Annotated in this window: 101 protein-coding genes, 4 tRNA genes and 5 pseudogenes; 67 read left to right on the top strand and 43 right to left on the bottom strand. The window is 48.3% G+C overall.

Translation table 11 applies throughout. The features are described from left to right. Positions 1-232 (bottom strand): annotated as a pseudogene (locus XMD564_RS11330) (hypothetical protein); the annotation flags it as partial. 154 nt (positions 233-386) lie between these two features. On the opposite strand from XMD564_RS11330, the gene nadS reads away from it, so the two are divergent. The 7 genes from nadS to XMD564_RS09270 all read left to right on the top strand — a co-directional run bounded on the left by nadS (position 387) and on the right by XMD564_RS09270 (position 7,792). Then, positions 387-671 carry a NadS family protein gene (nadS, locus tag XMD564_RS09300; RefSeq protein ID WP_173508223.1) on the top strand — a complete coding sequence of 95 codons (285 nt, stop codon included), beginning with the start codon at positions 387-389 and terminating at the stop codon, positions 669-671. A 304-nt stretch (positions 672-975) separates the two neighbouring features. Continuing rightward, positions 976-1,230, top strand: a complete 255-nt coding sequence (locus tag XMD564_RS11520; RefSeq protein ID WP_173482840.1) for a transposase — start codon at positions 976-978, stop codon at positions 1,228-1,230. Positions 1,231-1,261: 31 nt separating this feature from the next. Then, positions 1,262-2,341 carry an efflux RND transporter periplasmic adaptor subunit gene (locus XMD564_RS09290; protein ID WP_173482839.1) on the top strand — a complete coding sequence of 360 codons (1,080 nt, stop codon included), beginning with the start codon at positions 1,262-1,264 and terminating at the stop codon, positions 2,339-2,341. A 4-nt stretch (positions 2,342-2,345) separates the two neighbouring features. Continuing rightward, the gene (locus XMD564_RS09285) at positions 2,346-5,384 is read left to right on the top strand and encodes an efflux RND transporter permease subunit (protein ID WP_173508222.1); all 3,039 of its coding nucleotides are present in this window, start codon (positions 2,346-2,348) and stop codon (positions 5,382-5,384) included. Between the two features lie 95 nt (positions 5,385-5,479). Next, on the top strand, positions 5,480-6,448 hold the full coding sequence (locus XMD564_RS09280) for an IS5 family transposase (protein WP_173494980.1): 969 nt from the start codon (positions 5,480-5,482) through the stop codon (positions 6,446-6,448). A 242-nt stretch (positions 6,449-6,690) separates the two neighbouring features. Further along, complete coding sequence (locus tag XMD564_RS09275) at positions 6,691-7,290, top strand: hypothetical protein (RefSeq protein WP_173482836.1); 600 nt, start codon at positions 6,691-6,693, stop codon at positions 7,288-7,290. A 187-nt stretch (positions 7,291-7,477) separates the two neighbouring features. Continuing rightward, the gene (locus XMD564_RS09270; RefSeq protein ID WP_173508221.1) at positions 7,478-7,792 is read left to right on the top strand and encodes a hypothetical protein; all 315 of its coding nucleotides are present in this window, start codon (positions 7,478-7,480) and stop codon (positions 7,790-7,792) included. 494 nt (positions 7,793-8,286) lie between these two features. On the opposite strand, the gene XMD564_RS09265 is transcribed toward XMD564_RS09270, so the two are convergent. Beyond that, on the bottom strand, positions 8,287-8,643 hold the full coding sequence (locus XMD564_RS09265; protein WP_173482481.1) for a phasin family protein: 357 nt from the start codon (positions 8,641-8,643) through the stop codon (positions 8,287-8,289). A gap of 167 nt (positions 8,644-8,810) precedes the next feature. Between XMD564_RS09265 and XMD564_RS09260 the strand changes: the two are divergent. Together XMD564_RS09260 and mtnN are read left to right on the top strand one after the other, a co-directional pair. Next, positions 8,811-9,542, top strand: a pseudogene (locus XMD564_RS09260) (RluA family pseudouridine synthase); the annotation flags it as partial. A 51-nt stretch (positions 9,543-9,593) separates the two neighbouring features. Then, positions 9,594-10,382, top strand: a complete 789-nt coding sequence (gene mtnN, locus XMD564_RS09255) for a 5'-methylthioadenosine/S-adenosylhomocysteine nucleosidase (RefSeq protein WP_173508219.1) — start codon at positions 9,594-9,596, stop codon at positions 10,380-10,382. Positions 10,383-10,401: 19 nt separating this feature from the next. Here mtnN and XMD564_RS09250 read toward each other — a convergent pair whose 3' ends face one another. Next, a complete protein-coding gene (locus XMD564_RS09250; RefSeq protein ID WP_173482484.1) occupies positions 10,402-10,857 on the bottom strand; it encodes a TlpA disulfide reductase family protein in 456 nt (151 codons plus the stop codon). Positions 10,858-10,933: 76 nt separating this feature from the next. On the opposite strand from XMD564_RS09250, the gene XMD564_RS09245 reads away from it, so the two are divergent. Next, positions 10,934-11,809, top strand: coding sequence for an NAD(P)-dependent oxidoreductase (locus XMD564_RS09245; RefSeq protein WP_173480922.1), 876 nt, complete (start codon positions 10,934-10,936; stop codon positions 11,807-11,809). Between the two features lie 81 nt (positions 11,810-11,890). Next, on the top strand, positions 11,891-12,031 hold the full coding sequence (locus XMD564_RS09240; RefSeq protein ID WP_173480923.1) for a hypothetical protein: 141 nt from the start codon (positions 11,891-11,893) through the stop codon (positions 12,029-12,031). 39 nt (positions 12,032-12,070) lie between these two features. On the opposite strand, the gene XMD564_RS09235 is transcribed toward XMD564_RS09240, so the two are convergent. After that, the gene (locus XMD564_RS09235) at positions 12,071-12,937 is read right to left on the bottom strand and encodes a DUF1853 family protein (protein ID WP_173508218.1); all 867 of its coding nucleotides are present in this window, start codon (positions 12,935-12,937) and stop codon (positions 12,071-12,073) included. 98 nt (positions 12,938-13,035) lie between these two features. Here XMD564_RS09235 and XMD564_RS09230 point away from each other — a divergent pair, with 98 nt between their 5' ends. From XMD564_RS09230 to XMD564_RS09200, 7 genes are all read left to right on the top strand, one after another. After that, positions 13,036-13,356: an excinuclease ABC subunit C gene (locus XMD564_RS09230; RefSeq protein ID WP_254445616.1), complete on the top strand. Its 321-nt coding sequence runs from the start codon at positions 13,036-13,038 to the stop codon at positions 13,354-13,356. Positions 13,357-13,360: 4 nt separating this feature from the next. Beyond that, positions 13,361-15,184, top strand: a complete 1,824-nt coding sequence (gene uvrC / locus XMD564_RS09225) for an excinuclease ABC subunit UvrC (RefSeq protein ID WP_173508217.1) — start codon at positions 13,361-13,363, stop codon at positions 15,182-15,184. A gap of 14 nt (positions 15,185-15,198) precedes the next feature. After that, positions 15,199-15,765 (top strand): CDP-diacylglycerol--glycerol-3-phosphate 3-phosphatidyltransferase, encoded by a 567-nt coding sequence (gene pgsA / locus XMD564_RS09220; protein WP_173480926.1) that lies wholly within the window; start codon positions 15,199-15,201, stop codon positions 15,763-15,765. A 109-nt stretch (positions 15,766-15,874) separates the two neighbouring features. Further along, positions 15,875-15,950, top strand: a tRNA-Gly gene (locus tag XMD564_RS09215). Positions 15,951-15,954: 4 nt separating this feature from the next. Continuing rightward, positions 15,955-16,029, top strand: a tRNA-Cys gene (locus XMD564_RS09210). A gap of 57 nt (positions 16,030-16,086) precedes the next feature. Further along, positions 16,087-16,173: transfer RNA gene (locus tag XMD564_RS09205), tRNA-Leu, on the top strand. Positions 16,174-16,255: 82 nt separating this feature from the next. Further along, complete coding sequence (locus XMD564_RS09200) at positions 16,256-16,627, top strand: response regulator (RefSeq protein WP_173480927.1); 372 nt, start codon at positions 16,256-16,258, stop codon at positions 16,625-16,627. 22 nt (positions 16,628-16,649) lie between these two features. Here the strand turns inward: XMD564_RS09200 and XMD564_RS09195 are convergent, their stop codons facing one another. The 9 genes from XMD564_RS09195 to XMD564_RS09155 all read right to left on the bottom strand — a co-directional run bounded on the left by XMD564_RS09195 (position 16,650) and on the right by XMD564_RS09155 (position 30,021). Continuing rightward, complete coding sequence (locus XMD564_RS09195) at positions 16,650-18,371, bottom strand: GGDEF domain-containing phosphodiesterase (protein WP_173508216.1); 1,722 nt, start codon at positions 18,369-18,371, stop codon at positions 16,650-16,652. Between the two features lie 66 nt (positions 18,372-18,437). Further along, entirely contained in the window at positions 18,438-20,210 is a 1,773-nt protein-coding gene (locus XMD564_RS09190) for an EAL domain-containing protein (RefSeq protein ID WP_173508215.1), read from the bottom strand. A gap of 76 nt (positions 20,211-20,286) precedes the next feature. Beyond that, entirely contained in the window at positions 20,287-21,303 is a 1,017-nt protein-coding gene (locus XMD564_RS09185; protein ID WP_173508214.1) for an ATP-binding protein, read from the bottom strand. 187 nt (positions 21,304-21,490) lie between these two features. Beyond that, positions 21,491-22,564 (bottom strand): lipid A deacylase LpxR family protein, encoded by a 1,074-nt coding sequence (locus XMD564_RS09180; protein ID WP_173482237.1) that lies wholly within the window; start codon positions 22,562-22,564, stop codon positions 21,491-21,493. Then, positions 22,561-23,055: a universal stress protein gene (locus XMD564_RS09175; RefSeq protein ID WP_173482238.1), complete on the bottom strand. Its 495-nt coding sequence runs from the start codon at positions 23,053-23,055 to the stop codon at positions 22,561-22,563. The genes XMD564_RS09180 and XMD564_RS09175 overlap by 4 nt, the downstream gene beginning before the upstream one ends. Before the next feature lie 474 nt (positions 23,056-23,529). Next, positions 23,530-24,660: an ABC transporter permease gene (locus tag XMD564_RS09170; protein ID WP_173508213.1), complete on the bottom strand. Its 1,131-nt coding sequence runs from the start codon at positions 24,658-24,660 to the stop codon at positions 23,530-23,532. Position 24,661: 1 nt separating this feature from the next. Then, positions 24,662-27,436 carry a ribosome-associated ATPase/putative transporter RbbA gene (gene rbbA / locus XMD564_RS09165; RefSeq protein ID WP_173508212.1) on the bottom strand — a complete coding sequence of 925 codons (2,775 nt, stop codon included), beginning with the start codon at positions 27,434-27,436 and terminating at the stop codon, positions 24,662-24,664. Between the two features lie 3 nt (positions 27,437-27,439). Then, positions 27,440-28,519 carry an HlyD family secretion protein gene (locus XMD564_RS09160; protein WP_173508211.1) on the bottom strand — a complete coding sequence of 360 codons (1,080 nt, stop codon included), beginning with the start codon at positions 28,517-28,519 and terminating at the stop codon, positions 27,440-27,442. Positions 28,520-28,533: 14 nt separating this feature from the next. Beyond that, a complete protein-coding gene (locus XMD564_RS09155; RefSeq protein ID WP_173508210.1) occupies positions 28,534-30,021 on the bottom strand; it encodes an efflux transporter outer membrane subunit in 1,488 nt (495 codons plus the stop codon). 91 nt (positions 30,022-30,112) lie between these two features. On the opposite strand from XMD564_RS09155, the gene XMD564_RS09150 reads away from it, so the two are divergent. From XMD564_RS09150 to XMD564_RS09125, 6 genes and pseudogenes are all read left to right on the top strand, one after another. Beyond that, entirely contained in the window at positions 30,113-30,316 is a 204-nt protein-coding gene (locus tag XMD564_RS09150; RefSeq protein WP_173508209.1) for a hypothetical protein, read from the top strand. Between the two features lie 156 nt (positions 30,317-30,472). Continuing rightward, on the top strand, positions 30,473-31,105 hold the full coding sequence (locus tag XMD564_RS09145; protein WP_173482243.1) for a TetR/AcrR family transcriptional regulator: 633 nt from the start codon (positions 30,473-30,475) through the stop codon (positions 31,103-31,105). Then, on the top strand, positions 31,105-32,148 hold the full coding sequence (locus XMD564_RS09140; RefSeq protein ID WP_015879511.1) for a DUF4105 domain-containing protein: 1,044 nt from the start codon (positions 31,105-31,107) through the stop codon (positions 32,146-32,148). The genes XMD564_RS09145 and XMD564_RS09140 overlap by 1 nt, the downstream gene beginning before the upstream one ends. A 20-nt stretch (positions 32,149-32,168) precedes the next feature. Continuing rightward, on the top strand, positions 32,169-34,088 hold the full coding sequence (locus XMD564_RS09135) for a triacylglycerol lipase (protein WP_254443666.1): 1,920 nt from the start codon (positions 32,169-32,171) through the stop codon (positions 34,086-34,088). 343 nt (positions 34,089-34,431) lie between these two features. After that, entirely contained in the window at positions 34,432-34,599 is a 168-nt protein-coding gene (locus XMD564_RS11600; RefSeq protein WP_371731478.1) for a hypothetical protein, read from the top strand. Positions 34,600-34,767: 168 nt separating this feature from the next. Next, positions 34,768-35,049, top strand: a pseudogene (locus XMD564_RS09125) (transposase); the annotation flags it as partial. Here XMD564_RS09125 and XMD564_RS09120 read toward each other — a convergent pair. Further along, positions 34,956-36,551 carry a GAF domain-containing protein gene (locus tag XMD564_RS09120; protein WP_173508208.1) on the bottom strand — a complete coding sequence of 532 codons (1,596 nt, stop codon included), beginning with the start codon at positions 36,549-36,551 and terminating at the stop codon, positions 34,956-34,958. The pseudogene XMD564_RS09125 and the gene XMD564_RS09120 overlap by 94 nt on opposite strands. Before the next feature lie 100 nt (positions 36,552-36,651). On the opposite strand from XMD564_RS09120, the gene XMD564_RS11595 reads away from it, so the two are divergent. The 6 genes from XMD564_RS11595 (at position 36,652) to XMD564_RS09090 (ending at position 41,567) form a co-directional block, all read left to right on the top strand. Next, complete coding sequence (locus XMD564_RS11595; RefSeq protein WP_371731517.1) at positions 36,652-37,545, top strand: NAD(P)-dependent oxidoreductase; 894 nt, start codon at positions 36,652-36,654, stop codon at positions 37,543-37,545. Between the two features lie 30 nt (positions 37,546-37,575). Continuing rightward, positions 37,576-37,911, top strand: a complete 336-nt coding sequence (locus XMD564_RS09110) for a hypothetical protein (protein ID WP_173480932.1) — start codon at positions 37,576-37,578, stop codon at positions 37,909-37,911. Positions 37,912-37,968: 57 nt separating this feature from the next. Then, positions 37,969-39,459, top strand: coding sequence for a hybrid sensor histidine kinase/response regulator (locus XMD564_RS09105; RefSeq protein ID WP_173483953.1), 1,491 nt, complete (start codon positions 37,969-37,971; stop codon positions 39,457-39,459). 42 nt (positions 39,460-39,501) lie between these two features. Next, complete coding sequence (locus XMD564_RS09100) at positions 39,502-40,149, top strand: DNA-binding protein (protein ID WP_173508207.1); 648 nt, start codon at positions 39,502-39,504, stop codon at positions 40,147-40,149. A 14-nt stretch (positions 40,150-40,163) separates the two neighbouring features. After that, positions 40,164-40,595, top strand: a complete 432-nt coding sequence (locus XMD564_RS09095) for a response regulator (protein ID WP_173508206.1) — start codon at positions 40,164-40,166, stop codon at positions 40,593-40,595. 648 nt (positions 40,596-41,243) lie between these two features. After that, the gene (locus tag XMD564_RS09090) at positions 41,244-41,567 is read left to right on the top strand and encodes a zinc ribbon domain-containing protein YjdM (protein ID WP_173480936.1); all 324 of its coding nucleotides are present in this window, start codon (positions 41,244-41,246) and stop codon (positions 41,565-41,567) included. 46 nt (positions 41,568-41,613) lie between these two features. On the opposite strand, the gene XMD564_RS09085 is transcribed toward XMD564_RS09090, so the two are convergent. Continuing rightward, the gene (locus XMD564_RS09085) at positions 41,614-42,465 is read right to left on the bottom strand and encodes a sulfurtransferase (protein ID WP_173483954.1); all 852 of its coding nucleotides are present in this window, start codon (positions 42,463-42,465) and stop codon (positions 41,614-41,616) included. Positions 42,466-42,557: 92 nt separating this feature from the next. On the opposite strand from XMD564_RS09085, the gene XMD564_RS09080 reads away from it, so the two are divergent. Together XMD564_RS09080 and XMD564_RS09075 are read left to right on the top strand one after the other, a co-directional pair. Beyond that, positions 42,558-44,084 carry an FMN-binding glutamate synthase family protein gene (locus tag XMD564_RS09080; RefSeq protein WP_173508205.1) on the top strand — a complete coding sequence of 509 codons (1,527 nt, stop codon included), beginning with the start codon at positions 42,558-42,560 and terminating at the stop codon, positions 44,082-44,084. An 87-nt stretch (positions 44,085-44,171) separates the two neighbouring features. Continuing rightward, complete coding sequence (locus XMD564_RS09075; RefSeq protein ID WP_173494434.1) at positions 44,172-45,569, top strand: dihydrolipoyl dehydrogenase; 1,398 nt, start codon at positions 44,172-44,174, stop codon at positions 45,567-45,569. Here the strand turns inward: XMD564_RS09075 and XMD564_RS09070 are convergent. Next, positions 45,566-45,958 (bottom strand): hypothetical protein, encoded by a 393-nt coding sequence (locus XMD564_RS09070; protein WP_173480940.1) that lies wholly within the window; start codon positions 45,956-45,958, stop codon positions 45,566-45,568. The two genes, XMD564_RS09075 and XMD564_RS09070, sit on opposite strands and share 4 nt — an antisense overlap. A 157-nt stretch (positions 45,959-46,115) precedes the next feature. Here XMD564_RS09070 and XMD564_RS09065 point away from each other — a divergent pair, with 157 nt between their 5' ends. The 5 genes from XMD564_RS09065 to XMD564_RS09045 all read left to right on the top strand — a co-directional run bounded on the left by XMD564_RS09065 (position 46,116) and on the right by XMD564_RS09045 (position 49,330). Further along, positions 46,116-46,733, top strand: a complete 618-nt coding sequence (locus XMD564_RS09065) for a TetR/AcrR family transcriptional regulator (RefSeq protein ID WP_173480941.1) — start codon at positions 46,116-46,118, stop codon at positions 46,731-46,733. After that, a complete protein-coding gene (locus XMD564_RS09060; protein WP_173483958.1) occupies positions 46,714-47,691 on the top strand; it encodes an MDR family oxidoreductase in 978 nt (325 codons plus the stop codon). The genes XMD564_RS09065 and XMD564_RS09060 overlap by 20 nt, the downstream gene beginning before the upstream one ends. Before the next feature lie 3 nt (positions 47,692-47,694). After that, entirely contained in the window at positions 47,695-48,309 is a 615-nt protein-coding gene (locus XMD564_RS09055; RefSeq protein WP_173480943.1) for a DsbA family protein, read from the top strand. A gap of 110 nt (positions 48,310-48,419) precedes the next feature. After that, positions 48,420-48,860, top strand: a complete 441-nt coding sequence (locus XMD564_RS09050; protein ID WP_173508204.1) for a YeeE/YedE family protein — start codon at positions 48,420-48,422, stop codon at positions 48,858-48,860. Further along, on the top strand, positions 48,860-49,330 hold the full coding sequence (locus XMD564_RS09045) for a YeeE/YedE family protein (protein ID WP_173480945.1): 471 nt from the start codon (positions 48,860-48,862) through the stop codon (positions 49,328-49,330). The genes XMD564_RS09050 and XMD564_RS09045 overlap by 1 nt, the downstream gene beginning before the upstream one ends. A 7-nt stretch (positions 49,331-49,337) precedes the next feature. On the opposite strand, the gene XMD564_RS09040 is transcribed toward XMD564_RS09045, so the two are convergent. Then, positions 49,338-51,167 carry an ABC transporter ATP-binding protein gene (locus tag XMD564_RS09040; RefSeq protein WP_173483960.1) on the bottom strand — a complete coding sequence of 610 codons (1,830 nt, stop codon included), beginning with the start codon at positions 51,165-51,167 and terminating at the stop codon, positions 49,338-49,340. Between the two features lie 122 nt (positions 51,168-51,289). Between XMD564_RS09040 and XMD564_RS09035 the strand changes: the two genes are divergently transcribed. The 3 genes from XMD564_RS09035 to XMD564_RS11590 all read left to right on the top strand — a co-directional run bounded on the left by XMD564_RS09035 (position 51,290) and on the right by XMD564_RS11590 (position 54,009). After that, a complete protein-coding gene (locus XMD564_RS09035) occupies positions 51,290-51,916 on the top strand; it encodes a TetR family transcriptional regulator C-terminal domain-containing protein (protein WP_173508203.1) in 627 nt (208 codons plus the stop codon). A gap of 76 nt (positions 51,917-51,992) precedes the next feature. Continuing rightward, the gene (locus XMD564_RS09030; protein WP_173480948.1) at positions 51,993-52,649 is read left to right on the top strand and encodes a response regulator transcription factor; all 657 of its coding nucleotides are present in this window, start codon (positions 51,993-51,995) and stop codon (positions 52,647-52,649) included. Between the two features lies 1 nt (position 52,650). After that, positions 52,651-54,009, top strand: a complete 1,359-nt coding sequence (locus XMD564_RS11590; protein WP_173508202.1) for an ATP-binding protein — start codon at positions 52,651-52,653, stop codon at positions 54,007-54,009. Position 54,010: 1 nt separating this feature from the next. On the opposite strand, the gene guaD is transcribed toward XMD564_RS11590, so the two are convergent. From guaD to XMD564_RS09005, 4 genes are read right to left on the bottom strand one after another with little or no spacing between them, the layout of a single operon-like run. Next, complete coding sequence (gene guaD, locus XMD564_RS09020) at positions 54,011-55,297, bottom strand: guanine deaminase (RefSeq protein WP_173482501.1); 1,287 nt, start codon at positions 55,295-55,297, stop codon at positions 54,011-54,013. Further along, entirely contained in the window at positions 55,294-56,073 is a 780-nt protein-coding gene (gene xdhC / locus XMD564_RS09015) for a xanthine dehydrogenase accessory protein XdhC (protein WP_173483962.1), read from the bottom strand. The genes guaD and xdhC overlap by 4 nt, the downstream gene beginning before the upstream one ends. Next, positions 56,070-58,346: a xanthine dehydrogenase molybdopterin binding subunit gene (gene xdhB / locus XMD564_RS09010; RefSeq protein ID WP_173483963.1), complete on the bottom strand. Its 2,277-nt coding sequence runs from the start codon at positions 58,344-58,346 to the stop codon at positions 56,070-56,072. The genes xdhC and xdhB overlap by 4 nt, the downstream gene beginning before the upstream one ends. After that, positions 58,343-59,734 carry a xanthine dehydrogenase small subunit gene (locus XMD564_RS09005; protein WP_173508201.1) on the bottom strand — a complete coding sequence of 464 codons (1,392 nt, stop codon included), beginning with the start codon at positions 59,732-59,734 and terminating at the stop codon, positions 58,343-58,345. Before XMD564_RS09005 ends, xdhB begins: the two co-directional genes overlap by 4 nt. Before the next feature lie 174 nt (positions 59,735-59,908). Here XMD564_RS09005 and XMD564_RS09000 point away from each other — a divergent pair, with 174 nt between their 5' ends. The 3 genes from XMD564_RS09000 to XMD564_RS08990 all read left to right on the top strand — a co-directional run bounded on the left by XMD564_RS09000 (position 59,909) and on the right by XMD564_RS08990 (position 63,019). Then, positions 59,909-61,273 (top strand): 8-oxoguanine deaminase, encoded by a 1,365-nt coding sequence (locus XMD564_RS09000; RefSeq protein ID WP_173495575.1) that lies wholly within the window; start codon positions 59,909-59,911, stop codon positions 61,271-61,273. A gap of 9 nt (positions 61,274-61,282) precedes the next feature. Then, a complete protein-coding gene (gpt, locus tag XMD564_RS08995) occupies positions 61,283-61,777 on the top strand; it encodes a xanthine phosphoribosyltransferase (protein WP_173508200.1) in 495 nt (164 codons plus the stop codon). A gap of 207 nt (positions 61,778-61,984) precedes the next feature. Beyond that, complete coding sequence (locus XMD564_RS08990) at positions 61,985-63,019, top strand: diguanylate cyclase (RefSeq protein ID WP_173508199.1); 1,035 nt, start codon at positions 61,985-61,987, stop codon at positions 63,017-63,019. Here XMD564_RS08990 and XMD564_RS08985 read toward each other — a convergent pair. After that, the gene (locus tag XMD564_RS08985) at positions 63,016-64,446 is read right to left on the bottom strand and encodes a sigma-54 dependent transcriptional regulator (RefSeq protein ID WP_173508198.1); all 1,431 of its coding nucleotides are present in this window, start codon (positions 64,444-64,446) and stop codon (positions 63,016-63,018) included. The two genes, XMD564_RS08990 and XMD564_RS08985, sit on opposite strands and share 4 nt — an antisense overlap. Positions 64,447-64,470: 24 nt before the next feature. Continuing rightward, the gene (locus XMD564_RS08980) at positions 64,471-64,869 is read right to left on the bottom strand and encodes an Hpt domain-containing protein (RefSeq protein ID WP_173508197.1); all 399 of its coding nucleotides are present in this window, start codon (positions 64,867-64,869) and stop codon (positions 64,471-64,473) included. A gap of 206 nt (positions 64,870-65,075) precedes the next feature. Here XMD564_RS08980 and XMD564_RS08975 point away from each other — a divergent pair, with 206 nt between their 5' ends. The 6 genes from XMD564_RS08975 (at position 65,076) to XMD564_RS08950 (ending at position 70,026) form a co-directional block, all read left to right on the top strand. Beyond that, positions 65,076-66,740 (top strand): SpoIIE family protein phosphatase, encoded by a 1,665-nt coding sequence (locus tag XMD564_RS08975; protein WP_173508196.1) that lies wholly within the window; start codon positions 65,076-65,078, stop codon positions 66,738-66,740. 97 nt (positions 66,741-66,837) lie between these two features. After that, positions 66,838-67,431 (top strand): AAA family ATPase, encoded by a 594-nt coding sequence (locus tag XMD564_RS08970; protein WP_173508195.1) that lies wholly within the window; start codon positions 66,838-66,840, stop codon positions 67,429-67,431. Positions 67,432-67,504: 73 nt separating this feature from the next. Continuing rightward, entirely contained in the window at positions 67,505-67,849 is a 345-nt protein-coding gene (locus XMD564_RS08965; protein WP_173482511.1) for an STAS domain-containing protein, read from the top strand. Positions 67,850-67,852: 3 nt separating this feature from the next. Continuing rightward, entirely contained in the window at positions 67,853-68,359 is a 507-nt protein-coding gene (locus tag XMD564_RS08960; RefSeq protein WP_173508194.1) for a hypothetical protein, read from the top strand. Positions 68,360-68,367: 8 nt separating this feature from the next. Then, a complete protein-coding gene (locus XMD564_RS08955; RefSeq protein ID WP_173508193.1) occupies positions 68,368-68,850 on the top strand; it encodes an OmpA family protein in 483 nt (160 codons plus the stop codon). Positions 68,851-68,862: 12 nt separating this feature from the next. After that, on the top strand, positions 68,863-70,026 hold the full coding sequence (locus XMD564_RS08950; RefSeq protein WP_173508192.1) for a WecB/TagA/CpsF family glycosyltransferase: 1,164 nt from the start codon (positions 68,863-68,865) through the stop codon (positions 70,024-70,026). Here the strand turns inward: XMD564_RS08950 and XMD564_RS08945 are convergent. Continuing rightward, entirely contained in the window at positions 69,971-70,444 is a 474-nt protein-coding gene (locus tag XMD564_RS08945) for a hypothetical protein (protein WP_173508191.1), read from the bottom strand. The two genes, XMD564_RS08950 and XMD564_RS08945, sit on opposite strands and share 56 nt — an antisense overlap. Positions 70,445-70,627: 183 nt before the next feature. On the opposite strand from XMD564_RS08945, the gene XMD564_RS08940 reads away from it, so the two are divergent. Beyond that, the gene (locus tag XMD564_RS08940) at positions 70,628-71,824 is read left to right on the top strand and encodes a glycosyltransferase (protein WP_173508190.1); all 1,197 of its coding nucleotides are present in this window, start codon (positions 70,628-70,630) and stop codon (positions 71,822-71,824) included. Between the two features lie 8 nt (positions 71,825-71,832). Then, entirely contained in the window at positions 71,833-73,068 is a 1,236-nt protein-coding gene (locus XMD564_RS08935) for a hypothetical protein (RefSeq protein ID WP_173508189.1), read from the top strand. 34 nt (positions 73,069-73,102) lie between these two features. Here XMD564_RS08935 and XMD564_RS08930 read toward each other — a convergent pair whose 3' ends face one another. Then, positions 73,103-74,086: a hypothetical protein gene (locus XMD564_RS08930; protein ID WP_173508188.1), complete on the bottom strand. Its 984-nt coding sequence runs from the start codon at positions 74,084-74,086 to the stop codon at positions 73,103-73,105. 144 nt (positions 74,087-74,230) lie between these two features. Between XMD564_RS08930 and XMD564_RS11585 the strand changes: the two genes are divergently transcribed. After that, complete coding sequence (locus tag XMD564_RS11585; RefSeq protein WP_371731440.1) at positions 74,231-74,368, top strand: hypothetical protein; 138 nt, start codon at positions 74,231-74,233, stop codon at positions 74,366-74,368. Between the two features lie 389 nt (positions 74,369-74,757). Here XMD564_RS11585 and XMD564_RS08925 read toward each other — a convergent pair. The 5 genes and pseudogenes from XMD564_RS08925 to XMD564_RS08905 all read right to left on the bottom strand — a co-directional run. Further along, positions 74,758-76,590: pseudogene (locus XMD564_RS08925) on the bottom strand (SLBB domain-containing protein); the annotation flags it as partial. Positions 76,591-76,912: 322 nt separating this feature from the next. After that, positions 76,913-77,836, bottom strand: coding sequence for a hypothetical protein (locus tag XMD564_RS08920; protein WP_173508186.1), 924 nt, complete (start codon positions 77,834-77,836; stop codon positions 76,913-76,915). Beyond that, the gene (locus XMD564_RS08915) at positions 77,826-78,305 is read right to left on the bottom strand and encodes a hypothetical protein (protein ID WP_173482521.1); all 480 of its coding nucleotides are present in this window, start codon (positions 78,303-78,305) and stop codon (positions 77,826-77,828) included. The genes XMD564_RS08920 and XMD564_RS08915 overlap by 11 nt, the downstream gene beginning before the upstream one ends. Before the next feature lie 68 nt (positions 78,306-78,373). Beyond that, a complete protein-coding gene (locus tag XMD564_RS08910) occupies positions 78,374-79,573 on the bottom strand; it encodes a glycosyltransferase family 4 protein (protein WP_173508185.1) in 1,200 nt (399 codons plus the stop codon). A 15-nt stretch (positions 79,574-79,588) separates the two neighbouring features. Further along, a complete protein-coding gene (locus XMD564_RS08905; protein ID WP_173508184.1) occupies positions 79,589-80,851 on the bottom strand; it encodes a lipopolysaccharide biosynthesis protein in 1,263 nt (420 codons plus the stop codon). Between the two features lie 127 nt (positions 80,852-80,978). Here XMD564_RS08905 and XMD564_RS08900 point away from each other — a divergent pair, with 127 nt between their 5' ends. The 3 genes from XMD564_RS08900 to XMD564_RS08890 are packed head-to-tail and all read left to right on the top strand — an operon-like array spanning position 80,979 to position 84,584. After that, positions 80,979-81,869, top strand: a complete 891-nt coding sequence (locus tag XMD564_RS08900) for a DUF6492 family protein (RefSeq protein ID WP_173508183.1) — start codon at positions 80,979-80,981, stop codon at positions 81,867-81,869. A 1-nt stretch (position 81,870) separates the two neighbouring features. Beyond that, on the top strand, positions 81,871-83,271 hold the full coding sequence (locus XMD564_RS08895; RefSeq protein ID WP_173508182.1) for a sugar transferase: 1,401 nt from the start codon (positions 81,871-81,873) through the stop codon (positions 83,269-83,271). Beyond that, complete coding sequence (locus tag XMD564_RS08890) at positions 83,271-84,584, top strand: hypothetical protein (protein ID WP_173508181.1); 1,314 nt, start codon at positions 83,271-83,273, stop codon at positions 84,582-84,584. Before XMD564_RS08895 ends, XMD564_RS08890 begins: the two co-directional genes overlap by 1 nt. A gap of 83 nt (positions 84,585-84,667) precedes the next feature. Here XMD564_RS08890 and XMD564_RS08885 read toward each other — a convergent pair whose 3' ends face one another. The 3 genes from XMD564_RS08885 to XMD564_RS08875 form a co-directional block, all read right to left on the bottom strand. Beyond that, positions 84,668-85,840 (bottom strand): nucleotide sugar dehydrogenase, encoded by a 1,173-nt coding sequence (locus XMD564_RS08885; protein ID WP_173508180.1) that lies wholly within the window; start codon positions 85,838-85,840, stop codon positions 84,668-84,670. A gap of 74 nt (positions 85,841-85,914) precedes the next feature. After that, on the bottom strand, positions 85,915-87,312 hold the full coding sequence (locus XMD564_RS08880; protein ID WP_173508179.1) for a mannose-1-phosphate guanylyltransferase/mannose-6-phosphate isomerase: 1,398 nt from the start codon (positions 87,310-87,312) through the stop codon (positions 85,915-85,917). 55 nt (positions 87,313-87,367) lie between these two features. Next, the gene (locus tag XMD564_RS08875; protein WP_217364293.1) at positions 87,368-88,867 is read right to left on the bottom strand and encodes a trehalase family glycosidase; all 1,500 of its coding nucleotides are present in this window, start codon (positions 88,865-88,867) and stop codon (positions 87,368-87,370) included. A 111-nt stretch (positions 88,868-88,978) separates the two neighbouring features. On the opposite strand from XMD564_RS08875, the gene XMD564_RS08870 reads away from it, so the two are divergent. Then, positions 88,979-90,550: a bifunctional GNAT family N-acetyltransferase/carbon-nitrogen hydrolase family protein gene (locus XMD564_RS08870; protein WP_173483982.1), complete on the top strand. Its 1,572-nt coding sequence runs from the start codon at positions 88,979-88,981 to the stop codon at positions 90,548-90,550. 238 nt (positions 90,551-90,788) lie between these two features. Here XMD564_RS08870 and XMD564_RS08865 read toward each other — a convergent pair whose 3' ends face one another. Together XMD564_RS08865 and XMD564_RS08860 are read right to left on the bottom strand one after the other, a co-directional pair. Then, positions 90,789-91,127 carry a HopJ type III effector protein gene (locus tag XMD564_RS08865; protein ID WP_371731435.1) on the bottom strand — a complete coding sequence of 113 codons (339 nt, stop codon included), beginning with the start codon at positions 91,125-91,127 and terminating at the stop codon, positions 90,789-90,791. Positions 91,128-91,144: 17 nt separating this feature from the next. Beyond that, a complete protein-coding gene (locus XMD564_RS08860; RefSeq protein WP_173495598.1) occupies positions 91,145-91,807 on the bottom strand; it encodes an aminoglycoside phosphotransferase family protein in 663 nt (220 codons plus the stop codon). Between the two features lie 188 nt (positions 91,808-91,995). On the opposite strand from XMD564_RS08860, the gene thiB reads away from it, so the two are divergent. Genes thiB through XMD564_RS08845 form a run of 3 tightly spaced genes read left to right on the top strand, consistent with a single transcriptional unit; the run spans position 91,996 to position 95,187 of the window. After that, complete coding sequence (thiB, locus tag XMD564_RS08855; protein WP_173483770.1) at positions 91,996-92,997, top strand: thiamine ABC transporter substrate binding subunit; 1,002 nt, start codon at positions 91,996-91,998, stop codon at positions 92,995-92,997. A 23-nt stretch (positions 92,998-93,020) separates the two neighbouring features. Then, a complete protein-coding gene (locus tag XMD564_RS08850; protein WP_173508178.1) occupies positions 93,021-94,583 on the top strand; it encodes an ABC transporter permease subunit in 1,563 nt (520 codons plus the stop codon). Then, a complete protein-coding gene (locus XMD564_RS08845; RefSeq protein ID WP_173508177.1) occupies positions 94,573-95,187 on the top strand; it encodes an ATP-binding cassette domain-containing protein in 615 nt (204 codons plus the stop codon). The genes XMD564_RS08850 and XMD564_RS08845 overlap by 11 nt, the downstream gene beginning before the upstream one ends. A 416-nt stretch (positions 95,188-95,603) precedes the next feature. Here the strand turns inward: XMD564_RS08845 and XMD564_RS08840 are convergent, their stop codons facing one another. Together XMD564_RS08840 and XMD564_RS08835 are read right to left on the bottom strand one after the other, a co-directional pair. Continuing rightward, the gene (locus XMD564_RS08840; RefSeq protein ID WP_173480987.1) at positions 95,604-96,587 is read right to left on the bottom strand and encodes a quinone oxidoreductase; all 984 of its coding nucleotides are present in this window, start codon (positions 96,585-96,587) and stop codon (positions 95,604-95,606) included. 10 nt (positions 96,588-96,597) lie between these two features. After that, positions 96,598-97,392 carry a DUF4198 domain-containing protein gene (locus tag XMD564_RS08835; RefSeq protein ID WP_173495600.1) on the bottom strand — a complete coding sequence of 265 codons (795 nt, stop codon included), beginning with the start codon at positions 97,390-97,392 and terminating at the stop codon, positions 96,598-96,600. Positions 97,393-97,416: 24 nt separating this feature from the next. Between XMD564_RS08835 and XMD564_RS08830 the strand changes: the two genes are divergently transcribed. Then, positions 97,417-98,547: a HupE/UreJ family protein gene (locus XMD564_RS08830; protein ID WP_173508176.1), complete on the top strand. Its 1,131-nt coding sequence runs from the start codon at positions 97,417-97,419 to the stop codon at positions 98,545-98,547. A gap of 254 nt (positions 98,548-98,801) precedes the next feature. On the opposite strand, the gene XMD564_RS08825 is transcribed toward XMD564_RS08830, so the two are convergent. Next, complete coding sequence (locus XMD564_RS08825; protein ID WP_173480990.1) at positions 98,802-99,932, bottom strand: aminotransferase class V-fold PLP-dependent enzyme; 1,131 nt, start codon at positions 99,930-99,932, stop codon at positions 98,802-98,804. Between the two features lie 159 nt (positions 99,933-100,091). On the opposite strand from XMD564_RS08825, the gene XMD564_RS08820 reads away from it, so the two are divergent. Both XMD564_RS08820 and XMD564_RS08815 read left to right on the top strand, forming a co-directional pair. Beyond that, positions 100,092-100,979, top strand: coding sequence for a DMT family transporter (locus XMD564_RS08820; protein WP_173508175.1), 888 nt, complete (start codon positions 100,092-100,094; stop codon positions 100,977-100,979). 64 nt (positions 100,980-101,043) lie between these two features. Beyond that, the gene (locus tag XMD564_RS08815) at positions 101,044-102,636 is read left to right on the top strand and encodes an ATP-binding protein (RefSeq protein ID WP_173508174.1); all 1,593 of its coding nucleotides are present in this window, start codon (positions 101,044-101,046) and stop codon (positions 102,634-102,636) included. A 323-nt stretch (positions 102,637-102,959) separates the two neighbouring features. On the opposite strand, the gene XMD564_RS08810 is transcribed toward XMD564_RS08815, so the two are convergent. The 3 genes from XMD564_RS08810 to XMD564_RS08800 all read right to left on the bottom strand — a co-directional run bounded on the left by XMD564_RS08810 (position 102,960) and on the right by XMD564_RS08800 (position 106,801). After that, positions 102,960-103,787 (bottom strand): phosphate/phosphite/phosphonate ABC transporter substrate-binding protein, encoded by an 828-nt coding sequence (locus XMD564_RS08810; RefSeq protein ID WP_173508173.1) that lies wholly within the window; start codon positions 103,785-103,787, stop codon positions 102,960-102,962. Positions 103,788-103,799: 12 nt separating this feature from the next. Next, complete coding sequence (locus XMD564_RS08805; protein ID WP_173508172.1) at positions 103,800-105,638, bottom strand: ATP-binding protein; 1,839 nt, start codon at positions 105,636-105,638, stop codon at positions 103,800-103,802. A gap of 185 nt (positions 105,639-105,823) precedes the next feature. Next, positions 105,824-106,801, bottom strand: a complete 978-nt coding sequence (locus XMD564_RS08800; protein ID WP_173480998.1) for a calcium/sodium antiporter — start codon at positions 106,799-106,801, stop codon at positions 105,824-105,826. Positions 106,802-107,104: 303 nt separating this feature from the next. On the opposite strand from XMD564_RS08800, the gene XMD564_RS08795 reads away from it, so the two are divergent. Then, positions 107,105-107,192, top strand: a tRNA-Ser gene (locus XMD564_RS08795). Positions 107,193-107,518: 326 nt separating this feature from the next. Here the strand turns inward: XMD564_RS08795 and XMD564_RS08790 are convergent. Then, positions 107,519-110,524 (bottom strand): ATP-binding protein, encoded by a 3,006-nt coding sequence (locus XMD564_RS08790; protein WP_173508171.1) that lies wholly within the window; start codon positions 110,522-110,524, stop codon positions 107,519-107,521. 202 nt (positions 110,525-110,726) lie between these two features. Then, on the bottom strand, positions 110,727-111,440 hold the full coding sequence (locus XMD564_RS08785) for a YebC/PmpR family DNA-binding transcriptional regulator (RefSeq protein WP_173483994.1): 714 nt from the start codon (positions 111,438-111,440) through the stop codon (positions 110,727-110,729). A gap of 115 nt (positions 111,441-111,555) precedes the next feature. On the opposite strand from XMD564_RS08785, the gene XMD564_RS08780 reads away from it, so the two are divergent. The 4 genes and pseudogenes from XMD564_RS08780 to XMD564_RS11325 form a co-directional block, all read left to right on the top strand. Next, positions 111,556-111,807 (top strand): Trp family transcriptional regulator, encoded by a 252-nt coding sequence (locus tag XMD564_RS08780; RefSeq protein WP_173508170.1) that lies wholly within the window; start codon positions 111,556-111,558, stop codon positions 111,805-111,807. Beyond that, positions 111,804-113,198, top strand: a complete 1,395-nt coding sequence (locus XMD564_RS08775) for an anthranilate synthase component I family protein (RefSeq protein ID WP_173508169.1) — start codon at positions 111,804-111,806, stop codon at positions 113,196-113,198. The genes XMD564_RS08780 and XMD564_RS08775 overlap by 4 nt, the downstream gene beginning before the upstream one ends. 14 nt (positions 113,199-113,212) lie before the next feature. After that, positions 113,213-113,872, top strand: a complete 660-nt coding sequence (locus tag XMD564_RS08770; protein WP_173508224.1) for an aminodeoxychorismate/anthranilate synthase component II — start codon at positions 113,213-113,215, stop codon at positions 113,870-113,872. Between the two features lie 224 nt (positions 113,873-114,096). Then, positions 114,097-114,328, top strand: a pseudogene (locus XMD564_RS11325) (hypothetical protein); the annotation flags it as partial.

The raw sequence follows: 114,328 nt of genomic DNA, 5'->3' as shown, positions 1-114,328 counted from the left end.
CCGTATGCCCCATAGCTGTGAACTTCCGAGCAAAATGATTTGCTCCACCACAAGCTTCCATAACTACTGTGCAAGGCTGTAAGTTCGATACGTATTGAATAAGCTTCGATCGATTTACCGGCTTTGAATGTATCTTCACCCCTGATCGATCAGCCGCATGTATATGAAAACTCGTTTTCGCCAAATCAATTGCTAGGGTATGCACTTCTGCGTTTGATATAGTCTGCGTCATGGTCCGTCTCCTTTGGATAAAAGTGTGGTAACTAATATCCTGGCACATTGTGATGCCGTTTAAGAAGCGGGACGGACCATCCCATTAGTCTCAGTGCATCTGAGAAAGCTAGCTTGAAGGAACTGACCAAAAAGCTCAAAGGTGAGGAGCGGATATGAATGTGTTTGATGACTTAAAAGCTTCTCTGGAAGAAGCAATTGAGATTAAAGAAGGCCGAAAGAGCGCCTCACGGACTACGCAATACGAGGTTGCTGATGTGAAAGCCATTCGTGCGAACCTGAATGTATCGCAGCAAGAGTTTGCGGATGCATTAGGTACCAGCCTCGATACCGTTAAAAGTTGGGAGGGGCGTCGCCGAAATCCGACGGGTTTAGCCGCTAAGGTACTAGCGACCATTCAGGATGACCCATCTGTTTACCAGCAGCTATCGATGCACTGATGTTATAAGGCTCTGTCTGCTTTAGCTTGGGCGTTTTTTTCTCATTTACACCGCATGTCGATCCGCGAGCATTAAGTCTATCCACAATTGGAGCTGCGATACAAAGCGGACGGAAGAAATTGAATCGACTGCGGCGAGTGTTGGCCCATAGCGGTCCTTAAGAAATATCTAATATTCCTAGAAGCAGACGTTTAAATCCAGAAAAATATTGAATTTTCTGAGGATTATTCTTTAACCAATCCAACAGAGAGATCTAATTTCAGTCCAGTTAAGTATATAATTAAACCTTAGCTGGAGAAAGTAAATGACCGGAAGAAAGCGGTATACGAAAGAATTTAAACTGGATGCTGTGAGCTTGGTGCTAGAACAAGGTCACACACGAACAGAAGTGGCCAGAATGTTGGATGTGAGTCAGCAAATCATTGGTCGCTGGGTCAAAGAGTTTCAACAAGATGATGATGGTCAAGCTATAAATGTGCTTTGCGAACGATTGGTTAAATTCAGATGCCACAGAATGTTATGGGATGAAAATAAGACCCATTTACACAACTTGATATGAGACATAACGCGATACAAGCAATGGAACAAAAATGAGTTTTCAATATTTACCAAAATGCAAGGGAGTCGTTGCGTTAGCGCTTTCGGCGTCATTACTGGTGCTGTCTGCCTGCAGTGATGCACCTAAGGCAGAGGTTGAGCAAGCCCAGGTGCAAGCAGTCAAACTGGTTGAAACGATCAGTAATCCAAATCAAACCGAACGCGCCTTCCCCGCCGAAGTGTCAGCGGTTAAAACATTAGAAGTGAGCTTTGAAGTTTCGGGAAGATTAATTAAAGAGAACCTGCTGACGGGCACTATTGTCAAGCAAGGTGAAATTTTAGCTCAAATCGATCCAACGCCGTTTGAACAGCGATTACGTGAAACCACAGCGCGATTGGATCAAGCGAAAAGAGATTTAGCTCGAACTACGTCTACGTTTGAGAAAGGGTTGTCGTCTCAAGCTCAATTAGACGATGCTAAAACTGCTTGGGAGCTAGCGGTTATCGCTCGTGATAAGGCACAACAAGATCTGAGTTATACAACTTTAACGGCACCTTTTGATGCACAGGTATCTGAGCGCATTGTTGAAAATAATAGCTATGTCCGCGCGGGTGAAACCGTCGCTAAAGTACAAGATGTATCGCGCTTTTATTTCAATATTAATGTACCGGAACGTTTACTCAGCAGCTATCAAAAAGGCTCTCCCGTTGAGGCGAGTGCGAGCATTGTTTCTGCTCCGCACAAGCAATATGTGCTGCAATATGTTGAACACGCTACGCAACCTGATCCAATAACGCAAACATATAAGGTGGTGTTTGCAGCCGATGGACGCGATAGCAGCTTAACACCCGGAGCAAGAGCAGTTGTTAAAGTGACATTAGGCAATAAAACAGTTGATACCGGCGTATTAGTTCCATTTACGGCGCTTCAGGGCAACGATACCGAAGGATTTCATGTGTGGCGTTATAACGATGCAGATTCCACAGTTAACCGCGTGAACATCAATGTGCTGCAGATTGAGGGAAGTTACGCATTAGTGAATGGTGAAATAGCGCTAGGTGAGCGTGTAGTTGCTGCAGGTGGCGCCAAAATGCGCGATGGTCTGATTGTAAAACCCTACATGGCGGAGTAATCGCATGGATATCGCGCGCTACTCTATTAAAAATCCGGTTAATGTCTGGCTAATGATTTTGGTTTTGTTAGTGGGAGGGATATTTGCACTCGGCTCAATTGGGCGCTTGGAAGACCCCGCATTTACCATCAAACAAGTCCAAGTGGTAACGCAATTTCCGGGAGCCAGTGCGGAAAAGGTTGAGCATGAAATCACCGAGCCACTCGAAATCGCGATTCAGCAAATGTCGCAATTGCATCAATTGGAGGCAATTTCTAAACCAGGGGTATCGGAAATCACTGTAGAGGTGAAGTCTACTTTCGATTCGGATGTGCTTCCGCAGATCTGGGATGAATTGAGGAAACGCCTACGTGATGTCGAGAAGAACCTACCGGTCGGTGCGCAAACCCCCAATGTGTATGATGATTTTGGCGATGTTTATGGCATGTATTACGCGCTAAGTGCGCCAGAGTTCTCGCCAAATGAATTGCGTGAGTTTGCTCGCATAATCAGGCGAGAACTGTTAGTGACTGAAGGGGTTGCGAAGGTTCAGGTAAGTGGCGTGCGTCAAGAACAGCTAGTTGCCTATATTAACCCGTTTGAGTTGGCCGGTTTTGGCATTTCTTTTCCTGACTTGACCAATCTATTGGCTGACAACCTAAAACCGTTTAATGGCGGACGTATTCAGGTTGAAGGGCAAAAAGTGCGCTTGTTGGTCGAAAATCCGGTCGATCGATTAGATGAGATATATAACTTGTCTTTGGTAGTCCCTGGTACCAGCCGTTCTATTAAAATTCGAGATGTCGCTGAATTGCGTTTTGAGCCTCTCGACATTCAACCGGTGCTGATCCGATACCAAGGACATGAAGCGATTACGTTGGCCGTGTCAGCTTTGAATGATGTCAATATTGTAGAAGTTGGTGAGCGTGTAAACGCCAAAGTTGAGCAATTACTCAGTGAACTGCCGGCCGGTATCACATTGGCCCCCATATATGATCAAGCTGCACTGGTAGACGAATCGGTACAAGGTTTTATTAACAACCTCATTTTGTCAGTTACTGTGGTAACACTCACCTTAATGGCATTTATGGGTTGGCGTAGCGGCATGGTAGTGGGTTCTGTATTACTTATTACAGTTATGGGCACCGTGTTGCTGATGTGGTTAATGGGTTTGCAGCTTGAGCGGATTTCATTAGGCGCAATGGTTATCGCCATGGGCATGTTAGTCGACAATGCGATTGTAGTGGCAGAAGGTATGATGCTACGTATGCGTCAGGGTAAGTCTGCGATTGAAGCTGCTAGCTTTATCGTCAAGCGTACTCAGTGGCCATTGCTTGGCGCTACGGTTATCGGCATTGCGGCGTTCTCCGGCATCGGATTGTCAGATGATGCAACAGGTGAGTTTTTGTATTCATTGTTTGCCGTTGTTATGGTTTCTTTGCTACTAAGCTGGGTGCTTGCGGCGACCGTTGTGCCGTTATTTGGTAAGTACTTCTACAAAGTAGGCACTGAAGAAGAGTCTGATACCAGTAATGGCATCGTATATACAGGGTATTTAAAGGTGCTCACGGCAGCGCTGAAATTACGTTGGATCACCGTTGCAGTACTGCTGGCGATTACTTTGGTGGCTTATGCCGGCTTTGGTATGGTTAAGCAAGGCTTCTTCCCAGCATCCAATGCACCACTGTTTTTTGTACATTACTGGGGCCCACAATCTCAGGACATAAGACAAACTGCAGATATTGTGGCAAAAGCTGAATCTCTAATTCTTAACAGTGAACATGTTGTGTCGGTAACTAGTTTCATTGGTCGTGGTGCTGATCGTTTTACACTTACTTATGGTCCGCAGCAGCCCAATGAAAGCTACGGTTTCTTCCTCGTCAGGATGGAGTCACGTGATCAGATTGACGCTTTAATAGAGGACTTATCTGCTCGTTTGCCTAATGTTGATTTGGATGCGCATTTTTATACCGAGCGGATGCAATTTGGACCGGGTGGCGGCGCTAAGATAGCCGCTCGTTTTTCAGGCCCTAACACTGAGGTGCTAAGAGAGTTGGCTGCTAAGGCCGAAGCCGTCATGTTGCAAGATGGGCAGATCCGCGATATTCGTCATAACTGGCGAGAAAAAGGAATGGCGCTGAATGCGCATTTCGATGCGTTTAATGCTGGGATTGCAGGTGTTTCGCGCACAGATTTTACTCAAGCCATTCAATATGCATCTATTGGTGTTGAGCTGGGGCGTTTACAAGACGGTGACTACAGCTACTCTATTCGTGCAAAAATGGCAGGACTCAATGTGCCAGAGGTCGATGCAATAGAGAATAGCCAGGTATGGAGTTCAGGCCAGCGAGAATATATACCCTTCTATCAAGTGTCAGAGGGGCTAGAACTGGTTAACGAAGAAACGCAAATTCACCGTCGTAATCGATTAAGAACGATAACAGTGTTGGCAGAGCCGGGTTTTAATGAAACCGCAGGAAAGGCATTTACACGTATTCAACCGCGCATTGAGGCGATTCCATTACCAGATGGGTATTCACTGGAGTGGGGCGGCGAATACGAGTCCTCTCGAGATGCTCAACAAGCGTTGGGTACTGGTCTTCCGGTTGGCTTTTTGGTCATGCTACTGATTTCAGTGTTGTTGTTTGGTCGAGTACGACAGCCATTGATTATTTGGTTAATCGTGCCGATGGCAGCTGTTGGTGTTGTTAGCGGGCTGCTTGCTACTGATATGCCGTTTGGCTTTATGTCCTTGCTAGGTTTCTTGAGCTTATTTGGCATGTTGATCAAAAACGCCATCGTGCTGTTAGAAGAGATAGATCTGCAAATCGCTGAAGGACGCGCGCCGAATACTGCCATTCTAACGGCAAGTGCATCAAGGTTACGACCTGTAGCGTTAGCAGCAATAACCACTATTTTGGGTGTGGCGCCATTGCTGTCTGATGCGTTTTTTGCGGATATGTCGGTAACGATAATGGGGGGACTAGCGTTCGCTACAGTACTGACATTGATAGCAGTACCTGTGTTTTACAGTATTTTCTATCGGGTGAGTTACCGAAAATAATGGTTGGTGTTTACGTTGGGTATACAGCTATGGATGTTGCGAATAAGTCCTACTGCCTGAGAGAATCCACGTCTTTCTCCTGATCGGATCATCCAATGGATCACCAACTCACCTTTGCTGATAGCGAGTTCAATCAAAAACGCCGCAAGACTCGGAAAGAGGTCTTTTTAGGGCGAATGGATAAGTTGATTCCATGGGCTCGTTTGGAATCGATCATAGAGCCGCACTATCCTAAAGCTGGCAATAGTCGCAGACCCTATCCGCTATCGACGATGCTGCGGATCCATTGCATGCAACATTGGTACAACCTAAGCGATCCTGCCATGGAGGATGTCCTCTATGAGATAGCCTCTATGCGCCAGTTTTCAGGACTATCGCTAGATAAGACGATTCCTGACCATACTACGATTATGAACTTTCGACATTTGCTGGAGCGCAAGGGTCTGGCACGAAAGCTATTCGCCGAAGTTAACCAGTGGTTAGTTGAAGCAGGAGTTCTCCTGAAAGAAGGCACCTTGGTTGACGCCACAATTATCGAGGCTCCAACATCAACTAAGAATAAATCAAGAGATCGTGATCCAGAGATGCACCAAACGAAGAAGGGTAATCAATGGCACTTTGGACTCAAAGCGCATATTGGAGTGGACGCTCGTACTGGATTAACTCACAGCCTCACAACAACATCGGCAAACGAGCACGATTTGAATCATGCCGATACCCTTCTTCATGGCGAGGAATCGTTTGTCTTTGCAGACTCTGGCTATCGCGGTGCTCATAAGCGCGAAAGTCTGAAATCTGGGAAGGCTGACTGGCATGTCGCTGAACAGCCTGGGAAGATCCGTGCCTGGAAAAAACACCCAAGGATAAACAAAGAAAAGATCCGCACTGAATATCTGAAAGCCAGCATACGGGCTAAAGTTGAACATCCGTTTCGGATCATCAAATGCCAGTTTGGTTTTGTAAAAGCTCGCTACCGAGGCCTACACAAGAATGATGGTAAGTTGGCGATGCTGTTTACTCTGGCGAACATTGTGCGTGTAGATCAGATGTTACGGGCTCGATAGCAGGGCAAATCCGTCTGGAATCTGCCAATCAGCTTCCAGACAGTGAAATTTAGGGGAGTTCTGGCTCAAATCCAGCGAAAATGGTGGCTAAAAGATCTGATTACCGAAAACTGGATACTTGATCGTAGGTTCCCTAGCCTCACTCAACTGAAGGGGCATTCTGTTGTGGTCTTTGCGCCGAAATGCTGAGTTGTGTTAGATAAAAAGAACTAATCAGGTTTTTATGACAGGAGACGTTGTTGGTGGCAAAAGATTCAAGGTTAGACGAACTGCTTGAACGACTTCGCAAAGCTGAAAACGATGTTTCGGAAGAGGTCGACCGGCTTCTCGAAGAGCACAAACAACGATTTCACTACACCTTTGAGCGAGGTAAGGTTAAGTTTGAAGAGGCCTTTGCAGACCTTCAGCGTCGTTACCGAGTTGGATCATGGCAATATCTTCGCGAAGCAAAATTAAGTTACATACTCTCAGCACCAATCATTTATGGCATGGTCGTCCCGATCGCATTGCTCGATCTTTCGTTAACCATCTACCAACAGATCTGCTTTCGACTATACGGAATACCACGCGTGAAGCGTGCGAAGTACTTTGTGTTCGACCGTCACCTATTGCAATACCTGAATACGATCGAGAAGTTAAACTGCGTTTATTGTGGCTACGGAAATGGGGTAATGGCTTATGGTCGCGAGATCACCGCTAGAACTGAGCAGTTTTGGTGTCCGATAAAGCACGCTAGACGTCCAAGAGGCTGGCATCAGCGTTCTGACAATTTTTTCGAGTATGGCGATGCAGATGCATGGAAGGAGAAATTGAAGCGAATTCGTCAGGAGTGGCGCGACTAGTCTTGGTTGTCCTGATGGGTTAGGAGTCATAAAAAGTACACGATTTAATGGTACGTTTGCGACTACTATGATTCTATTGCTTAACCTTGCTCGGCTTTCCGCATGACCACCGTCTTGATACTTGATAAAAACGATACGAGTTGTGCCATGATTGAGCACTTACTGAATATGTCGGGCTTTAAAGCGCATGCCTGCCTGCGAGCGAGCATCACAGGCGTTTGCTCTGTTGATGAGGTACTTAAATACCGAAGTTTTAGTAGTCGATTACTGGTTAATAGACGAAACGGCCATAGAGTTCTGTTCAAGACTCATTCGCTTTGATCTGAAAATACCGCTCGTAGTGATTTTGAGTGATGATGACAACGAAGCCATCAAACGAGAGTGCGAGAGTGTTGGTGCAGTGTTCTTGTCAAAATCTAAGCTTTACAGCCTTCCCGTAATTCTCAGTTCTAGAATACCCGCAGGTGTCGCCAAACCGTTGAGTCTGTCGTTCAATGGTTGACCGGGTTTGAGGCAGCCTCCCGTTTGAGGGCAGAATTCTTCGGGTTTTCCTGAGATGAGAGTAGGAATAGGATCTCTCTGCAAATGTCGGCTTCAGGGAAATCTATCAGATCGTGTAAGTGCTGCAATGTGCGCCTTGCAGCTCTCAAAAAATTGGAAGCGAATGTCCGGAAGTGCGCAGTCGTTCATAAAGTTATTGGGATCACTTGTTCACGTGGCTCAGGAAGGAAAAGTACAACATCAAGTTCCCAACAGCTAAATACTAATCCCGATACTTGCAGTCACGTACTCCTCTGTGTTCGTTAGTTTGGCTAACGTCCGCTTCTGAGGATATTCTTCAGCAGCCTTTGGGTCGCTGTTACGCTTTGCAGCTATTCATCGTTTTGAGGCTAGGGTCTGGTATGTGCCGTTAAGAGACAAAAAAGAGAGCCGTAGCTCTCTTTTTTAAAATCACAGCATTCTGCTATGCAAAGTGCAGTGATGTTTAGTTGCTCATTATGCTTTAGCAGACATGAACTTTTTTAGTTCTTCGAACATTGGAGCTGAAGCGTAATCTTCTACACTCTGTTCCATCAGTTCAGTCAATTCAGCTTTAGCGGCTGCAAGTGCTGCGATCTCTTTCTCAGCAACTTCAGTCATTTTAGCTTCAGCTTCTTTCAAGTATTTAACTTGAAGTTCTAGAGCCGCTTTTGGATCTTTAACTTCAGTTAGAGATTTCATCTGTGAAAGAGATGCGTTAACAACCTCTGTTACATAAGATGATTGAAGACCAATTAGGGCTTCAGCAGTCTTCTTGTTGATCTCAGCCATCGCCATCATTGGCTTCATGCTATCTTTTAGTTCGTTCATCATGAGTCATACTCCTAATTTAATTTATTGTGCACTGCACCATAGGGTCAATATATTGTGGTTTTTGCTAACTGTCAAACCTTTTTGTGCACCGCAACAAAAATATATTTAGAAACTCCCACTGTGGTTTTTTTCACGAATAGGTATCATGGCGGCAACACAAGGAAACCGACATGCAACTCTCTATACTCTTCGAAGATGACTATCTTATAGCAGTAGATAAACCCTCGGGTTTATTGGTTCATCCGAGTTGGATTACAAAGCCTGATGAACCCACCTTAATGGGCCTGCTGAAAGAGCACTTTAATGCTGAAAAGCTGCATACTATCCACCGACTTGATAGGGCAACTAGTGGGGTTATGTTGGTTGGTAAAGAGCTTGAGTCATCGAAAACAATGCAAGAGCAGTTTCAGGCCAGAGGTGTAAAAAAAGAGTACGAGTGTCTTGTAAGAGGGTGGTTTAGTGAACCCCAGGGCAGAATTGATCATGCATTGGTGCCCAAATACGATAAATATGCAGATCCCCTAGCAAGCCAGGATAAAGAGGCCAAAGAGGCGGTAACCGACTTTGAAGTCATCGCGCAAACTGAGCTGGATATTCCGGTTGGGCGCTACTCAACATCCCGCTACAGCCTTGTAGCCTGTTTCCCGCACACAGGGCGTAAGCACCAAATTCGCCGTCACATGAAGCACCATCTTCACCCCATTATTGGCGATACCAAATACGGAGAGGGGCGTCATAATCGTATGTTTCGAGACCATTTCAACCTTCATCGACTGGTATTAATGGCGAGATCAATTCAGTTTTCCCATCCAGTGACTGATGAACTGATGACAATTCATGCCGATATACCCGTTGATATTGCTAAGTTATACGAAGCGATAGGGCTGAATAAGTCCTAATAAATCGTGTTAGAATTCACACCTTATTAGACCAAACCTTAAGAGTTTCAGATGAGCCGTCCTGACGATATCAATGCCAAGATCCAAACTGACAATGCCACCTCATCCAGTTTAGAGAGCACACTTAAAAATAGCCCCGTCATCGCACTGATTGGTGCCATGGATCAGGAGATTGAGCGCCTAAAAAACAGTATTCAATTTTTACAAGTAAGTGAAATCGCAGGCTTTACTTTTTTTTCAGGGCAGATCGACGGTGTCGACGTGGTGCTGCTTAAATCGGGCATCGGTAAGGTCAATGCTGCAGTGGGTACCACCTTGCTGTTAGATCACTTTAAACCAAGCTGTGTGATTAACACAGGTTCTGCTGGTGGCTTTGATCCAACGTTGAAAGTAGGGGATGTGGTGATCTCTGATGAGGTTCGTCACCACGATGTTGACCTAACCGTATTTGGCTACGAGATCGGTCAAATGGCTAGAATGCCAGCCGCTTACTTAGCGGATGAACTGCTACTTAAGGTGGCTGAAGAGTCTATAGCTCAGTTTGAAAACACCGCATGTCAGCGTGGTTTAATCGCGACCGGTGATGCCTTTATGAGCGATCCAGAGCATGTTGAGAAGGTTAGAGCCAACTTTCCTACGATGAAAGCTGCAGAGATGGAAGCGGCTGCCATTGCACAGACCTGTTACCGCTTTGAGGTTCCGTTTCTAGTTATTCGGGCGTTGTCGGATATCGCAGGCCAAGAATCTAATGTCAGCTTTGATCAGTTCATCGAAACGGCATCAGAAAATTCGGCTCAGATGGTTTTAGCAATTGTTGCCAGACTTGCAAAACTAAGCTGATCCGAAGAGTAGCTGGTTGCTATTCAGCAGCCAGCTCTTTCAGATAGTTGACGACCGATTCACTGTCCCATTCGCGCTCACCGATCACCTTATCAATCACTTCGCCCTCTTTATCGAGCACCAATGTCATGGGTAATCCCTCAAGACGCAGAGTCATAAAGGCCGCTCCCGGCTCATCCAGCCAGATTTCGGGTTCTGCGCCATCAAAGTTCTCCAATACGAAGGCCTCCACCTGATCACTCATATCACCTACATTGATAGCTACCACTCGCGCGTGACCTTCAACAGCCTCCTCTAAACGCCCTAATGCAGGCATCTCACGAATGCAGGGCGGGCACCAGGTTGCCCAGAAGTTAATCAAGCGTACTTCACCTTGGTACGCATCAAGCGTGATAGGGTCACCCTCTAGGGTTTTGAAATCCAGCGGTGGAAGTTGCGCGGCCTGTGAAGTGATCGAACAAATCGATAAAAACATTCCTAGCGTATAGGACTTAATAGTGTGTAAGCTCATAGTTATTAATACGAATCATATAGAGAATAAGGATCATATCATGGCAAACGTTGCTTTTATTGGCTTAGGTACAATGGGTTACCCAATGGCAGGGCATCTTACTAAGGCGGGACATGAAGTCACTGTATACAACCGAACCTTTGCTAAAGCAGAAGCCTGGGTCAGCGAATACGCAGGTAAAGCAGCTAAAACCCCACAAGCAGCCGCTGAAGGCTGTGACATTGTATTTGTGTGTGTCGGTAATGATGATGACCTATACCAGGTTACAACGGGCGACGAGGGTGCCATTAAAGGCATGAAGACTGGTGCAATTCTTGTTGATCACACCACGGCATCCGCTGAAGCGGCTAGAACACTCAATACGGTCTGCCGTGAACAGGGATTGGGATTCATTGATGCTCCTGTGTCTGGCGGACAGGCGGGCGCTGAAAATGGCGTGCTTAGTGTGATGTGTGGTGGTGATTCAGAGGTCTACAAACAGGTTGAACCAGTTATTGATGCTTATGCTAAATCACAAAGCTTGTTGGGTGATGCTGGAGCAGGGCAGTTGGCTAAGATGATGAACCAGATCTGTATTGCAGGTTTGGTGCAGGGGTTAGCTGAAGCGATCCACTTCGGCCAGAAGAGTGGCCTTGATGTTGCCGCCGTTATTGATGTTATACAGCACGGGGCAGCCGGTTCTTGGCAGATGGTTAATCGTCACCAAACAATGATCGATGAAAAGTATGACTACGGTTTCGCTGTTGATTGGATGCGTAAAGACTTAGGTATTGTCCTTAATGAAGCGCGCAGCAATGGCGCACGCCTTCCTGTGACAGCGATTGTGGATCAATTCTATTCGGAAGTTCAGGCGCTGGGAGGCAATCGTTGGGATACCAGCAGTCTGCTGAAGCGACTGCAGTCGATGGATAAATAGTTGTATATATCTTGCAGGAATTGATTTAGATCAATAAAATGCGTACCGTCTTAAATAAACAAATTAATGAGGTTTAGTCAGATGGGCTCAATCGATAAATACAACATGATTTCTCTAGCTCCAAGCCTAGTGATCATCGGTGCAATGCTTGTTATGACAGTAGTCGGCATTAAACTTCTGAAAGGCGCTATTGCTAAAGATGCGGCGAAAGCTGGCGAATAAGCGACCTTGATAAAAGAACCGCCTCAATGGGCGGTTTTTTTATGTCTGATCGATCATCAACTCTGCTTTATCTACCCAGGCCTCTGGCACAACAAACAGCCTTTCCACTAACTGTCTTGAACGGCCTTCGCCCAACACCACGAACAGTTGTTGTGGTCGGTCGATCACACACTCTGCTCTCTTTAACAGGTTGCTTTTACTCACTTCGATGTCATGGATATGTGAAGGGGAGATCAACCACTCAGATCTCGATGGTATTAAAAAACGAACTGAGTCTGGGTATTCATCTAAAAAGCCTTCCAATTCGTTGACGCAAAGCCAGCGGCCACGAGGATGCTGTGGGTGAATGTTATTCGGTATCTTCGATTGGTTATCGCTGACATGGTAGAAGAGCCAGCCAAATATTTGTGCATAGCTCTCCACCGCCGAATCGACTCCTAAAGATTGCAGAGTGCGTTTTGCTGGCTCAGACTCAAGAAGCTTTAACTGCTTGTTTTCTATATGTTTGATTTTTCTATCCAGAGAGTCCGTCAGACTAGGACCTAAATAGTCACTCATCTGGCCGCTACTCCCAACACGAAGATAAAATTTTATGGCGACCTCTATATGCTGCCAAGCGCCATCTTTGCAGACTAGAAAATCTGCTTCGCCTAAGGTTTTCTTATTCTCAATTATTTGAATATGACTTTTTAAATCAGTAATTTGAGGAAATGTTTTAAGATGAAGCTCGAATAGATCCTCAAAGTGAACACCTAGCCTGTGATGATGTTTAAGCTTCGAAATCAAGGAAGCGTTAATAGCGAGAGGGTCACGTCTAAACTTGTTTTCATCCACCAGGGTTTGGGCTTGGCTTAACCAGGCAAGTTCACTCACTGTCTGCTCTGTTGTGTAGACGATCTTTTTCATAAAACACGCTGGCTGAATTTTAAATTCAAATTAACATTCTAGCGGCCAATACGGTACTCTATAGTCTCAATTTTAGTGAGCGAGTTAAGGAGCAGGGAATGGCTTTAATGACGAAACGTCAAGCTCTAGAAGCTGAAGCGGAAGCACGAATGGAGAAAACCACTCGTAGTCCACGTCTCTCTGATACGGATATTAATTACATCCTCATCAACGGTGCACAAATTGCACTGAGCAAAATGAAACGTGCCGATGCCTATGATGATCGTCTCTACTATCATGCGCAAATCAGTGCTTACCTTGAGGTGTCACTTTCACGTGGCGCAGGGATCACAGATGACACACGTGATGATCTAAACAACCTCTATAAAGAGGCTACTTACATCTACATGGAATCTAAGCGACACAGCACTAAGGATTAATTGATTGACGCCCTTTGATCCTAAAGCCTTCTTAGCAACACTCCCTAACAAACCTGGCTGTTATCAGATGTACGACAGTTCTGGTGAGCTGTTGTATGTCGGTAAAGCAAAGAACTTAAAGAACCGTGTCTCAAGCTATTTCAGAGAGACTGGACTCTCTATTAAGACCCAAGCATTAGTCAGCAAAATTCAATCCATTGAGATTACGTCAACCGGTTCTGAGACAGAAGCACTGCTGCTAGAGCAGAATTTAATTAAGCAGTATCGACCGCCTTACAACATATTGTTGCGTGATGATAAGTCTTACCCCTACATATTGATCACCGATAAAGACGAATTTCCAGCCGTTAGGTATCAACGCGGAAAACGTTCTCCCAACGGTTCACTATTTGGCCCTTTTCCTAGCGGTGGGGCGGTAAAAGAGAGTCTGAACCTTCTACAAAAGCTGTTTAAAGTACGTCAGTGTGACGACAGTTTTTTCCGTAACCGCTCTAGACCCTGCCTGCAGTACCAAATAGAGCGCTGCAGCGCTCCTTGTGTGGGTTTAGTTGACGATGCGGATTATCAGCGTGACGTGCGTCATACCAAGCTTTTTTTGCAGGGTAAAAATCCAAAAGTGATGAGTGAGCTCGCATCCGAAATGGAGGCTGCCTCTCGTCAATTAGCGTTCGAAAAAGCCGCTCAGCTTCGGGATCAATTGGCTCGCTTGCAGCACGTACAAGAGCAGCAGACCGTTATCGGTCAAAAAGGTGAGGCGGATGTCTTTGGCGTAGCCGTTCAACCTGGCGGCGTTTGCGTACACGTTCTTTTTGTCCGTCAGGGGCGAGTTATTGGCTCCAAAGTGTATTATCCCCGAATTGCTATCGAAGACATTGCAGAGGATGTCTTAAGCGCTTTTATTGCTCAGTTTTACTTGGCTGGCGGGCGCGAGATACCAGAGTCTATTATTACGGCGATTGAACTGCCCGAGTCTAACCTTCTCAGTGAAGCTCTTAGTCAAATGCGCGAACGTAAAGTCTCTATTACTAGTAAAGTGCGTTCTGATCGCAACAGTTGGCTTAAGTTAGCTCAGCAAAATGCCGAACAGAATTTACAGTCACAGCTGGCCAATAAACAAAATATCTATAACCGATTCCTAGATCTTCAGTCAGCGCTAGGCATGGAGGAGATCCCCTCAAGACTTGAGTGTTTCGACATCAGCCACTCCAGTGGAGAGGCTACTGTGGCCTCTTGTGTAGTGTTTGATCGCAATGGCCCGCTGAAACGTGACTATCGTAAATATAATATCGAAGGTATTACTGGGGGTGATGACTACGCCGCCATGAACCAAGCCTTGCACCGTCGTTTTGAAAAGGCGACCAGTGCGGATGCAATACTCCCTGATATCCTGGTTATTGACGGGGGTAAAGGACAGGTAGCTCAGGCTGTTGAGGTGCTTAATGAGCTCAATATTCAAGGGATCAAGGTAATTGGTATCGCGAAAGGCCCAACACGTAAAGCGGGCTTTGAAATTCTGATTGATGCCGAAACAGGCAGCGAGAATATATTGCAGTCTGACTCTCTTGCGCTTCATTTGTTGCAACACATCCGTGACGAATCCCACCGATTTGCCATCACGGGTCACCGTGCGCGTCGTGCTAAAGCGAGAAAGCAGTCACTACTCGAAGGCATTGATGGCGTCGGCCCTAAACGCCGTAGAGAGCTACTGAAACATTTCGGAAGTGCGAAAGCGGTTGAGTCAGCAAGTGTTGAAGAAATCGCAAAAGTCTCTAGTATTAGTAATAGTCTTGCAGAGACGATCTATCTCGCTCTGCACCCCGATAGCTAAAGGTGCTTCTCTGCATGAATCTACCCAACGTATTAACTCTGTTACGTATTGTTTTAATTCCATTTTTCATCATTGCATACTACTGGCCTACACCTTTTGCCGGTTGGATATCAGCCGGAATTTTTGCCTTAGCGGCCGTTACAGATTGGTTGGACGGTTATCTCGCTCGCAAATGGCAGCAAGAGAGCAGCTTTGGGGCATTCCTTGACCCTGTGGCCGATAAGTTAATGGTTGCTGCGGCTTTGATTTTACTGGTCGATACCTATGGACGTCTCTTTTCAGATTGGCCGGCTATTTTATCGATTCCAGCCATCATCATTGTCGGTCGTGAAATCGTGATCTCTGCGTTACGTGAATGGATGGCTGAAATAGGGGAGCGCGCTCAGGTTGCCGTCTCTATGATTGGTAAAGCCAAAACAGCCCTTCAAATGCTAGCCATCTTTATCATGATTGGTGCTGCACCCGGAACGACTCTGGCCTGGATCGGGGTCGGTATTCTCTATGCTGCAGCGCTGCTGACTCTATGGTCTATGTTTGTCTACCTGCGAGCTGCTTGGCCACACCTTAAACCTAATCAGTGATAGGCCTTAAAGTCGAGTAAGTGGTTATTTTTTAAGCAGATCTAATTTCAATCTAGCGATTGACAGGGTGGGTGAAGCGTCTATAATACGCGCCACTTGTTCAGCAAGTGCGGGAATAGCTCAGTTGGTAGAGCGCAACCTTGCCAAGGTTGAGGTCGCGAGTTCGAGCCTCGTTTCCCGCTCCAATATGGCGAGTTGGCAGAGCGGTGATGCAAATGATTGCAAATCATTACTAGGCCGGTTCGACTCCGGTGCTCGCCTCCATATTCTCTTCCTAAAGATCTCTCTTTAGGGATGTATCAAACGATACACATCATCAATGCCCTGGTGGTGGAATTGGTAGACACAGCAGACTTAAAATCTGCCGGCCGTTAGGCTGTACCGGTTCAAGTCCGGTCCGGGGCACCATTTTTATCTACTTTTTCTTGTCTACTTTCAACTTCTTGCTAAACTGAATTTACTTTTAACATTCTTATTAAGCAGTTGAGATATGTCCAAAAAAACCATCCTTTGCATTGACGATGACTCGTTTACTCTTGCCCAGATCCGTGATGCTTTGGAGTCTGATTATAAATTGGTCTGTGCAGTTGATCCTGAAGTGGGACTTTCATTAGCGGTCAAACGCCAACCCGATCTGATTCTACTTGATGTCAATATGCCGGGAATGAATGGATTAGAGTTGGCTGATCTGCTCGACAAAATCACCATGACCAGCAATATACCTGTGATTTTCCTGAGTGCATTTGCCACCCCTGAGATACAGGAGCGTGCAGAACAGTTAGAAGCAAAGGCGTTTTTAACTAAGCCATGTAACGGTCGTTACATTAAAGAGATGGTCGCTAAGTTTTTAGAGACTGAGTAGATACTTTGTTAGATCGCACTCTCTAAGCTGAGTAGCGATCTAACATCTCCTGCGAACTTAACGGTTTGCTGAAATAGTAGCCTTGAATGTAATCGCAACCCAGCTCTTTCAGAGCAAGCAGTTGCTCCTCTTGTTCCACACCCTCAGCGATCACTTTGATGCCTAGCGATTTTGACATCTGAATAATCGCTTTACAGACGGATAGGTTTCGACTGTTTTCGGGTAGTCCGTCGATGAATACTTTATCGATTTTCAAATAATCAATTTTAAAGTCCAGTAGATAAGATAAGGCAGAGTAACCGGTTCCGAAGTCATCCAACGCCAGCTCAATCTGATTTTGTGAACAGTATCCCATTAAATCATTGAGCTTTTCAGACGGAAGAAAGAGCGAGCCTTCAGTCAATTCAAGCCGTAACTTGAGCAGTTTTCCATGGTTTAAGTTAGAGAGGAGATTGATGATATCTGAACTACTATTTTCACCAGTATTAATGCTTCGTGCAGAGACGTTCACAGAGAAAACGGGCAAAGGGTCTATAACGGCTTGCCACTGCTGAGCGGCCTCAATCGTCTTATGAAAAACTCGCTCATCCAGTTGCGCAATAATACCTATCTCTTCTGCAATTTGAATAAACTCATCTGGTGAAATTTGGCCATAGTAGGGGTGATGCCACCGCGCTAAGGCTTCAACACTGTATAACTGCTCAGTATCACAACTAATAATTGGCTGAAACATCACCTCAATTTGATCATCTGCAACCGCCTGTTTTAGATCTGCGATGAGTGTTTGACGCCTAATCGAAGCGGTCGTCATTTCAGGTGAATAGAAGATAAATTGATTGTCTCCGAGCTGTTTTGCTCGATAGAGCGCCTGCTCAGTAAACTTCAGCAGGTCGGTTGCATCAAGTGCATCTGATGGAAATTCAGCCGCACCAATACAGCAGGAGATATCGTATTGCTGATTTTGATAGAAAAATGGTGCTTGAATGTCGGATCGAATTTTAATCGCTAAATCGACTATGTTGGTTTTATTCTTTTGATTATCGATGAGCAACAGGAACTCATCACTACCGACTCGCGCCACTATGTCTTGGTCAGACACATTAGTATGAATGCATTCAGCAACATGAATCAGTATCGCATCGCCGCAACCATGACCGTAACTGTCATTAAACGATTTAAACCGATCTATATCCAGTGCAAGTAGTGTGTAGCGGTGCCCAGTATTAGCCTCGTGAATAGATGAATTCAAACAACCCACAAAGTAATTACGATTAGGTAGTCCAGTCAGGGCATCACAGTTTGTGTGTTGCCAGATGAGCTTTTCACGACGCTTATCTTTGGTGATGTCTCGACCAAAACCAATCAACCCGACAATTTTTCCATCACTGTTCCTAAGGGGTAACTTTGAACAAAGATTAAATGTCTCACCGCCCTTAGGCCAGGTTTCAGTATAGAGTTTGGCAAGCAGTGGCTCACCAGTCTGCATAAGGTCCAACTCTTCCTGTCTCATCGCTTCTGCATGTTCAGCAGTGTAAAAGTCAAAATCACTCTTGCCCAGTATTTGGTCAACCTCCTTAAGCCCATAATGTAGGGCTAGGTTCCTATTTGCGTAGATCAAGGTTGACGATAGATCTTTAATAAATATCTGGTCAAAACAGTTGTCTAGTATCACGTTCAACAGTGGCTGGTCCCTGAGCCACTCAGTCGTCAGGGAATCCACAATTTGTGTTGTGTAGCGCGACATATAATCAGCCTTGATGGTTAACTACCTTAAGCATAGTCGATTATTAGAAAGTTGCTTACCTCTTTGCTAAGAGAAAGAGTATTGTCTATTCGCGCTGGTCACTAATGGCTGCGGTGGGAACTCATTTGGTAGTAGGGGTGCATCAAATAGATAACCTTGCCCCTCGTCACACCCCATATTTACGAGCATTCTGTACTGCTCTTTAGTCTCTATACCCTCAGCGACTACCACCAGATCAAAGGTATGCGCTAAAGCAATGATTGCTTGAACTAAGCGTCGCGATTTTTCAGAAAAAGTCATCTGATCGATAAAGCATCGATCAATTTTTAACGTATCCAAAGGTAAATTTTGAAGATAAGAGAAAGAAGAGAAACCTGTCCCAAAATCATCCATCGCAATGGATATGCCTAATTGACGAATCTCATTAAGAACTGAGATTGCATAGTCGACATTAGAGATGAACATAGACTCTGTAATCTCAATTTGAATTTGAGAGGGTGAGACGCCATGTTTGACCAATGTTGATTGCACAAATGATATAAAGTTTGGGTTGAATAGCTGAATAGGCGATGCGTTTATCGCCAATGTAAAGTCCATGCCGACTCGTCCCGATTTAAGCCAGCTGTTAAGTTGTTTGACTGACTCATCAAACGCCCATTCACCAATTTCATTGATCATGCCAATTCGCTCCGCAATGGGAATGAACAGCTCTGGTGAAATTTTGCCAAGGTTGCTATTTTCCCATCTTAATAACGCCTCAGCGCCGATGACAGATCCTTTGCTGATCGAAACCTTAGGTTGGTAAGTTAGATAGAGCTCTTTATTGATGATGGCACGTCTCAATTCAGATTCAATCTTTGCTTCGTGATTGTTCGAGTCATCCATCTGTTGGTCGTAGGCATCATAATCTAGGCCGCTATTAAGACAGGGAACAGCCAGTACCGCTCTCCGGATTAATTCACCGGGTTGTTTAATCAGTCCTTTAGATACAGCGAATCCAATTCGGACAGAAAGTTTATAGTGCAGTGTGCCGATTTCATGAATACCGGTTAACAATCGATGCATGCGTCTTGCGAATTGCTCTTCGAAAGCAGGGTCAATTTCAGTATCTTTAATCGCGATAAATTGATTGGCATTCCAAGCACCGATCATTGCGACCTGATTAGCAGCTGACTCCGATATAAGCTTGGCGAGCGTTTGCATGGCTCGATCGTATATCTCATAGCCGTACGTTTTTGCTAAAGCATCCGCTCCATCTATTTCAATAAAGTAGGCCGTTAAGTCCTTCTCTAGCGCAAACTCTTCAAAGATATGTTTCTGAATTGCTCTTCGGTTAGGCAATCCAGTGGTTTCATCGGTGTAACCCAGGGCTTTCAGAGAGGCAATATCATCATCCGCTATGTAAGCATTGATATAAGTTGAGTCAGAGGCTGTTCTAACCGAACCCAATGTCGTTTTTAGAATATTGCTGATGCGTTCAATAATCAGCTGATGATCAAAGGGTTTATTTAAAAACTCGACCGCCCCTAATGCCAGCGCTTTTGTGCGGGTCTCCATATCAGTTTGCGCGGTTAGCACTATGATGGGAGGCCGTTTGTTGGGCATTGCTTCGTCCAATTGTTGCATGACTTCAAAGCCATTCATGCCAGGCATTCGAATATCTAGAAGTATCAGGTCTGGCAGGCTCTGTTTTGTCTCTTGAAGAACCTGTAAGGGGTCTGTTAAAGACCTTAGGTGGGTAAAACCCTGATCCTCTAATAGATCTTCTAAAAGAAGTACGTTCGCTTCGTTGTCATCAACTATGAGGATATTGGCGTCAAGAATGTTTTCGCGGCTCATTTAATTTACCTCCTCAAAGTAGTCATCAATTAGGTCGTAAAATTTAGATATATCGATCGGCTTGGTTAGGTAGTGATCAAATCCCTCGTTTAACATCGTTTGGCATAGCATTGGCCGATAGCGCGATGCAGGGAGTGCCCTCCAAACTTGGCTCCTGTTTGAGGCGTTTTAATAACTGAAATCCATCCATTCCCGGCATATTGATATCAAGAATAATAAGATCAGGCCGATGGGTTTTAGCCATCTCTAAACCCAGGAAGGGCTCATGAGCAACGACAAGATTTATGCTTTCAAAATCTTCAAAAATATCCTGCATGAGTCGCTGATTGGCTGGATTATCTTCAACGTAAAGAACAACCTTTTCTGATTGGCTCGCTAGATCAGTATTGAGTTGATCATTTTGTACCTTGCCGGATGTGAATGAGTCACTCTTAACCTGGCAGTTAGCCAGTGGTAGCGTTACAGTGAAGGTACTTCCGGTGTGATCGCTTTTCACATCGATCGTACCATTCATATATTCGACAACCTTTCTTGTTAGCGCTAGCCCGACACCGGTTCCCTCTATGCCAGAGTTTTCTGCATTGCTTCGATTCAATGGCTCAAATATATGATCAATCTGATCATCGCTGATACCGATCCCGGTATCCTGAACATGCACGAGTACTGATTGGTCAACCACCTCCCAAGACAACTCAACTGAACCTTGTTGGCGGTTGTATTTAATGGCGTTGGAGAGCAGGTTGATCAGTACCTGTTTGAGTCTGGTGTAGTCTGCCATCGCCTCAATATGCTGTGCGTTAGCTTTAACCAGAATAGAGATACCACTCTTGTCCGCTAGTGGCTGCAGCACCTCTAGGGTTTCATTGGCAACGCTATCGACCAGCGTAGGTTCTAGTGAAATTGAGAGCTTACCCGCTTCAATTTTGGCAAGATCTAAAATGTCATTGATCAGTGTCAGAAGATGCTTACCACTCGAGTTGATTTGGTGCACCTGTTTTGACTGCTTCTCATTGAGAGGGGTCTTTCTATTAGCTTGGAGCAGTTCTGAGAAGCCAATGATTGAGTTCAGTGGTGTTCTTAACTCATGGCTCATAGAGCTTCATCTGAGACCGAATATACGACAGCAGCCTTTTTATCTGGCATGGTTTGCAAGACGGGAGAAGACCATATACGAACTCGGGTGTTTATTCAGCGTCAGTACTCCACACGAGCAATCAGTCCCGTGCCGACGAATAACAACAGGACGGCCCATGTGGAGTCGAGGAAGGAATCGACCGGCATCAGAATTTCCTTCCTACAGTGATCGTTCCGTAGACCGGGATTTCGTTTTGTCCCCGGAATTCGCGTGTGCGGTGGTAGCGGGCTATCGCGATGCGCCAATTGCCCTGGGTAATCGCGACGCCGTAGCCGACATCCGCCACGAGTGACCGTTTATCCACGCTATGGCTGGACTTGAAGGTATTGCCGTCCAACGTGATGTCGTGCAGAACCCAGCGAGCGTCTAGCGCCACGAAGAGGTGGGCGTTCCAGTTGCCGCCAGCGGTCGTGCGCACGGGCGCGGTGTTTTCTCCGGCAGGCCGCAGCGGTGCCGTGCCTAAATCATCCGGCAGGCGCAGGCCATAGCGCAGTTCTCCACCTACATTCGCGTAGGTGGCGAAATTGCCGAAGCTGCCGCCCCAGTGGCGGGTCAGATCCCAGCCCCAACCGCTGACGTTTTCTTGCCTGAAGACTCGCGTTCGGCGTTCGTGCAGCAACTGCAGCACAGGTTCGTCGCGCAGTTGGTGTCTCCAGCCATTGAATTTGTCCACTCCGATGGTGTCATGCCACCAGTTCTGGGTTTGCCTGGCCTGGGAGGAGGGGCCCACAACACCGACGCGGATTTGTGAGGTGCGCAGCGTATCGCCGCGCCGCGCGTTGTAGCCGAGGCTCAACATCATTGCGCCGGCGAAAGGGCGGTCGTCTTTGATCAGATCGCTGCGCGTTTTGTCGCTCGGGGTGTACATCATCTGCCCGAAGCCGATGGTCATGTTCTGTTCGTCAAAACCCTCGGGTTGCAGCACCGTGAGAAAACGATTCAGCCCACGGACGAGACGGGGTAGGCAAGGGTCATCGCGATAGTCCACAAGGTTGGGGGAGACCCAGCTGACGAGAAACCCGTTGGAGTACCCTTGGTCTTGTCCAATGCCGCCGAACATGTCGTTGTCGATCCGCAGATTGAGCGTTCCCGTTGAGCGCAGCGGGTTGTCCTGGTGGCAGGATTGGGCCTGTGCGGAGGCGCTCAGCAATAGCAGCAGCAAGGGGGCTGCGACTTTCAGCCTCCATTCAGTTTGGTCGGTGGACTGAACCTTCGTCACGCTGGCGTGCCACCCTGCCCAGGGGTTGCAGTCGCAATGACCGATTGGGGCTGGCGCACCAGCATCACCGGAACTGGTGCGATGCGAGCGAGCTGCTCGGCATCGCTTCCCATCAGCAGCCTGTCCACGCCCCGGCGTCCGTGAGTACCCAACACCACCAACTCGCATTGAGTGGTCAGTGCCTGCTGAGCGATGAGCACCGAGACGCGCTCGCCCTTGCTTTCCAGAAGGACGGTCTCAACCGCCAGGCCTTCCTGCCTCAGCCGCAGCGCCGCCTCGTCCAGCAGCTTCTGCCCGGCCGCCAGGAAGCCCGGCCTCACTTCTTCAATATAGATCCTCGGCCTCTCGAAGCCGTTGCTGTGCTTCATCTCCTCGATGACGTGCAGCAAGACGATGGTTGCGCCATTCAGGCGTGCCAGCACCGCAGCGTGGTGGAGCGCCAAATTGGCGGTAGGACTTCCGTCGAGCGGAACCAGCAGTCTTGAGTACATGAATATCTCCAGTTATCAGAGTAGGACGGGGTGCCGAACAGATATTGCGCATACCGTGTCGCAATAGCGGACGCGGTATGCGCTTATTCAGCTGCGTACATATTTCCCCGGGGCGTCGCAAATAGTGGGATATCCACGGGATTCGGCCCCCATGAGCGGAGGCGCAACACCTTCACCAGAGCGCTCTCGAAGCCATGCTGACCATGCCGGCCACCACGACTCTAGATGCGTCTGTGCAGTGGCTTGCCACTCGTCCGGCGCCATGTACCCCTCATTCACGGCGCGCGTATGGATTTGATACTGGCGCTTGCCTCGGCCAGGCTCGCTCACGATGCCGCCGTTGTGCCCTCCGGTGGTCAATACAGAGGCGCAGCTGCAGTTCCAGGTTCGCCTTGAACAGGTTGGGAGGGATGGTTTCATTGCTCATGGTCAAACTCCTTACTGGGTTGAGTGCCCACTCGGGCGGTCAAACGATCAGGCCATCTGGCCGATCGTTTTGCGAAAGCGTGCCAACGACAGGAAAAACAGCACCGTGCCGATCAGGGCCAGCGCCAGGAACGGCTGCCATACCGTCTCCAGGCCCGCGCCCCGGTAAAGGATGGCCTGGCTCAGTTCCACGAAATGGGTGGTGGGTGCGATCAGCATGATGTTCTGCGCTATCTCGGGCATGCTTTCGCGTGGCGTGGTGCCACCCGAGAGCATCTGCAGCGGCAGGATGGTGAGCATCATCAACATGCCGAACTGCGGCATGTTGCGCGCCAGGGTGGCGAGGAAGATGCCCATCGAGGTGGTGGCGAACAGACTGAGCGCCGCGCCAGCGAAGAACAGTGCAATGGAACCCTCGACTGGAACGCCCAGGACGCCGCGCACCATGAGATTGAGGGACAGGAAGGAGGCGATCAGCACGACCAGGGCCATCGACCAGACCTTGGAGAGCATGATCTGCGCGGGTGTAACCGGCATCACCAGCAGGTGCTCGATGGTGCCGTGCTCGCGCTCCCGGATCAGCGCTGCGCCGGTCAGGATGATGGACAACAGCGTGATGTGGTTGATGATCTGCACCACCGAGCCGAACCAGGCCTTGTCCAGTGCCGGGTTGAAGCGTGCGCGCAATGCCAGATCCACGGGTGGCGCGTCGGTGCCGCGGTAACGCTTGACGAACTCATTGACTTCGCCGGTGAAGATCTGCTGTATATAGCCACTGCCGGTGAAGGCCTGGCTCATGCGGGTGGCGTCGACATTGAGCTGCACGGCAGGCGATCGCCCCGCCAGCACGTCGCGCTGGAAGTTGGGCGGAATGACCAGAGCGAAGGTGTACAGCCCCGCGTCCATGCCCGGGTCCACGTCCCTATAGTCGATCATGGCCGGTGGCGTGAACTGCGGCGGGTAGAAGGCCGAGGCAACCCGCTGGGACAGCGCCGAATTATCCTCGTCGACGATGGCGATGGGCGCGTTGTGCAGCGTCTCCGGCATGGACGTGGCCCTGGTGTAGACCGACGCGGTGAACACATAGACGATGAGCACAAGCATCATCGGATCGCGCCAAAGACTCCACAGCTCCTTGACACCCAGGTCGTAGATGTTGGCCAGGTTTCTTCTGCGCATCTCAACGCTCCTGCTTCTTGAGTAGCAAAACGGCCGCACCGAGAATCACCGGAACCGACAGCAGCATCGACCACAACGGCCCTGTCAGGTCGGCCAGGCCGAGCGCTTTGCTGAACACGCCACGGCTGATGGAGATCATGTGCGTGGCGGGGTAGATCTCGCCGATGAACTTGCTGGAGCCTTCGAGCGAGGACACCGGATCGATCAGGCCGGCGAACTGGGTGGCCGGTATGAGGGTGCCGATCATGGCGAAGAACATGGCCGCGATCTGGCTGCGTGTAACGGCCGAGGCCAGCAGCCCCATGCCTGTCGCGGCGAAGGAGAAGATCAGCGCGGCCAGCGCCAGGGTGAAGAAGCTGCCCTTGACCGGCACACCGAAGATGGTCACAGCGAGCAGGCTCATCAGCAGGAAGTTCACCATGGCCAGGCCGACATAGGGCAACTGCTTGCCAAGCAGGAACTCGATGCGCGTGACCGGCGTCACGTACAGATTGGTGATCGACCCGGTTTCTTTCTCGCGCACCACCGCCAGCGCAGTCAGCATGGCCGGCAGCATGAGCAGCAGCAGAGGGATCACCGCCGGCACCATGGCTGGCAGACTCTTGACATCGGGGTTGTAGCGAAAGCGCGTCTCGACGCTCGCATTGCCTGCGGCGCTGGCGCCGCTGCGTTCGCTGGCCTGTACCAGCAGCCAGTGCTGGTGCATGCCTTGAACGTAGCCCTGCACGGTTTCCGCGCGTTGCGGCATGGCGCCGTCGAGCCAGGCGCCGATCTGCACGTTCTGGCCCCGCAACACGTCGCGGCTGAAGCCAGGGGGGATCTCAATGGCCAGCGACAGTTCGCCGCTACGCATCCGCCGGTCGAGATCGTCGTAGTCTACGATCGGCGCGTGCTCGGTGAAGTAGCGCGAGCCGGCCAGGTTCAGCGTGTAGCTCTGGCTGAGCGTGGTCTGGTCGCGATCGAGCACCGCATAGCTCAGGTCCTCGACGTCCATGGTGATGCCGAAGCCGATCACGAACATCAGCAGCAGCGAACCGCCCAGCGCCAGCGTGGCGCGTACCGGGTCCCGCTGCAATTCCAGCGTCTCGCGCCACAGATAGCTGAACATGCGCTGCAAGCTGAATCCGCCAGAGCGGTGCCCACCGTGTTCAGCGGGCACCGCGGATGGCTGATCGTCCTGGTCGGCGGCGGCCTGAGGCTGACTGGCCGGGGTGGCCGGAGTGGCCGCGCCGCCCTCGGCTTCGACGAGGTAGCCGATGAACGCCTCTTCAAGGGTTTTGGCGCCGCGTTTCTCGACCAGTCTGGCGGGCACGTCGCTGTCGAGCACCTTGCCGGCATGCATCATCGACATGCGGTCGCAGCGTTCGGCCTCGTTCATAAAGTGAGTGGAAATGAAGACCGTCACCCGGTCGCGCCGCGACAATTCAATAAGCAGCCGCCAGAACGCATCACGCGCCACCGGGTCGACGCCGGAGGTCGGCTCGTCCAGAATCAGCAGCTCGGGCTTGTGCACCATGGCAACGGCCAGCGACAGGCGCTGGCGTATGCCCAGCGGCAGACTGGCCGGCAGGCTGTCGATGACGTCCGCCAGCCCAAAGCGCTCCACCATCTCGTCCACGCGGCCCGGAATATCGTTCGGGGACACACTGAACAGCTTGGCGTGCAACTCCAGATTCTGGCGTACCGTGAGTTCACTGTAGAGCGAGAACGCCTGCGACATGTAGCCGACACGGCGGCGGGTGTCCAGGTCATGCGGATCGACTTCGTGGCCGAACAGCCAGGCCCGGCCCTCGCTCGCCGGCAGCAGGCCGGTGAGCATCTTCATGGTCGTGGACTTGCCGCAACCATTGGAGCCGAGGAAGCCGAAGATTTCACCGCGCCGGATACGGAAGGAGACACTGTCGACAGCGACGAAGTCGCCGAAGCGCATAGTGAGCTCCTGGGCTTCGATGGCAATGTCATCCGCTCCGTCATCAGGCAGCGGAGGAATGACCACCGCCTGGTGCCCACGCTTTTTCTCTTCCGGCAGCAGGCGGATGAATGCCTCTTCCAGGTTCGGGCTGCCTGTTCTTGCCAGCAATTCCTTCGGCGTGCCGGTGGCGAGGACCTTGCCGTCGTCGATGGCGGCCAGCCAGTCGAAGCGCTGGGCCTCATCCATGTAGGCCGTGGCCACAATCACGCTCATGCCGGGGCGATCGGCGCGGATACGGTCAATCAGATCCCAGAACTGCGCGCGCGCCAGCGGGTCCACGCCAGTCGTCGGCTCATCGAGAATCAGAAAATCCGGGTCATGAATCAGCGCGCAGCACAGGCCGAGTTTTTGCTTCATGCCCCCGGACAGCTTGCCTGCCGGGCGCTCCAGGAATTTGAACAGGCCAGTGGCCTGGGTGAGCTCATCGATCCGCTGGCGGCGCTCTGCGGCGCCATGACCGAACAGGCGCGCGAAGAATTGCAGATTCTCCTCGACCGAGAGCGTCGGATACAGGTTTTTGCCCAGTCCCTGCGGCATGTAGGCGATGCGCGGGCACACTTTATTGCGATGGGCCTTGCTGGCCATGTCGCCACCCAGCACCTCGACCGTGCCCTCCTGGATGATGCGCACACCCGCCAGCAATGAGAGCAGACTGGATTTGCCCACGCCGTCGGGGCCGATCAGGCCGACCATCCGCCCGGCGGGAATGTCCAGGTCGATGCCATCCAGGGCAATGACGTCGCCGTAGCGCAGGCTTACCTGATGGGCACTGGCAACGGTCGCGAGCTGCGCACTGTAGCTCATACCTTACTCCGGCACGCGAACGGAGAGGTTTTGAGGCCACTCGGCATTGGCGTCGAGTTTGATCCAGGCCACGCCGGGCAACCCGGTCTTGACCTGATTGAGGTGCTCACGCAGCAACTCCTGCGAAATCTGCGCACGCACACGAAACATCAGTTTTTGCCGTTCGCTGGCGGTTTCGACCGTTTTGGGGGTGAACTGTGCCGCGCTGGCGACGAAGGAAACGGTGGCTGGTATCACGTACTCCGGCGCGGCATCCAGAATGATGCGGACCTCGGAACCCAGCGCGACGCGGCCGGCCACGGTCTCGGGCAGGAAGAAGGTGATGTACACGTCCGACAGGTCGATAAGATTCAGGACGCGTCCGCCCGATCCCAGCACCTCGCCGGGTTGCGCCACCCGCACCTGCACCCGACCGTCACGCGGCGAGCGCAGTTCGCTATCTCGTATGTCGGCTTCGATGCGGTTGATGCTGGCCGTGGCAGCGGACACGCTGGACCTCGCGCCGACAAGCTGCGCCTTGGCAGCCTCAACCGCGGCGCGGGCTGCAGCCACCTGCGCCTTGCTGGCCGCCAGCGTTGCCTGTGCGCCTCTTACCCGAGCCCGATCGTCGTCCAGCTCTTGTATCGAGGCGGCACCTTCCCGGGACAATGTCTCTGAACGCTTCAGCCGCCGCTGAGCGGCATCGAGCTCCGACTCACGCTGACCAACGAGCGCCTGAGCAGCAATCACGTCAGCTTCACGCAGCGCCACCTGGGCCTGTGCTGCGGTCACCGAGTGCTCGGCCTGTTCACGCATGGCGAAAGCTTCGTCGCGCTGCGCCTCAAGCGTTTCCAGTTGCATCCTGGCCAGTGGCTGGCCCGCTGAGACGAAATCGCCTTCACGGACCAGAATGTCTTCGATACGTCCGGGCAGCTTGGTGGCGATGTCGATCTCCGTGGCTTCGATGCGGCCATTGCCGTTGACGAATCCTTCGCCGGGGCCGGTATCGGCAAACTTCGTCCAGCCCCACCAGGCCAGCGCGATAACAACCGCTGCAGCGGCAGCGACCAGGAGTTTTTTCTTGAGAGAGGATGAGACAGTCATAGGTTTCGCGTGCCTTAACGGGTTGATGGGGTGGAAGCGGGCGTCGAGGCCGCACCCTGTGCCTCGCCGGTTGCGGCGAGGGTGCCGCCGCCGAGCGCGGCATACAGCGCCACCTGGCTGGACAGCAGCGCGCGGCGCGCCTGTACCAGTTGTTGCTGGGCACCCAGCAGATCGCGTTGGGCATCCAGCACCTCCAGGAAGGCGGCCGAGCCGTTGTCGTAGCGCAACTGGGCCAGCCGTGCGCGTTCGCTTTGCGCTTCCAGGTTGGCTCTCTGGATCGTCAACTGCTCAGCCAGCCAGTGCTTCGCGCTCAGCGCATCGGCCACCTCGCGGAAGGCTGTTTGAATGGTTTTTTCGTATCCGGCGACGGCGATGTCGCGGCGCACTTCGCTCAGTTCCAGATTGGCGCGTCGGCGCCCGCCATCGAAGATGGGCAGTGACAGGGTGGGCATGAAGGTCCAGGCGCGACTGCCGGAATCGAACAAGCCATTCAAGTCGGAGCTGGCCGTGCCGAAGCTGCCAGTCAGCGCAATGCGCGGCAAGAACGCCGCGCGGGCCGCGCCGATGTGGGCATCGCTGGCACGCAATTGGTGTTCGGCGGCAATGATGTCCGGGCGACTGACCAGCAGCTCCGAAGGCAGACCGGCCCGCAGCTCAGCCAGCACCGTCGTTTCATCGAAGGGCACCTTGGTGGGCAGCGGGCCAGGATCGGCGCCCACCAGCATCGCCAGCGCATGCCGTTGCGTGGCGCGTGCTTGCTCAAGCTGGGTTAGCAGCGCCTGAGCCTGGTTCAGCAAAGTTTGGACTTGAGTGAGGTCCAGCTTCGAGGTCGAGCCGACTTCAACGCGGCGCCGGAAAATGCGATAGGACTCCTCGCGGGTCGCGACGGTTTGACGGGCGATAGCCACGCGTTCGTCTATCTCGCGCAAGCCAAGATAACCGTCGGCCACCTGGGCGATCAGCGCCAGGTGGACGGCCTGGCGGGCCGCGTCGGAAGCCAGCCAGCTTTGCAGGGCGGCGTCTTCCAGGTTGCGGACCCGGCCCCACAGATCCAGCTCCCAGGTGCTCAAACCCACCTCGGCCCGATATTCGCCGCCCACCTGCGACCGGCCCGACATGTTCAGATCGCCAGGGACGCGGGCGCGTCCACCCTGGGCACCCACGCCCACGGCAGGAAATCGATCCGAGCGCTGAATGCGGAATGCGGCGCTGGCTTCCTCGACACGCAGCGCGGCCAGGCGCAGATCGCGGTTGTTCTCCAGCGCGGTCTCGATGAGGCGTTGCAGCAAAGGGTCCGTGAAGTAGGCCTGCCAGGCAAGTTCTCCCGCGTGGGCACCCTCGGTGCTCGATTCAAGATGACCAGGCCAAACCTCGGGTACCGGCAGCGGCGGGGTATCAGGAGCAGGAGCGAGCGACATGCAGCCGGTCAATGCCACGGCGCTCAGTGCCAGTGAGCCAGCGCGCAGTCTGAAATCAGGAAATAAGGGAAAAGCTGGAGGCATGGTCACGTTCCGTACGGGGTTTGGGCTGAATGGGGTCTGGTTGGAGAGGCGGAGAGACGGTAGCCGCCCACGCAATGGGGGGGCGTGGCTGATGTCCACGATCCGTCCGTTCTTTACTCGCAAGCGTTATCTAGCCCACGCCATCTCCTTATTGATGTGTGCACACCCATGCCTCTTTCGGCTGGTTGATGAGGTGCTCTTCCTGTTTCACTTCCAGCGTTTCGGGTTCGTCCGCGTCCCTACGGCATCTCGCATCATGAGTTTTAAAAGCAACCCACTGGACGGTTGTTTATGATTATACGTTACAATCCCAGATTTGCAATTAGCAGTTCACTAGGCACTGCACGCCAGTCAGTTGGAACTGCTCAGCCTGGGCTGACCATGCGCCCATGGTGGAACCGGTGACCAGCCCATGGGACAATCCAGTCAATTTTTGAACAGGGACCTTTGTATGCCAACCAACAAAGACGACGTACCAGGCAAGCGCCGCTATCTGTCTTCTGTGGCCAGGAGAGAGGAAATATTGGATGCGGCGTTGATCGAGTTTGCGGATCGGACATACAACGCCGTGTCAATGGAGCGCCTGGCGGAATGCGCAGGCTTGTCCAAGGCTGGTATCTACGCCCACTTCAAAAGCAAGGAAGAAATTTTTCATGCCTTGCTCGAACGCACGACAAAGCAGATTTGCGATTTCCAGGGCTGGCTCCTGGATGAAGATCTGACGTTGCCAGAGCTGGTAGATGTCTACCTGGATCGCCTATACGCGACCTTTAGCTCCCCTGCCACGATGTCGATTTACCGGCTGCTTCTGGCCGAAAGCGCCAGAACACCAGAGCTGGTGCAGCGTTGGCACAACGAAGTTGCTCACGGACTGAAAGAGCGGGCGCAGCTCATCATCCAACGCAACATAGACCGGGGGATTGTTCGTCCGGGTGTCTTGACCGAGCACTTTTTCCCGCTGGCGCTCGCTCCCGCACTGCTATGGCTGAACTCGTCAATGCTATCCAGGGGAAACCCTTCCATAGAGCTCGTGCAGGTACGAGATGCGCATCGGCAGCTGCTGCTTGAGCTCTTGCAGCCTTGATGAGCAAGGTAAGGCAAAAAGCCAGACACCTCCCTGTGCGACTGGTGACCGGGGTTGCGGTGCTACTGCTGACTGCATGGGGTGCACTGGCTCTATGGCATCAGGTGCCGCAGCCGGCTGTTCGCTGGTTCACCCTCGCGCTGTGGGCGGCCGCGGGACTGTCGATGGTGGCGGCGCTGACAGGTCTGCTCAGCCGCAAGTCATGTAATTTCACGGCAGTGGTATTCGTAAGCGCCGTCGCTATTCTGGCGGCGTGGTGGAGCACCCTGCAGCCCTCGCACCACCGCCTATGGGCTGACGATGTCGCCCAGTTGCTGGAGGCCAGGATCGACGGCGATCATGTTCAACTGAAAAATGTACGCAACTTCGAATGGCGCAGTGAAACCGATTACACGCCGCGTTGGGAGAACCGTACCTACGACCTTACCCGCCTGCGTAGCGCCGATCTGGTACTTTCCTACTGGATGGGGCCGCACATTGCGCACACACTGGTGTCGTTCGGCTTCGACGGTGGCGAGCGGGTGGTGTTCTCACTGGAAATACGCAAGGAGCGCCACGAGTCCTTCTCGGCGATCGGCGGATTCTTCCGTCAGTTCGAGCAGATCCTGGTAGCCGCCGATGAGCGCGACATTGTGCGTACGCGCAGCAATGCGCGAGGCGAGGCCGTTTATCTCTATCGGTTGCAGATGAGTCAGGCGAATGTCCGCGCGTTGTTTCTGGAGTATCTGCACGCGGCCAATGAACTGCGGCGCACACCGCGCTTTTACAACACCTTGACCAGTAACTGCACGACCATCGTATTCGAGCTGGCTCGGCTCATTGCGCCAGCGTTGCCGGCGGACTATCGCCTGCTGCTGTCCGGACACTTTGCGGAATACATCCATGACCTGCACGGATTGACGCCCGGCCATCGCTACGCAGAACTGCAGGCACTGGGGCACATCAACGAACGCGCACTGGCCTCTGACGCATCAGGAGACGACTTCTCGATGTCGATTCGACAAGGTGTGCCCGGCGTGCCGGCCGACGAGGTATCTCCATGAGGTTCCAGCAGTCTTGCCGCATGGCAGTGTGGCTCGTCATTGCCCCGCTGTTGCTGGGGGGCTGCTCGATCCTGCGTGAGTTCGGCCCAGTGGTTGAGGTTCATACACTGGATGCGGGCGAGGCCATCGAACTCAAGCGCGGCGATATCCTGACACGCGGCAAACTCAGCGAGGCGACGACCCAGACCATCAGGGTGGCGGCATTGGATGCGCAGGCTTGCGCAAAACCGATCTCAGCGGATTGCGTCGAGGCCCTGGCCGCCGTGACCGGCGTTGCCGCGGATCGACGCCTGGCTGCACTGTCCGAACTGTGGCTGGCGCAGGCTCAGGCCATGAAGCCCGGATCAGAGCAGCAAGCCGCCTGGCTTGAGACCATTCGTTATGCCTATGCCTACCTGTTCTTCGGTGACCATACGCCTGGGGAGCGAGCCTTCGAGGATCGCCAGACGCAAGTGCGGGATTGGTATAACTATGCGGTCGAACGTGCCGCCACCGGGATGTTCGAGGTTCGGCAACAAATGTCTACGCAGTTGCCAGCGCAGACCCGCTGGAACATTGCAGGCTGGGAGCTGCAGCTGGATATGCGCAGCGCGCGCTTGCCGGGCAGTACGGCGGTGCCAGCCGAACTCCTGCCAGCCTCGTCCCTGTCTTTCCGCGGACTGCGCAGCCTCTACCGGCGCGACGGTTTCGGCGCCGAGCTGGTGGCGGTCATGCCGGACGAACCCCTGACTTCCGCCCCCACCCGGGATGGCCGTCCAGCGGCCAAACGCAATCAGCAGCCTCTACCCTGGAGCGAGATGCCCGCGCCGTCCATGACGATTCTGCTGCACCCGGACGGAGACGACCTGGACAGCGTGCTGCATACCCGCACTGTCCGTTTGACGGTGCATGACCCCTATGTGGAGTCGGCCATCATGCTGCGCGGGCAGCGCGTACCGCTGGCGGCCAATTTCACCGCCGGCTACGGACTGTGGCTGGCCCGCGCCAACTTCAACCGGCAGTCGCTGCGCAGCCTGCTTGGGCGCGAGGGTGGAATCGACCGTCCGCACGTCTACCTGATGCAGCCCTACGATCCGAACCGACGGATCATCGTCATGCTGCACGGACTGGCCAGTAGCCCGGAAGCCTGGGTGGAACTCGCCAACGAAATCCTGGGCGATGAGGCGCTGCGCCAGCATTACCAAATCTGGCAGGTCTACTACCCGACCAATCTGCCGATCGCATTGAACCACGCGATGATTCGCAGAGCGCTCGGGGATACGCTGGCGCATTTCGATCCTTCCGGCCAGGCGCCGGCATCGTCCGACCTTGTACTGGTGGGGCATAGCATGGGCGGGGTCATCGCGCGGTTGATGGTGTCGTCAACCGACCAGTCGCTGGTGCAGCTGGCTGCGGATCGCAGTCGGCTGACGCCGCAGCAGATCAAACGCATAGATCCGATGTTGCGTTTCGAGCCCTTCCCGCATGTCAGCCGCGCCATCTTCATCGCAGCACCGCACCGGGGCACGTCGGTCGCAGGTGGACGCCTGGGGCGCTGGATGGCGGGATTCATTCGCTTCCCCGTTACGGTGCTCGAAGAACTCGCCCACACACTAGCACCCAATGCGGCGGCCAGCAGCCACGAAAGCCTGGGGCATATCCCCAATAGCGTCGACAACCTCGACGAGAACGATCCTTTTGTGCGCGCGGCGGCGGACTTTCCCATCTCGGCTCAGGTGCGCTATCACTCGATCCTGGCGCAGACCAATGCCGACGTGCCGCTTGAGGATTCCGATGACGGCCTGGTACCATACCGCAGCGCCCACCTTCCCGGTGCAGAATCTGAGAAAGTCATAATTTCGGGACACAGCGTGCAACAGAACGCGGCTGCGGTACTGGAGATCCAGCGTATCCTCAAAGACGACATGGCTCTGCAGGAAGAGCATTTCATGCAGCCATAGGCAACTGCCATCTTCTGTACGCAGCCAAGCTGATTTGGGCAGGCTGCTATCTTTCAGGTGGGCGAAGTGCATTCATCTGTAATGTGCAAAGAGCATCAGACTTATGTCAGGGAGCTAGGGGAATGGGATGGAATCCCCCTCCTATGGCATTTCCCTAGCGGGCGGTGTTGCGGGTACAATTTTGGGGGCGGGGAAGCAAGGCGATGAAAATTGAAGCCTCCGGTATCGGCCTAATCATTATTGTTCTGGTGATGGCGTTGGTAACATTGGTGACCCGCTGGGTGGCGTCTACATAATCTCGTTTGTACCAATCGGGTGCCGCGTTAAGCAGTTTATCCAAGCAATGTCTGGTTCGGTGCTGGTGGCTATTATAGCGCCAATGGCAGTAACTGGAGATGCTGGAGCCAAACTCGCCCTACTCATTACCGCATTCCTCATGTTTATACTGAAAAAACCGTTGCCCGCCATTGCGGCAGGCATCGTGACGGCGGCTGTATACCGGCAGTTGTAGTCACCCGCTAAGGTCCGTTATGTGCGCTAGCCAGGCCAACCTGTCAGTGATGCTGAAGTTGGCCCAGAGCAGACATTATGCGTGCGGTGAATCAAGCGGGCTAAGGAAGGTGTGATCAAGTCCGCCACATGGGATAATGCTGACTGCACATGATCGAGGACGCATAAGATGGATCAGCAACTTACATTCGCGGACAGCGAGTTCAGCAACAAGCGCCGTCAGACCCGCAAGGAGAAGTTCCTTGGCCGAATGGACAAGCTGATTCCATGGGCGCGTCTCGAAGCCGTTATCGAGCCCCACTATCCCAAGGCTGGAAACGGCCGTCGGCCTTACCCCTTGTCCACCATGTTGCGCATTCACTGCATGCAGCAGTGGTATAACCTCAGTGAGCTTAAGAATTCACTCTTAGCACGGCTTGCATCTTCGATTAGATCCTTCGCTGCTTCAAGCTCCGCTGTGAAACGTTCCCGCTCATTCATCTGACGGTAGAGCTGAATCAGTAAAGAGCAGGTGGCAACAAAGGGTTCTAACCAATTGACCAGCTCATCATTCAGCTCTGATTCTGAGTTGGCAATGGCGATCATGCCTAGCGTTTTATCACCTTGTTTAATAGGCATTCCTAGCAAATTATGCAGAGGAGGGTGTCCATCAGGAAGACCGCGTCGACCCGGTGCTGTGGCGGGTGATTCTGTTAAGACCACCTCGCCTTGAGCAAACACACGACCTAACAGGGATTTCGTGTTAGTTACCCGACTCGAACCTGCTAAGAATTTTTGCATCAAACTTTTCGACTCTTTATCCCAGGAGAGATCAGTTAAAGAGTGAACGATCAGTTCAGGTTCTGACTTGCTTGGATCCACCTCACCAATCAGCGCATATTCGCTATTGGTTAACTCGCGTAATGACTCCTGCAGAAAAGACCATATAGAGTTACCACTGATCAGCGCTTCATAATCAGTTAGACCTTTATGAAGCTTATCCAACAGCATGCTTTGTCGCTCTAACTCACGCTCTTTGCGCTTAGTTTCACGAAGATCCGTCACTATCCCAATGAACTCATTTTGAGATTGGTCATCAATAACCACTTCACTGACGGCCAGATGTATGGGTATCAGCTCGCCACTTTTACTGATGGCTGATACTTCACGACCTTCACCGATCACCGAACTGTTGTGAGTGGCATTTTGGCGCTTATCACGGTCGTAATGTTTTAGGTATCCATCATGGTGTTTAGCAATATCCTTAGGCATCAACATTGATATGTTTTGACCTACAAGCTCGTCGATAGAGTAGCCAAATAGAGATTCAGCTTTTTTGTTAGCATCCTCGATAATGCCGCGGTGACTGATCCGAATAACGGCAGCGGCTGCATTCGATACAAGGCTTGATTGCCTAGCCAATTCACGGCGAAGAAGATCACGTGAACTAATAATCTCTCTGTTTTTCTCTTCGTTATCTTTTTGTCGCACATGTAAGGCGATGAGAGCCTCAGCCTGCAGGGCAAAAGAGTTTAGAAGCTCCTTCTGCTCCTCAGTAAACTGGCGTGGCTTTGTATCAATGACACAGAACGAACCTAGACAGAAACCATTAGTGTCGTGTATTGGGGTGCCGCAATAGAAGCGTAAGTTTGGCGCTCCGATCACCAGTGGATTATCATGAAAGTCAGGATGTTCAAGGGCATTACGCACCTCGAGTAGTTTGTGATCGTGAACCACATGGGAACAAAAAGCTTCATCACGACCGGTTTCACAAACATCTAATCCGTAAATGGATTTAAACCACTGTCGCTTACTATCTATTATTGAGACAGCGCAGATAGGGGTATTAAAAATATGAGCCGCCTGAGCTGTAAGCTGATCGAAATAGAGGTCACTGGGCGTATCGAGTAGACCAATGGATTTTAAGCTAGCAATGCGTTGAGTTTCATCTTCAGGGTGAGCGGCGATTCTCATAAAACACCTTTTATCAATCGGTTTAAAGTTCACCCAAACTGCATGTGTCGTAAATTCACATATAAGGTGTTTATTAACAAATTAGTACAAAAATAAAAAAGTGCTAAAAAATTTTGAGGTAATTATGTCTAAGATCTCTCTTCTTGGGATTGGCCTAATGGGCTTGCCTATGGCAAAGCGCTTGTTGAGTGAGGGTGTAGAGTTAACCGTCTGGAACAGAACGCAAGAGAAATGCTTGTCCTTAAAAGAGGATGGCGCCGCTGTTGCCGAAGACCTTAGCGAAGTCGCACAGAGCGATATCATTATTACCATGCTTGCTGATGGCCAGGTCGTCGAAGAGGTTATCTCTATGCTACTGCCTCAACTCACGAAACAGCATCTGGTGATCGATATGAGCTCAACATCGCAAAAAGAGGTCATCAGCATCGCTGACAAAGTTGAATCAACCGGTGCACGTTTCATAGACGCACCTGTGTCAGGAGGAGTGAAAGGCGCCGAAGAGGGTACACTGGCCATTATGGCAGGAAGTCGTGATGAGCGAACATTCGAAGAGGCCAATGTCGTTTTTTCATCAATGGGGCGAGCCACAAGAGTAGGGGATGTAGGATCTGGTCAGCTATCTAAACTGGCCAATCAGGCTATAGTAGGCGGTACCATCGCTATTGTATCGGAGGCTGTATTGCTGCTGGAACGAGCAGGCGTTGATTCTGAAGCCTTTAGACGCGCACTGTCAGGCGGGTTTGCTGATAGCACCATCCTTCAGTTACACGGTAAGCGTATGAGCGAACGAACATTTGAACCGGGCGGCAAAGTCACAACTCAACTCAAAGATGAGAAAAATGTTCTCGAAGCTGCGCAATCATTGAACTTAGAGCTGCCTGTTACAAAAGCCATTTATGAGCGGTATCAAGATCTTTCTGAGAATATGGGTAAAGGTGACTTAGATCACTCTGCGCTTTTCCTACAGTTACTCAAAATTAATAATTTAGGCTAGAATGCAATAAAACACTCTAGGGGAAATAGCATGCAGGGCAGTAAAGTCGTAAGTAAAAGCGCTTTGAAAGTGTATGTCCGTATGCATGATGGGGCCCGTCTAGTCGGAGCATTCTATCTAGCCCCAGGGGAGCGACTTCAAGATATTATGAATGATGACCGCTCCTTCATCCCACTCTACCTAGACGACACCAAAGAGAACAACCCGGTTGTGATGATATCTAAACGTTATGTCTCTCAAGTTGAAGAGATAAAGGACAGTAGAGACAATTCATCAACAACCACGAACACCAATCGTCCGATGAACTTTACCCTAGCGGATGAGCAAAACTCGCCTGACTCATTAAAAAAATTAGAGCTCGAGTAGCGATTGGCATAATTCCTGCTATGTTTTAACTAAAGTTATTAGTTAAAGCAGTGACCATTGAAGCAGAATCGATCAAACAATCATCAAATCGAGTCAGACACGCAATATACAAAGTTGTGTAAAGCCTTTGATTCACTCGATGAATCTCAATTTGATATTGTCATAGACTCTAGTACTGAGAAGGTTCATTTAGATGCCAGGGCTCAGCAGTTTTTTGTCTTATCAACACCTCTACCTCTGAATCAGTTCGACGCTTATTTCACCCCAGCTAATAAACTCATTGAAACGGCACCAATACGGTCTGGCACCAACTTTCGATACAGAGGAATTGATAAAGAGGTGCATCATCTGTCAGCCTATGAAACGAGAACAGAAACTGCGCCTCATTTAAAACATATTCGCTTTAAGCGTATCGATCTCTTTGATCCATCAAAACTGACCGAAATCGAAGAGAAATTGATCAATCAGAGACAATTGTTCGCCATCATCTCTCACGAGATGAGAACGCCTGTCGCTACCCTGCAAATGCTTATTGAAGATCTAGAGCAAGGTGCTCCTAGTCCAAAACATACAGAACAGATGAAAAATACCGTTGATCATCTGATGTCTGTACTGCAGGACATGACGCAAGCCGTTAATCCTGAAAGGGCGCTGCCAATAAGCAAGACAGCATTCCATCCTAATCAGCTATTAATCGATGCTCACTCACAGTTGACAAGGTTAGCTGAGCTCAACGGCATGGTTGTGAAATTAGAGCTCATAGATAACGAAAATATAAGGCTTGAGTCAGATAAACAACGCATAAAAATCATAGCGTTAAATCTGATAAAGAATGCAATACATCACTCTAAAGGCAGCACAATTAATGTGAAGGTTGAGTGGATACAAAGAGTAGATAAGGGTTACTTGGTGCTCACTGTATCTGACGATGGCCAAGGAATACCGAAAGAGGCAACCAATAAGATATTTGAGCCGTTTGAAAGACTGGGCACAAAGGTTGATGGCAGTGGCCTTGGTTTGTTTATTGTAAGGCAATCACTCAACGAGCTGCATGGCGACGTTGATGTCGATCGAAATGAGCAGGGTGGCGCTCGTTTTGTTGTCAAGATACCTATGGTTGATCTTAATGCAAAGCAGTCTGAGCCAGTGTTTAGACAAGAATCTAAAGATACTGGAGATCTGCTTAAGCGCCTTAACCTACTGGTCGTTGAGGACGACCCCATCATAAGAATGGTCTCTAAAAACCTACTGGGTAAATTAGTAAACCAGGTGGATGTCGCGGAAAATGGCCATCTAGGATACGAAATGGCGACTCGCAAAGAGTATGACCTCATTCTAAGTGATTTCTTTATGCCGGTACTGGATGGCCGGCAAATGATCCAAAAGCTAAGAAAAGAGGGTGTGTCTGTACCCATAGTGGCAGTGACTGCCGCCGTCATGGGGCAGGAGTCTGAGGCACTACTCGATGCCGGTGCGAATAAAGTCATCGCAAAACCCATATCAATGAATACCTTTCTGGAAGTTGTTGAGCAGTGTGTTGCTAGATAACAGCTCGTCTTATCTATATAGTACGTATTTTAAATATGTATTATGTATCAAATGACCAGTATAAAACGCGAACAAGTCTACGAAATTGCCGACGAACTGCTAAGGCAGGGCATCAAACCCACCCAACAAAATGTCAGAGACAGACTCGGGTCTGGCTCATTAACCACAATTAACAAAGCACTCAATGAGTGGTGGAGCGGGTTAGGGCAGAGATTAGACGCGCAAGCCAGTGGCTACGATCTTCCAGAGCCTGTTATTAAGCTCGCCAGCAAGATCTGGACGGATGCGATTGCCTACGCAAACCGAGCCAGTGAAAGCAAGCACAAAGAGGCTGACGAAGAGCGCAAGAAACTCACAGAAGAGCTGTCAACAATTGACAGTAAATATACCCAACAAATAGTTGATTTAAATACTATTATTAGCGAAAGAAATAACGAGATCAGCAAGCTTAAAATGGAATTGAACCAGGCTGTAACCAAACTTGGTAATGAGCGAGATCAGTCATACAGGGCAGCCAAAGCCTTAATGGATGCTGAGACCAAGCTAAAGCAATCCGAAGCGGGCGTACACAACAATGAGGGCTTGCTTGAAGCACAAGTACGGTTGAAAATACAGGCCGAAGAGATTGCGCGCCTTAATGCTGAAGTGTTGAGATTATCGACAGAAAACGCGCAGCTGAAGCTTAAATAGAGACCGGAAATAGCATGCTCATTCACGTTAAACCCTGTGCGGACACCGATAAGCTCAAGAAAATTGTTACGAACAGCAATCCTGGAGACAATATCAAGGTCTCTAGCTTGCAGCAATTTGAGCAGCTCAAAGGTCTAATCATTGATGCAAGGGCGATAGATCTTAAGCTATCACTGATTGATGATGATGGTTATGTGCTAAAACAGATCTCCACTAAGCGTCGAGATATCCAGAGTAGCGCCGCAAAGAGCCCAGGCTTCACAGCACGCCAAATGTCCGTTATCTCTGCGCTAGAGCGCGTCATGACGCTTCTCGACAAGGAGGGGATCAACCTAATCGGCTACAGTGACGAGCTGGTCGCTACCATTGCAGATGACTCATCATTGCAAACTGGTGAGCTTGCTATCGACATAGACACCAAGGGCATCTACAAAGGCGCTTTGTAAGGTTCTTATTCGCTTTGTGGCAAAAGATAGAGGTAGGGATCTCCTGCCTTTTATTTATAATACTATATTTAACATAATATATATTATACGTATCTTTATATATGGTTATTGCAGTAGCTATGTTTAGGTAATTATTCGCTAACCTAATACTGAAAGACCGATAAAAACCATCAGATCAACACATCTAATAGCGCCTAAAAAGAATCAATCACCACCCTTAAGGCTTAATAAGCACTGAAAACCGATTGACCCCAACCAAACCATTGGCTGTTGATAGTTGTGTTAATCAATCTGAGGATCACTTGTGTGCAAACAATCACATTCAGAGCTTGTAGCGCCTTCCGTCATATATTTGCGTAAGGGTTAAAAACAGTTGAGCTTATCTAACCTTTAACGAAAATTGCCTTATCTCCTTTATTTAAATATTTAAAAACAGCTGTTTACCGAACAAAACAATAATCAACCTTATTTTTATACCCCTTTATCTTCGCGCGTATCTAAGCCTGCTAACCGCCGTTATTTGGCTCTATTAAAATGATTCATGATGCTTTTAGGTGAGGATTGATGCGGTTTTTCAGTGTGGATAACTTTTATGAACTGCTTTAAATCAGGTATGATTAATCCCTTATTTTTATTAAGGAATTTCCGATGTCAGACTCATACCCAGCTTGCCCTGAATGCTCCTCTCCATATGCCTATGAAGATCAAGGACAACTTGTCTGCCCTGAATGCGGATATGAGTGGGATCCCAATGCAGCGGCTGAGTCTGAAGACCTGCTGATTGTTAAAGATGCAAACGGTAATCAGCTGCAAGAAGGTGATTCTGTAACCTTGATTAAAGATCTTAAAGTCAAAGGTGGTGGTACAGAGAAAGTGGGCACTAAATTCCAAGTTCGACGTTTAGTAGACGGGGATCACAATATCGATTGTGGCAAATTGATGCTGAAATCAGAGTTCGTTAAAAAGGCCTAAAGTATTAAGGTGTCAGGCTTTTGGCCTGACACCCTGCCCTGACTGTTTAGTTCCCAGTTTCAACACCCCTATTGGGATCTCTAATCCACTCAGACCAGGATCCTGGGTAGACACTGACTGGTGGCAATCCCGCCAACTCAATGCAGAAACGACTTAAACAAGCGGTTACACCAGAACCACACATCAGGATTGGGTCCTGCGCTTTATAGTCACCCAGCTTGTGGCGATAGATCTGTTGTAGTTGGTCTGCAGATAGAAATTGTCCTTCAGCGTCGTAGTTATCAGACAGTGGAATGTTCTTTGCGTTTGGAACATGCCCTGCGACCGGATCAATGGGTTCTACCTCACCTCTGAAGCGCTCGGCTGCACGTACATCCGCAATAATACGATCCTTCAGTTTAGAAGCCTTAATAACATCATCAACATCAACAACGGATTCCAAACTCTCCTTAACCGTCAAATCACCCTTTTGATTTATATTAGGCGCTTCTGTTGTGACCTTTCCGCCCTGCTGTTTCCAAGCGTTAATGCCACCCTCAAGAATAGCCACTGATTCATGGCCTATCCATCGACACATCCACCAGAAACGAGCCGCAAACAGACCAGCCGAATTATCATAGGCAACCAGCTGTGTATTCTCAGAAACACCGCAGGACCTTAGAAACTGTGCGAACGACTCCTTTGATGGCAATGGGTGTCTTCCGCTTGTGGATGTGATTGGAGAGGACATAACCTCATCTAAGTTAACGTAAATAGCATCTTCAATATGCCCTTCATCGTACTCTTGCTGCCCTGTTTCTGGAGTCATCAGATCAAAACGGCAATCAAAAATAACCGTTTCACAATCCAATGAAATCAACTCTTTCGTACTCATTAACGTCGTCAAAGGGTTAGTCACTTTCTGTTCCCTGCTCTATGATAAATGGATAAGAAATTTAACATTTGATTAATCTCTTCGTGTTAAGTTAAAGCAAATAGATTGAGGTGTATATGGGTATTATTACTGGTTTTTTTGATTTCATTCTGAGCTATCTACCGGGCGTTATCCTTCTGATTTTTGTCTCTGGCCTTATCTTGCTTTATGTCAGTGATCGTCATCAGGTTGACCACACCATTCGTCGTAACTACCCCGTTGTTGGGCGACTACGTTACATGTTTGAGGAGATGGGCGTCTTTTTCAGGCAGTATTTCTTTGCTCAAGATCGTGAGGAGATGCCCTTTAACCGTGCCGATAGAACTTGGGTTTATCAGGCGGCTAAGCAGGAATCTACTCTTCAAGCCTTTGGTTCTACGCGCCTTCAACATGAAGGGGATGTTCTCTTTGCGAACTCGGTCTTTCCCTACACGGGCAATGAAGAGCCTCAACAACAGGTATTTGGCCCCTACTGTCCCAACCCCTACGCCACAGACAAGGTGTTTCATATTTCAGGTATGAGCTTTGGTGCTATTTCAAAACCCGCTGTCAAAGCGCTCGTTGCAGGCGCACGTGAAGCCGGTATTTGGATTAACACGGGTGAAGGAGGAGCTTCCACAGAGCATCTTCAAGGTGGAGCGGATGTGGTCTACCAAATTGGTACCGCAAAGTATGGCGTACGTAACTCAGATGGCTCATTAAGTGAAGAGAAGCTGAAGGTCGTTGCAGAAAACTCAAATGTGAAAATGTTTGAGATTAAGCTCTCTCAGGGCGCCAAGCCCGGTAAAGGCGGCATACTCCCGGCTGACAAAGTGACTGCTGAGATTGCTGCACAGCGAGGCATTCCTGAGGGTAAAGCCAGCATTTCCCCGCCTACCCATCAAGAAATTCAGAATTATGACGACCTTTACAATTTCATTAGGCACGTCAGATTAGTGACCGAAAAACCCGTAGGCATCAAACTCTGTGTGGGTAATATTTCAGAGTTCAGGGAGATGCTTACCGCCTTAACGAGTAGAGCTTCGGCGGCTGCCGCAGATATAGCTGATAGCCAATCAAAGCAAAGCGCGTTTGATGATGTGATTAACGCCTATGCCCCTGATTTTATCACTCTAGATGGGGGTAACGGCGGTACAGGGGCAGCGCCCATGTCTCTTATCGATGCCGCGGGTATGAACTTGCAAGAATCACTCCCCTTAGTCTCTAACATTCTGACTGAGTTAAACCTAAAAGAACGGATAAAATTGGTCGCCTCAGGCAAGTTGATTACTCCTGTTGATGTAGCTTGGGCCCTTTGTGCCGGTGCAGATGTTGTCACAACAGCCCGAGGCTTCATGTTCTCGTTGGGATGTATACAAGCTTTGCAGTGTCATAAAAACTCCTGTCCAACCGGAATCACGACGCATGATAAGCGACTTCAAGCGGGTCTAGATCCCGTCAACAAATCAGTTCGTGTTGCTGCTTATGCTAAAGAGATGCACAAAGAGCTTGAGACCATCGCTAAGAGCTGTGGGGTCTCTTCCCCCTCTAAACTGAGCCGAAAAAATGCTCTGATCTACACCTCTAATCAACACGCTAAGCCAATGGATGAAGTGTATCGATAGTTTTTGACCTGATATTGATTTTGATCATACATCTAATCCTTGATACACATTAGAATTATCTAATATTAATCAATTAAAGGGATTTTTATGTCGAATCGCAAAGTCGATACCGTCATCATTGGTGCTGGAACGGCTGGTTTATACGCTCTTTCAGAAGTCAAAAAGAGCGGTCGTTCCTGGCTGTTGATTCAGGGTGGTGAAGATGGAACCACTTGCGCTCGCGTTGGCTGCATGCCTTCGAAAGTACTGTTAAAAACCGCTGAGTTATTCAGTAGTAGAGATCAGTTTGAAAGCCAAGGTATTTTAGGCAGCTCGCATCTTGAGTTGGATCCTGTCGCTGTAATGACGCACCTTAGGAAGATGCGCGACATGTTCACAAATGGTGTACGCGGACGCACCACTGAGAGAATGGATGATAACCATTTAATCCGTGGTTATGCTGAATTCACAGGTAAAAATAGCCTTAGGGCTAACGGCCAAGATATCACGTTTAATAATGCTATCGTCGCTACTGGGTCATCCCCTGTTATACCTAAACCTTGGCAGGACTTTGCTAACCTATACACGACAGACACTTTTTTTGAGATCGAGAAACTCCCCTCATCAATTGCCATCATAGGGATGGGTGCTATAGGCCTAGAAATGGGTCAAGCTTTAAGTCAATTGGGTGTTCGTGTTGCAGGTTTTGATCAAGCTCAAACGGTTGCCGGAATTCAAGATAATGAACTACTCGAGGATGCACTAGAATCACTATCCACGTATTTCCCAATCCACCTTGGGGAGCCCGTGACCCTTAATCAAAATGATTCTGGCGGTGTAAATGTTGCATGCAACGGCATTGAAGAGTCGTTTGATGCGGTCTTGCTCGCACTGGGTCGACGCTCAAACAGTTTGAAAATGAACCTTGAAGCAGCGGGAGCAGCTATCTTAGATGGACAGGTGAGCTTTAATGAGCAGACAATGGGCGTCGAGGGTACATCACTTTATATTGCAGGTGATGCAACCTCAGAACGCGCGGTTATGCATGAAGCTGCTGATGAAGGTCTGATTGCAGGCTATAACGCTAATCAAACAACCGCTAAAAGGTTTAAACGCAAAACAGCGCTTGGCATTGTCTTTACACAGCCAAACATTGCACGTGTCGGCAATTTAGTCGAGGATGAAACGACTCTCTCTTCTCTCGTTAAACTGACAGCTAACGGGCGAGCAAAGGTTAAACACGCCACTGTTGGCGGTATAAAGATAATCGCAGATAGAGAGACAGGGACTATTAGAGGGGCCGAGATTGTCTCGGTTGATGGTGAGCATCTGGCCCATTTAATGGCCTGGGCGATTGAGCAAAAACAGACAGCAATGCAGCTATCCAAAATGCCGACATACCATCCTGTGGTCGAAGAGGCTCTATCAGCCTGTATCGACTCACTCACTCATCAATTAAATCCTAACAAGAGCATAGCCGAGCAAAAATTAAGCATTTTGGATTAATGGGTTGTTCTATGCAGTTCAGATACTCTCTCCTCTAAGGTTTGGGTATCTATCTGCATCAACAGATCCCAGCTTAAGCGGCGGTACTTGTAAGTCGGTAGTTTAAAGCCATATTCATCAAGAATGTGCCCATTCATAATCGATGGCTGTGAGCGGTAGTCGGCCCATATTTTACCGGGGCAGTTTGGATCAAAACGAAAATTGATCTGAAGTGCGAATTTCGCTCCCTCGCCATTCACCCATGAAGATATAGTCGTCAGGATATCTTTACCATCTTCATCGATCTGCTCCGTGATCCATACATCGTTCAGGTTACATTGGCTGTTAGTTAAGCTATCAACATTAAAAACCGCTTGATCCGTTAGCGACTCACAGATTTGTCTATTCATAATGCACCCTTAAATTCGTCCAATATCTCTGTTGATCTATACAACCCATCAACTAGCAATCAGCGTGCCAACTTTAATTATTTAAAGAGGACTAGAACTGATTGACGCTCTAGACCGTTCGGTCTAGTATGGCTAAAAATTGGCTATACACTTTGCTATGAATGACTTAAGCGCTAAAGAGAAGCTGTTACGAATAGGCACCGAGTTAATGACCTCACAGGGTTTTGCCTCAACGCCGCTCGACAAGTTACTTAAACAGTCCGGGGTACCAAAGGGCTCTTTCTATCACCACTTTGGTTCTAAAACTGGCTTTGGGTTAGCGGTAATCGAAAGTTACAACGAATTCTTTAAGCATCAACTGAATAAGCAGTTTCTAAATGCCGATCTATCCCCTATTGAGCGATTAAAAGCCTTTGTTACCTCCGCCGCTAATGGAATGCAGAAGTACAACTTTCAACGCGGCTGTTTGATTGGCAATTTAGGGCAAGAGATTAGCGCGTTGGATAATGATTTTCGTAATGCGATTGAATCGATTTTTAATCAATGGGCTGATTTAACAAGTGATCTATTTGAGCTAGGTAAACAAGCGGGACAAGTTGTTCGAAGTGCCGATTCTTCTCAACTCGCTCAAGCGTTTTGGATCGGTTGGGAAGGTGCTGTGTTGCGAGCAAAACTTCAGCAGTCAGCCACCCCGCTCTACCTGTTTTTTAATCAATTTATATCCAGTCGAACCTTTCTAGAGGAGTATCCATTCGATGAAAGCCATTCTCATTAACAAAGACGAAACAGCTGGTTACACCTGCAAACTCTCTGAGGTAAATGAAGCGCAGCTTCCAGAGGGTGATGTTCTGGTGCAAGTTGAGTACTCAACCCTTAACTATAAAGATGGTTTAGCCATTACGGGTAAAGCGCCTGTAGTCCGCCGCTTTCCAATGGTTGCCGGAATTGATTTTGCAGGCACCGTTATCGAAAGCACAAACAGTCGTTTCCAAGCCGGCGATCAAGTCATTTTGAATGGCTGGGGTGTTGGCGAAACCCACTGGGGTGGTCTAGCAGAGAAAGCGCGAGTGAAAGCCGATTGGCTAATCAAGAAACCTGAAGCACTCAGCGCAGCCCAAACAATGGCCATTGGCACGGCAGGTTACACTGCAATGCTCTGTGTACAAGCGATTCAATCAGCAGGTATTACACCCGAGTCGGGTACGGTGCTGGTGACGGGTGCCAATGGCGGTGTCGGTAGCTTTGCGCTTCGCATTTTGAAACAACTTGGGTACACCACCTGTGCATCAACAGGACGCCCTGAAGAGGCTGAGTATCTTAAATCATTGGGCGCATCTGAAATTATTGATCGTGCCGAGCTCTCTGAGCCGGGCAAACCTCTGCAAGCTGAACGCTGGGCAGCGGTTATCGATAGCGTGGGTAGTCATACTTTGGCGAATGCCTGTGCTCAAACCCAGTGGGGTGGCGCTGTGGCTGCCTGTGGCCTGGCACAGGGCATGGATCTGAAAATGACCGTTGCTCCGTTCATCTTGCGCGGGGTATCGCTTTTGGGTGTCGACAGTGTGATGCAACCTATCGCTCAACGTGAATTCGCTTGGGCGGCTCTTGCAGAGATTATCAATCAAGATGATCTTAACACCATGACCAACGAGATCACTCTAGATCAGGTCATCGAAACAGGGGCTGCTCTACTGGAAGGTAAAGTGCGTGGCCGCGTTGCAGTGAAGATTTAAAACATGGAAAACAGATCACTCATCTATGTTATGGACCCGATGTGCTCCTGGTGCTGGGCCTTTTCAAAGACGTTAGATAACTGGCTGCAACAGCATCCAGATCTCGACGTACTATGGGTGATGGGTGGTCTGGCACCAGACTCTGATGAGCCTATGCCGCAATCGATGCGTGAGGCGATTGCATCGACCTGGCAACGGATTGAGTCGCAAACAGGTACTCGCTTCAACTACGATTTTTGGCACAACAATACACCAAGACGATCAACCTACCCTAGTTGTCGAGCCGTCATAGCAGCCGGTGAACTTCATCCACAGGGTCGACAACTAATGAGCAAAGCCATTCAGCAGGCTTACTACCTAGAGGCTAAAAATCCATCTGATACAAACATCCTGATTGAGCGCGCCGCGTCGATTGGGCTTGATGAAATTCAGTTTGCTGAACTGCTAAGCAGTGAACTGATAGACTCAAAATTGAACAGTGAACTAGAGTTGTGCAAATCCCTGGGCGTTCAAGGATTTCCTGCCCTACTTTTGGTCGACAATGAATCGATAACACCCCTAGCCTTAGGTTATTCAACTCTAGATAAAATCGAGAAACGTTTTCAAGAGACGCACTAAACGTTCAATATTATCTAAGACTCTAACCCTTTGATCTACCAAACTTCTAGCTAAAACGACTCATCTCCATTAGCATTATCGATCGCTAAATTTAAGACTCGTTTATACCCATGGAAATTATTAATTTCACACCTTACAGTGCGCTGATTGGTGGCGCTTTAATAGGCCTTTCTGCCGCCGTTCTTTTACTTTTTAAAGGCAGGATAGCCGGTATTTCAGGGATAGCCGGTGGGGTTATTCTTCCCGAAAAAGATGATATCCCATGGCGTATTCTATTTTTAGTCGGTTTAGTTGTGGGCGGGGTGTTTTACCAATTATTTGGCATTTCACCTAGTGTGGAAAACATTCAGCCCGTTACTGGAAAAGTGGGGTTGATCCTTGCCGGTCTTTTGGTCGGCATTGGCTCAGCGCTTGGCACTGGCTGTACCAGTGGTCACGGCATATGTGGTTTGGCTCGTAGAAGCTTTAGATCTCTTGTAGCAACGCTGACCTTTATGCTGACAGCGATGATTACGGTGTTCATTGTTCGCCATCTTGTAGGGGGCGCTTAATGAACATTAAATCCTTACTAGTCGCTTTGATATCAGGCACCCTATTTGGTCTTGGTCTCTCTGTAGCCCAGATGATCGATCCCGCCAAGGTGGTCAACTTTCTTGACGTTACAGGGCAATGGGACCCCTCATTAGCCTTTGTCATGGCAGGAGCCTTAGCTGTAAACATAGTGGCTACCCCGTTGATTCTAAAGCGAAATAAACCGGTCTGCGACACACTATTCAGAACACCACTTAAGGAACAGATTGATCGCCGCCTGATACTTGGCGCGGCTCTGTTTGGCGTGGGTTGGGGAATCGCTGGCTACTGCCCAGGCCCAATGATCACCGCGGTCAGCTTTGTTAACAGTGATATTTTGATCGTGTTAACAGCTTACGTTATCGGCACACTGTTAACACGCCTGTGGATGCGCAAACGAGAATCACACCTGTCTGAGCAAGAGCGACAAGCTCAATCCTGTATTGAGTAGTAGATATTTACTCTAAACCCAGGAAACCGCCGGTTTGATGGGCCCAGAGTTGCGCATAGATCCCACCGGAATTGAGTAGCTCTTGGTGTGTCCCCTGCTCCACAATTTGCCCTTCATCGATCACAATCAGTCGATCCATTGCTGCAATGGTTGATAGACGGTGCGCAATGGCGATGACGGTCTTACCTTGCATCAATTGGTAAAGACTCTCTTGAATAGCGGCCTCCACTTCAGAGTCCAAGGCGGACGTTGCTTCGTCTAGGACCAAAATAGGCGCATCTTTAAGCAGCACACGCGCGATGGCGATGCGCTGACGCTGCCCGCCGGACAGTTTGACGCCACGTTCACCCACTTGCGCATCCAAACCACGATTACCCTCAGGGTCTGTTAGGTCATTAATGAACAGATCCGCTTGAGCCTGCTTTAAGGCTTTCAACAGCTCCTCCTCACTGGCATCAGGGCGTCCATAGAGAATGTTCTCGCGAATCGTTCGGTGCAGTAGAGATGTATCTTGAGTGACCATGCCAATCTGCGCTCGAAGCGAGTCTTGCGTCACATCGGTAATGTCGACACCGTCAATTTTAATCTGACCAGAATGCAGGTCGTAAAACCTCAACAGGAGATTAACCAGCGTTGATTTACCGGCACCTGAGCGCCCCACAATACCGACTTTCTCTCCCGGATTGATGTGTAAGCTCAATTTATTCAGCACAGGCTTTTCGACATCATAGTTGAACTGAATCGCATCAAACTCAATCTCGCCATTCACGAGCGCCAATTCAGACGCGTCAGGCTTGTCAATGATATCGATCGGTTTAGAGAGCGTTCTCATGCCGTCAACTGAGCTTCCGATATTCTCAAACAGCATGCTGATCTCCCACATAATCCAGTGAGAGATGCCACTTAATCGCAGAGAGAGACTCACCGCGATCGCTATCGCACCCACTGTAACAATTGAGTCTGACCAGAGATAAATGGAAACGCCGGCAACACTAAAGGTCAGAAGGTAATTGATGAGGTTAACCAGCACGTTAAACCCGGTCCCTAAGCGCATTTGGCTGTAGACCGTTTTTAGGAAGCCATCCATGCTCTCTTTGGCATAATCTGACTCACGCTGAGTGTGGGCAAACAGCTTTACCGTGCTTATGTTGGTGTAGCTGTCGACAATACGGCCTGTCATCACTGAACGAGCATCGGCCTGCTCAGTCGCAACCCGCTTTAACTTAGGAATAAAAAAGAGTTGAATGCCGATGTAGCAGATCAACCAAACCAGCATGGGAATCATTAGGCGCCAGTCTGATTGAGCCACCAGCACCAACATACTGATAAAGTAGACCAGCACATAGACCATCACATCCAAGAGTTTCATCACTGCTTCCCTAACGGAGAGCGCTGTCTGCATCACTTTGGTCGCTATACGACCCGCAAAGTCATTCTGATAGAAGCTGACACTCTGTTTAAGCAGGTATCGGTGAGACAGCCAGCGAATCGCCATTGGATAATTACCCAACAGTGATTGGTGCATCACCAAAGAGTGGATTAGCGTTAGCAACGGGAACAGGATCAATAGCACAGCTGCCATCATCCAGAGTTCTGAGCTCTTTTCAGAGAGCAACTCAGCTGGTGTCATGGTCGAAATCCAGTCAACCAAATCACCCATAAAACTGAATAGAACCGCCTCTAGAATCGCAATGGAAGCGGTACTTAACGACAGGATTAACAGCGGAATCTCAAACCCTTTGGTATAAAAACGCATGAACGCAAACAGCGTTGAAGGGGGCTGTAATTCACCCTGTTCTGGGTAGGGCTGAGTAAAACGCTCAAAGAGTCGAAACACAGTAAAAACCTTAAGCTAACAGATTGAGATCGGTAAAAACTTGACCCACAAGATCAAGTCGTTAGAGTAACAGAACAGCCCATCAAACGGGTGGTATTTATACCCTTCAGTAGAGATCTACTATGAACCAAGATTCAAACACCGGCGCCATTCGTCAACGTAACCGCCAACTCATTATTAACGCTGCGGTACGTGAATTTGCCCAAAAAGGATTTTCAGGCACCACCGTTCAATCCATAGCGGATAGAGCCGAGCTTCCAAAGCCCAATGTACACTACTACTTTGGCTCTAAAGAGGCTCTCTACCAAGAGGTGTTAACACACATTCTTTCACTTTGGGATGGATCCCTCGATCTACTGGTCGCCGAAGATGATCCTAAAGCCTTCATCACGGAATATATCTCTAAAAAGATCACCTTTTCACGCGAAAACCCAGAAGCTTCGCGTATCTTTGCAGCGGAAGTGATCAACGGCGCACCGCATATGAAAAAACGCTTCGGTAAGCAGTACCATGAGTGGTTTACCGGCCGTTGTGACATCATCAAACAGTGGCAATCAACAGGCAAGGTTAATCCTGACCTCTCTGCAGAGCATCTACTCTTGATCATCTGGGCATCTACCCAACACTACGCCGATTACGAACTTCAAGTGAAAGCCGCTCTGGGGCAAAGACGACTCAATTTAGAGGTCTATGATCAGGCTGAGAAAACGCTAACGGCATTGGTTCTTGCAGGTATGCAGATCAGCTAAACGCCTTAGTTAAGGTTGTTTTCATTCTCTTTTGGCCCAATAACCAAATTGAGCATTCACTACCAGGGAGCTGGCCATGCGCGTACTACTCGTCGAAGATGAATTGGCATTAGCTAACGCTTTAACAGAGCATCTGGAGCTGTCAGGCATGGCAGTTGATGGTTTCGATCATTTGCGCCAAGCCGAAACCGCTCTACTAACAACAGAGTACGATATTGTTCTTCTCGATCTACAGCTGGTAGACGGCGATGCCATCCCATGGCTTAAAAAGCGTCGCCAAGCAGGCCTTACAACCCCTGTCATCATCCTGACAGCGCGTGATCAAATCAGCGATCGAATTGCCGGTCTTGATGCCGGTGCCGATGACTATGTGATCAAGCCTTACGATTTGGATGAGGTCAATGCCAGAATTCAGGCGGTAACACGCCGAGGAGCCGGATTAGCGACCAATGCGGTCACCTTTGGTCGAATCACAGCCGACCTTCAAAAACACTCACTGCAGGTCGATGAGCAAGATGTCGAGCTGACAGCTCGTGAGTGGAGTATCTTAGAAACACTGATTAAACGACCCGGACACATTGTCAGCAAAGAGCAGATCGAAGATCGTCTCTACGCCTTTGGACATGAGGTAGAGAGCAATACCGTCGAGGTCTATATCAGTCGCTTACGTAAGAAACTGGGTAAAGAGCTGATAAAAACGGCACGTGGCCTTGGCTACCGTTTAGAGGCCTAGCGTGTTTCTAAAACCCAAAACCTTAGCCGCTCAGCTCGGTGTACAAATTGCACTGAGCTTGGTGCTGGTTTGGTTATTGGCAACGGTGGTCGCGCTATGGGTACTCGTTAAAGAGCTCAATTCAACCTACGATCAAAGCCTAAAAGAGACCGCACAACGCGTTTTGCCCCTCGCTATATCCGACTACCGACTTAACCAATTCGGTCTGCTTGATCTTAGACCTGAGCTAAGCTTGCTGGGCACGCTCAATCTAAGCGTTGGTCCAAGAATTTTGGGCGATCAACCTGAATACTTGATGTATCAACTGCGTGACTTTAAGGGGCGAATACTGGTGCGTTCGAATAATGCTCCGATGACACCGATGCTTGATAGTTTGCAGACGGGGTTTGTCCATGGCAAAAATTTCAGCATTTATACAGCTTCATCGCTAGATGGTCGCTACCATCTCCAGGTCGCAGAGACCGTCGATCACCGCTACGGCGTCCTATTTGATACCGCCCTGCTCTTTTTACTGATCTTTACCATTGCGCTACCTTTGAGCGTTTTGCTGGTCTACATTGCAGTAAAACGACGTTTAGTGCCTGTTCAACAATTTGCTGAGAATATGGCGACCCGCGGCGGCAGCAATCTAGAGCCGATGGCACAAGCCGAACTCCCTGAAGATTTCTTAGAAGTTCAAAAGGCTACCAATGCCCTGCTTGATCGACTCAGAACAGCTCTGTTAGCGGAGCGTGAATTTGCGGCTAACAGTGCTCATGAGTTAAGAACCCCGCTGGCCGTGGCATCCGTGCAACTGCAGAGACTCTCTGATGAGCTTGGTTCGACGGATCAAGCTGAGCGTCTCAAGATTGTTCAATCCAGCTTAGCACGCCTAACTCGTCTGATTGATAAGCTACTTCAATTAGCGCGTGCCGAGTCGGTAACGCTATACAACGGGGAGCCAACCAATCTTGAGCTCATCGTTAAGATGATTGCCCGCGAGCTAGACCCACGTAATGATCGAGTCGAGATCATCAGTGAATCACCGCCCCTGTTAGATATCGATCCTGACGCCTTAGCCGTCATACTCAGTAACCTAGTCGAAAACGGCTTGAAGTATGCGCCCAATGAGAGCCCCGTCATTATTCGATTAGAGTCGAACGGTGCCTTTAGTGTTGAGAATTTGGCACCCGATTTAGCGCCAGAAGATCTAAACGGGTTGAAGCAGAGATTTGTTCGTGGCAATCAGCGATCGCAACCAGGCAGCGGTTTAGGCTTGGCCATAGTCGGTGCTATGGTTGATCAGTTAAATGGCGATCTGGATTTAAAAATCGCTGGAGAAGGTCGCGGCAAGCGGTTGATAGTAAAAGTAAAGATATAACCTAAAGGGCAGGCTCGCCCATCACATAGGTCTGTGCGATTGATCGATCATCCCCCAGAATAGAGAGTGCAAATAAGACATCTTCAATCTGATCAGCCCGTTTCATCCGCTCTTCGATCACCGGTGTAGAGGCCAAGTCGAGCAACACCATATCGGCCTCAAACCCTTCTGCTAAAGCGCCAATTCGATCATCCAGCCCCAATGCCTTAGCACCGGCCAGAGTGGCCATATAGAAGGCTTCTAAAGGTTTAAGAAGATGTCCCGCCATCTGCTGAATTTTATAGGCGTCACCTTGGGTGCTCAGCATAGAGAGCGACGTACCACCCCCAACATCAGTACCCATAGTCACATTAACGCCAGCCTGTTGCAGACGCTTCAAAGGAAATAACCCCGATCCTAAGAAAAGATTGGAGGATGGGCAGTGACAAATAGCGGAGCCACAGTCATGAAGACGTTGCATCTCAGCGTCATTGAGGTGAATGCCGTGAGCAAACACCGAACGATCGGTCACGAGTCCAAAGTGATCATAGGTATCTAAATAGCCCTGGCGATCAGGAAATAACTCCCCTACCCATGCGATCTCATCGACATTCTCAGAGAGATGGGTGTGTAGGTAGACATCACTATTCTCTTTCATTAGAGCACCAGCGACCTCTAATTGCGCGTCGGTCGATGTGGGTGCAAAGCGAGGTGTTACCGCGTAACCCAACCGTCCACTACCACGCCATTTGTCAATTAACGAACAGGAGTCGTCATAGGCCGATTGAGGGGTATCACACAGATCATCTGGTGCATGCCGATCCATTAAAACCTTGCCGCTGACCATACGTAGATTACGACGTAGGGATTCTGCAAAAAAGGCATCCACTGAGTTAACCGAAGAGGTCGCAAACACCAGGGCGGTTGTCGTGCCGTTCGCCAATAACTGGTCGAGAAACCGTCCAGCCTGCTCTGTCGCGTAATCAATATCGCGATACTTTAATTCCACAGGGAAGGTGTATCGATTCAACCAATCCAACAGTTGAGTCCCGTAGGCACCGATCATTTCAAGTTGTGGGTAGTGAACATGGGTATCGATAAATCCAGGAATCAGTAGATGCCCAGGACGATGCTCGATTTGAAGATCAGAGGGGATATGCTCTCTTAAATCAGTGTAACTGCCTACCCGTTTAATCAATCCATCGACTATCCAGATAAGCCCATCTGAGTGATAGAACCACCCTTCATCATCTTTAGGTTGAGAAGTACAACTCAGGATCTGACAACGTAACGCCCAGGATTGACTCATAATTCACCCCGCTGTTGCTGCAGCCGAGTCATGACATCAGCCGCAACTGAAATCGCAATCTCTACCGGCAATTTAGTATGCAAATTGTGCAAGCCTATAGGCGAGTGAATGGAGTCAATGACTTCCTGAGCAATACCCCGCTGAGCAAGACGCTGTCTGAATTTCAATGCCTTAGTTTCTGAGCCTATCATGCCAGTATAGGTCGGCAGACCTCCATCGATAGCTGCCAGTAGAAGATCCAGATCCAGTTGATGATCATGGGTCATAATCAACATCCACGCATCATTCGGAATATCTCGCGCCACATCAATTGGATCTCGTTCAATGCGGGTCACACCATCAGGAATAGGCTGAACAAAGAGTTCATCTCGGTCATCGACCCAGTTAACGGCAAAATGCAGCTGCGCGAGCAAGGGCACTAACGCTTGAGCTATGTGACCGGCACCAAATAGGTAAAGAGGCTGTAGAGAGGTATTAAAAACCTCAAACAGCACCCTAACCTCTCCACCGCAGCACTGCCCAAGATTACCGGCCAGAGTGTACTCAAGTTCGTGCAGACCATCTTTCTGCTCTGTCAGTAGCTGTCGTGCGAATTCAATCGCCTGATGCTCAAGATTACCACCACCGAGTGAATCCACAGTGGCGTTACTGGTGACCAACATCTTGGCACCTGACGAACGTGGACTGGAGCCTCTCTCACCGACCTGTGTGATTAAAACAACCGGTTGCCCCCGCTTTAACAGCTCAGCAAGTTTGTAGCTCCAACGTTGAATCACAGAGAGTCCTCAAGGGTAGTAATGGCGTTTAAAATGGCCTCAGGGGTTGCCGGTGCATCTAAGGTAGGCGATATACCATAGCCGGAAATACTCGAAATTGCATCGCGAATTGCACACCAGACAGAGATGCCAAGCATAAAGGGTGGCTCACCGACTGCTTTAGATCTTGCTATGGTTGCCGCACTGTTCGGTTTATCCAGCAGTTCGATACTTAGCTTAGTGGGTCGATCACTAATCGCTGGGATCTTATAAGTAGCTGGGGAGTTTGTCAGTAGACGCCCTTCGTCATCCCACTTAAGCTCCTCACTGGTTAACCAACCCGCTCCCTGAATAAACCCTCCCTCTATCTGACCCTTGTCCAAGGCTGGATTCAATGAGTTACCCGTATCGTGCAATATATCGACACGCTCGATATGAGTGGCGCCCGTTAATCGGTCAATAATGACCTCCGAACAGGCGGCCCCATTAGCGTAGTAGAGAAATGGGTTGCCTTGTGCAGAAGCTCTGTCATACCAGATATTGGGCGTTTTGTAGAAGCCTGTGGCAGAGAGCTGAACACGATCCATATAGGCCGCTTTTACAGCCTCGGCAAACGTGATTGAACTGGCACCCCAGCTCAACAGCCCCTGTTTGAATTCAATCTCTTCGGCATTAATCGATTCGCGATTGGCAATGAATTCTGCAATCCGACTTTTCAGTGTGGTCGCTGCGTCATGGGCTGCCATACCATTCATGTCGCTACCGCTTGAAGCAGCCGTCGGTGACGTGTTGGGAACCTTGTCAGTTCGAGTGCTGCTCATCTTCACTCGATCGATCTCAATGCCCAATACTGAGGCAACCACTTGAGCCACTTTAGTGTAAAGTCCCTGCCCCATCTCAGTACCCGCCTGACTGACCAGAACGGAACCGTCTGTATAGATGTGAACAAGCACGCCCGCTTGATTGAGATGCTTAACGGTAAAGGAGATACCAAACTTGACCGGGGTTAACGCCAGCCCTTTAAGATAACGAGATGAGGCTAAGTTATGTTTAGCAATTTTCTGTCGACGACGGTCATAGTCAGCACTCTCTCTAAGGCGGGTCATGATCTCCCGCAGCGTTGTTCCGTCGACGGTTTGACCATAGTGTGTCTGCTGACCTGAATAGAGGTTCTTAAGCCGTGTATCTAAAGGATCCTGTTTACAGGCGCGTGCAATATCATCCAACATCGCTTCAGCCGTGATGACCCCCTGAGGCCCACCAAAGCCACGAAACGCCGTGTTAGAAACCTTATCGGTTCGCCAACGCTCACCACTGATTTTAGCAGCTGGGTAATAGTAGGCGTTGTCACTGTGGAACATCGCGCGATCCACAATGGCATCACTTAGATCTGGAGAGCAGCCACAGTCGCCATTAATGTCGATCTGTACCGCTTCGATTTGACCATCACTACGGAATCCCACTTGATATTGGTTGATAAAGGGGTGACGTTTCCCCGTTACCGTCATATCCGTTGATCTAGGTAGACGAAGCTTTACCGGTTTACCTAGCTTGTGCGCCGCCAGTGACGCTAAACAAGCCCAAGGCGCTGCTTGCGTCTCTTTACCTCCAAAGGCGCCTCCCATGCGTCGTACTTCAACGACAACCTCGTGGAATGGAAGGCCCAACACTTCAGAGACAAGGGTTTGCACCTCAGTCGGGTGCTGCGTAGAGCAGAGAAGATGCATACCCCCCTCCTCTGTTGGCACTGCTAAAGAGGCCTGCCCTTCAAGATAGAGATGTTCTTGGCCACCAATTCGCAATTCGCCAGAGACCTGATGTTCAGATGTGTCCATTGTGGACAGATCGCCTCTCTGCATCACATGAGGAGGACGTACTCGATACGCGTGGGACTTTGCATCTTCAATAGAGAGGATTGGCTTAGACTCTTCGTATTGAACCTCAGCCAATAATGCCGCAGAGCGTGCTTGCTTCTCATCAGTAGCTACTACGAGAAAGATCGGTTGACCATGAAAAAGCACATCGCCATCTACTAAAAGCGGGTCACCCGGAAAGACAGGACCAATATCTTTTATTCCAGGAATATCCCTGGACGTCAGCACGGTAATAACACCTGGAGCCTCTTGCACTGCACTCAGATCCATCGATAACAGACGGCCTCGGGAGATAGATGCTTGCCCGATGGCAGCAAACAGGGTGCCTTCAGGTAAGGGAGTATCATCTACGTATCGTGCTCTACCCGTCACATGCAACAACGCACTGTCGTGAGTGACTGAAACGCCTACAGGTTTCATACTGACTCCTTCGCACTGATTAGATGGAAGTGAATGACACGGGCACAGGCTTTGAGGCGATAATCAGCGCTGGCCCTGAGGTCTGATAGAGGCGTTAACTCGCCTAACGCATCAGTGACCTGATCCAGGGTAATGGATGAGGGGGCTGTACCTTCAAAAGCGGCCATAACACCCAGTGCCAAAACCGGAGTGGCTGCCATACCCCCTAACCCTATGCGCAATGAGGTTAACCGTCCCTCATGCATCCTGTAATGAGTCGCTACAGCGACGGCAGAGATATCATCATCCAGGCGCTTGGATACCTTCTCAAAATGCACTTGGGCCTGATCAGCAAGGTTGAAGTTAATCTGACTGATCACCTCATCCGAACTCAACGCGGTCTGCTTATAGCCTAAGAAGAAATGTTTTAGCGCAACCCTTCGCTCTTGTTGAACAGAGCTCAAAACCAACTCTGCATCTAAAGCGAGCATCAACGGAGCTAAATCGCCAATTGGAGAGGCATTTCCGATAGAACCACCCAAGGTCGCGCGATTACGGATCTGTTGTGATGCAAATCGACTGAGCAGCTGATCAAGAGCATGAAAACCAGACGCTTTTGCACGATCTTTAATTCGACTCAAAGTGACCGCTGCACCGACTGACCAGTGGCCACCCACAATAGTTAATTGATGTAAGGCGGCAACTCTGTCAGTACTAATAAGCGTCTCGACCTGTTCAAGCCCCTGAGTCGCCCGCAGCATCCAATCAGTACCACCGGATAACAAAATGGCCTCTGGATGTTCCGATTTTAATTCACAAAGCGCCTCTAATGTTCGAGGTTGATGGAAACCGGCAACGGATGCCGTTGAGTGTTGTAACTGCTTTAGGGAATGGATTAACTCAACTTCACATTGAGCAAATCGATCATGGCTGCAATCGGCCAATTGAACCGCTTTAACAATGGGTGAATAGCCGGTGCATCGACAAAGATTGCCGCCTAGGGCTTCATCGATCGCCTCCACATCAGGATTGGATTCGTGCTTTTTCAATGCAAGTGCAGAAAGAATGAACCCTGGGGTGCAAAATCCACACTGCGATGCGTGCTGCTCTATAAATGCCTGTTGCAGTGGGTGTAGATCATCGCCTTGCGCTAGATCTTCAATCGTAATCAGCGCTTTACCAGCCAACTCAGCAGCCGGCATCAAACAGCTATTGACCGCCTCATACTTAAGCCTTTTATTATCATCTAAAGAGACAAGCACAACCGTACAGGCACCGCAGTCACCAGAGGCACACCCCTCTTTGGTCCCTGTGAGACGTTTAGATTCACGCAGGAATTCCAATAGAGTCTCGGTATTGGAAAGCGGACTATCCTGCTCAATGGAACCATTTTTCCAGTAACTGATCATATGAATGCTGCCTGAAGGGTCATATATAATAGACTTATTGTGCTAAAACCTAACCAAGTGGTCAAATAAATAAACTGACCTTGAAGTTAATTTTTATTTGATTTTTGAGTCAAATATTGGGTTCAATAGACGACTATTTTTCAATTATTAACAAGCTTTGAGATCCGCCAAAGTATGACAGACAACCTTCGCATCTGGTTATCCAATCCATTAGCCATCTACACGGGAAACGATGAGGATGCTTCTGGCGGTATTGTTGTCAGTGGCAAGACGATCGTAGAGCTGGTTGCCAAGGGTGAAACACCCGTTAATATTGATCAAACGATTGATGTCAGTGATCAGGTTCTGATTCCCGGTCTGATTAACACCCACCACCATTTCTATCAGACACTGACTCGCGCACTGCCCGCAGCGCTCAATAAAGAGCTTTTTCCTTGGCTTCAGACGCTCTACCCTGTCTGGGCCAATTTAGATCCTGAGGTTCATCGTGCCGCCACAAAACTGGCACTGGCCGAGTTACTGTTGTCCGGCTGCACAACCGCTTCTGATCACCACTATCTGTTCCCAGCCAATCTTACTGATGCCATTGATCATCAAGTTGAAATCGGCCGTGAGATGGGTGTGCGTATGGCGATGACCCGAGGCTCTATGAGTTTGGGCCAAGATCAAGGTGGATTACCGCCTAATACCGTGGTTCAAACAGAAGATGAGATCTTGCAGGATTCTGAACGCCTAGTCTCTCGCTATCACGACAGCGAACCCTATTCGATGTCACAAATCGCCTTAGCACCCTGTTCTCCCTTCTCTGTGACGACCGAGTTGATGCGTGACACGGCCAGTCTGGCCAAACAACTCAATGTACGACTCCATACGCACCTAGCAGAGACCATCGACGAGGAGAACTTCTGTGAACGCTCTTTAGGAATGCGAACGGTAGATTACCTAGAGTCTGTTGGTTGGCTATCCAGTAACACTTGGTTGGCGCACGGCATACATTTTAATGACGAAGAGATTGCCCGATTGGGTAAAGCTGGCGTCGGAGTCTGTCACTGCCCAAGCTCGAATATGATGCTGGCATCGGGCATTGCTAAAGTGAAAGAGCTTGAAGCGGCCGGTTCACCGGTAGGTTTGGGCGTCGATGGTTCTGCGTCGAACGATTGCTCGAATATGATTCAAGAAGTTCGCCAAGCCATGTACATCCAGCGCCTGCGTTACGGATCCTCTGCGGTCACCCATTTTGACGCCTATCGTTGGGGTACCAAAGGCTCAGCGCAGGTATTAGGCCGTAACGATATAGGTGAGCTCGCGGTGGGCAAAGCAGCCGACCTAGCTCTATTTAAGCTTGATGAGCCGCGCTTTAGCGGTGCTCACGATCCATTAGCCGCCCTGCTGTTGTGTGGGGCACATCGCGCAGAAGCCGTAATGGTGAATGGCGAGTGGCGCGTTAAGGCCGGTGAGTTAGTCGGTCAAGATATTGAACAGATCATGCATGAACATAAAGAGGCTGCTAATACGCTTGCGGCTCGTGCGATTTCTTAGGAGAAGATAATGACACCCAACAGCAAAGACTTTCCCGTAAGCTGGGATGAACTGCACCGAAATGCACGTGCACTGAGCTGGCGCCTTCTAGAACAAGGGCCTTGGAAAGGCATTATTGCCATCACTCGCGGCGGCTTAGTACCAGCAGCCATCCTAGCTCGAGAGATGGATATTCGTATGATCGATACGATCTGTGTCCTTAGCTACTCAAACTCAGACACTGGTGAAGCTTCTGTTCAGGGTCAGATAGAAGTACTAAAAGGCGTAGAAGGTGATGGCGAAGGGATGATTTTGGTCGATGACCTGGTTGATACCGGCCGCACCGCAAAATACGTTCGCGAAATGCTACCTAAAGCGCACTTTGCAACACTCTATGCAAAACCGGCAGGCAAACCACTGGTTGATACCTTTATTACTGAGGTCAGCCAAGATACTTGGATTCGTTTCCCTTGGGATATGGTGCAAACCTTCGCACAACCACTATCAGAAGTTATCGATAAGTAACTGATTTTAAATAAAGTATTGTTTTGATTGGGCGTTCAACTTTACAAAAATAAAACGTCTAAAAATAATCCTGCAAAAACAAAATCCTCTGCTAGGCTTAAGCTTTCATTATGTTTGGAAGGGTTTTGTATGGGGTTTAGTTACCTAGTTTCCTGCCTATCTTTGTTACTCATTAGCCAACCTCTTTGGGCTAATGAGAGCTCTCTAATGGCTGAGATAAGACTCCACCCCGTCATCTTTTTAGTCTCTGTTACCCTTATCATCATTGTGCTGGCCACAATGACTCGAACCCTGCAGCTACTTCGTTCACGTGGACATAAGCAGTTTAGACAGCTTAAGCGTGAGCGTCACAAGACACAGCGACATCTTGCCATCATCGACAAACACATCTTAATGGCGAATACCGATGCAAACGGCAAGGTAACTAAGGCATCTACTGCCTTTTGCGAGCACACGGGATATACAAAAGAACAACTTAAATCAGGTACATTAGCTCGTTTAATTCCAGACGAAAACAGCTCAAGTCTGTTGCAACAACGATATCAAGAGGCCAGTCAGAAAGGGCTCGTTAGTGTTGAGGCCCAAGAGAAAAATGCCTACGGTGGACTCTATTGGGTCAAGCTTCAGATCGAGCCTCAATACGACCGAAACGCTAATCTGATTGGATTCACCGAGATTCGCGAAGACATTTCGACTCAGAAAAAACTGGAAGAGCTATGGATGACAGATCAGTTAACCGGTCTCTACAATCGTTCGAGGCTGGATGAGCTATTTGAAGCAGAACTGCGACGTGCAAACCGATACGGCACTCAATTTTCACTCTTACTGTTAGATATTGATCACTTCAAACAGATCAATGATACCCACGGGCATCTTGTAGGTGATGATGTTCTCTACGCCGTCGCTAACCTACTTCAGAGCAATATTCGTGATGTGGATATATTGGGTCGCTGGGGCGGTGAAGAGTTTATGCTGATACTTCCTAACACCAACCAATCTGAAGCGTTGATCTTGGCAGAAAAACTTAGAAACACACTAAGAGATCACCCATTCACAGCCGTGAGTAAGGTAACGGCCAGTATCGGTATTAGTAGTTATATTGCCGGTGTCGAAGCAGATGAGCTATTTAAACGGGCAGATGATGCGCTCTATCGAGCCAAAGCAAAAGGAAGGGATCGGGTAGAGTTAGGCATGGTCAGCATACCTAACCCTAATGAACAGAGTCGCGATCGCAGCGCTTAACTCCAACCCTTGATTTTGCGGTAGAGTGTAGAGGGGCTAACCTCAAGTAACGCGGCCGCTTTAGGGACATTGCCTTTACAGAGTTTGACGGCATTTTCGATGATTTTTCGCTCTAATACATCCAGAGGTTCAATCTCGTCTAAGCTTTGTGCCATCACTTTCGAATAGGGTTTAGACTTCTTAGCGGATTTACTCGTTTGAACCTCTTCTGGCTCCTCTATTTTGGCGGGTTGTGGTGCCACAATCTCCTGCAGCGAGTTTAACGGGGCCGGGAAATCGGCTACACCGACCATACCCCCCTCGTTTAATACAACGACATTACGAATCACATTTTGAAGTTCGCGAACATTACCTGGCCAGTGATACTCCAGTAGTCTACGCTTAGCCTCATCTTCAAAGCCCTCGAAGTACTTGGTCTCTTCTCGCGCGTAACGGTTTAGGAAGAATTCGGCAATCATCAGAATATCATCACCGCGATCTCGTAACGGCGGCAGGTGAACAGGAATCACATGCAGGCGATAGTAGAGATCCTCTCTAAAACGACCCGCTTGCACCTCAGTCAAAGGATCTCGGTTCGTTGCACAGATGAATCGGACATCGACCACCTCATCTGAATTACTTCCCACTTTTTGAATAATGCCGGTCTGAATGAATCGTAGCAATTTGGTTTGCAAATCAAGACTCATTTCACCAATTTCATCTAGAAAAAGCGTACCACCATTGGCTTTGCTGGCTGCCCCCTCACGATTGGCACTGGCCCCAGTAAACGCCCCCTTAACATGGCCAAAGATCTCACTCTCCATAAGATCTTTAGGGATAGCGGCACAGTTAATAGCAACGAAAGGACCTTCAGAACGCGCGCTCTGCTTATGTAGGGCTTCTGCAGTGAGCTCTTTACCAGAACCGCTCTCCCCTGTGACAAAGACAGATGCCTTACTGGGGCCCGCACGCTCGATAAGATGATACATATCTTGCATCGCAGGACTGGCACCAATAAAGCTATGGAAGGTCTCACGCTCTCTCTTCTCAGCCAAATCGACAGGAGCAAAGTTCAGCTTCGCAACCTGTGCAAATGCTGAACTGATCGCCACCTTCAATCGACGCGCATCAAAAGGTTTTTCTAGAAAATCATAGGCACCTAAACGAATGGCATCGACAGCCACATCGATCGAGCCATGCGCGGTCATAATGATCACCAAAGAGTTAATCTGATGCTCAATAATTCGTTTAAGAAGCTCAAAGCCATCACCATCAGGCAGGCGCAGATCCAGAAGAACGACCTGATAGACCTTAGAATCAAGTGCGGTGTGAGCTTCAGCCAGTGTGGCGGCGGCATCGACTAATACCCCCTCCTTCTCGACGTACTGTGCATAGATACGTCGCAGGCTGGCACTGTCTTCAACAATTAATACTTGATTCTGAGACATCAGAAATTTCCTCAATTAACTCTATTAAGCCGATAGCGCTGATGAAAAACGGTTCAACTCTGCAAGGACAGATTCCAGCTGCGAGGGTACAGAAGGTACAAACTGATCAACTGTAGCCTGATCGCCAGATTTGGCTGCTTTTTCAATACGCTCAGCAGTAGAACGGAGCGTTTCGGCACCAAAGGTTGCTGAGGTACCTTTCAGTGAATGTGCTTCGATACCTAAAGTCGCTAAATCATTTTCAGACATCGCTTGATTGATGTTTTCTAAACGCTGTGAAGATTCTGCTTCGAACACTTCAATAAGGCTTGGCAAAAAATCGATCGACGTGTCCTCTAAAAGACGCTCCAGTACTGCAAGATCCAGTACTTCAGAAACCTTTGAAGCAACCGCCTGATCCATTGAATCGATGATTTGTCCCATTTAACTATCTCCTTAAAATAACCCTTCTAAACAGTGAAGGCACATCAAGAGAAAGCAAGGTCCATGCCAACTCTTCTTACTGCTTATAAAAAGATATATTCATAGTGATTCGCAAAATGCAAAAAGTCTAGATATTTGATTCAGAGCTGTTGGCACGGTTTGTGCTTACCCTCTTGCAATACGAACTAAACAAACCGAGTGTTAAGATGAATATTGCAGTATCAGCGAAATGTAGCGAACAAGACCATTTTGATATCAATAGAATCCTAATGGTTGATGACAGCCCTACCGAACGAGCTCGCCTTGGCACGATGTTAAAAGACCTAGGCTATGAAGTCGTTGAGGCCTGTGATGGCAAAGAGGCTCTCGCACTGCTTGAGAGAGACCAATTCCAATTGATCCTCTCAGATCAAGTGATGCCAGAGATGGATGGCAAAACACTCTGTCGCACTCTGAGAAGCAACGATCGTTACGGATCACCCTACGTTGTTATGCTGACCGCAGAGAATGATCAAAATGAGCTGGTCACCTGTATGGATGCAGGCGCGGATGATTTTTTGCGTAAACCCGCCGTTAAAGAGGAACTTCGTGTGCGACTGGCTGCAGGTGCGCGGTTGGTAAGCATGCGTAAAAGTGTCACCGACCAGAACGAGCAACTCAACGAAACAGTAACTGCACTGGAAGCAGCACAGAAACAAAATGAGGAAGAGTTGCAATTTGCGACGCATCTTCAAGAGGAGTATGTACCAAAGAATCAGTGGTTATCACCAACCCTAGAACTCGCTACACACTTTAAAACAGCACGTGGCATTGGTGGTGATTCAATGGGATTTGTCACTACCAATAACAATCAAGTACTGATCTATCAGATCGACGTCATGGGTCACGGGGTTGCATCGGCTATGCTCTCCTTTACCTTACAAAATGCCATTCAACAGATGCTAGGTTCCTACATCAATCAAAGCGTCTTGCCACCGCTTCACCAAATCGTTCGAAGACTGAATGAGCGCTTTCCAAGTGAGCGTTTTTCAGGCCTCTACTTCACTATGTTCCTAGGCATGATAGATGAGCAGGCCAATTCCCTAAGGTACTGCCAAGCAGGACACCCTCACCCCTGCGTCTTAAGTGAACAGGGTGATATGATGCAGATAAGCCGCGGCAGTTTTCCGGTTGGAATGTTTGAGTTTGCTGACTTTGAAACACGATCCCTTCCCTTTTTACCTGGCTCATCATTACTGTTAAGTAGTGATGGACTGTTTGATATTGTTGATGAAACCAACTCAGCGATAGGTCGCAATGCGATCGAAAACATACTGAAAAGTGAACGCAGTAAAGATGCCGCAACTCAGTTAGATATCATCAAGCAATTTGCCTATGATTGGGGTAACCAAGAGACCCCAGAAGATGATGTATCGGTCATGTTGATTAAACGCTCCTCGGAAAACAACCAAGAGACAGAGTTGAACGTCCAGCCATTTCTGACCAGTTTACGCCCTACAGAGAGCGACGTAGAAAAGACACTGGATCGTATCTATCTTCACTTAAAACTGCTTAATACCGAGGATCTAATCCTCTCCAGGATCAGAACCGCACTTGCTGAACTACTGAACAATTTTGTTGAACATACTCTTTGGCCTGAAGATTACTCAGAGCTTCCTATAGAGATCATCACAACGACCTCTAAGAGCTGGATTGAGTTCAATATTCAAGAGTATTCTGTTGAGCTCCCTCACCTATGCCCGCCTAAACCCTATTCAGGTGAATCAGAGTCAGGGCGTGGCCAGCACATCATGATGAGTTGGATCGATCAAATCAGCTGTAGGCGTACCAATGATGCTAACCTATGGCGACTGCGTTTTAAAAACAGCTAATAAAGTCACTCAAAATAAGCCGCATCTACTGCGGCTTATTCATTTCCTGCACTGATCTCTCTATAATCTGAGCACATTTTGAACCGATGGAATTGACGTGAAACCTCTTTTGATTGCCGTTGCAGGTGCTTCTGGATCTGGGAAAACCACCGTAGCTAACGCCCTGTTGCAGGGCATTCAATCACAGGGATTAACGGCCACGCTGTTTAGCCAGGACAATTTTTACAACCCTATTGGCCACCCGCTCAATAATTACGATGAGCCTCAAGCGCTAGAGCTTGATCTACTGGCCGAAAAATTACATGAGCTTAAACAGGGATTGGCAACTGAAATTCCAACCTATGACTTTGTCGTTCACAGACGCCAGAAAGAGACTTTGATCATTGAACCACTGGATGTGATTTTGGTTGAGGGGCTTTTTCTACTGTCACAACCGAATTTAGTCTCAGTCTTTGATGTCAAAATCTACTTAGATGTCCCTCAAGAGATCTGTTTCCAACGCCGTTTTGAACGAGATCAAATTGAACGAGGTCGAGAACCTGACGACATTCGTCGTCAATACAACGACCAAGTGCGACCTGGATTCGAACGTCACATTGCCCCATATTGCGATCAAGCCGATATTAGAATTGACGCCCTCCCCTCAGATGTAAAAAGTTTTATTAAAAATAGACTAAAACTGCCTCGATAATCGGAATAAAACCCTAAGTTGGCACACCTATTGCTAAGGATATATAGGTACATAATTAACTTAGGAGTTACCGATGAGTTTTACAGTCAGTTCTTACGATTCAGCTAACGTCGTTCACATGCCAGAGAAACTTACTATGGCTAATGCGAACAGTGTTAAACAGCAGCTTACCGAGATGATCGAAGAGGGAAAAACTAACCTTGTCATCGATTTGGCGGGCATGAGTTTTACCGATTCAAGTGGTTTAGCCGTGCTTGTTGCTGTCTACAAAAACATTCAAAAATTGGGTGGTTCAGCGGTGATCTTGTCGCCTCAACCAGCAGTGCAATCTCTGCTAGAACTGACACGCCTGCAAGAGCTATTCGAGATCTATCAAGATCCGAATGCTGCCATTGAGCGAGTCAGCAAAGCGGCTTAACCAATGTACGAAGCCCTTCGAGAACACCTAGACTCCGCCGTGCTTACATTGGCGGAGTCAAAAGGATCAGAGCTGCCCAATGCACTTATTGAGTCGCGCATCACCTCAATCATCTTCTATAAGGCGGCCATTGAGTTGATTGAACGGTTCAATAACGGACAGATAAACATCCTGGACAAACTTCCAGAAAATGTCCGACGTTCGCTCCTTACGCCCAACTGCATGATGAGTTATGAGCACTGGCTAGATGCCATTTCTAATCTGCATATTGAGCTAGAGAAGGTCTACTACAGTGATGCCCATTTAACGCACGAAACACTAGCAGATATACATCGAAATGCGATCGATATTGAGCAGTTTGTACTCAGTGCGCCCTTTAACGGCAGAGCCAACCTGTTGATGCCGGGTTTAATAAAACGGGACCAGAAACTTAAATGTTTAGCAGCACCCTTTTTAGTCTTTAAGAGGCTAGGTTTACTGACTCCGTTGAAATCGATTGTGAACGGATAGGAGTGATCATGAAAAAATATGACGGCATCATGCTGGGGTCATTGGTCAGCTTACTCCTGTCTGGTTGCAGCCAACAACCGATACAAAACGAAAGCGAGACGATCTATTTTTCGCACTCGTTGCCGAATATCGCCACGCCCTTACAGCCTCAACCAGTAGTCAACATTGTGCTACCGATCATCTACTTCGCCAACGACAGTTATGAAGTGACGCCAACTGAGAGGGTCAAACTCAAAGAGTTTGTTGAGACACTGGGTGAGCAGCGTCCGTCAATCATTTTGAATGGACATACCGATTGGAATCGCAGTGACCAATACAACGATCAGTTGGGGCTCAATCGATCCGAGTCTGTCTTACTAACATTGGTTGATATTGGCTACCCAGCTGAAAAACTGGCCACAGCCTCCATGGGCGAATCCCAACCCGTTGCAGATAATCAAACCGAACAGGGCCGTCAACTGAATAGACGAGTCACCTTGTCACTATTCTAATAGAGCCAAATCATGACACGAGAAGAAGCGATTGCACGTGATCTAAAGCGCAATGTATGGACAGTCATGGGGCTGCCGTTTGACTGCACAACAGAGCAAGAGACGACAGATCATCTGATTGATGCGATGCTAAAAGAGGAGCGCTGTTTCTTCACTACACCGAACCTAAATTTTGCAATCACTGCACAAAATGATTCGCAATTTAGGGATTCAGTGATCAACTCAGATTGGGTGGTCGCGGATGGTATGCCGCTTATCTGGATTGCAAAAACTCTAGGGATTCCTTTGCCGGAACGCGTCGCTGGCTCTTCAGTGTTTGAAAGGGTTAGGCAAGAGTATAAAAACCCAGATCGCCCTATCCGAGTGGTCTTTTTCGGCGGCCCTGATGGAACCGCAGCTGAAGCGTTTAAAAAGATCGCGGTAGATAACAGCAGCATGGAAGTCGTTGGTTTTTACAGCCCCGGCTTTGGATCCATGGATGAGATGAGCGACCCAGAGGTCATAAAACAGATCAATCAGACAGATGCGGATCTATTAATTGTTGCGTTAGGGGCAAAACGAGGCCAGCAATGGATCGAACTAAACCGTCACGAACTGGAAGTACCGGTCATTTCACACCTCGGTGCGGTCATCAATTTTGTCGCAGGAACGGTTAACAGAGCCCCTCTTTGGATTCAACGCAGCGGTTTAGAGTGGTTATGGCGTATATGGGAGGAGACGAGTCTATTTAAGCGGTATTGGCATGATGGTCGTGCCTTTATTTGGCAATACTTCACCAAAATACGCCCCTATAAAAACCTAATGCAGAAGCAGTCTCAATTACCTCAAATACCCTTGGAGTTTAGTTTTCTAAACGACTCAAACACCCTACAGATATCGGGTGATGCAGTGCACAGAAACCTATCAGATCTTAGAAGTGCATTAATTGAGTTAATTGAAGAGGAGAGAATCAAGGTCATCGACCTAAAAGGCCTATCCCGGCTGGATGGTTCATTCATCGCCCTGCTACAACTGGTGCAAAAGCAGATCAATATAAGCGGTCACAGCTTGACGCTTATAAACCTTGACTCAGTTCATCTGCAACAGTTTGAGTACGCTTGTGTATCTGATCAATTCACAATTATTCAACATCCAAGCCCAGTGGATGACGTTTCACTAGCGCCCACTCAATCATAGAGATCAGCAACACCAGTGCAGTTGAGACAAGATAAACATTCACGACCATCTCAAGATGAGTAAAAGGGTCTTTCTCCTGTAAAAACTCTACCAATAAGATCACTGCGGCAATCCCAACTCCGGGCAACCAAGAGTAGGCTAGATTTCTAAGCAGTCGATAGAGTCTGAACCGAACTATCTTCTTAGAGGGGTTTATCAGGGCAAAGCAGAGGTAATAACTGAATGTGTGGAACGCGCCAACACTGAGCATCAGTAGGCCAAGGTAATCCAGATAGTAGGTTTCATAAATTGCCTTCCCTACAACGAATTCGATGCCAAAAAAGATAAGCAACAGCATCACCGATCTCATTAAGTATTCAACAATCAGCACAACGACCAATGGCTGATTCTTCAACTCACCAGCCTCCGCTTTTTCCATAGTCTGTAGATTAGACGCTCGAGGTGGTCCGATGACAGATAGATATCCTAGAATGAATAAAATTTTCGACAGAGCTCTCATCTAATTCCTCTCTATGTGGCACACAAATTGCTTTAACTAGCTGGGTGCAAACCCATTACTTGCCAAGTGATAAGCAATTTACAGGCCAACTTGAGAAATATTATGAGTAAACAGACACTGTTAATGATCAGCATAGAGCTTCCCTACCCCGCTAATAGCGGTGGTCGGGTCAAGAGTTGGAATATGCTGAAGTACCTAACCAACCACTACTCTGTTGCCCTGGCCTGCCCACTTAAATATGGGGAAGAACATCTAACTGAATTTTCGCAGTCTGTAGATCTAGAGGAGTTACTCTACGAAAAGGTTGAAGAACCCCGTTCGCCCAAAAACCTGGTTAAGAGCTATCTGAAAGCGATCCCTCTTAATGTCTTAAGGTCAGGCTCAAAAAAACTGAAAGAGCGTATTGCAGAGATCGCGAACGATTACGAAATCATATTGATTGATCACTACGAAGCAGCTCAATACATACCCAACCATTTCAGAGGCAAAGTAATATTTCATGCTCATAACGCCACCTACCTAATGTGGGATCGTTATGGCAAAGAGGGTAATAATTGGGTTATGCGTACCATCGCAAATTGCGAAGCCAAACGCGTTGCAAAGTTTGAATCTGATATCTGTCGTCGCTCTGATCTATTTTTTGCTTCACCCAACGATATAGACAATCTCTCCAAAATTGGAGCTGATACCAATATAGCAAGAGAGACCTACCACCTTGGGGATGACACACAACTTGCTCTCCCTAGCATCAGATTTGAAGAGACAGAGAAGCGACTTCTCTATGTAGGCACACTCAGTTGGGAAGCCAATGTTGATGGCTTACTCTGGTTTATTGATCATGTGTGGCCAGAGATAAAGGCCAACAATCCCAACCTGATTCTAGACATCGCCGGTGGTAACCCTGCAAAACGTCTTGTCGACAGAGTTGCACAGATCCAAGACATTCACTTGCTAGGCTTTGTCGATGACCTAGAGCCACTGTTCAAACGCTCCCGTGTGTTTGTTGCACCACTCACATTTGGTTCAGGCATTAAAGTCAAAGTGCTCAACTCAATGTGCAGAGGACTTCCCATATCAACCACATCGGTGGGTGCCGAAGGTATTGATGCGGACCACTTAACCCACCTATGCATAGACGATTCCGCTGCAGATATGGCGAACTCAATTGATCGCTTGCTGCATGATCAAAGGCTATGGGAGACACTGGAACAAAAGAGTCGTGAGCGGGTACGTGAAAAGTACACCTGGGATAAGGTTCTAGGTTTCATGGTCAACGAAATTAACCTGCTATCGGCTTAATCGACCCCGTGTTCATCTCGACTCGAGCCCTTATCACCTTTGCACTGGCTGTCATCTTCTATACAGCGTTTAAGGGTGCCTATTACTTTATGGCCAATAGATTGCAGGAGGTCGGTTTTCTCCTAACCTTTATTCTATTTGGCTACTCTGCACTGGTTGCAGCACTGAACGTTAAAGAGCAAAACCTTCGATGGAGTTTTTGGGTGTTCACCACCCTGCTATTTGTGGCCTACACCTTTGTGCTGCCGGCCTATCAATTCTCTGTGAATGCTGGTGTATCAATGCTACCTAGCATGATGGCATCACGTGAATTTCTGATTGTGTTTATCGCCCCTACGCTCTACTTTTTGTACCGAATTGGTTACAAAGTTGAAGACATTAATAGAGTCGTTCTGTTGGTGTTTGCTGCCATTGTTTTTAGTTATGTATTTCACTATTTCCGTATCGATCTTGAAGCTGCATACAACTCCTCTGACCCAACGATAAAAGGGATGACAACGCATGACGAGCATCGAGGATATCGATTAAAAGCGCCTCAGGTAGCTCTATTTCTAACGACCATAATTTCAGCCTATCTAATGGTGACCTCCGAAAGCTTAAGAGCAAAATTGGGTTGGGGCATCACATTTTGTGTTTCCGTTTGGATATGGTCCATTATTCAAGCAAGAGCACCAACGGCAATGATGATTCTGGGTGTTCTTCTCTATCACCTATGGTTTGCAAGAAAGCCACGCATGGGATTGCTTTTCCTGGGTATGGCTCTAATCATTCCGCTTTATACACTGGCTATTCAACAATATTTTGCCGTTATGGAAGGGGCCGATGATGGTGTTCGCTATCGCTCCTACATGATTGCTCTTAACACTGTGATGGACCATCCATTTTTTGGATATGGTCAACAAAGTGCAGCGACAATCACAGAGCAAGAGATCTTTTGGTATAAGTTCTACAGCTCAGATCTCGGCTTAATAGGCGTGGCATTTAAATTTGGCATAACGGGTGCTTTGCTCTATCTGGCACTGATGATCTATACACTCAAGAAAGCAGTGACTACCAACTGGTTAATTATTCATCATACGGGTAAAGCCAATATATTTTTTGTTGCATCCATTGCGAAACTAATTACCGATATTTTCAACTCTTTACTGTCCGTGCACTATGTTTATATCCATGGTCTAGCCCATGCATCAATAATCATTGCCCTGAGTGTCATCTATAGACTCGAGTATCAGAATCACAGATAAACACTATAGAAACTGGCGAATGCATAGTGAGTCACTATTGATCAATCCACTCCTCGAAAGTCTGAGATGAAAACTCATCAACAGAATTGGGATTTGATTGTACCTTTCCAACTCTGGCTTTGTATTCCAAAAGTGCAGCGTTCATTTTTCTTAGAATGACGAGCCCAATTACAAAGAAGAGGCCTAAAAATAGCACCCCTACGAAAGCTAATACGGTCCACTTTTTTCGGCTCGGGTATGACTTGTAAAGCGGTGGATTAGCAGGCTGTATCATCTCAAAAGGATAATTCTCTCGAGCATGGATCATCGATTCGACGCCCAACTGTGCTTCTAATAAACGATAAATAGAACGTTGCACTTCGATATTATTTACCTCAGTCAGACGGCGTTCTAAATAGTCACGACGAGAATTCATTGTCTCTACAGAGCGCTGTTTAATAAACGCATTAAAATCAGCAAGGTAGTGATTAACAATCTCTGCAGAATAATCGGATGAGTGAGTGGTCGCATAAACGGTCAAGAGACCACTTTTTTCATCATGAGAGTGGCCAACGTGCTCTTCCCTAAAAATCTTAGTGGCAACTCGATAATCTGGAACAAACCCCTCACGAAATGAGGCAGACTCTGCATTCCATTCGTTGGGAAACAACATCGGCAGCAGTCCGCGCTTATCAATAAAATACTTTGTAAACTCAAAGCTATTTAACTTAGCTAACAAGCGATCAAGTTCATTACTAGGTGCAACATCAATAATGAAGTCGTGCTCTAATAATCCTAAAGCATCGCTACCTCGATAGCTTTCTGGGGCTACACCACCTGGATTTTCATTGATATTCACAGCCGCGATTCCTGATGCGGTAAACTTATCATCCACAAACTTTGATAAACCAAAGACCGCAGCTGCTGCAAAAATGGCCGCGATCAACAGACGATATTTCGATCGGAGTACAGCGTCTAAATACTCTAAAAGATCCACCTGTTGATCGATATGAATAGGTGGTTCATTTGTGTTCTTCATAATTAATTACCCTTAAAAAGATAACTGACGCTTGAGGCTGATAAGGTCAATTTATAGAACAGATCCACCCAAGATTGTGTGAACTCTCGACCATTGATTCGATCGACACTCAAAGGAACATAGATAGTAGACCCTGGTGTCACTTTGACGTTTGAAGCGCTACCTAACCAGCCCCAACTCGATGCTTTAGAACGAACACTCATCACCTCTCCATTAGCTTGTACCACAAAAGCATGCTCATGCTGCGCTAACTCTTTCATACCACCGCTTAGATTGATGTAGTCCAATGAGGCTCTATCTTTTCGATATTTATGTGACGTTGGAAAATAGACCTGACCGACGACAGAGACCTCATCTTGGTATTTTGGAACCCTAATGCGATCTCCAGACTCTAGAACCACATCAGACAGCTCTGAGCAGTTTTTAACAGCGGCCTCCATATCAACCACCATACGTCCTACTGCACGCTTAGGAGCCAGTTGCTTGATGATTTTCAAAGTTTCCTCTGCGCCGTTGTTTTCGGGCTGTTTATCCTGTTTTTGGTAACCTGGTGAAAGGTGTACATCCGCTAACAGATCATCAAGCTCGCCCATCATGCGATCCAGTGCCTGTTGTTCACGAATGCGAACAGATTCACGGGTGAATACCGTACCAAACAGATAAGCGTCCTCTGTAAAGCCACCCGCTCTCTGCAGCAAACCACAGAGTGTTTCACGCTTATCAACGGTGTATGTGCCCGGGAATAGAACTTCACCTTCAATGGTCACCTCTTTACGGTTACTGATCCATTCAGGTTTTTGTCTGATGACCAGATGATCAGAGGGTAACAAGACGGTTGTTAAATCTTCGGATATACCTTCTCTCTGAGTTAATGAGACATCGTATTGATCTATGCGTGAATAATCGCCCTTGATAATTGAGCGACGGGCTAGCGTCGCCTCTGAGTTAAATGCTTGCTCTTTTAAGCCACCTGCAGCAACCACAAGATCCTCAATACGCATTCCAGCCACTAAGGGGTAGAGGCCAGGCGCACGAACGGATCCGCTCACTTTAACCACTTGTGTAGGCGTATTGATCGAAGCTTGTTGGCGAAGTTTCTCAAGTAGACCTTTTAAAATCTCAGATCGGTTACTGTCACGGCCAAACAGGAAGACTTCATCCCCTGCTTTCAATTTAGGATTGTATCGATTGTCTGTTAAATCCAATGCCGTCACATCCACCTTTAAGCTGTCAGCATCGGTGCGCGACAAAATCACATAGGAACGGTCACTACCTACCTGGAAGCCACCGGCATACTCAATCAAATCGGTTAGGCGCATCTCATTGGCGATTGGATAGGTTCCGCCATGACGAACGAATCCTTTAATCCGAACCAGAGGTGAAAGCTCTGATGCAGACGCCTCGCGCTCCATTCTCTCAACCAGATTATTGAGTTGATCTGCACGCTGATCGTGCGTATTGAATACGACAATTCGATCTCGCGCCTGCAGAGTCAGATTATCTTCTGAAAATGGGTTAGAGAGTGCGTTACCTAAATTAAAATAGAGTACTTCTGTTCTCTTGCTGACAGGATTTTCTCTCTCTACCAGTGCGGTTGATAAGTCAGCGCCCTGTTTAAGGGTGGCAACATCCTTAATCAGATCAGTGACTTTAATACCGCTTCGCCACTGCATTGCACCGGGTTTAAGCAGATGACCATCAAGCAACACAACATTTTCAACACGATCTATCACAGGTAGCACCTTAACCAGATCGCCATTGATCAGACGAATATCCCCACCCTGCTTTGTCATATCAGCAGAGATCAACTCATAGGACTCGCTTGAACCTATACGTTCTATCATAACGGTGCTTTTGGCAGCCGTCGGTAACAGTCCACCAGCTAGTTTGAGCAAATCGGTAACGCTCTGTTCTTCCTCGATTTCGTAAATTGCTGGTCGATGCACTTCTCCCGCAATACCTGCCGTCATTCCGATAGGTTTGATAAAGATGATGTCGCCTTGGCGCAGATAAGCATTTCCGCTGTCATCACCCCGTAGAAGCAGATCATAGAGGTCAAAATCTGCAACAACCCGCCCCTGACGCTTCACCTGAATGGAGCGCAGTGAGCCGGTTCGTTTAATACCCCCAGCCTGAATCAACGTATTCAGTAGAGAACTCATACCACTCACCGTGTAGGTGCCTGGTTGATTGACTTCACCAACCATTAGTATCTGAATAGAGTGAAGTTCAGCCAGTGTGACGATGGTTTTTACACCGACTCGGACGCGATCTATGGACTCTTTGATTAACAGTTTAGCGTCTGAAAAGTTGAGACCCGCAACTTGAATGGCGCCAATTTCTGGAACCAGGATTTGACCCTCACGAGTGACGACAAGTCGATACTCCAAATCGGTCACACTGAAAATCTGCAGCACAAAGGTATCACCTGGCCCAATGATGTAATCTTCAGGAACAGGAATACCTGCAACGGGTGCAAAGGTTGTGGCAAGCGTAGTGAACATGTCATAGCCAAATTGCTCAAGCGAAGGCTGAGTTTTCAAATCGCGGCTTTTCTCCGTTAACTCAACCGGCTTCAGCGTCTCTGCAATCTTTTTCTCTATCTCAGAAGGCTCTTGTAACTCATCGATGATTAAGCTTTTCACAACCCCCAAAGGGACCTCCTCTAAGGGTAAGTCCTGACCGGTTGGAGCCGCATTAATCGCTGCTTGACGCTGCTGACGCTCGGGCAGTGAATTGGCCGACGCGTTATTGACCGTGAATGCCATTAACAGACAGAGAGCGCTCAGAACAGAGCTACTCGTGTTAAACATATTCATTACCCTCTTACTCATCAGCAAACTTCTCGCAACCGTTAAAGTTGACCAGCGCATTTAAAGCGGTGCTTGGACACTGATCTTTGTAATCAAACACACCATCGCCATCACTATCTTTAGGTCCTTTATAGAGCACTCTCTCAACAAAATGCGCCATGTGTTCAGGCGGCATTATTTTGTCTGCAGCACTTGAAAAACCACAGTCTCCGATCTGATCTATAAGCGATCTTGATAAAGAGTTACTGATTCCAATCAAATAGATACAACTGCCTTTTAACTCTTTTTGCGACATCCATTTAGGCGTTTTTGATTGAATAAGGTGGCCTTCTGGGTAGCGATATGCCTGACGCAATCGATTAATGGCATTGACTAAATTTTCATCAACGACACTCCAATCCGTCAGAATCACTATCGTTTGAAAACCCCTCACCTGTGCAGACTGTTGATGTAAAGCGTTTAGCAGAGAGATCAAATCCTCAGCGACGAACTGAAATTGCTCACTATCTAATTGATAAGGATCAATCTTAGAGAGTGGCTTAAAGTTGAAGTCCGAGGAGAATTGCGCCAGGTCATTGGCAGCTAGCAAACGGCTTTCAAGTTTTGTCTTGGGTGCCGTTACCAGAAAACGACGCACGACCTCTTCGGCATAATCTGTACTGGGCACACCTCGATACTCTTTACCCTTTAGGGTTGTCCAGTCAGCAATCAGGGTAAATTGGTCAGCTCTTCTCTCAAGCTGAAGTTGATTAACCCGCGGCTCAATATTGAGTGGATCAAAAATATGCAGTGAGCGTTTATTCAATGAAGTGTTGTATTCGTCAATCGACGTTAACAGTGTTCTCTCTGGTACATCGATGGTTCGTTCAAAACCAGAACAACCCGCTAAAAACAGCGTTGTTATCGGTAACAAAAGCTTCAGTAGATCACTTTTCATTTGACGTTCCTTTGACACCTAACAGGTCCTTAGCCTCCTGAAACAGATCAAAAGGCAGATAATCACTAAGATGAGAATTGGGCATCAAATCGATACCAGCAAAGCTTTTGATTAGATAGAGAGCTGCAGCCAATACAATCAGAGCGGTCATCATTAAACTGCCAGACACCAGCAGGTAGACAGTTCGTCGTAAACCAATGGGCAAACGCTCGATCCGGTTCAACTCTAAATTGTGTGTTTTACGTCTTCGATCACGACCTGCAAACAGAACGAGATAGTAGGCTCTAAAAAAAAGCGGGAGTCGAATGCGGATATCTAGACTGTGTCGTGTTTCGGTGGACTGAGCGACCAGTGCCGACCTGACGTCGTTGAGTTGTTCAACACTGAGACTAGAGAGAGTTTTATGAGGAATTCGACTGATCGTAAAATCAGCAAATACTTCACTACTCTCTCGGGTTTTATCCTGCACACTGCTACCTAATCATTAATTCTCAGATAGCAATAAGCAAAAACCTTGCCAGTTTTACAAAGTGCAAATCAAATAGCCTGATAGAGTTCACTGTATTTAGAGAGCATTTCTCGGTTAGAGTAATTTTTTGCTTGTTCTAAACAGTGCCTAGAGAGTGTTTCGTAATCCAACTGACCAAAGGTTTGCAGTGCTGATTCAAACTCTGATTGGCTGTTAATATCTATGACAAGACCTGTCTCCCCCTGCCTGACCAGTTCGAGCAATCCACCAGCCCCATGAACCATTACCGGTATGCCATGGGCATAGGCCTCAATAACAACACGCCCCATAGGCTCATACCATAAGGAGGGAACAATCAGCACATCGATCTCTGCAAAAAAATCAGCAGGTTTAGTAAATCCTCTGTAATCAATGGCAGGATCACTATTCAGTTGTGACTCAATCCTTTTCTCACCGGTTCCGGCAAAAACGAAACGGTAATCACCCCCTTCAGGTAATTGTTTCACGCGATCAACCAACTGCATTACACCCTTGTCGTACTCCATACGACCAATGTAACCAAAGACTTTCGCCTCACTTGACCGAGGACATTGTGACTGTTCTTCAAAATTGTCATTAGGGGAGATGCTGTTATAGATAACTCGCTGATGACTCTTCTTAAAGTAACCGTCTTCAGTGTGGCTATTTAAGATGAAATTGCTAATCCCTACGATGCCATCGACTCGCTCAGATCCCCACTTTTTTGGCATCGAATAGCATTTACACTCTTTGCAAATTGCTTCGCAATTTATCTCATTTTTTCTTCTCGACTCTCGATGACACTGTATGTAGTAATCCCGCAAGGTATGAACGACCTTGCAGCCTCGTTGCTTAGCAATCTTCCAAACCAATACACTGATTCCTTTAAGATTGTTGGTATGTACAATGTCTGGATGAAATTGATCAATGACGGACAAAATATCTTTTCGATAACGAAAATTACTAAGATCCAGAAGACGCTGTGCAAGCTTCTGAGCAACACGTTTAACTTTGTTGGGTGTTTCTAGCGTTACGAAAGGCCAGTAGATGTTTCTATCTGGGAAGTAGAAGGCTGTTACGCCATTTTCTAAACGCCGAGAACCAACCAAGCTGGGATCTTTCACGATACTGGCTACTGCCACCTCATAACCCATGGAGACTAGGCCATCCGCTAAGTTATAAACGGACTGTTCAGCACCTCCCAGTTTGGTAGGAAAGAAGACAGAATTAAACAGCAGAATTTTCATCATTGGGTTCCTGTTAAATCAACTACAGCGTTTGGATTTTTGGTAGACAAACAGGATTAAAGTCCCGTAGAGAAAACCGTTAGCAATGCTTAAATAGATGATCGATTGAAGGGGGCTTTGTTCTAACACGCCAAGGTAGATGGCTAACACCCGAACAGAGAGTGAAACGATCTCATGAGCAAGCAGATGAGCTTGCAGACCTAGAACGGGAACTGATGCAATGGCAGGTCTTGAGGCCAGCATCATCAATAACCACAGGGCAATCCATTGTGCAAATTCTCCCGACGTTTTCCACTCTTCGCCGTAAAGCAGAGTGAAAATGCTAGGCCCAAGTAGAGCGATGAAACCAAAAGGAAATATGCCCAATAAGAATAAATTTCTCGTCGTTCTATTAAGAAGTGCGGTGATAGTCTGTTTTTGCTCTACCCTATCAACAACCTCTTTGTAGAAGACGTCCCCTACACTTTTCCCCAACAAGGTTGCAGGTACAGTCAACAGCGCGAAGGCGATGGTGTAATAACCTGCAGCCGCTGATCCGAACGCCCAGGCAAACATCAACGTAGGCGCAGCCAACGAGACTGAGTTTAATAACACCTGTGGTGCGCGATAGATTGGAAAATCGGAATAGCGTTTGAGCAAATCACGATAGGAATCTTTAGTGACATACTCAGTGGATAGACCAGATCGCTTCGCTAGATAGAGGTTTTGAATCATCATACCCAGGGTATAAAAGACCACTAACCATCCACCGGTGGCTTTAATCAAACCCATCAAGGTTTGACTCATTCCAATAAACAGCGCCCGAATGTTGAGTGATTTTGCCAGATTAGAGAACCCCTTAACTCTAATCTGCCACTGTTCATTAACCTGGAATATCGCAGCAATAAAAATAGCCACAGGTAGTAGCCAACCCAAACCAATAAGGGACTCGGCATTTATTAACGTCAGGACCTCTTTTTCAAAGATCAGCAAACTTATGAGTAGAGTGGTCGAGAGAGATAAACTTATAAACAGTGATAGCTTAGCCAATTTCCAGGCCTCGGCATCGCTTTTCGCCAGCACGATAGACATAGGTAAGGTCAGAGCAATGGCAGGTGCAAACATATAAATCGAAGAGGTGAAAACACCTAAATATCCATACTGTTCAGGACCATACAGACGTGTAATGACCAATGAAAATAGGAGCGTTAAAGCATTAGACAGCGCCGTGCCACTGGCCAGCACCAGTATATTTTTTAAAAAAGCATCCTTATTAAGAAAGTGCTTAAGTCGAGAAATCATCAGTCGTAAACCCAAACATTGATCGATTGAACCTCTACAGCATATTTCGTGCCAATGTATTCATATAAATGAATATAAGTTGGCACGATTAATGCTAATCACCAGTAAATGCATACTGGAGTGAATAATGAGTTCAAACTCTCAATCTGATCAACTGGCGCTTATCACCTGTTCGTATGGTCCGGACTTGGATCGTTGTAAACGATTGTGTGAATCGGTGGATAGATTCGTTGATTCAATCTACGAACATGTCTTGATTGTTCCTAAACGTGATCTCAAAAAGTTTTTAACGCTCGCAAACGAGCGACGCAGAGTAGTCAGTGTTGAATCTGTCGTACCAGACTCATTTATTCAAATCCCATTTTCGAACAAGTGGTGGTTGGGGGCTTGGGGTTTTCCAACACGCGGTTGGGTCATGCAACAGATTACAAAACTAAGCGCAGGCTTCTCCACTAAGGCTAAAACCTTAATGTTTGTGGACTCAGATCTACAATTCATACGCCCGCTTGACCTCACTTTAATTGAACAGTCAGGACGCACACGTCTGCACTCTATTCCAGGGGATATGGACTACGGTGTTCACCTTAAATGGCATGCGAAAGCTGGAGAATTGCTCGGCTGCGACACAGCATATGCGGGTTCTGATTACGTTGGACAGTTGATCACATGGGATCGAGAGACGTTGATGGCTATGTTAAGGGACATTAGCAGAGAATCCGGTACTCACTGGACGAGAGCGATTGCGCGCTCTTTGACTGTGTCTGAGTACATTCTGTACGGCATGTATGTGACACGAGTGCTCGGTATCGACCGATCAAACCACTACGAAACAAGCAAAGATCTTTGTCACTGTTGCTGGGATTCTGAGGCCGCTAAGGCAGTTTCCAATGGAACCGCCAAAGTTGACCCATCGGCTATCGCCGTTCTAATTCAATCAAATTTAAGCTTCACAACGGATGAAGAGGCCGAATTGATTAAGAAGGCATCAAACATTTCAAACGCAAAGGTTGGTGCATGATATGCAGATATTAGAATCAATCACTCCAATCAATGAATCAGATTTTCGTCAGTACATTGAACTCTCACTTCGCCAAAGCAGTGGCAGTCAAACAGTCTCTTTCATTGACGCTGCAGGGCTTTCAATGGCGAATGAGCAGGCAGATCTCAAGCAGGCATTTTCATCAGTGGATCTGCTCATCCCTCGCGGGCGTGGTATCAATGTATCAATGAACCTTATTAATCGTGGACAAATGCCGTCAGCAAACAGCTCATCACTCTATCGAGAGCTACTGCTATCACTTGAAGCGTTTGAAAAACCGGTGATTTTGTTCACAGACAATAAAAAAGCCGCGCATAAAACAGAGCTCGAGATTACTAAACTTTACCCTAACCTAAATCTCCAGATCACTATTTGCGATACACAATACGATAAAAGCACACAATGGTTTTTAGATAAGATCAAAGAGAAAAACCCAAGCTCGGTACTATTCGCTCTCGATACTCCCCTTCAAGAGCGTTTAATGTCTCGAGTAAAATCAAAGTGTGAAGTACCTCTGTTGGTCACTTTGGGGCATCCACTGTTTGATGCTATTTTTGAGGTGAGTGAGGGCTTTAACTTATCTCGCCTAAGACACAGCGTCCTCTTCTCTCCAATGCGATTTTTTAAAACCTTCGTAGGAACGCTTTATCAAATCCCTAACAGTGACGAGAAACGAAACTCACGTATCAATACGATTTTAAGACAGTGGGGATGGTCAACCCGCATTAAGCGCCTATCAATACGAACCAAGTCATCTCTGTGGCTATTGCGATGCAAAATGCAAAGCATTTTAAAACGATCTATTGACTTATTAGGCGCCGGTTTGGGGCTGCTATTTCTATTACCGCTGTTGATTCCTGTTGCTCTAGGAATAAAAGTCACTTCGCCAGGACCTCTCTTTTACTCTCAAGTCCGGGTAGGACACCGAGGCAAGCTGTTCAGAATGTGGAAGTTCCGTTCAATGTATATAGACGCCGATGCACGCAAAGCGGCACTAATGGAACAGAATGAATCATCGGATGGTGTCATTTTCAAAATGAAAAAAGACCCTCGCATTACTCCAATAGGTCGCATCATTCGTCGACTCAGTATTGATGAGCTACCACAACTCTATAACGTGTTGATCGGTGATATGTCGCTGGTAGGCCCAAGACCCGCTCTAGAAGCTGAAGTCGCTCAGTACCCGGTGCTAGCCCGTGCTCGTTTGGAAGCTATGCCGGGTTTAACAGGTCTGTGGCAAATCTCAGGTCGATCAGACCTCCCCTTTGATAAGCAGGTTCTTTTGGACACTGCCTATGTTAACCAGCAATCAGCAATGAATGATGTAAAGCTGATCGCTAAAACCATACCTGCTGTAGTTAGCGGTAAAGGAGCCTACTAATGACCATTGAACGTGCCATTCTTTTCGCTGATCGAAAAGGGAAAGAGCTAACTCCTCTCAATGATCGCTACCCTATCTGTTTGCTACCCATTGCTGGTAAAACCCCCCTAGAGTTCTGGCTTGAGCAGCTCTGTGATATGGGTGTTAAAGAGGTAGATATTGTGATCAATCAGTTCGCTGATCTGATTAAAAAAGCGGTACCCAATGGTGATCATTGGGGGCTAAAACTTAACTACCATTTATCAACCGGTGAAGAGCCACCTCTCACTTTTTGGAGTAGGATGCATTTTTCGTCCACAGGTAAAATGATTGCTGCACGTGCCGATGTTTTGCCCGCCAAAACAGATCAGGGAGTGATTAGTAATCTATTAACGCTGGACTCTGACTCGGTTGAACAACTAAACGCCCTAGAGTGGAGTCGAAGTGAAGATAGACAGAGTGATTCCTACTCACTCGCGTCACTGGATGCATACGTAAAAGCCTATTTTGCTCTGCTAAACGGCGATTATTATGGCCTAGTTCCTAGGGGGTTGCGTGCAGACGATGACAAATGGCTAGCGACACCCACCTTCAGTTCAAGTCGCTCAGACCCAATTGAAGGACCTCTCTACATCGGCAGGGATGTAATGATTGATCAGAACGCAACCTTATCGCAAACCGCGGTTGAGGCAGGCTCTATGGTCGATAAAGGTGCTCAACTGAATCGAGCCATTGTATTTCCAGGTACCTATGTTGGACAGGACGTCAGTTTAACCGACTCAATTGCGATGGGTAGTTTACTGGTCGACTTGAAACACCAGAGTGTTATACAGATTGCAGATCCTGCATTAATTAGCCCGATCATACCCAGCAGTTCACTGGTTAAAACGAATACCAGCGAACGATTAGTGGCATCTATGCTTATGATCTTATCAGCACCCGTCGCATTGCCACTGGCATTAATTACTCAAAAATCGGGGGTTTTAAATAGAGAAGATCAGCTCTCAAACCGAGGATCTCGTCTACACCCGCTCTGGTTTACCAAACTCAACTTCACATCAAATATTGGTTGGGTAAAACGTTGGCCTGAACTTTTAGGGGTGATCGATGGGGATCTAAAGCTATTTGGAAGCGAGTATGAGTCCATCGAAGATGAGCGTCCCATAACAGACCTTCCAATTTCACAGGGTCTGTTTACTCCTCAATCGGTGTTTAAAAATCAATCACTCGATGAGTTTGAACGACAACTTTGGGGGTTAGAGCTGGCGAACGAGAAGCTTGGTCCTTTTCGACTCTTTGCAAGAGCCATCAAAGTTAGCTTAAAGAATATCTAAATAGGACCACTCTTTAACCGGTCCAGTAACAACAAAAAAGGTGGCGAGCTATTTAGCTGGCCACCTTTTTTATTAGTTAAAAACTAACTGTCGCTATTGAATATATCGCGAGTAAAGACTTTATCAAGAACGTCTTCTAACTCCTCATCCATCCGGTTACAGACGATCACATCAGCATCCGCTTTGAATGCATCCAAGTCTTTGTAAACGATGGAGTTGAAGAACAGATCCTCTTCAAGCACTGGCTCGTAAACAACGACCACAATGCCTTTTGCCTTCAGGCGCTTCATCACCCCCTGAATGGCCGATGCGCGGAAGTTATCTGATCCAGACTTCATCACAAGACGGTAGAGCCCGACAATCTTAGGATTACGCTTAAGAATAGAGTCCGCAATAAAATCTTTACGGGTGGTGTTGGACTGAACAATCGCACCAATCAAATTACTGGGCACGTCGTTGTAGTTAGCCAGTAGCTGTTTGGTATCTTTTGGCAGACAGTAACCACCGTAACCAAAACTTGGGTTGTTGTAGTGCGTGCCGATACGCGGGTCTAACCCTACCCCTTCTATGATCTGTCGCGTATCCAAGCCGTGTGACAGGGCATAGGTGTCCAACTCATTGAAATAGGCCACACGCATTGCAAGGTAGGTATTGGCAAAGAGTTTGATCGCCTCAGCTTCGGTACTACCGGTGAATAGTGTGTCGATATCCTCTTTAAGAGCCCCCTCAACGAGCATTGCAGCAAACTTCTCTGCACGCTCAGAGCGCTCACCTACCACGATACGTGATGGGTATAGGTTGTCGTAAAGCGCCTTACCTTCACGTAAGAACTCTGGTGAAAAGATAATATTCGCTGAATTGAACTCTTCACGCAGATTTCGAGTGTATCCGACAGGAATGGTTGATTTAATGACGATCGTCGCTTCAGGGTTAATGCGAATAACATCTGAAATCACCGCTTCAACCGAGCGAGTATTGAAGAAGTTAGTCACCGGATCGTAATCGGTCGGTGTCGCAACAATGACGTATTCAGCACCTGCATACGCCGTTTCAGGATCCCTCGTCGCAACCAGGTTTAACGTTTTTTCGGCTAAATAGTGTTCAAGCTCAGTATCTTCAATAGGCGCTTTACGGTCATTGACCAGTGCTACCCTATTCTCATCAAGATCTATGGCTGTCACTTCATTATGTTGAGCCAAAAGAACGGCGTTGGACATGCCCACATAACCTAGGCCTGCAACCGCTATCTTTGTCATATAAAAATCCTAATCGTTAAGTCTGTCTCTCTGCTAGTAACTAGCTAGAGTCACACACTCAAATTACAAATGCGTTAAGAACGACCGTAGAGGTCCTCAAAACGGACAATATCATCTTCACCTAGGTAAGAGCCTGACTGTACTTCAATCAACTCCAGTGGAATCTTGCCCGGATTCTCTAACCAGTGAACACAGCCTACCGGGAGATAGACCGACTCATTCTCGGTTAGCATGATCTCTTCATCATCACGCCCGACACGTGCCGTTCCCGAAACAACAATCCAGTGCTCAGCACGGTGGTGGTGCATCTGAACCGAGAGTTTATTACCCGGCTTCACGGTAATGCGCTTTACTTGGTAGCGTTCGCCGTTATCAATGGAGTCGTATTTACCCCATGGACGGTAGACTTCACGGTGTAGCTCATACTCACTGCGACCTCCAGCTTTTAAGCGCTCAACGATCTTTTTAACGTCTTGAACCTGATCTTTGCCTGCTACTAGCACGGCGTCTTTGGTTTCGACCACGACAATGTCTTTAACACCGACAGTCGCAACCAATTTACTGGTCGATTTGATCAGGGAGTCTTGGGTGTTGTGGGTCATGACATCACCACTGACGGCATTACCGTCGCCATCTTTAGGGGTAACTTCCCAAAGCGATGACCAGGCACCTACGTCATTCCAACCAGCATCCATTGGCACGACTACAACATTGTCGGCTTTCTCCATCACCGCATAGTCGATCGACTCATCAGGGCAGGCCTTGAACGCCTCTTCATTGATGCGCACGAAATCTAGATCAGGGGTTAGGGTCTCTAATGAAGCAGTACAAGCATCTAGGATATCTGGGCGGTGTTTACCCAACTCTTCGATGTAACGTGACGCTTTGAACAGGAACATACCGCTGTTCCAGTAGTAATCACCCGAATCGACGTAGGCTTGCGCACGCTCAAGATCCGGCTTCTCAACGAACTCCGCCACTTGATAGCCTTCTGCTTCAGCAGCGCCTCGACGAATGTAACCATAGCCGGTTTCAGGACCCGTGGCGACAATACCAAAAGTCACTAAAGCACCCACTTCAGCAAGGGGTTTGGCTCTGTTCACTTGCTGCTGGAAAACCTCGACATTCTCAATGACATGATCCGCCGCTAACACCAGTAGCAAAGGGTCATCTTCGGTAGTCAGTGCCTGCAGTGCAGCCAATGCAATGGCCGGTGCCGTATTGCGACCGACTGGCTCCAATAGAATATCGGCCTGGGCATCCATCGCACGCATCTGTTCTGCAACGATGAAGCGGTGCTCCTCATTACAGATCACCAACGGCTTTCCATCGCTGATACCGTCCACACGTGAAGCCGTTGTCTGCAGCATGGTTTGTTGGCCTGCCAAGGCTAGAAACTGTTTCGGATAGAGGGAGCGAGACAGTGGCCATAAACGTGAACCGGAGCCACCGGCCATAATTACAGTTTTCATTTAATCCATTCCTTTTATGATCTATCCAAAACACTAAGCAATGATTGTGCCAAAATTAAGTCTCCATTGCGCGCTTTAGTGCCAAATAAGTCCCATTCGTCCAACCGAAACCATCTTGAACGGCATATTCACCGCCACCGGCGATCTCACCGGGTGTGACTACATTGTACTTCTCCAACATTTTGCCCGTTTGGCTAAAGACTAGCTCTAGGGTGCTCAGCCAGCGTTTAGCGCCCTCTTCTGCCAACTCATCAAACTGGTAATGTTTTAAACCTTGGAAACAGATCCACTGCAAAGGGGCCCAGCCATTCGGCGAGTCCCACTGTTCTCCCGACTCAACATTGGTCGTTACCCAACCGCCCGGTTTTAAAAACTCTTCATTTAACTTAGCAACGACGCAAGCGGCTCTCTGTGGTGATGCAATACCTGCAAATAGCGGGAAACTCATCGCCAGTGACTGATGGTCTCTCAGTTTAAACCCATCTAGGTCCAAATCGACATAACAACCAAGGTCGTCATTAAAGAAGTAGTATTCAATCGCATCGGTACGCTGATTAGCCAACTGCTCATAGTGGCTGGACAGTTCTGGTAAACCTTTGATCGACGCTGCTTTTGCAATGACTCTCTCTACCATGACCAATAGCGAGTTAAGATCCACAGGAATAATGTTTGACGTTGAGATGGAACCGAGATCCTCACCATTGAACCATCGAGATGAGAAGTCCCAACCCGATTCAGCCCCCGCTCTTAGATCTCGATACAGGGTCTCTTCATCCCTATCAGAAGCCTTAGCAAGCGACTCATCCTCTCTGAAGCTCTCCTGACGCGGTGTGGCGGCGTCATCCCAGTAGCGGTTCAATGGCCCTTTTTCGGTCATAACAACACGACGATTGGATTCACCAACAGAGAGTTTTGCAGCGCCATCCATCCAGAAGAGAAGATGCTCACGCATCATATGGGGTAGAAATTCAGCCAATACCGATTCATCGGTTTGATTCGCTAGCAGATCGACCATCAAAGCAAAAAACGGTGGCTGACTTCGTGTGGCAAAGTAGCTTCGGTTGCCGTTGGGTATAAAACCGAGTGTCTCGATAAGATGTGCAAAGTTCTCCACCATATGGCGAACAGTTTCCACGTCACCTGACTCTACTAAACCCAGCTGGGTGAAGTAGCTATCCCAGTAGTAGATCTCATTAAATCGCCCACCCGGCACGATGTAGGGATTAGGCAGTGGGATACAACTACTGCCCTCGACATGCTGATCAGACGGGCGCTTGAGCAGAGTCCAGAGCTGTTCGATGTGCTCATGAGGATTGATACTCCCCCGCTCTGATGCCGATGACTCAAGGGTTTCTCGCTTAAAGAAACGTGGAATAAAGTCAGCCAGCTCAAACCCCACTTCACTCTTACACTCTATGAATGCTTGGTTTATTTCATCAGCTGAGGCCCTAGGCACTAAATCAACAAAGGTTTTAGAGTCAGGAAAAAGGCCTGAACGTTGAACGGCAAGAAAGAGTTCCGGAAACATAGCGTCCGGTGGGGTTGGCAATGACACAGTATCCCTCCAATAATCACAAACGCCATTGTAAATAAAACTTCGAGAAAACCCATAACAGGTCTATGCTTAAGTTATCTAAACAGTGCTTAATTTGTTCGAGAGACCTTTATGAGCTACGAAAACCCAAAAGATCTTCAACTGAAACTGCGCAACCTAACCCTGGACGATCTAGATCAACTGGTCGAATTGATGGATCGGGTCTACGACGATCTTGGGGGCAGCTGGCCAAAAGAGTCCCTAGCTCTGCTTCTAAAACAGTTTCCTGAAGGGCAAATTGTCATTGAAGATCGCGGCACCATTGTGGCTGGCGCGCTCTCTGTTCAATGTGCTTATAACCGCTTCACTAGAGCCCACACCTACGACGATTTGATCGGTCGACGTGAGACCTTCCAACACGACAAGAAAGGCGATGCACTCTACGGTTTGGATCTGTTTGTACACCCAGACTATCGTGAATATCGACTAGGCCGAAGGTTATATGATGCTCGAAAAGAGATCTGTATCCAATTGAATTTACGGTCAATTTTAGCGGGTGGGCGCATCATAAACTACTACAAGCACGCTGAAGAGATGACGCCTAAAGAGTACATCGAAGCGGTGCGCAAACGTGAGGCTTATGACCCCATTCTAAGTTTCCAGTTTGCTAACCACTTTGAAGTGAAACGTATTCTTCGAAACTACCTGCCAGAGGATGAGCGATCTAAAGGGTTCGCGACTCTGCTGGAGTGGATCAACATCGATTACGAACCAGAAGATGAGTCTCTGCAAGCCGAAAACTTCAGAAAACGATCCGTTCGCGTCAGCGCCATACAGTGGCAGATGCGCACCACAGAATCCTTTGAACACTGGTTAACCCAGGTTGAGTACTTTGTCGACTCTATGGCCGACTACACGGCCGACTTCATTATGTTCCCAGAGTTCTTTAACGCCCCGCTCATGGGGCTCGGCAATCAAGAGAATCAATATGAGGCGATCAGATTCCTAGCAGGCTATGCCGAGAGAACCATTGAAGCGATCTCTGGCTTTGCCGTCGCTTATAACATCAACATCATCTCGGGCAGCATCCCGGTACTGGAAGGTGACACTCTCTACAACAATACCTACTTATGCCGTCGTGATGGCAGCATAGAGGTGCAACCGAAGCTCCACATCACACCGCACGAGCGTCGTGACTGGGTCATTGAGGGTGGTGACACACTGCAGGCCTTTGATACTGATGCGGGTCGTATCGGTATTCTGATCTGTTACGACGTTGAATTTCCTGAGTTGGGTCGACTGTTGCGTGATGAGGGCATCGACATTCTTTTTGTCCCTTTCTGGACAGATACAAAGAACGGATTTCTTAGAGTACAGCGATGTGCACAGGCGCGCGCTATTGAGAATGAGATCTATGTTGTCATCGGAGGCAGTGTCGGCAACCTACCGCAGGTACACAATGTCGATATCCAATATGCTCAGTCGGCTGTCTATTCGCCGTCTGATTTCGCCTTCCCGCATGATGCTATCATCGCGGAGAGTACACCTAATACTGAGATGGCACTGATAGCCGATTTAAACTTGGATTCGTTGTACGACGTCAGGGAGAAAGGGTCAGTGACCAACGGAAAGGACCGTCGAACCGACCTCTACTCTTTGGTGTTGCGGAAAAAAGCGACCGATGCGCTGAAAGAGAGTGAATAAACTTGTTGGAGCATCGCGGCCTTTTCAAGACCGCTCCAACATGCCAACCTTATTGTAGGAGCTAGCCCAAAGGGCGAAGCGACCTGTTGGAGCCTTATCGAAGATGAGGCGAACAGGTGTCAAGCTTAGCAAGAAACCTTGAAGGAGAGCATCGCGGCCTTTTCAAGACCGCTCCAACAGGAACAGCCATGTTTCGACGCAACCTGTTGGAGCCTTATCGAAGATGAGGCGAATTAGCCTACTTAGCCGTCAACACACCTTCAGGTAACTGAACGCCAGCCCAACCCGAATTCATGAAATTACGAATATTGCCGTGATCGGTTCCTTCAGGATTACCCAACACATCATCGCGGTAGTATGTACCAAAACAGGCCAGCGTCTCTGATTCAGAAAGATTATTCAGCTTAGCAAAGCTCAAAATCTTAGCCGAGCCCTGGTTTTGCTCTGCTGAGTTTTCTAGATCACCGTTTACAAAAGCAGAAGGTTTATGGTCAAACGATGCATCAATAACCGCCATCACCTCAGCGAACTCTACGCTCTCAGGTGCCTGTTTAATCTGTTCCAATAATTCATTCATGTTCATTCTAATTACCCTTAACCTGTAACCTGTGATTTATAATGTGACCAGAGCATCTCAAGCTGATCGACCACCTGAATTGATTGGGCCAGCCAGTGGGTTAACGCCTGCTCGTCAAAAGCGTTCAACAGAGGCAACTGCATCAACTCACTTGCGGTAAAGCCTAGATCTCGAATTAACACCGCGTAATCCAACCATGCGATTCCAACGCCTGCGTACTCCCAATCAATAATGGTGGCGTCGCCATTCTGCCAGCAAATATTACCCGGGTGAAGATCATGGTGAACTAACACCCTAGGCATGTTAGGAAGGGAGAGTAGTTGCTGCTCAGTCTCATCAGTTAACTGTTGATGTCCTGAATCACGCAACTCGTCTCGATACTGCTGAAATAGCGCAGCATAATCTAACATGGGCAGTTCAGTAAGGCTCTGCATCTCAGCAAAAGCATTCAATAGAACCGTTTTTTGAGCCGATGAGAGCACGCCTGAGCACTCTCCTGCGTGATGCATAATCAACACACCCTGCTGAGGCTCGTTGATCATTAACTTAGGGGACCATTGAAAATGAGCGATGGCATCAAGAATGTTTCGCTCACGAAACGGGTCCACCCCTGGGAGGGTCTCTTTGTCAGGTTCTGCCCTAACAACAAACCGCTCCCCTTTTTCCTCAAGTAGATACATCCTATGACGCGTAGCAGACGTATCAAGAGGTGCTATCTGACTGTTCAAAGGAATTTTGTCTGAAATTAATTGCGACAAACTTCCCGAAACCGCCCTAGATGCAATGACAGCCTCTAGCTCACTTAGTATCATTCAACGCCTAACTTAATAATGGATGTTTAAGTTTTTTAAATTACAGGAGTTTCTTGATGGATTCAGCAACCACACTCAAATTATCTGTTGCCGGTGCAATGTTAACTGCTTCTTTTGCGGCAGTCGCTTCCGATAAGCCCGAACTTAACGTGTACACCTACGACAGCTTCGTCTCTGAGTGGGGTCCAGGCCCTCAGCTCAAAACAGCCTTTGAAGCACAATGTGGTTGTACTCTTAATTTCGTCGCAGCAGAGGATGGTGTCAGCATTCTGAATCGCGCACGTGTCGAGAAATCCAACACCCAAGCCGATGTACTGCTTGGCCTTGATAACGGTTTGATGACAGAAGCTACGCAACTGGGTCTGGTTCAATCTCACAGCGTCGACACCTCAAAGATCACCAGCGACTTAAACTGGAACAATAATCAGTTTGTACCCTTTGACTACGGCTATTTTGCATTCATTTATGACGCGCAAAAGATCCAAGCGCCAGCAACAAGCTTTGCTGAACTCTTAGCTTCAGACGCCTCAGTTATCTACCAAGACCCACGTACGTCAACGCCAGGCCAGGGGTTAATGACCTGGGTTAATAAGGCGTACGGCGAGGAAGCGGCGACCGCATGGGCTGATCTAGCTAAGCAGACCGTTACCGTCACCAAAGGTTGGTGGGAAGCTTACAGTCTGTTCCTAGAGGGCGGTTCTGACTACGTTTTGAGTTACACCACATCGCCTGCATACCACGTTGTTGCTGAAGGTAAGGATCAGTACAAGGCCGCAGAGTTTACAGACGGACATGTAGCACAGGTTGAAGTGGCCGCGATCAGCGCATACAGCGATCAAACTGAATTAGCGAACCAGTTCCTTGAGTTTCTAATCTCAAACGAAGCGCAGCAGATCCTACCAGTGACCAACTGGATGCTACCGGTTATTGATAATGTAGAGCTACCAGAGGCATTTGAGCAGTTGGTAACCCCACAGCAGATCAAACTTGGCAGTGACGAATTGGCCGAAAACCGTGCTCGCTGGATTCGTGAGTGGCGTACCGCTGTTTCACAATAAAGCGATCGCGTGAACCACTCCTGATGTTACTAGGCCGCACTTTCACCCCACTGATGAGTGCGGTTGCTTATCTGGGCACCCTCTCTCTGACGGTGCTCGCCTTTTGGGGGTTGATCGGATTCGAAGAGACCCGATTCACCCCCGAACTGTTACAAGACACATACCTACAAAACATTTTAAGTTTTACTCTCTACCAAGCCCTGTTAAGTGCCTTGGGCTCTCTTCTTCTGGCAATACCCATCGCAAGAGCCCTGCATCGTTTGCGACCCGCTGGTAGAGATCAGTTTCTAAGACTCTCACTGTTGGCGTTCGTGATGCCATCACTCATATTGATTACCGGCATCGTCAACCTGCTAGGACCGCAATCGCCTTTTACAGATCTGTTAAAAGAGTGGAAACTCTTTGGCCTCAATGGAATCTTAATTGCCCATATCTATCTGAACTTTCCGCTAGCCGTTCGTATTATCTATCAAGGCTACAGCTCTATCCCTTTAAACCGAGAGCAATTAGCCGACCAGCTTAAATTCAGTTTTTGGCAACGCCTTCGACACATTGAGTGGCCTGCAATCAAGAGCCAGGTCGCAACACTGGCGGGCTTAATCTTTATTCTCTGCTTTAACAGTTTTGCGATCGTATTAACGCTCGGCGGTGGACCTAAAGCCACCACCTTAGAACTGGCCATCTACCAAGCCCTCAAATACGACTTCAACCTCAACGAGGCGCTAACCCTTGCCTGGTTACAGTTTGCGATAGCCGGTCTTATCTATCTTGCCCTGATCTTTGCCAGTAGAGTGAACTGGCTCGGTTCCACTCGAGAGCAGCCTGCTTATCGATTAGAGCAAGGGATAAAAGTGCCTATTCAATTAGCTTTCTACCTGCTGGGATGGGTCTATCTATTAGGGCCGCTAATTGCACTGTTCATGACACTCAATCAAGAGGCACTAATTAACTACCCCTACGCTGCTATGTTGAAAGCAATGGGCGTCTCACTGCTCATCGCATTAAGCGCATCACTGTTGGCACTTCTCACCGCCATAGCACTGCTGACACCCATCAGAAAAGCAGCCCAACAAGTTAAGCCGATACAAGAGACGCTATTCAGTTGGTTAGCCAATCAGTCACTGGTCGCTCCAGCCATGGTGTTATCGACCGGTAGTTACATATGGCTGATCAGCCGTGGGTTACTCGAGACTTACGCCACACTGATGCTAATACTGCTTAACGCCTTTGTTCTGCTACCCTTTTTGCTCAGCCAGCTACGCCCAAGATTCATTCAATTTGATTCGCAATATGCAAAACTAGTAGGCAATTTAAAACTCACACCAATGGATAGAGTGCGCATCATCTACCCGTTTATTCGACGCTCACTACTAGCCGCTTTCTCTTTGGGACTTCTGTTGGCCTTAGGTGATGTCTCCATTTTTGCTATATTTGGCAGTTATGAATCACCGACCCTCCCCTGGCTGATCTACACCTTTGCTGGTACCTATCGCATGTCAGAGGCCGCTATTACATCGGTAATTCTGTTGGGACTTTGCTACCTGCTATTAATTCTACTGGAGCGCACTGTTCACCATGAGCAATAACCTTGGCCTGCAGATCAACAACCTCATAGTCAGCTACCCCGATTGGGAGTACTGTTACGACTTGAATGTCCCTGACCAATCCAGAGTCGCTCTCCTTGGCCAAAGCGGCATTGGTAAAACAACCCTGCTGTTGGCTATCGCCGGCTTTGCACCCATCAAGTCAGGTGAAATGCGTTTCAATGATCAGGTCATTACTGATCAGCCTCCAGAAGAGCGTCCAGTCGCGATGCTGTTTCAGGAGGATAATCTCTTTGAACACTTAACCATCCAGCAGAACTTGAAATTGGGATTGGACAAGCGTCAAAACCCGGACAAACGCATCCAAGAGGCGATGCAAGAACTGAATCTGCTCGATCATCTCAATAAGATGCCTAATCAGCTCTCTGGTGGGCAACGCCAGCGTATAGGCATCATCAGAACCCTACTGCGTCCTGAACCGATTATTGTCCTGGATGAGCCTCTAACAGGCTTAGACAGCGAGACTAAGGAGAAGGTTTTAGACTGGATCGATAGACAATTAACCGAACAACAGAAGATGTTGATTATGGTGACCCATCAACGCAGCGAAGCAGAGCGTTTGGGGTGTGAAATAAAGAGTGTGTGACTAGCACCAAATAATGTTGGAGCGGTCTTAACAAGGCCGCGATTACCTTCCTAGAGGTGTCTGGCTTTAGCCTGACACCTATTTCGCCTCATCTTCGATAAGGCTCCAACAGGTCGCGTCGCATTGTGGCTGCTCCTGTTGGAGCGGTCTTGAAAAGGCCGCGATTACCTTCCTAGAGGTGCCTGGCTTTAGCCTGACACCTATTTCGCCTCATCTTCGATAAGGCTCCAACAAGTCGCACCGAACTATGGCTGCTCCTGTTGGAGCGGTCTTAAAAAGGCCGCGATTACCTTCCTAGAGGTGTCTGGCTTTAGCCTGACACCTATTTCGCGTCTCCAACATTGCAAACCTGTAATAGCTGAAAGAGCGGATGACAGGCTAAAAGCCAGTCACCCACCCAATATTCAAGCTCAGCTTTAAGGCAACAACACCGTTGAGCCAGTCGTTTGACGCGACTCCAAATCGATGTGAGCTTGTGCCGCATCAGCCAAGGGATAACGCTGATTGACTTCAATCTTCACCTGCCCTGATTCAACGCGCGCGATCAGATCTTTGGCCATACTCTCCAACATAGGACGATCATGAACATAGGTCATCAGTGTCGGGCGAGTCACTTTAAGGGACCCTTTTGCCGCCAACATGCCAATCTCAAACGCAGGGACTGCACCGGTTGCGTTACCAAACGAGACCATCGTGCCACGCGGTGCTAAACAGTCGAGTGACTGCATAAAGGTATCTTTACCAATAGAGTCGTAGACCGCTTGAACCCCTTTACCGTCCGTCAGCTCACGAGTACGAGCAACAAAGTCCTCTTCGGTGTAGATGATCGTCTCATCACACCCAAAGCTCTTAGCCAAATCCGCTTTAGCCTGATTGCCGACCGTACCTATAACACGCGCACCTAATGCCTTAAGCCACTGCACAGCAATCAAACCGACACCGCCTGCTGCAGCATGAAGCAAGATGGTATCACCCGCCTGCACCTTGTAGCTGTCATTCAGTAGGTACTGAACGGTTAGACCTTGCAGCATCATAGCAGCACCCTGCTCGAAGCTGATGCTCTCTGGTAGTTGAATCAACGTATCCTGCGGCATCACGCGCTTTTGACTGTAGGCCCCAAGAGGTTGTCCCGCGTAAGCCACTCGATCACCCACGCTGACATAGGTCACACCTGAGCCGATTGCCTCAACCACACCGCTACCTTCCATGCCAATCTTGCCTGGCATCTCTTGCGGGTAGAGACCGGTACGGAAGTAGACATCAATGTAGTTAAGGCCTACCGCTTCATGACGAACCAACACATCAAACTCACCCAGTTCAGGAAGTTCGACATCAACCAACTTCATCTCTTCTGGACCGCCATTCTGCTCAATTCGAATCGCTTTAACTGTCTCGCTCATTATTAATCCTTTATTTTTGACACTGGTAAGTCAAAGAGGCCCAATCACTGACCCAATCCTTACCCTTAGCTCTTGGTTCAGATCCGTAATCAATACGAACGGCATTGATTAAAAATGGACCCTCTTGTGCAGTAAATCTTACTTTACCATTCCGGTTAGTACGGTACTGTTCTGTCCCGCGTTTACCTTTAATAAACCGTCTTACTAGGGCTCCCTCAAGCGGTTTACCCTGCCATAACAGCTGGAATGTTGGGGCGGTGGAACACTGAGTGAAGGATGCAACTGGAATCAGCTCCAAACGGTGACCCAAAGGTTCGGTTAGCCAATCAGTCTCTTCGCTGTTTTCAACGGAAAAGAGTGTTTTAGCATGGCGATAGTAGGTCTCTGTTACACCCTCTCTGGATTTACCCTGCGCCTGATACCAATCGAGCACCCACTCAAGGCCTTCGCCGTTGATATAATCGACAAACTTCTTCTCGCTATCAAAGGTTAGATCATAAGCCTTAGACTCAAGCGCCACCCAGCGAAAACCCATTTCGGGCATTTTAGAGGTGTAAGCCGGCTTATCTCCGGTGATGGCATCAACATTTCGAACACCAGACAGATCTCGTTCAATAAACTGCTCAGTCTCATGTTCTAGGTAGGGATAGGCGTACCCTTTGAAGTTTTGCCCAATCCGGATATCCGCTTTTATCGTAGCTTCCGGACGTACCTGATACTGGCTAGGCTCTAACCATTGCTCATGAGCACTTGCGAACGATGAACTAATCGCTACTATCAGTGCTAATGGTTTAACTATTTTCACATCCAGCTCCGTTAAGGAAATTTAATGACTCTACGTGCTCATCTCTATTTTGGCCTTCTTGGCACTCTACTATTATTAGTCAGCACGTTAAGCCGAGCCCATGAAATTACTCCAACCATCATTGAGATGGAAGTATTACCCGACAATAGTTTGGAAATGCGCATTGATACCAACTTAGAGGCTCTGATGAGCGAAATCGGGACTGAACATGCGGATACTGATAACGCCCCCACCGCTGATCAGTATAATCAATTAAGAGCACTGTCCACCGATGAGCTTTCAACTAAAGCAGATCCCTTCGTTGTTAAGCTGTTTAATCAGATCACACTCGCCTCAACTGATGGGCCCGTGACTAAATCACTTCTTAGCACTGATCTAGCCGTTATCGATCAACCCGATATTGATCTGGCCCGCCAATCTTTAGTCACCTACCGTTTTACGGTCGATTTAGCCTCGTCAGAGATCACCTTCAGCTGGCCAGAGGCCTATAGCGATGCCGTCGTCCGGTTAAGTGAACAGGGTGAAATCAAAGGGGCATCTTGGGTAGCCGCAGGCACTCAATCGGAAGCGATCAATTTAAGTCGTCTTGAGTTGAAGCGCCAAGGGCTTTTGGATTACGTAAAGCGGGGCTTTGAACACATATTACCCTTAGGCCTTGATCACATTCTGTTTGTGCTCGGCCTCTATCTATTGAGCCAACGTCTCAAGGATCTTCTATGGCAGGTCACCGCCTTCACAGCCGCGCATACATTGACTTTAGCACTGGCCATTTTAGGGCTTGTGAACATACCCCCATACATTGTGGAGCCTCTGATCGCCCTGTCGATTGTCTATGTCGCTATTGAAAACCTATTTAAAGATCGAGTCTCTAAATCCCGAATTGGGCTGGTCTTTGGCTTTGGATTGTTACACGGACTAGGATTTGCAGGTGTGCTACGCGAAATCGGCTTACAGTCGGATAGTTTCGTAGAGAGCTTAATCGCCTTCAATATTGGCGTGGAGCTCGGGCAACTCGCAACACTTGTGATTGCGCATCTGCTGGTTGGATACTGGTTCTCATCCAAAGCTTTTTGGAATCGCTGGGTACGCATACCGTTAAGTTTGGGGATTTCGCTACTTGGAGCGATTTGGTTTGTTGAGCGGGTGTTTTATTAAAACTGATCGCTTCGCCCTGTTGGAGCCTTATCGAAGATGAGGCGATTAGGTGTCAGGCTGAAGCCAGACACCGCGAAGAAGAGCATCGCGGCCTTGGTAAGACCGCTCCAACATGACGACCCCAATCGTAGGAGCTAGCACCAAGTGCGAAGCGACCTGTTGGAGCCTTATCGAAGATGAGGCGATTAGGTGTCAGGCTGAAGCCAGACACCTGTAAGAAGAGCATCGCGGCCTATTCTAGACCGCTCCAACACTCAAAGACCCGCCTTATCCAGCGCCTCTTTCAAGTAATCCAACGTACGATCAACGTTCATTAACTTATCGATACCGAACAGACCGATACGGAAGGTACAGAAGCCTTCCGGCTCATCACACATGAGTGGCACGCCCGCTGCGATTTGGAAACCTGCTTGTGCAAAGCGAGAGCCATTTTGAATATCGCTGTCGGTCGTGTGGTTAACGATGACACCAGGCGCTCCAAAGCCGTCAGCCGCTAAGCTCTTAATGCCACGTGATGCCAGTAGTTCTCGAGCCTCTTTACCTAAGCGTGCTTGAGCCGCTTTCAGTTCCGCAAAGCCAAATTTCTCAGCCTCGGCCATTACATCACGTAGCTGACGCAAACCATCGGTAGGCATAGTGGCATGGTAGGCGTGGCCACCGTTTTCGTAAGCTTCCATGATCTGAAGCCACTTTTTAAGGTCGCAAGCAAAGGAGTTACTAGTGGTATTCTCGATCGCATCACGAGCTCGTTGACTCATCATCACAAGGCCCGCACAAGGTGAACCACTCCACCCTTTCTGTGGCGCACTGCAGAGCACATCAACACCCAGAGCCTTCATATCAACCCAGATAGCACCTGAAGCTATACAGTCCAGAACAAACAGCGCACCCACTTCATGAGCCGCATCCGCAACCGCTTTAATGTACTCATCAGGCAGAATCATACCGGCCGAGGTTTCGACGTGTGGTGCAAAGACCACATCTGGACGCTCGTTACGAATGGCATCCACCGCCTCTTCAATTGGGTACGGCGAGAGTTGCGCTTGCGCATCGTCTGAATCAAAACGGGCTTTTAAAACCAACTCTTCACGAGGCAAGCCAGCCATCTCAAAAATTTGAGTCCAACGGTAACTAAACCAACCGTTGCGAATCACCATCGCTTTTTTGCCGTTAGCAAACTGTCGAGCCACCGCTTCCATACCAAAGGTACCGCTACCAGGAATGATCGCAACTGCATCGGCGTTGTAGACGGATTTTAACTGACCCGAAAGATCACGCATGACATGCTGAAAGGCATTCGACATGTGGTTTAGGGAACGGTCTGTGTAAACAACCGAGAATTCTAGCAATCCATCTGGATCAACGTTTGGCAGTAATCCTGACATAGTCTGTCCTTATCAATAATTATTGAGCACATAATGCGAAAGAACCGCTTTTGAATCAAGGCATAATCAGGCAAAGTCACAGGATGAAATACTAGGTGAACAACCATCGGTTCCCTTATGATGGCTAAGCTTGCAAATAAATAGAGATCAACCGATTAGATGCCTACTTCACAACTGCTCAATCTTTTCACACTGTCGCTGCTTTGGGGTGGCTCGTTTCTATTTATCGGTATTGCCGTGCATGAGATAGATCCCCTTCTACTGGTTTTTTTAAGGGTGATGATTGCAGCACTGGTGATGTTAAGCCTGCTGCCTCTTTTCAAAGTTCCGCTTCCTAAAGATGTTGATACCTGGAAGAAATTTTTTGTTATGGGGCTGCTCAATAACGTCATCCCCTTTACCTTCATCTTTTATGCACAAACTCTGATCAGTGTCTCATTGGCCTCCATCATCAACGCCATGACACCGATCTGCACCTTTATTGTGTTAGCCCTATTTAAAGAGGAGTTACTCAAACCCAATAAAGTCATTGGCAGTCTGTTGGGCGTATTGGGAGTCGCGCTGCTAAGCGGCCTAACCCAATTGGCTCTACACACCGATCCTTTGGGAGTTCTGCTAAGCTTTTTAGCGACCGTAAGTTATGGTTTTTCAGGATTATGGGCGAAACGACACCTCGCCGGACGCAACTCGATCCAGTCTGCGACATGCCAGCTTAGCGCCTCAAGCCTTATCATGATTCCAGTACTGATACTGACCTCAACCGAAATACCCGACACGCTACCCTCCTTCAGCGTAATCGCTTCAATATTGGCGCTGGCAGTGGCTTCAACATCCTTTGCGTACATTCTCTTCTTTGAGTTAATCAGTAAAGCAGGTGCCGCTAACGCCATGCTGGTCACCCTTCTGGTTCCTATTAGCGGCACTCTGCTAGGTATCAGTGTTCTCAATGAGACCATTACACTGATTCAAGTGACGGGAGGTTTGTTCATTGGTTTCGGACTGCTTGTTATAGATGGGCGTATATTCTCTCTACTACAAAAGAAGTAAAACAACTCAGGATCTATAGACTATAGTTAACGAATGAGAAACAGATGTTTATTGAGACAGCGCGTTGATTCGAAACTCCATTAAAACTAAGACGATCCTAGGGGTAGCTGCTATCGAGGCGGTCCTGCTGATCACACTGATCGTTATGATGCTCGGTTTTATTCGTGATACGAACTTCAACGAGATGGATAAGCGCGCAAACGCAACCGCAAAACTCTTTGCGATTACCGTTAAAGACGCTGTTTTAGCTTACGATCTAGCCTCTCTGAATGCGTTTGTCGATGAGGTAATGAAAAGTGACGACATTCTGTACGCGCGTGTTCTCGATCAACAGGGTCGCACCTTAACCCAATCCGACACCATCTCTCCGGGTGATGTAGACCTTAAAGCGTCAGAGGTTGACGACGGTATCTTTGATGCAAAAGCGGTCATTGAAATAGATGGCGATCAGTACGGCATAGTTGAGGTCGGGTTTAGTATCCATCCTATACTCAACACAATTGAAGAGGCTAAACGTTGGAGTTACGCCATTGCCGCTTTAGAGATGGTGTTAGTGGCAATCTTCTCTTTTGTCTTGGGACGCTATCTGATTAATAAGCTCTCCCTACTTCGTGATGCTGCAGAGACCATTAGCCAAGGCGAACTAAAGACTCAAATCGAGGTTAAAGGAAACGACGAAATCGATGTCGTGGCAACCGCTTTTAACCGAATGAGCTCCACCCTCAAAGCGACACGCGAACAGGAAAAGACCTTAGAGCAGCAGCTGCGTAATTTAAATGAAGAGTTAGAAAACAAAGTTGAACAGCGTACTCTAGCACTATCAGAAAAAAACCATCTGCTTGAATTAGCCAATCATGAAATCAAGGCCGCACAAGCCAAACTTATTGCTGCTGAAAAACAGGCCTCACTGGGAATTCTAGCGTCAGGCATTGCGCATGAGGTGAATAACCCGCTTTCGATTGTCCGTTCTAACATCGACACCCTGCGCGATTACATAGAGCAGTGTGTGAGCGCGATAGAGCAGATAAAAAAAGAGTCGATCAATCCTGAACAGCTCAATCCAATCTTAGAAAGAGCTGATTTTGATTACCTCTCATCAGATTATCCGTCACTGATAGATGAGTCCGAAGCGGCTATTTTGCGGGTAACACTGATCATCTCGCAACTTCGTAATCTGGAGTTAAACAGAGAGGAGTCAGAGTTAGAGTTGGTCAACCTACGAAGCCTAGTTGAACAAAGCGCTGATATAGCTGTACAGCTGTTACCTGATCGCTCTGAAGGCAATTGTCAGATACTGATTCAACTGCCCGACTCTCTATTTGTTCGAGCGAAGGCACGCTTAGCAATGGATGCTATATCAGGCGTCATCAGCAATGCGCTACAGGCTGTTCCGCCTGAAAAAGCGGCTCTGGTCAACATTCAATGTGAAAGAGAGGGATCAGATCTCAAACTGATGATCGAAGATAATGGCATGGGTATAGAGACCCAAGACATCAACAACATCTTTGATCCCTTCTTTACCACACGGGAGATTGGGGCTGGAACGGGCCTAGGGCTATTTAAAGTGCAAACCCTGATGAAAAGCATGGATGGTGATATTGAGCTGGTTAGAGCGAAACCGAGCGCGCTTTTCCAGCTCAGGTTTCGCTTGGATTAAGTTCGCGGCCTTCTTAAGACCGCTCCAACAGTTCGAAATCTTTTCTTAAGTTCGCGGCCTTTTTAAGACCGCTCCAACGGTTCGAAATCTTTTCTTAAGTTCGCGGCCTTTTCAAGACCGCTCCAACGGTTCGAAATCTTTTCTTAAGTTCGCGGCCTTCTTAAGACCGCTCCAACGGTTCGAAATCTTTTCTTAAGTTCGCGGCCTTTCTAAGACCGCTCCAACGGAGCGAAATCTTTTCTCAAGTTCGCGGCCTTCTTAAGACCGCTCCAACGGTTCGAGATCTTTTTATGTTGGAGCGGTCTTGAAAAGGCCGCGATCGCTCAATCCAACAAACTATCCAACAGCGTTAGCTTCAGCGCTCGTACATCATCCCAGTCACTGTCATTTGCTGCTCTAAGAGATTGAATACCCAAGCCTGATAACGCAGCTTTACCCTCTTCAGAATTACTCATATCAGCCAATGCCGCTGAAACTTTCTTGGCTATATCGGCATCAACTCTTGGGTGGTTAGCAAAGGCATGGGGGGTGTACTCTTCGGTTTTCCAAAGAACTTTTAATTGGCTCTTAATATCATCTTTGGAGTTATTAAACGTGCGTCCTATTCCGCCTCCAGCCAAGAAAAACTCACGGGACACACCCAAATAAACCGAGTCATGCGAACTGACATAACGGGGAGTGATATTAATACCCATTTTTGCCAACTCCCCACGTGGAACCAACGAAGCCGCAAAGGCTGCTGGCGAAGGGAAAGCGACCTCCTTACCCTCTAACTGGCTTAACTCAGTAATGGAGCTGTCGTTACGCGTTACAAGAAGACCCTGAATTCTCTTATCCGCTCGATGCGCAAGCGCAGTGTAACCCTTGTGTTCATTAAAGAAGGTGAAGTGGTAGGGGTTCATGTATGCAAAGTCATACACACCATCCATTAAACGCTGCTCAAAGGTAGGAATGTCGGTAGCGGTAGCAAACTGAAACTGCACGCCCGTTTTCTCTTCTAGATGCTTAAGAACAGGCCCCCAGACTTTAGCTAACTTGGTTGCTGACTGCTGAGGGACAACACCAAAGGTGAACGACTCTGCCCAAGCTTGACCACTAATCGCCGTCGCCAAAACACCAACTGACACAAAACGCTTTAATAATTTATTCATCACTCACTCCTCTTAACTAGTAACGATTTTGACAGATTGAGAGTGCAAAAACGCCTCAATGCTGTCGATTTTTAACGGTTTTGCCAACACAAGATCTGCACCCGCTTTTAATAGCTGATCTCGCTCTCCCCCAATGGTTGCCGCTGTTACACCGATAATGGGTGTATCAACATCCATAGACCTTAGGGTTTTAATCATCTCTGCCCCATCCATGACCGGCATCATCAGGTCTGACAGCATAAGATCAAAGGTTTGTAATTTAGCTTTTTGCAGACCCTCATCCCCGTTAGAAGCAGTCACAACCGATGCGCCTTTTGATTCCAGCATCTTTTTAGTTAACAGTTGGATTGTTAGGTTATCCTCAACGACCAAAACGGATAATCCCTCTAACGCTGAGTGTTCAACCTGAAGTAGCTCAGGTGTTGGCAAAGAACTCTTAGCCTCTTCAATCGCCAATGTGAGTCTAAAGGTAAAACGGCTTCCCTTTTTTGCGTCACTCTCTAACACCAACTCACCGCCCATGTTAGTCACCAACTCCTTACAGACACTGAGTCCAATACCGGTCCCCTCAGCCTGGCTATTACCCCGAGTGAAGCTCTCAAACACCCGAGCCTGAAGCTCAGGCATAATGCCCTTACCATCATCGGTAATGGAGACTTCAAGACGTGCAGAGCTTGGGTTAATACGTTGCAGATCGGCAGAGATAGACAAGGTTTTACACTGGCTGTGAATGATGGCGTTTCGCATTAGATTTGAGACGATTTGACGCAGCGCCTTCTCTGATGTTTTAACATGAGCCTCACTAAGCGCTATTTGATCGACTAAACGAATTCCGTGTGCATAGGCTTGCTGTCGATAGCTGGTAATAAGACCACTGAATAGCTCAGCCAAATCGACTGTATCGATGTTCATATCACGACCAGAACCCGCTCGTGCGACCAAACTCATATCATCAATAAGCGATAGAGTATGTTCAGCATTCGAGCGAATGCGATTGAGATTAATGGATTCTCTATTTTCTAACTCCATCATGATGATCGATATGGGCGTACGGATCTCATGACCTAAAATGGCAAACACATCGGCTTCACGCTGTTTAGATTCTTCCGATAATCTAAGTGCCTGCTGAAGTTCTTTGGTTTTACTTTCGACTTGCTGCGCTAAATTGTCCTGGCTTTGAGCCATAAGTGTATGAGCTTCAACTAACTCTTTGCGCATCGCTTCAAGCAGCTTAGCAAACTGCGAGATCTCATCATCGCCAATAATCTTCACCTTAGTATTTAGGTCACCCTTGGCAATCGATTCGACACTTTTAGAGAGCTCGCGTATGCGATAAGTCAGGTATCGACCAAGCAGGTATGAAAAGAAAGCTACCAACAGAAGCCCGCCAATCGCGATTTGAAAACCTAATACTTTGGCAAAATTGGAGTTATCGTCAACGATTGAGATGTCATAGGTAAATTCGACCCAGCCAAAGGATTGTTGATCGATAATAATAGGTATCTGAACTTCGTATATGGATTCAAGCCCACTAAGCTCCTTCTGTGTCTGGCTCGCCATGACTCGATCATTGGCTGCTATAACCGAAACGCCCAATACCGTTTCACGCTGCATGAATTGAGATATGGTCGATTCTACCTCGGCAATATCAAAACTGATGACCGCATTGGTGATGGACGAGGTAAAGAGCTCTGAGATGCCTCGTGCAGACTCTTCATAAAGCTCTTTATTCGTGTCATGCACAATGGTTGACTCTGTCAGAATCAAGAAAGAGAAGGCGCAGATCTCGATTAATGCCACACCAATGATGGTTTTAGCACCAATACTTAACTTAGACACAAACTTAAACATACTGCTCTCTACAAATTTTCGTTAGTAAATTTAGAGCAAGTATCGTGCCAACTTATTAGATGCTGGAGTGTGTATGTAAAGCTATCGCGGCCTTTTTAAGACCGCGATAGAAATTGTTGGAGCGGTCTAGCAAAGGCCGCGATGATAAGTGTAGTAATAGCCCAAAGGGCGAAGCGAATTAAGCGTTAAAACGAAGCAGACAGCGTATAGAAAAGGTAACCCGCATAACCTATATAGACGGCCACCAACAACCCACCCTCAACGCGATTAATGCGACGACGCCCCAACACTCCGTAACCTAGAACAAACAGGGACAGAGTTAACACGCCCATGATGGTCCAATCGCGGTAGAGAGCTGCAGCTTCAATACCCAAAGGCTGAATAGCTCCGGCTATACCCACAACGGCAAGAGTATTGAACAAGTTAGATCCAATGACATTACCCAAGGCTAAATCATGCTCGTTCTTCTTTACCGCAATGATTGACGAAGCCAGCTCAGGCAGCGAAGTGCCTATCGCGACAATGGTCAAGCCAATGATCAAATCACTGACACCCAAAGCCATCGCAATATCGACAGCGCCCCAAACCAACAGGCGTGAGCTACCGATCAGAATCACTAGGCCTAACACCAACCAGAAAAGCGCTCGACTTAACGGCAGGTAGTCGTCATCTTCAAACTCAGATTCAAAGTCCGCAGAGAGTGTGTCGTTTTTGGCTCTCATGCTAGAGTAGATCGACCAGCCCATGATCAGCGCAAAGACAAACAGCATCAGAAAAGCATCAAAACGAGTGATCTCTAAATCGTAGATCAACGCTCCCACAAGCAGGGTTGCAAGGGCTAATAGAGGAAGCTCCGTCTTCAGAATCTTGGACTTAACGCTGATAGGACTTAACAGCGCGGTGATCCCCAAAATTAACGCAATATTAGTGATGTTTGAGCCAAAGCCATTACCAATTGCTAAGCCAGGGTTACCTTGGGATGCGGCCAAAGCAGAGACCACCATCTCAGGTGCAGAGGTACCAAACCCAATAATGACCATACCGATCAATAAGGTTGGCATACCCAAATGTTTAGCGGTAGCAGCCGCCCCATCGACAAAGCGATCGGCACTCCAAACCAATAACACAAGACCCGCAACCACAGCCAAGATAGGCATCAACATCAATCAGTTCCTAATGAAAATATTAAATCTGAGTGTATTCTAAACGAAACCACCCACAGTAACAGCACAAGCCGCGATAAACCCTTGTGATTTAAACCATCTTTGCTAGAATCCGCGCTCGCGTTGAAGAGCACGCCTGAAGAGTGATGTGCCAATAAAAAGTTTAGGTCAGTTGTCCGAGTGGTCGACTAAAAACGCAAGGATAGCGTTTTTGAACGGACGAAGTCCGGCCCCAACGGGGTGTGCGTCAGGAGACGCGAATAACGAGCACGCCTGGAAAGTGTTGTGCCAAATTAAAGTTTAGGTTGAGTGTCCGAGTGGTCGAAGGAGCACGCCTGGAAAGTGTGTATACGGCAACGTATCGAGGGTTCGAATCCCTCCTCAACCGCCATCCAAAACAAAAAGCCTCGCACAAGCGGGGCTTTTTGCTTTGGGTTGTTTGGATAAGAACCCGACCAGAGGGTTCGACAAAAACGCAGGATAGCGTTTTTGAACAGCGAAGCTGGGCAGAGCCCGAGCGACAGGGATGTCGCGAGTTAATCCCTTTTCAATCATCGCTTCGCCCTTTGGGCTAGCTCCTACAGCCATATGCCAACTGCGACTTGTTGGAGCCTTATCGAAGATGAGGCGATTGGGATCATCGCGACCTTTTCAAGATCGCTCCAACAAAAGCGCAAGTACTATCGCGGCCTTTACAATACCGCTCCATGATAAGGACTAGCACATACTTTGTGTGGTTATTTCCATCTGCATTAGTGTTTCAACCAATGCTTCGGCTTTAAGTGGCTTGGAGAGCACCGCATCGGCACCCTCTTGCATAAACTGCTCTGTCTCTTTCCCAATAACCGCCGCCGTCACCGCCAAAATGGGTGTCGTTGCACCGATCGCACGGATCGAGCGGGTCAGTTCGTGGCCATCCATCTCGGGCATCATCAGGTCGGTCACTACCAGATCAAACTGCTCGGGATCAAAGGCATCCAAAGCCTCTCTGCCGTTTACACAGGCCGTGACAATCGCCCCCTTCTTCAAAAACATACGTTCGGTCAGCATACGCAGCGTGTTGTCATCTTCCGCAAAGAGCACGCGCATGCCCTCTAAGCTAATCGGTATCGGTTCTGGTGCGATCTCTTTCACCGCCTCAACCTCTTCACCCAGCGCGAAGTTGAGTGTAAAACAGGCGCCGCCCAATGGGCTCTGGCTATAACGAATCTGCCCACCAAGGCGCTCTGCCAACTGTTTAACGATGTAGAGTCCCAGCCCAGAGCCGTCCTGTGTGGTTTCACCACGAGAGAAGGCCTCAAACAGTTGCTCTACCTTTTCTGCGGGAATACCCTTGCCGTCATCCTCTACCCTCAGACGCGCCTTTGCGCTCCCTACAACATAGGAGATCTCAAACCCAACATCGATTCGCGACCCGCCAGAGTGAATAGCCGCATTTTTGACGAGATTTGTCACAATCTGGCGCAATGACTGCGCATGCAGAAGGTAAGTTGCTGATGAGCGCTCTACAGCTTCGGTAGAGAGCGACAGACCGCGCTCGGCAACGATAGCCTTGAGACTATTCAGCGCCCTGCGCACCAGCTTGGCAGGGTTCTCCGCTACAGATTTGGACTCAAGCGCGCGCTCCGGTGAGATCACCACACGCATATCCTCAAGCACGTTTAGCAGACTCTCTGAGATCTCCGCGATCTGCTGCGTACGCTCGCGATCAGTGATCTGCTCATCTTCGGTCAACATTTTTATGCTGGAGACTGGGGTGCGTAGCTCGTGGCCCACTATCGCAAATAGCTCTTTCTGCTTGGTGAGCGTTGACTGCAGCTCCGCCTGAGTCTGCATTAGGGTGTTGATATTGGCGTTAGCAAAATCGACACCGATAACCTCACCCTCCTCGTTGAATTGTGGCCAGAACTGCAGGCGATACCACTGCCCTCTAATCGGACCCGCTAGAGCTTGAACCACTCGCTCCACTAACTCACCGCTACTAACAACCTGATCTACAGACTCCTCCATGATCTTTACAAATGTCGGAGTCATAAAGTTGGCAAACTCATTGAATTCAATGGTTCCACCCGGCTCCAACGACCAACGTTTGGCGAAGGTGCGATTATAGGTTACTGCCTTCGTAGCCAGATCGAGACGCCAGAACAGTAGTGTTGCCTGCTCACATAAGCTCTCAAATTTTTCAATCTCAGCCTCTACAGCCTGATTGCTTTCGATCAATTGCGTCACGTCCAATGAGGTACCGATCAGCAACTTACGCCCATCAACTTCAACTAACTTACCGTAGACCTGAATCCAGATGGTTGCGCCGATATCATTACGGATGAGCGGATGGCGTGTTTGAAACACATACTCTGGATCAGCCATCGCAGACTCAATACATTTTTGCATATCGTCAGCTAACCAGCCGTGCCAATCTTCGGGTACTGCAGCAAATAGATCCTCAGCAGGATACCACTCACCAGCCTGCCAACCCTGCCCGTACCAACGAGCAAAGGTCTCATCGGGGCGAATCATCTGGCGTTCAAGATCAAACTCCCACTTGTAGCCGTAGCCAATCTCGCTCGCCAAGCGCTCGCGTTGGAGTTCAATCTGAGCCTCTTTTAGCAGCGCCTCGGTGCGATCCATGCCACGCAAACGGCAGGCCAGAACACCGCTGAGGACGACACCTTCGAACAGGTTTGCGTAGGAGATGATATGTTCAAATTCAGCCCCTACCCAACCGTTTAAGTTAGCAACGTAAACCAGTGAACAGCTTGCGTAGACACCCCAACCCAGCAAAACATATTTTGCCAGCGGATTTTTCTGCAGCAGCGCATTGATGACAAGGTATGTGAATACAAAGAAGACAATAGGCCCTGCCCAGTCGGCGTAAGACTTGATCAGAGCGGCCGGCTCTAAAATCAGATGCCCAGCTAGGATAGCGTAGCCCAGCATCAGTAAACGTTTCGTTGTTTTGGTCTGGTTATCCTTGAACAACAGCGATAAGAACAGATAAGCAAAGGCGTAGAGTGCCAAACCAGCGTAGGCCTCTAATTCAACGGAATTCGCACTAATACCCAGGAGTTCATAAAGGCGAAAATACGATACTGTCAGGGCCGCAGAACAGAACAGAAAAGCGCTGTAGGCAAAGTAGAGCAGCCCGCTATGCGCTACCGCGAGGATGAGGTTATAGAGCATCAGTACAACCAAGCCACCCAAGAGAAGTAATCCAACGGCTGACTCTTTATGATCGAGATAGACACTCTGACTAAGGTCATTCACTTGGTAGCCTAGATCGATCTTGAAGTTACTCTCAATTCTGTAAAGCAGCTCGGCCGAAGCGTAGCCGTCTAACTCTATCGGAAAGCTGGTTTTTAGAAGAGCGGAAGGGCGCGTCGCCAGTGGCACAGAAAAACCGTTGCTACGCAGTCGCATGCCAGACTCAGTCACCAGATACTCTTCGACAAGCGGCAGTCGCAGGGAGTCGAACTGAACCATCTGCGTTATTGGAGCGGATGAGTAGTTGATGACGCTCAGCTTAATCCAGTAGGTAGAGTCGCTAAACCCACGCGAGGTATCACTGCTCTTCTCAAACCATTGGGGGTTTGCGATTACCTCGTCGTAGGTTTTAGTCCCTGTAGGATCTTCAAACAGCCATATTTCATCATTAGCACTGGCATTTGAACTCCCAATAAGCATTAGAGAAATTAGCTGTAAAAATAGAGTGATAGCACGAAACATATAGAAACTCAGCTTTCATAAATCTTGTGTTTATAAAGCAAATATCGTGCCAATTTTGATCGCTTCGCCCTTCGGGCTAGCCCCTACCTCATGCGACTTGTTGGAGCCTTATCGAAGATGAGGCGATTGGGATCATCGCGACCTTTTCAAGATCGCTCCAACAAAAAAGGCTCCCTAGGGAGCCTTCATTCAACGTCACTCTTTACAGCTGAACGTTGTGGTAAACGTGCTGAACATCATCAAGATCTTCTAGCATGCCTAGGAACTTATCAAACAACACCTGATCTTCTTCGCTGATCTCTGTGTAGCTGTTAGGTACCCACTGGATCTCTTCTACTTCAAGATCCGTGATGCCCATCTCAGTTAGAGCCGTTTTAGCTTTAAAGTAGTCGGTAGGCGCAACAAAGGCAGTTAGCAACCCCTCTTCGTTCTCTAAATCGGTTACATCAACGTCGGCTTCCATCAGCGCTTCAAGTACAGCGTCTTCATCATCGTGTTTGAATACAAATACCGCAGCGTGTTCAAACATGTGCGCAACGGCACCTTGGTTACCGATCTTACACTTGGTCTTAGTAAAGGCTTGGCGAACATCACCAAAGGTACGGTTCGGGTTGTCAGTTAGACACTCAATGATCGCCATTGAGCCGCCTGGGCCGTAACCTTCATATCGAGCAGGTGCGAAGTCTTCACCGCCACCACCTTGCGCTTTATCGATCGCTTTATCGATAACGTGCGCAGGTACCTGATCTTTTTTAGCACGATCAAGCAAGCTACGCAGAGACAGGTTAGCATTGGGATCCGAACCACCGGATTTGGCACTCATGTAAATTTCACGGCTGTAACGACTGTAGACCTTAGCATTCTGGTCAGAAGTTTTAGCAATAGAGGCTTTTCGGTTTTGATACGCACGACCCATCGGGAAGTCACTCCAGTAGTTCAAAAAAGAGGCGACAGTTTAATCCCCTAGCGCCCTTCAGACAATCCTAAAAAGCGCTGTTCACAGGAAAAGCATTGTGCTATTGTACTAGTACATGAATACATCTAGCCATTTTGATCAACTCATTGCTCACCTCTTCTCTTGTCAAAGTGAAGAGGCACTTTCCATTGCGCTGCAGGAACTGTTAACACCCAGTGAAGTCACAGAGATCAGTAAACGATTACAGATCTTCCGACTTTTAGAGGATGGTGTTCCCCAACGTGAAATTGCGAAACAGCTAGGTGTAGGTATAGCGACCGTGACGCGCGGATCGCGTGCATTGAAAGCCAAAGAAGGTAACGAATGATTAACCGTAAACCGGCCAAAATTGAGCTTCCCCGTAAGCCTCAATACGTCAAAATGGCGGCCGACATCGATTTTTTCCAACTGTTTAAGAAGATCGAAAAGCGCTTTGATAACTGCGTGATGCTCGAATCTTTGGGTGAAGAGAGTTACATCTCACGCCACTCCATCATCGGTTTTGATCCTGAGCAAATTTTGTGGGCCGACGAAGGCTACCTTCATATCGAGGATCGCCAGGGCAACCACGAGTCTTACGCCAGTGAAAACCCATACTACCTTCTACGTGAGATCGTTCCGCAAAACATCATCTCGCGAAAATATGCGGGTGGTCTGACCGGTTATATCGGTTACGACTGTATGAACTACTTTGAACCCTCACTGAACCTACAACACAGCGAGATGTTCGATATCTTCCGTTTTGGCGTCTTTAAAGACGGTCTGATTCTCGACAAAATGACCGGTGAAGTTTTCTACTTCTACTACACCGATAGCCGCATTGAGCTGGTCGATGAGATTCTCGCTTCCGACTGCCCTGCCAATGGCCCGCTGAAGATCTACAACCTCGGCGATACCATGACCCAACAAGATCATGCTGATGCTGTGATGAAGGTTAAACAGGACATCATTGAGGGTAAGATTTTCCAGACGGAAGTGGGCTTTAAAAAGCGCTTCCGTCTAGAGGGTGACACTATCAACATTTACGAACAGTTACGTGAAGTGAACCCATCGCCGCAGATGTACTACGTTAAGTTTGGTGAGCAAAAGCTAATTGGTGCAAGCCCCGAACTGCTCTTCCGCTTACGTCAGGGTGAGATGGAGACCTTCCCACTGGCCGGCACAACCAAACGTGGCGCCAATGCCGTTGAAGATCAGCAGTTAGCACGCGCCCTTCTTAACGACCCTAAAGAGATTGCCGAGCACAATATGATCGTCGATCTACATCGAAACGACATCGGTCGAGTGGCACGCTTTGGTACCGTTAAAGTGCGTAACCTTATGGACATCAAACGATTCAGCCACGTTCAACACATCTCAAGTGAGATTGTCGGCATTATCTCTGACGAGCACGATATGTTCTCTGCTTTGGCCAGCAACTTCCCGGCCGGCACACTAACCGGCGCGCCAAAAATTGAGGCGATGACGATCATTGATGAGTTGGAGGCGGATGGCCGAGGCCCTTATGGAGGTGCAGTTGGTCACTTCTCCTTCAATGGTGATTGTACCTTTGCCATTCCGATTCGTACGGTCTTTGCCAACGGTGAACAGGCGTATGTGCAGACCTGTGGTGGTAATGTCTACGACTCCAATCCGGAAGATGAGTACGAAGAGATTCGTCGAAAGTTTGCCGGCACTAAAAAAGTACTGGATCAATTTATGGTGGAGGAACAGGCGTGACCGATACGACAACCATGAAGGTTTACATCATCGATAACTATGACTCCTTCACCTACAACCTCTACCAGTTTATTGGCGAGATTCTGGAAGCTGAGCAACTCGCAGGCAACTTGGATAATTTTGAGATCATTGTAAAACGCAACGATGAGGTCGATGTTGAGGCAGTATGCCAGGCCAATCCTGACAGAATCATTATCTCGCCCGGTCCTGGCTCACCGGATGACCCTAAATACTTTGGCGTCTGTGCTGATGTGATAACCAGCCTGGGTAAAGAGACACCGTTAATGGGTGTTTGTTTGGGGATGCAAGGCATCGTCCACTGTTTTGGTGGTAAGGTGGTGAAAGCCCCACTGCCGATGCACGGCAAGATCAGTCCGATCACCCACAACGCCGAGGGTGTATTCAAAAACATCCCCGATCAACTTGAAGTGATGCGCTACCACTCTTTAATTGCAGAGTCGGAATCGATTCCAGACTGTTTAGAGGTCACTGCAGCTGTCGGTGAGCTACAGCAGAACGACCTGACCAACATCGATCGAATCCGCCAAGGCGGTGCTTTTGAGATTATGGGTGTGAAGCACAAAGAGTATCCAATCCATGGCATTCAATTCCACCCAGAGTCCTTTGCGACCGAAGGCGGTAAAGAGCTGATTCGCAACTTTTTGTTTGTTTAAGCCCACATTGTCGAGGGAGCTTTGTTGGAGCCTTATCCTAGATGAGGCGAAGCTCTTCGTAGGAGCCTTATCGAAGATGAGGCGATAAAATCGCGGCCTTTTCAAGACCGCTCCAACGCTCCAAAAAAAAAGGGGTCTAATGGGATGGTCCGTCCCGCTTCTTAAACGGCATCACAATGTGCCAGGATATTAGTTACCACACTTTTATCCAAAGGAGACGGACCATGACGCAGACTATATCAAACGCAGAAGTGCATACCCTAGCAATTGATTTGGCGAAAACGAGTTTTCATATACATGCGGCTGATCGATCAGGGGTGAAGATACATTCAAAGCCGGTAAATCGATCGAAGCTTATTCAATACGTATCGAACTTACAGCCTTGCACAGTAGTTATGGAAGCTTGTGGTGGAGCAAATCATTTTGCTCGGAAGTTCACAGCTATGGGGCATACGG

It is taken from the genome of Marinobacterium sp. xm-d-564 (genome assembly GCF_013283345.1).
Classification (GTDB): Bacteria; Pseudomonadota; Gammaproteobacteria; order Pseudomonadales; family Balneatricaceae; genus Marinobacterium_E.
The sequence above is the reverse complement of the archived record's forward strand: the minus strand, read 5'-3'. Positions and strand labels throughout refer to the sequence as shown.

What these genes read in the sequence shown, in the direction of transcription:
- XMD564_RS09100 (WP_173508207.1), top strand. Translation starts at nt 39,502, where the DNA reads ATGTATCAAATGACCAGTATAAAACGCGAACAAGTCTACGAAATTGCC.
- xdhB (WP_173483963.1), bottom strand. Translation starts at nt 58,346, where the DNA reads ATGAAACCTGTAGGCGTTTCAGTCACTCACGACAGTGCGTTGTTGCAT.
- XMD564_RS08810 (WP_173508173.1), bottom strand. Translation starts at nt 103,787, where the DNA reads ATGAATAAATTATTAAAGCGTTTTGTGTCAGTTGGTGTTTTGGCGACG.
- XMD564_RS09285 (WP_173508222.1), top strand. Translation starts at nt 2,346, where the DNA reads ATGGATATCGCGCGCTACTCTATTAAAAATCCGGTTAATGTCTGGCTA.
- XMD564_RS08890 (WP_173508181.1), top strand. Translation starts at nt 83,271, where the DNA reads ATGACCATTGAACGTGCCATTCTTTTCGCTGATCGAAAAGGGAAAGAG.
- XMD564_RS08785 (WP_173483994.1), bottom strand. Translation starts at nt 111,440, where the DNA reads ATGGGTCGTGCGTATCAAAACCGAAAAGCCTCTATTGCTAAAACTTCT.
- XMD564_RS09055 (WP_173480943.1), top strand. Translation starts at nt 47,695, where the DNA reads ATGGAAAACAGATCACTCATCTATGTTATGGACCCGATGTGCTCCTGG.
- XMD564_RS08985 (WP_173508198.1), bottom strand. Translation starts at nt 64,446, where the DNA reads ATGTCTCAGAATCAAGTATTAATTGTTGAAGACAGTGCCAGCCTGCGA.
- XMD564_RS08895 (WP_173508182.1), top strand. Translation starts at nt 81,871, where the DNA reads ATGCAGATATTAGAATCAATCACTCCAATCAATGAATCAGATTTTCGT.
- XMD564_RS08850 (WP_173508178.1), top strand. Translation starts at nt 93,021, where the DNA reads ATGTTACTAGGCCGCACTTTCACCCCACTGATGAGTGCGGTTGCTTAT.
- XMD564_RS09175 (WP_173482238.1), bottom strand. Translation starts at nt 23,055, where the DNA reads ATGTACTCAAGACTGCTGGTTCCGCTCGACGGAAGTCCTACCGCCAAT.
- XMD564_RS09245 (WP_173480922.1), top strand. Translation starts at nt 10,934, where the DNA reads ATGGCAAACGTTGCTTTTATTGGCTTAGGTACAATGGGTTACCCAATG.
- XMD564_RS08905 (WP_173508184.1), bottom strand. Translation starts at nt 80,851, where the DNA reads ATGATTTCTCGACTTAAGCACTTTCTTAATAAGGATGCTTTTTTAAAA.
- XMD564_RS09145 (WP_173482243.1), top strand. Translation starts at nt 30,473, where the DNA reads ATGCCAACCAACAAAGACGACGTACCAGGCAAGCGCCGCTATCTGTCT.
- XMD564_RS08775 (WP_173508169.1), top strand. Translation starts at nt 111,804, where the DNA reads ATGATTAACCGTAAACCGGCCAAAATTGAGCTTCCCCGTAAGCCTCAA.
- XMD564_RS08825 (WP_173480990.1), bottom strand. Translation starts at nt 99,932, where the DNA reads ATGTCAGGATTACTGCCAAACGTTGATCCAGATGGATTGCTAGAATTC.
- XMD564_RS08790 (WP_173508171.1), bottom strand. Translation starts at nt 110,524, where the DNA reads ATGTTTCGTGCTATCACTCTATTTTTACAGCTAATTTCTCTAATGCTT.
- pgsA (WP_173480926.1), top strand. Translation starts at nt 15,199, where the DNA reads ATGAATCTACCCAACGTATTAACTCTGTTACGTATTGTTTTAATTCCA.
- XMD564_RS08965 (WP_173482511.1), top strand. Translation starts at nt 67,505, where the DNA reads ATGAGTTTTACAGTCAGTTCTTACGATTCAGCTAACGTCGTTCACATG.
- mtnN (WP_173508219.1), top strand. Translation starts at nt 9,594, where the DNA reads ATGAGCCGTCCTGACGATATCAATGCCAAGATCCAAACTGACAATGCC.
- XMD564_RS09170 (WP_173508213.1), bottom strand. Translation starts at nt 24,660, where the DNA reads ATGCGCAGAAGAAACCTGGCCAACATCTACGACCTGGGTGTCAAGGAG.
- XMD564_RS09000 (WP_173495575.1), top strand. Translation starts at nt 59,909, where the DNA reads ATGACAGACAACCTTCGCATCTGGTTATCCAATCCATTAGCCATCTAC.
- XMD564_RS09035 (WP_173508203.1), top strand. Translation starts at nt 51,290, where the DNA reads ATGAACCAAGATTCAAACACCGGCGCCATTCGTCAACGTAACCGCCAA.
- XMD564_RS09235 (WP_173508218.1), bottom strand. Translation starts at nt 12,937, where the DNA reads ATGAAAAAGATCGTCTACACAACAGAGCAGACAGTGAGTGAACTTGCC.
- XMD564_RS08860 (WP_173495598.1), bottom strand. Translation starts at nt 91,807, where the DNA reads ATGTATCTACTTGAGGAAAAAGGGGAGCGGTTTGTTGTTAGGGCAGAA.
- XMD564_RS09290 (WP_173482839.1), top strand. Translation starts at nt 1,262, where the DNA reads ATGAGTTTTCAATATTTACCAAAATGCAAGGGAGTCGTTGCGTTAGCG.
- XMD564_RS08880 (WP_173508179.1), bottom strand. Translation starts at nt 87,312, where the DNA reads ATGAAAACTGTAATTATGGCCGGTGGCTCCGGTTCACGTTTATGGCCA.
- XMD564_RS08770 (WP_173508224.1), top strand. Translation starts at nt 113,213, where the DNA reads ATGAAGGTTTACATCATCGATAACTATGACTCCTTCACCTACAACCTC.
- XMD564_RS08955 (WP_173508193.1), top strand. Translation starts at nt 68,368, where the DNA reads ATGAAAAAATATGACGGCATCATGCTGGGGTCATTGGTCAGCTTACTC.
- XMD564_RS08780 (WP_173508170.1), top strand. Translation starts at nt 111,556, where the DNA reads ATGAATACATCTAGCCATTTTGATCAACTCATTGCTCACCTCTTCTCT.
- XMD564_RS09200 (WP_173480927.1), top strand. Translation starts at nt 16,256, where the DNA reads ATGTCCAAAAAAACCATCCTTTGCATTGACGATGACTCGTTTACTCTT.
- XMD564_RS09110 (WP_173480932.1), top strand. Translation starts at nt 37,576, where the DNA reads ATGCAGGGCAGTAAAGTCGTAAGTAAAAGCGCTTTGAAAGTGTATGTC.
- XMD564_RS08900 (WP_173508183.1), top strand. Translation starts at nt 80,979, where the DNA reads ATGAGTTCAAACTCTCAATCTGATCAACTGGCGCTTATCACCTGTTCG.
- XMD564_RS08950 (WP_173508192.1), top strand. Translation starts at nt 68,863, where the DNA reads ATGACACGAGAAGAAGCGATTGCACGTGATCTAAAGCGCAATGTATGG.
- XMD564_RS08920 (WP_173508186.1), bottom strand. Translation starts at nt 77,836, where the DNA reads ATGAAAAGTGATCTACTGAAGCTTTTGTTACCGATAACAACGCTGTTT.
- guaD (WP_173482501.1), bottom strand. Translation starts at nt 55,297, where the DNA reads ATGAGTCAATCCTGGGCGTTACGTTGTCAGATCCTGAGTTGTACTTCT.
- thiB (WP_173483770.1), top strand. Translation starts at nt 91,996, where the DNA reads ATGGATTCAGCAACCACACTCAAATTATCTGTTGCCGGTGCAATGTTA.
- gpt (WP_173508200.1), top strand. Translation starts at nt 61,283, where the DNA reads ATGACACCCAACAGCAAAGACTTTCCCGTAAGCTGGGATGAACTGCAC.
- XMD564_RS09155 (WP_173508210.1), bottom strand. Translation starts at nt 30,021, where the DNA reads ATGCCTCCAGCTTTTCCCTTATTTCCTGATTTCAGACTGCGCGCTGGC.
- XMD564_RS09190 (WP_173508215.1), bottom strand. Translation starts at nt 20,210, where the DNA reads ATGAGCCGCGAAAACATTCTTGACGCCAATATCCTCATAGTTGATGAC.
- XMD564_RS11600 (WP_371731478.1), top strand. Translation starts at nt 34,432, where the DNA reads ATGTCTGGTTCGGTGCTGGTGGCTATTATAGCGCCAATGGCAGTAACT.
- XMD564_RS09230 (WP_254445616.1), top strand. Translation starts at nt 13,036, where the DNA reads ATGGCTTTAATGACGAAACGTCAAGCTCTAGAAGCTGAAGCGGAAGCA.
- XMD564_RS08960 (WP_173508194.1), top strand. Translation starts at nt 67,853, where the DNA reads ATGTACGAAGCCCTTCGAGAACACCTAGACTCCGCCGTGCTTACATTG.
- XMD564_RS08930 (WP_173508188.1), bottom strand. Translation starts at nt 74,086, where the DNA reads ATGAAGAACACAAATGAACCACCTATTCATATCGATCAACAGGTGGAT.
- XMD564_RS09060 (WP_173483958.1), top strand. Translation starts at nt 46,714, where the DNA reads ATGAAAGCCATTCTCATTAACAAAGACGAAACAGCTGGTTACACCTGC.
- XMD564_RS08885 (WP_173508180.1), bottom strand. Translation starts at nt 85,840, where the DNA reads ATGACAAAGATAGCGGTTGCAGGCCTAGGTTATGTGGGCATGTCCAAC.
- XMD564_RS08840 (WP_173480987.1), bottom strand. Translation starts at nt 96,587, where the DNA reads ATGAGCGAGACAGTTAAAGCGATTCGAATTGAGCAGAATGGCGGTCCA.
- XMD564_RS09150 (WP_173508209.1), top strand. Translation starts at nt 30,113, where the DNA reads ATGTCCACGATCCGTCCGTTCTTTACTCGCAAGCGTTATCTAGCCCAC.
- XMD564_RS09250 (WP_173482484.1), bottom strand. Translation starts at nt 10,857, where the DNA reads ATGTTTTTATCGATTTGTTCGATCACTTCACAGGCCGCGCAACTTCCA.
- XMD564_RS08990 (WP_173508199.1), top strand. Translation starts at nt 61,985, where the DNA reads ATGGCTGAGATAAGACTCCACCCCGTCATCTTTTTAGTCTCTGTTACC.
- XMD564_RS08870 (WP_173483982.1), top strand. Translation starts at nt 88,979, where the DNA reads ATGAGCTACGAAAACCCAAAAGATCTTCAACTGAAACTGCGCAACCTA.
- nadS (WP_173508223.1), top strand. Translation starts at nt 387, where the DNA reads ATGAATGTGTTTGATGACTTAAAAGCTTCTCTGGAAGAAGCAATTGAG.
- XMD564_RS09045 (WP_173480945.1), top strand. Translation starts at nt 48,860, where the DNA reads ATGAACATTAAATCCTTACTAGTCGCTTTGATATCAGGCACCCTATTT.
- XMD564_RS09280 (WP_173494980.1), top strand. Translation starts at nt 5,480, where the DNA reads ATGGATCACCAACTCACCTTTGCTGATAGCGAGTTCAATCAAAAACGC.
- XMD564_RS09185 (WP_173508214.1), bottom strand. Translation starts at nt 21,303, where the DNA reads ATGAGCCATGAGTTAAGAACACCACTGAACTCAATCATTGGCTTCTCA.
- XMD564_RS09270 (WP_173508221.1), top strand. Translation starts at nt 7,478, where the DNA reads ATGCCTGCCTGCGAGCGAGCATCACAGGCGTTTGCTCTGTTGATGAGG.
- XMD564_RS09050 (WP_173508204.1), top strand. Translation starts at nt 48,420, where the DNA reads ATGGAAATTATTAATTTCACACCTTACAGTGCGCTGATTGGTGGCGCT.
- XMD564_RS08830 (WP_173508176.1), top strand. Translation starts at nt 97,417, where the DNA reads ATGACTCTACGTGCTCATCTCTATTTTGGCCTTCTTGGCACTCTACTA.
- XMD564_RS09160 (WP_173508211.1), bottom strand. Translation starts at nt 28,519, where the DNA reads ATGACTGTCTCATCCTCTCTCAAGAAAAAACTCCTGGTCGCTGCCGCT.
- XMD564_RS08800 (WP_173480998.1), bottom strand. Translation starts at nt 106,801, where the DNA reads ATGTTGATGCCTATCTTGGCTGTGGTTGCGGGTCTTGTGTTATTGGTT.
- XMD564_RS08820 (WP_173508175.1), top strand. Translation starts at nt 100,092, where the DNA reads ATGCCTACTTCACAACTGCTCAATCTTTTCACACTGTCGCTGCTTTGG.
- XMD564_RS08945 (WP_173508191.1), bottom strand. Translation starts at nt 70,444, where the DNA reads ATGGAAAAAGCGGAGGCTGGTGAGTTGAAGAATCAGCCATTGGTCGTT.
- XMD564_RS09135 (WP_254443666.1), top strand. Translation starts at nt 32,169, where the DNA reads ATGGCAGTGTGGCTCGTCATTGCCCCGCTGTTGCTGGGGGGCTGCTCG.
- XMD564_RS08975 (WP_173508196.1), top strand. Translation starts at nt 65,076, where the DNA reads ATGAATATTGCAGTATCAGCGAAATGTAGCGAACAAGACCATTTTGAT.
- XMD564_RS09195 (WP_173508216.1), bottom strand. Translation starts at nt 18,371, where the DNA reads ATGTCGCGCTACACAACACAAATTGTGGATTCCCTGACGACTGAGTGG.
- XMD564_RS09080 (WP_173508205.1), top strand. Translation starts at nt 42,558, where the DNA reads ATGGGTATTATTACTGGTTTTTTTGATTTCATTCTGAGCTATCTACCG.
- XMD564_RS09065 (WP_173480941.1), top strand. Translation starts at nt 46,116, where the DNA reads ATGAATGACTTAAGCGCTAAAGAGAAGCTGTTACGAATAGGCACCGAG.
- XMD564_RS09075 (WP_173494434.1), top strand. Translation starts at nt 44,172, where the DNA reads ATGTCGAATCGCAAAGTCGATACCGTCATCATTGGTGCTGGAACGGCT.
- XMD564_RS11520 (WP_173482840.1), top strand. Translation starts at nt 976, where the DNA reads ATGACCGGAAGAAAGCGGTATACGAAAGAATTTAAACTGGATGCTGTG.
- XMD564_RS08940 (WP_173508190.1), top strand. Translation starts at nt 70,628, where the DNA reads ATGAGTAAACAGACACTGTTAATGATCAGCATAGAGCTTCCCTACCCC.
- XMD564_RS09030 (WP_173480948.1), top strand. Translation starts at nt 51,993, where the DNA reads ATGCGCGTACTACTCGTCGAAGATGAATTGGCATTAGCTAACGCTTTA.
- rbbA (WP_173508212.1), bottom strand. Translation starts at nt 27,436, where the DNA reads ATGAGCTACAGTGCGCAGCTCGCGACCGTTGCCAGTGCCCATCAGGTA.
- XMD564_RS08980 (WP_173508197.1), bottom strand. Translation starts at nt 64,869, where the DNA reads ATGGGACAAATCATCGATTCAATGGATCAGGCGGTTGCTTCAAAGGTT.
- XMD564_RS08845 (WP_173508177.1), top strand. Translation starts at nt 94,573, where the DNA reads ATGAGCAATAACCTTGGCCTGCAGATCAACAACCTCATAGTCAGCTAC.
- XMD564_RS09095 (WP_173508206.1), top strand. Translation starts at nt 40,164, where the DNA reads ATGCTCATTCACGTTAAACCCTGTGCGGACACCGATAAGCTCAAGAAA.
- XMD564_RS09090 (WP_173480936.1), top strand. Translation starts at nt 41,244, where the DNA reads ATGTCAGACTCATACCCAGCTTGCCCTGAATGCTCCTCTCCATATGCC.
- XMD564_RS09120 (WP_173508208.1), bottom strand. Translation starts at nt 36,551, where the DNA reads ATGAGAATCGCCGCTCACCCTGAAGATGAAACTCAACGCATTGCTAGC.
- XMD564_RS08865 (WP_371731435.1), bottom strand. Translation starts at nt 91,127, where the DNA reads ATGAATGAATTATTGGAACAGATTAAACAGGCACCTGAGAGCGTAGAG.
- XMD564_RS09140 (WP_015879511.1), top strand. Translation starts at nt 31,105, where the DNA reads ATGAGCAAGGTAAGGCAAAAAGCCAGACACCTCCCTGTGCGACTGGTG.
- XMD564_RS09240 (WP_173480923.1), top strand. Translation starts at nt 11,891, where the DNA reads ATGGGCTCAATCGATAAATACAACATGATTTCTCTAGCTCCAAGCCTA.
- XMD564_RS09005 (WP_173508201.1), bottom strand. Translation starts at nt 59,734, where the DNA reads ATGATCAGTTACTGGAAAAATGGTTCCATTGAGCAGGATAGTCCGCTT.
- XMD564_RS08805 (WP_173508172.1), bottom strand. Translation starts at nt 105,638, where the DNA reads ATGTTTAAGTTTGTGTCTAAGTTAAGTATTGGTGCTAAAACCATCATT.
- XMD564_RS09265 (WP_173482481.1), bottom strand. Translation starts at nt 8,643, where the DNA reads ATGATGAACGAACTAAAAGATAGCATGAAGCCAATGATGGCGATGGCT.
- XMD564_RS09070 (WP_173480940.1), bottom strand. Translation starts at nt 45,958, where the DNA reads ATGAATAGACAAATCTGTGAGTCGCTAACGGATCAAGCGGTTTTTAAT.
- XMD564_RS08910 (WP_173508185.1), bottom strand. Translation starts at nt 79,573, where the DNA reads ATGATGAAAATTCTGCTGTTTAATTCTGTCTTCTTTCCTACCAAACTG.